This window comes from Flavobacterium sp. ALD4, from assembly GCF_002836475.1.
GTDB lineage: Bacteria > Bacteroidota > Bacteroidia > Flavobacteriales > Flavobacteriaceae > Flavobacterium.
In genome coordinates, this window is the sequence record NZ_PJBJ01000030.1 from 230,685 (window position 1) to 346,027 (window position 115,343).

The following is a 115,343-nucleotide window of genomic DNA, read 5'->3' on the forward strand; positions in this document are numbered from 1 at the left end:
GCTGTTTACCGAAATCCACAAATTACCCAAAGCTGTTTTACTGTTGAAAGACATTAAAACAAGTCTGTTGAATTTCTTATGGTCAGGAAGAGGAGGCCACAACCACAAGTTTGACAAAATAAAACACATTTTAGAATTCTATCCTAGTTTAAAGTATGTCTTGATTGGAGATGATTCTCAACATGATCCTTTTTTATATGAAGCCATAAGCAAGATTTTCCCTATGACTGTGAAAGCGGTTTATATACGGCAAACCGGAAAATATAAAAAAGGCAAGGTAACTAAAGTGCTGGAAAACCTAGAAACTTTGGATATTTCAGTTTGCTATTTCAAAAATAGTGCACAAGCAATCTCACACTCTAAGAAGGTAGGTCTGATTTCTTAAAAATTTTTGCACAATTCAAGGATGCAATAGTCCCGATGGCAATTAAATCCTTTTACAGCCTCGTTATATTTTTTCTTATGGTAAAAGAGCGAACTACGGAAGCTCCTTTTAGTATTTAAAAAAAAATAAACGAGACCAGCCAGGATGGAGAGAACAGCTAGAAAAGCTACTTATAAATTCTAAAATAATCTATTGATTAGGCTTTATCTATCTCATCTTGAACTTTTTCCCAATCCAAAAGCAACTTATCCAACTCTGCTTTCTTTTTATTGTATGCTTTAAAGAAAGAAGCATCTTCGATATTTTTATTGTAATTTGAAGCTAACATTTTATCGTCATGCTGAATGTCTTTTTCTAATTGCTTAATTTGACTTTCAACTTTGCTCAAACGATTCTGCAATGCTTTCCCCTTTTTTTGTTCTTCATAAGACGCTTTATTGCTGTCCTTCGGAGCTGCTGCTTTAAGTGCATCTTTCTTCTCAACCTCACGCATATTCTCCAAATTACGTTGCTCTAGGAAGTAGTTAACGTCTCCTAAGTATTCTTTTATCTTTTGATCTCTAAACTCATAAACGATATTAGACATACCCTGCAGAAAATCCCTGTCGTGAGAAACCAAAAGTAAGGTTCCTTCATATTTTTGTAAGGCTGCTTTCAAAACATTCTTAGATTTAATATCCAAGTGATTTGTAGGCTCATCCATCACCAACACATTTATGGGCTGTAAAAGCAATTTACAAAGCGCCAGACGGTTTCTTTCTCCTCCCGAAAGGACTTTTACCTTTTTCTCTACATCGTCGCCACGAAAGAGGAATGAACCCAGCATATCGCGTACTTTTGAACGATTGGTATCGGTAGCAGCATCTTCCATCGTTTGCAGTAAAGTAATCTCACCATCCAGATACTCTGCTTGGTTTTGCGCAAAATAACCTACTTGTACATTATGGCCTAACTTTATATCTCCTTCATATTCAAATTCATTAACAATAGCCTTAATGAAAGTTGATTTACCTTGTCCGTTTTGACCGACAAAAGCAATCTTACTTCCTCGTTCCACCAACAATGAAATGTCTTTTAAAATGGTTTTATCTCCGTAGCTTTTAGTTACATGGTCTGCTTCGATAACAACTTTTCCTGGAACTTTAGAAAGCGGGAACGAAATATTCATCACAGAATTATCATCCTCATCCACCTCAATGCGATCTATTTTATCTAATTTCTTAATCATCGATTGCGCCATGGAAGCCTTGGATGCTTTGGCACGGAATTTCTCGATTAATTTTTCTGTCTCCTCTATTTTTTTTGCTTGATTTTTTTGTGTCGCCAATTGTTTTTCACGTATTTCATGACGTAACTCTAGGTATTGAGAATACGGTTTATTGAAATCATATGCTTTACCAAGTGAAATTTCAATCGTTCTATTGGTAACATTATCTAAAAACATCTTATCGTGAGAAACAATCACCACAACTCCAATATAATTACGTAGAAAACTTTCCAACCAAATGATACTTTCGATATCCAAGTGATTAGTAGGCTCATCCAGCAACAAAACATCATTAGCTTGTAATAACAATTTAGCTAATTCAATTCGCATACGCCATCCTCCTGAAAAAGTCTCAGTTTGATTGTTAAAAACCTCTCTTTTAAAACCCAATCCTAAAAGGATTTTTTCGGTATCTCCAACATAATTATACCCTCCCAATAATTCGAAACGATGAGTATAATCTGATAAATCTTCAATAATTTGGCTATACTCATCACTTTCGTAATCCGTACGGGTCACTAGCAAATGATTTATTTCCTCTAATTTTTTCTCTACAATTTTGATATCTACAAACGCCTCGTAAGCCTCCTCAAGTACCGTCCTTCCTTGCTCAAAATCAATGTCCTGACGCAAAAAACCCATTCTCACTTCTTTTTCCTGCGCGATACTTCCTGAATCAGGAGCAAAGTCTTTAGCTAAAATTTTTAGCATTGTCGATTTACCTGCACCATTTTTTCCAACAAGGCCAACACGGTCTCCGGCACCTAATCGAAAAGTAACCTCCTCAAATAAATAAGAACCTCCAAACGAAACAGATAAATTGTGTATATTAAGCATGTATTATGATTTTATTCCTTTTCGAATCCGTAAATTTGGAACTCCAAAAAAAGGAAAAATTAAATTTTTTGCAAATGTTAAAAAAAGGATCCAAATTATATAGCATTTTAACAGGAACTTGTCCTAAATGTCGGAAAGAGAGTATGTATTTAGATCAAAATCCACTGCATTTGACTAAAATCTTTAAAATGCATGAAAATTGCAGCCATTGTGGGTTAAAATACCAGATTGAACCTGCATTCTTTTACGGTGCTATGTATGTCAGTTATGGACTAAATGTAGGTATTGGGATAGCGGCCTTTGTAATTTCGTATGTACTATTAAACTCCTCTCTAAAAGCAGCTTTTATTTCAATAATAGTTTGCCTTATTATCCTATTTCCATTCGTCTTACGATGGTCGAGAAATATATATATTAATATGTTTGTATCCTATGACCCAGATTTTCAGAAATAACACGGTTACCTCTGACCTTTCGGGATAAATCTTTTTATGTCAATTGCAAAATCCAAAGGAACATCATTCTCTATAGAGTCATACAAACCCTTCGCCATGGAAGGGCCAAGCATCACTCCTCTGGTACCTAACCCGTTTAGTATATGAATCGCTGTGTGCACGGGATGTGTTCCCACTAAGGGTCTTCTGTCTTTCACTGTTGGTCGTACTCCCGCAAAATGCTCCATGATCACAAAGTCACAGCTAATAATTTCTTTTATCCTATCAATCAATTCCTGCCTGCCTTCTTCTGTGACAAGATTTGTTTTATCTTTCCAATTGTAGGTCGCCCCCACTTTGAACAGGTCGTCACCTAATGGTAATATAAAAACACTGGTATTCATAATAACGTCCAGATTGAGGCCAGGAGCTTTAATGATAAACAACTCGCCTTTTGTACCGTCTAATGGTAAATGCTTAAAATAAGGATTGGCATGCATCCCAAAACCCTCTGCAAAAATAATATGTCTTGCTTCAGTATCCTTATACCTGACACCACCAGGTAAAACCTCCAACAATTCATAATCAAAAGATTCTTCCACGAATAAATTATTTCGAACAAGATAGTCCTTATACTTTTCTAACAGCACAGCAGTGTCTACGTGCCCTGTCTGTAATACTTGACCATAACTAAATGGCGAATCAATTCCGGAATATTTTTTCGTTATCAATTGCGTAGACAAAAATGGTGCTAATGCCACTTTGTCTGAAGCTGTAAACCAATTATTTTGTTCCTCGATCGAAAAAAACTTCCTTAAAATAGGTTTCTTAAAGTCAACCTTGATCTTCAGTTTGTCTTCCAAAACACTATAAAATTTGTTCATTAAGACAAGTTGCTCCTGTGCCTGCCAAACCTCACTAAAACGCTTAAGAATTACTGGATTATATAAACCTCCGGCAATCCTTGAAGAATTTTGAGAATTATTATCCATCACTAAAATCGCCTTATCATTCTGTAGTGCAATTTCAGAAAAGCCAATACCTGCAAGTCCAGAACCTATTATTAAATAATCAATCATACTATAAAAGTAACCGTTAAAATAAAACACAAAGAAAGAACATTAAAGGACTACAGACTAAAAACTAGATAAAAAAAAACTCCTACCAATTACGATAAGAGCATCTTTTATTTTAATGAAACAGAATATTAATAATTCCACATATCTGATTCGAAATCACGTATTTTTTCTTTCACTCGTTCCGATTCTAACAACTGATTCTGTGCGTTGTCTTTCATATACTCATCAATAGATCTGTCCCCGTAAACATTTTCTTCTTTGTATATAACACTATTAAAGTATCGGGAATTCAATATCTGGTCAAAAGAAATTGGCATTGCAGAATTTTTGTCATTAAACGCTTTTGCCTCATGTAATATCTCTCTAGCGGATGGGAAGAAAACCCAAAACAATTCAATATAATCCTGCTCATCACTATTCAACGTATAAACATCCGGTGTTACAGGGCATATCCCCAACAACCGATATTTTAATTCACTTTGACGTTTGTCAAAATACCAGTATCCTTTTATCTTATACTGGACCACGTCTTGTGCCGTTATATCAGACCTCAATATATACTCAGGCGATACTTCTATACCTGCATTTACTTGCTCTCTACCAGCATCCGTCATCTGTGTATAACTTAATGAAGACTGAATATCTTCATATGATTTTTTTGTATTAAAATAGCTGTCTGTATAAACTTGCGTAATTTCTTTACTTTTTATAGCCTTACTCAACACATCATACAATGAACGTCTGTTAGAACCAATATTTGCCGTATCAATTGGAAAATACAATCCAAAATTAATTTTTTCACTTAGATCTATGATCTCCCAAACAGTTTTACCCATCAAAATATCTCTGTCGTGAACGTAACCATACGCCAATGGCTTATCATTGTCTGATATTAGTTGTGCGGCAGTTTTAAGACCTATCTCATCTGGCGTTTTTGCGTTAAGCAAATTTGATTGTGCAAAAGAAGCAAAACCTCCACTAATGAAAATAATAACTAGCAAAAAATTTCTAACATTCATCATAATATGATTATAAGATATTGAAGTAAACCATAAGGCAACTTACTTATTATTGTATTTCAAAAATAACCGGAGATGTTCTTGGTAATAAATAACTACCTGCTCCAACGAGTTTTGTTTTAATTTCTGAAATAGTAACTTGATCTCCTCTTCCAGCTTTAGAAAGCACGGCCTTACATTGCGCATTCAATTTATCTCCCTGAACAACAACTGTTCCTTGCCCGGATACTTTTAAATTAAAACCAACAACATTTAAGCCAACTTCAAAATCAAAATCTTCTAGTTTAGCTCCAATCGTCGCAATTTCTAAATTCGATTTAGGACCTTTTACAATTCCTGTTTCTCCTCTAATTGTTCCGGTTGGACCAGGAATACCTTTTATTCTATATACTCTTTTGTCAGTTGCAACTTTTCCGTCAGACATTTTACCTGACACACTAATTACAACTTCATTTCCTCCACCTGGGCTCATATTGTATTTACCGTTCCCAACCTTAGTTAAACCAGGAGCTGAAGCTTGAACATCACTGTCAGAAATACCAGCAAAAGAAATAGACATTGGGTTCACAACCCCTCTGTACACTACATTCATTTTATCTGCAGAAATCGTAGCCGAATTAGGCCTTGGAACAACCACATACTTACCTGCAAACTTTAGGGGAACTGTTTTCCCATCTTCAAGAAAAGAAAACTGTCCAGCAATTTTTTGCTCTCCTACACCACCAGCTGTCATTGATATCACTGCTTGACCATTAACAATTTTTCCTGGACCGGAAAAAGAAGTTGGTTTTGTATTGCCATCATATCTACCAAGAACAACCTTACCAGTAACAGTCTCTCCTTGAAAATAAGCGTTCTTGTCCAATACTACAATTGCTTCATAGTTGCTATAAGACGCAGCAGCTACAGCAGCTTTACCTAACGCAGAACTATAAACATCCGATTCCGCTTTATTAATATCATTTTGCCAAGTTGAAAGCTTTGCTATGGAAGCAATAGCTGGAAAATTTTTAAAATGGTATGATAAAAACTTATCTTCTAATCCTTCTTTATTTTTAACATCTGAAATATCAAATTTAGTTTCAACTTCTTTAATAATTGAAGCATATTTTCTATCTGTCCCCAGAACGGCCTTCATATCTGCCTTGTATGTATTTATTGTAGTTACAATTTCGTTACCTTTTTTTGAGTAACCTTCGCCTAAAAACCAGTCATCAATATTATCACCTTTGTCCATATCTTCATAAGGTAACTTTCCTGTTTCAGGATCTATTTCAAACCCTGTAGCAGCTTGTGTTTTCAAAGAAGCTATATAGTTAAAAAAATTATCTGTTATCGTTTTTACTTTATGAGCTGTTCCTGCAGCTACTAAGAATTCCCCTTTTGCCTCTCCTGCTTTCGCATCTAACGCAGTCAAAAGTTGATCATTAGATAATTTTGAAGTTTCATTTGAAGTTTCAAACTTTTCATTCATCAATCCAAAACCTGAAATAACTTCTTTTGATACATTCATTGCCAACATAGCGATAAAAACCAAATACATAAGGTTTATCATCTTCTGTCTAGGACTTAGCTTTCCTCCTGCCATATTTTCTAATAATTAGTTAGTATTTTTTATTGTATAGTTCGAAACTAATTACCCTTTGTTACTCATTACAGAAAGCATTCCACCATAAACATTGTTTAATGAGGACAAGTTTGTTGTCAATGATTGCATTTGATCTTTTAACTTTAAGTTGTTTTCAAGAACCTCTTCATTGATTTGCGCATTTCTGGAAGCACTTTGCAACTGTATTTTATATAAACTGTTTAGAGATTCCATTTGTGCAGCTGCCATAGTTAACTCTTCACTGTATTTTTTTGTAGAAGCCATAGATTCAGCAGTTGGAGCAATACTTTTTGCTGCTGATTCAAAATTTTTGATACTACTTCCTAAACTTGACATTAACTCTCCATCAATTTTAGCCTCTTTCAACATAGCGTCTAATTTTTGGGATAACATTCCTTGCGAATCTGAAGGAGATTGGACTTTTGCTTTAGCCGGGCCTTTTGTACCATTGGCTAACTCTGGATAAACTAATGACCAATCTAACTCATTATCAACAGGCTCAAATGCAGAAAGCGCAAAAATTAACGCTTCAGTCAATAGTCCAATTGAAAGCATTAACGTTCCTGTTAACGGTCCAAGTTCAAAATGCGTGATTTTGAATAAAGCACCAACGATTACAACCGCAGCACCCATTCCGTATGCGAAATTCATTGCTTTTTTACTTAATAATGCCATAATTTTTTTTGATTTAAGGAGGTTTTTTTTATCTGTTTTTAATTTTATTTCCGTTTCCGGTCGTTTGCAATCCCATGTAATCCTGAACAGTTCTAAATCCGATAAAACTTCTTGCAGAATCAGCATATTCGAAATCTCTTGTACCTACCTGTAGAAAATAAGCGACATCTTTCCATGAACCACCACGAACTACCTTTCGTTTGTTAGAAGCATCTAATACATTTGGATTCATTGAGGAAACATACTCGTATGCGTTAGGATCATAAGAAGAATCTGTCCATTCAGACACATTTCCTGCCATATTATATAGATTGTAACCATTTGGTTCATATGATTTAGCCTCAACAGTATACAATGCTTGATCAGCTGCATAATCTCCTCTGTTTGGTTTGAAATTCGCAAGAAAACAACCCCTGTCATTCTTAGTATAAGGTCCACCCCAAGGATATGTCGCCGACTCTAAGCCTCCTCTTGCAGAATATTCCCATTCCGCTTCTGTAGGTAATCTAAATGAGTTGATTAAATCACGACCTTTTTTCTTTGATTTAATAAAGCTGTTTTTATTTAGTGTTCTCCATGCACAAAAAGCTTTTGCTTGCGTCCATTTCACCCCAACAACAGGATAATCCCCATATGCTTTATGCCAGAAATAATCATTATGCATTGGCTCATTATAAGAGTAAGCAAAATCTTTAATCCAAACAGTCGTATCTGGATACACTTTCACTTCTTCTGTTTTTATAAAATCTTTCCTTTTACCAACTTTAGCTTTTGCCGCAGCCTGAATGTCCATCCAAGAATAATGAAATACCAATTTATTAACATCGATAGTTCTTAATCCATTATAAGAAGCCTCCAGTGGCAAATACATAGAATCCATTACCTCTACGTAATATTCATCCGGATATAACTTAGGATCTTTAATTAACTTTACTTTTTTATTAAGTCTTCTTCCGGCGTACATATCATCCTCTGTACCGATACTGTAATAATTATCGTACATGTACTTGTCGTAGGCCGTCATTTTTTCAGGATCTGAATCGTTAAAAGCAAAATCTCCAATACTTCCTGAATTTTTACCTTTCCCACTTCCTTCACCTGCCTTTACACCCATCTCATCAGCAAGAATAGCTAAACGCACTCTCATTGTCGAATCTTTAACCCACTCCACAAATTGACGGTACTCACTATTTGTTATTTCCGTTTCATCCATGTAGAATGATCTTACAGTTACTGTTTTTGTTGGAGCATCTTGTATTGAAGCTACATCCTCATCAGACTTACCCATAATATAAGCACCCCCAGGCACTAAAGTCATTCCATACGGCTTCTCAGGATGCCATTTGTTTCCTTTAACTCCAACCAACTCACCTTTGTCGCCTGACTTACCACAGCTGACTAACAGGGCTAATATTGCCATAAATGCAATGAACTTCTTCATATAAATGCGGATTATGTATTCATTATTTTTAAAGATTGTAAACCTATTTATTATTTTTGAAAAAAACAATACTTTTAAACTAAACATAATTTTTTATAGAATTAAATTAGTCGTACAATAGTCTTCTTTTTTAAATGCTATTTTTTCGTTGTGCCTTCCACCATCTTTCAGGCAATTCCTGATTACACGCCCCTAAATATTCATCATAGGAACAAGGTAATAACGTATTTCTTTTTAATTTATTACTCCCATCTGAAATAAATGGTATTTCTATCCACCATCTATCCGTTTTGTCACTTTTATAAAAAACCAAAACTTCATCTTCTAAAGGCACAATGTATTTTATATAATTTTCCCTGCTGCCAAAAGGATATTCATTGGAACGATAATGAAACCCTTCTATGAAATACCAGATGATTTGCGCCACTAACGCCGATTCTTGAACTGAATCATTATGATTAAATATTCCAAAAACGGAAACTTTATCGCTAATCCCGGCATACCTTGCCAGTGAACAAATCTCCTTTCCATTAAATCCGTTAGGCGTAAATGTGGTAAAATTACCTGAATCTGATGATTTTACGGAATTCAAATCGAGACTGACTATATCCGCATCCCTGAAGACGGGTTCTGCCAAACTTATCTTATTGGAAATTTCCCCCAATCTATAGGCGTCAAAAAACAATTTCTCAACTAAATCAATCTCTTCTTGCGAATTATAATAGGTCTGATACCCAATATTACAATAATTAAAAAGATTATTCGGCTCATCGATAATTATTTTTGTTAAATAAGACGAAGCAGACACCTCATCATTTTCTTTTCCAAAATCGAACTTACTGTCTATTGAAACTAAATTTACCATTTGCTCCAACTCGTCAAAAGCCCTATAAAGCGCAAATGTCAAGTCTTGGGAACCACCGATCACTATGGGTATAATTTTTTTCTTAATTAAATTCGACACTACTTTTCGCAAAGCAAAATAAGAGTCTTCTATAGAATTTCCCGCCAGAATAGTACCTAAATCAGCAATAGACGCATCCCAGTTACCCGGAAACATGGTATATAACTCTTTACGAATTGCCAATAAATCAACGTCTTCTGTCACTCCACCAGCGCCTCGATTCTCTAAAACTCCAATTACAGCGATATTAATCTTATCTAAATTCGGGAATTGGTCTTTCGTATGAAAAACCATTTTACTCCCCAACTGCTGAGAAGTTAATCCTTGAACCAAATCAAGGATTTCATTATCGATAGGTTCCAAAAAATCAAACTCCATTTTATTTCTTTTTTGCTGCAGGTTTCTTTACCGCTGTTTTCTTGGCTACTGCCTTTTTAGCCGGTGCTTTTTTGGCAGCCACTTTTTTAGCAGGGGTCTTCTTGGCAATCATCTCTTGAACTTCTACCAATGTCAATTTTGTAGCATCAACTTCTTTAGAAAGTTCAATTTTTATTTTTCCTTTGGTTATTACGGAGCGTCCCCAACGTGCTTTTTCGACCAAAATCCCTTCCTCTTCCCAGTTATGCAAAACTTTATCAATGTTCTTCTGCAATTTATCTTCAATCAATGCTTCAATGTCCGATTGCGATAAATTATCGAAATCATATTTCTTATTCACATTGATAAACAATCCATCCCATTTGATGAAAGGACCAAAACGGCCAGTACCTTTCTGCACTCCTTCTCCTTTATAGACAGTAATTGGCGCATCGGCAATTGCTTTCTCGTCAATTAATTCCTGCGCTCTTTTAAAATCTACATCCAAAGGATTTTCTCCTTTTGGCAAAGAAACAAAAGCAGCTCCATGACGAATGTAAGGTCCATAACGACCATTACTGACCTGAACTTCTTCCCCTTTATATTCCCCTAAATCTTTCGGAAGCAGAAAAAGATCTAATGCTTCTTCCAAAGTTATGGTACCAATATTTTGATCTGCCATTAAACTGGCAAATTTTTTCTCTTCATCATCCGCTTCACCAATTTGGGCCACTGGACCAAATTTTCCTAAACGAACTAAAACCTGCTTCTCAGTTTTAGGGTCTTTTCCTAAAATCCTTTCTCCACTTTCTCTCTCAGCATTCGCTTCCACATCTTTCACGATAGGGTGAAATTGATCGTAGAACTCTTTCATCATCACCGCCCAATCCACATTTCCTTCAGCTATTTCATCAAAATCCTGTTCCACTTTTGCAGTGAAATTATAATCCAAAATATTTCCGAAATTCTTCACCAAGAAATCAGTAACGATTGTACCTATATCTGTCGGAACTAATTTTCCTTTATCAGAACCTGTATTTTCTTTAAGTAACTTTTCTTCTAATTTCCCCGACTGCAAGACTAATTGCGTATATTTTCGCTCCTGACCGTCAAGATTTCCTTTCTCAACATAATTTCTGTTGAGAATTGTTGAAATCGTAGGTGCATAAGTTGACGGACGACCAATTCCTAACTCTTCCAGTTTTTTAACCAAAGAAGCTTCTGTATAGCGTGCTGGAGGTCTTGAATATCGCTCCGTTGCCGTAATATAATTGTTGTGAAGTTTCTCACTGACTTTCATCGCAGGTAACATTCCGTCCTGCTCTTCTTCATCGTCATCATGACCTTCCAAGTACACTTTCAAAAAACCTTCAAAAAGCAACACCTCACCAGAAGCCGTGAAAATTTCACTGTGATTGTTAGCTTCAATTTTGACGTTTGTTCGTTCTAGCTTGGCATCACTCATCTGAGAAGCTAAAGTTCTTTTCCATATTAGATCATATAATCGGGCTTGATCTCTATCGATATTCACCGTATGACGCGACATATCCGTTGGGCGAATCGCCTCATGCGCTTCCTGTGCTCCTTTGCTTTTATTAACAAAAGTTCGAGGTCTAGAAAACTCTTTTCCGTACGATTTAATAATTTCTGCCTGAGCAGCTTCCATGGCATCTTTAGAAAGGTTTACACTATCCGTTCTCATATAAGTTATAAGTCCAGCTTCGTACAAACGTTGCGCTAATTGCATGGTAATTCCAACAGGCAAATACAATTTACGTGCCGCTTCTTGTTGTAAAGTTGAAGTAGTAAATGGTCCCGTTGGGGATTTCTTGGTTGGTTTCGTTTCTAAGTCTGAAACCTTATAGTTTGAACCGACATTTTTCTTTAAAAAATCCTCAGCTTCTTTTTTTGTATTGAAATTTTTCGGAAGTTTTGCTTTGAACGATTTTCCAGCTTCATTAGTGAATTCCGCCACAACAGAATAGCTTGCGACTGCGTTAAAACTCTGAATTTCACGTTCGCGTTCCACAATCAGACGTACCGAAACTGACTGCACACGTCCCGCCGATAATCCTCCTTTAATTTTTCTCCATAATACAGGAGATAATTCATAACCCACTAACCTGTCAAGCACTCTCCTTGCTTGTTGCGCATTCACTAAATTATAGTCAATTTCACGTGGATTATCAATTGCTTTTAAAATAGCACTTTTTGTGATTTCATGAAAAACGATTCGTTTAGTTTTTGCCTTATCCAGTTTTAGCTCCTCGGATAAATGCCAAGAAATAGCTTCTCCCTCACGATCCTCATCACTTGCTAACCAAACCATTTCTGCTTTTTTAGCCAAACCTTTCAATTTGGTTACTAAAGCTTTTTTATCGGCCGAAACTTCATATTTAGGTTTAAAACCATTCTCTACATCAACTCCTATTTCTTTAGAAGGCAAGTCGGCAATATGCCCATAACTTGACTCTACTTGAAAATCACTTCCTAAAAATTTCTCGATTGTTTTCGCCTTTGCGGGGGACTCAACTATTACTAAATTCTTTGCCATTGCTCTATTTTTCTAGGACAAAAGTAGAAGTTTTTTTTAAATATTGGGCTTCTGAAAATTTTAAAAATATTTATCATCAAAAAAACAGCACATAAAACCTTAAATAACAGCATGTCTTAAAACTTATAATAATCATTTCTCTCAAAACTGCTAACCACATAATAAGGAACAAGAATTAGTCTTTTCCGGCAACAACAACGTCAATGCCTAATTCTTCTAGTTTCGCTTTCGTTTCGTTGTAAATACCCCCTGTAATTAAAACATAAATTCTATGTAAATTACAAATTTCACCCAACCCTCTCATATTCATTTTTGTTGAATCTGCCAATACAATAACCTTCTCAGCAACATCAATCATTGCTAGATTTAGATGCGCTTCGAGAGCATTCGAGGTACTTAATCCAAATTACAGAAGAGTACAATCTGTTCCTAAAAACAACTTGCCATAAGAAAACTGGTCTAAAATAGCTTCCACAATGGGCACTGACGAAGTTGAACTCTTTCGAATATCTCCGCCTAGTTGAATTGTATCAATACTTGTCTCTTTACGTAGCTATAACGAAACCTTTAAGGAGGGCATAAGCACAGTCAGTTTATGAAATCCTTTAATAATTTGTTACTAATAATGAATGTTAGAACCCAATCCTACTATTACGAAATAATTATTACTTATACATTATAATGCTTCTTTTGCAATTTCCTTTTTCCCCCTACCCGCATCTTCATAAAGTACATCTCTTTCAAAAGCATAAATGGGTTGCTTACTGGCCCGACAGTGAATGCGATGCAAAAGCTTTTCATTCTCTAAAAAGTTCAAGTCCTTTCGAATGATTATGGTGGAAAAACTATGTGTTTCACACAAATCAACCACATTCACATATCCTTTTTGATTTAACTCGTGAAGTATACCCTCTTGTCTTCTATTGATTATAATTATAACACATGGTCTAGTTAATTTTGATTATATTTAAAAATTACAAAAACCAATAATTTCATTTCGCGATAGTTTTTATTTGAAAGAGATTAAAATTTTAAAATAATAAATGTTGAAAGTTATGAACCGATCTGAACAATTAACAAAACTAAAAGAAACATCAGAATGGGACGTAATCATCATAGGTGGAGGAGCTAATGGTCTGGGAACCGCACTTGATTCTGCCAGTCGAGGGTACAAAACTATTTTGGTTGAAGCAGTAGATTTCGCAAAAGGAACATCAAGCAGATCCACTAAATTAGTTCACGGCGGAGTACGCTACCTAGAGCAAGGCAACATATCCCTTGTCATGGAAGCTCTAAAAGAAAGAGGCTTAATGGTGAAAAACGCTAAACATCTTGTCCAAAATCAAACTTTCGTCATACCTAACTACAATTGGTGGGGTGGTTATTTCTACACCATAGGACTCACTATTTACGATATGTTAGCCGGTAAATTAAGCTTAGGTAAATCTAAATATATTTCAAGGAAAAAAACAATTGAACTATTACCTACTATTGAGCAAAACGGATTAGTGAACGGTGTTATATATCAAGACGGTCAATTTGACGATTCACGATTAGCGATCAACCTAGCCCAGACGGCAATAGAAAATGGCGCTTGCGTTTTAAACTACACCAAGGTTGTCAACTTGTTGAAAGATAGCCAAAACCAGATAACTGGCGTTCAGGTCAAAAACCAAGAAACCCAAGAGTTATTTGACCTAAAAGGAAAAGCTATCATAAACGCAACTGGTGTTTTTATCAATTCAATAATGAAATTGAATGATACTGTTTATAAAAAATACATTGTTCCGAGTCAAGGAATCCATCTCGTTTTTGACAAATCGTTTCTGCCTACCGACCACGCATTAATGATTCCAAAAACAAGTGATGGAAGAGTTTTATTTGCCGTACCCTGGCATAATAAAATTGTTGTGGGAACAACAGACACTTTAATCAAAAGTCACAGTTTAGAACCTATCGCATTAGAAAAAGAAATCGATTTTGTCCTGGAAACCGCTCAAAGATTCTTAGCTAAGAAACCCACGCGCGCAGACGTACTGTCAGTTTTTGCCGGATTAAGACCACTTGCTGCGCCTGAAGAAGAAGGGAAAAGCACTAAAGAAGTATCAAGGAGCCATAAAATAATAGTTTCTGAAACCGGACTAATCACTATAACCGGCGGTAAATGGACCACTTACAGAAAAATTGCCGAAGACATTATTGACAAAGCAATCACTGTGCGTCATCTGCCTAAAAAAGAATGTAAAACAAAAGGCGTTTCAATTCACGGAAACATCAAAACAAGCACTGCTGATCGTGAAAACCACCTATACATTTACGGAACTGATATTCCTAAAATACTAGAACTACAAAGACAAGAACCTGAATTAAAACAAAAGCTACATCCAAGTTACGACTATACAATGGCTGAAGTTGTTTGGGCAATCCGTTATGAAATGGCAAGAACAATTGACGATGTGCTTTCAAGAAGAGTACGCCTCTTGTTTTTAGACGCTCGTGCGGCCATTGCTGTTTCAGGAAAAGTTGCGCAATTACTCTCTAAAGAACTTGGTCGCGATGAAGCCTGGAAGGAAAACCAAATAACTCAATTTAAGAAACTGGCAAACGGATTTATTTTGACAGAATTTCAAATAAAATAATTTACAACCCTATTAGCTAGCCTAAAAAAAATCCAAAAACGAAAAACAGATTAATCTTGGTACTTGACTAAAATACAGCGTCGGCTAGAACAACTGTCTTTAACCGCGGCTATCGGAAACAGTAATTACGCCTTAAGTGAAAGCCAAACCTTAACGTTAGGAATTTGGGATGGAGCTCGATATTAAAGCAGCAATGATTATCGTAGTAGAAACTCAGCCTATGTAGAATTGAGCTATCCGCTGATCCGCAATCAAAAGTAAATTTGAATGTATTTATGGGCGTCACCTTACCCATTAACGGAAACAAACACCTATTTCCCAACAAAATTGAAAGTAATTTTGATACCGTAAACACAGGCATAAAAGCAGCTAAAAATATTTAACTACAAACTACCCGCTTCAACAACAGCAATGCGGAACTCTTACAATAAAATCGCCAAACTTAAATTAGATGTAAATTTGTTTTAGGTTTTTGATTTTAATTTGTCATTCAAACCTCCCTTTTGTTTTAAGGGAGGTTTTTTTCATTCCTAAAATAGCAAGCCTCACTTAACCCGGATAGCAGCGAAAAGCCCGCAGAAAAAAAAGTTTAAGTTTCAGCTTATGTGAAAACGACTAAAAGAACCTCTTTATGATACTTGGGAAACCCGGATTTTTTGCGAGGCCTTAAAACGAATAGCCATAAACAGCTCTTGAAAGAACACAATTAGAACGACTTAAAACATTGTTAATTCTTCATCTGACATCTTGTCACATTCGCACAAATAATTGTACCTTTGCGACCTTATTTAAACACACTTTTGAAAGTGACTTATGGAAAAGATTATTGAAGAAAGCAAACAAGGAGAAACCCTTGTTTTAGAAAACAAACCCGAGAACACAAAAAAACTTTTTATAGAAAGCTATGGCTGTGCGATGAACTTTTCTGATAGTGAAATCGTGGCTTCCATACTGTCCGGAAACGGATACAACACGACGCAAGTGCTCGAAGAGGCCGATTTAGTTTTGGTGAATACCTGCTCCATTCGTGACAAGGCGGAACAAACTGTTCGTAAACGTTTGGAGAAATACAATGCGGTGAAACGCATAAACCCAAAAATGAAAGTTGGAGTTTTAGGTTGTATGGCAGAACGTTTGAAAGACAAATTCCTAGAAGAAGAAAAAATCGTGGATCTTGTTGTGGGTCCTGATGCCTACAAAGACCTGCCCAATTTATTGGCAGAAGTTGAAGAAGGACGTGACGCCATCAACGTGATTTTGTCAAAAGACGAAACATACGGCGACATTTCACCGGTTCGCTTGATGAGCAATGGCATCACCGCTTTGGTTTCCATCACGCGGGGTTGTGACAATATGTGTACGTTTTGCGTGGTGCCTTTTACCCGTGGACGCGAACGCAGTCGTGAGCCCCAAAGTATTATGAAAGAAATTCAGGATTTGTGGGACAAAGGGTTCAAAGAAATCACACTTCTTGGACAAAATGTGGACAGTTATCTTTGGTATGGTGGCGGATTGAAAAAAGATTTCGCAAACGCTTCTGAAATGCAAAAAGCAACCGCAGTTGATTTTGACCAATTATTAGAAATGGCGGCTGTTGGCTTTCCAAAAATGAGAATTCGCTTTTCGACATCCAATCCACAGGACATGCACGAAAGTGTATTGCACGTAATCGCAAAGCATCCTAATATCTGCAAACACATTCATTTACCGGTTCAATCAGGCAGCAATAGAATCTTAAAGGAAATGAACCGTTTGCATACCCGTGAAGAATACATGGCTTTGATTGATAAAATAAGAACTATTATTCCAAACGGCTCTATATCACAAGATATGATTGCTGGCTTCCCAACAGAAACAGAGCAAGATCATCAAGATACGTTGAGTTTAATGCAATATGTGAGATATAATTTTGGATACATGTACTCCTACTCTGAAAGACCTGGGACTCTGGCAGGAAGAAAAATGGAAGATGATGTTACTGATAAAATCAAAGCAAGAAGATTACAAGAAATTGTAGACTTGCAACAAAAGCATGCCTGGTCACGCTCTGAGGAATTTATTGGACAAACTGTAGAGGTTTTAGTAGAGAAAGTTTCGAAAAAATCTACTGAAGAATTTTCTGGAAGAAACTCACAAAGCATTACCGTAGTTTTTCCGAAAGAAGCATACGCTATTGGTGACTTTGTAAATGTAAAAATAACATCTTGTACCAGCGGAACTTTGAAAGGGGAAGCAGTGGGATTGAGCGAAATGAATTAGATTTATTAGCAACAGATTGAATTTAAAAAAAAGTCACCACGAATTACAAAAATTAGCACGAATTATTCTGATTTTAATTAAAATAATTTCTCAAAATTGGATATGGAGTGGCATAAACAAGACAAAATATAATGGATACAGTTCAAGCTATAAAACAACGATTTGAGATTATCGGTAATGAACCGAAGCTAAATCGTGCGATAGAAAAAGCCATTCAAGTTGCCCCTACTGACATTTCAGTATTGGTTGTGGGTGAAAGTGGTGTCGGAAAAGAAAGCATTCCAAAAATCATACATTCCCTTTCGCATAGAAAACATGGGAAATATATTGCCGTAAACTGTGGTGCCATACCGGAAGGAACTATCGATAGCGAACTTTTCGGTCATGAGAAAGGTGCTTTTACAGGAGCGACAGGAACACGTGAAGGTTATTTTGAAGTAGCTGATGGCGGAACCATTTTTCTGGACGAAGTAGGCGAATTACCGCTAACGACTCAAGTTAGATTACTTCGTGTCCTTGAAAATGGAGAGTTTATAAAAGTAGGTTCTTCCCAAGTTCAAAAAACAGATGTAAGAATCGTAGCGGCCACCAATGTCAATTTATTTGACGCTATCGAAAAAGGAAAATTCAGAGAAGATTTATATTACCGTCTAAGCACTGTTGACATTCTTCTGCCTCCATTGCGAGACAGAAAAGATGATATTCATTTATTATTCAGAAAATTTGCTGCTGATTTTGCCTCCAAATACAAGATGCCCCCATTGAAACTGGACGAAGGCGCAGTCCAAGTACTACAAAAATTTCGTTGGAGCGGAAACATTCGTCAGCTAAGAAATGTCGCTGAACAAATTTCTGTTTTGGAAACCAATCGCGATATTACTGCCGCTATTTTACAATCTTATTTACCTTCTGAAGGCAGTAACTTACCTTCCGTGATAAAAAATAAAAAAAGTGACGGAGACTTTAGTAACGAAAGAGAAATTTTGTACAAAGTGCTTTTTGATATGAAAAGTGATTTACATGATCTAAAAAAACTTACTTTAGAGTTAATGGAAAATGGCAGTTCCAAAGTCCAGGAAACCAATAAAAACCTAATCACAAAAATATATGGATCTAAAGAAAATGATAGCGAAATAGATTTTGAAGAAGAGCCAAGAACAGCCTTGATCGCCAGTCAAAGCAATGAAGAATCCTATCAGGAGAATGATGATAATTATCTTTTTGCCGAAACTGTCGAGGAGGAGGAAGAAGTCTTAAGACTAGAACAGAAAGAAATTGAAATGATTAAAAAATCATTGGAAAAGAACAAGGGAAAACGCAAAGCAGCGGCAGATGAATTAGGGATTTCAGAAAGAACTTTATATCGAAAAATAAAACAATTCGATTTATAACATCCAAAAATAAACTCCCTGTCTGCAGAAAGACTGGCAAATTCCAAATTAGGAAAAACAAAAACTAATAAATAAATTCTATAATCCAAATTAGTATATTTGACAAGAATGAAAATTATAAATCGGATCGGATTGTAATTTGGATTTTCAATTATAAACATGAAAAAAAAATATTCTTTACTAGCCCTATTTTCTTTATTTATTTTAAGCGGTTGTTCAGTGTACAACTTCACGGGAACCGGGAAGATCGATGCAAAAACATTCCAGGTTAACTTTTTTCAAAATAATGCAGAATTAATCGAACCTGGAATTGACAGGACATTTACACTTGCCTTGCAAGATATCATCATGAATCAAACTAACCTAAATTTAGTGAAAAGTGGTGGGGATTTAATTTATGAAGGGGAAATTGTCGATTATAGAATCAGTCCTATGACAGCGACAGCTGATCAACGAGCTTCTCAAAACCGCTTGAAGATTAGAGTAAACGTTAGGTTCACCAATAGAAAAAAAGAAATAGATAATTTCGAAAAAACTTTTGAATTCTTTTTTGATTATCCAGCCACCCAACAACTTTCCGGCTCCACTTTAAATAGTGCCATTAAAGTGATTTTTGAAAGAATCACACAAGACATATTTAATGAATCTCTTGCGAAATGGTAAATCACCTCTAGCAATTAGATTTAAAAAATTTGAAAACTGAAAATGAACGTAACTGCTTATACAACCTTAATCAATAAACCAGACACTGTTTCTGAGCTGCACACTTTAGCTTTAGAAAAAGTATTGGACGAATTTCCTTTTTTCCAAAGCGCAAGAGCTTTGCGATTAAAAGGCTTATACAATCAGAATAGTTTTAAGTATAATTTCGCTTTAAAAGTTACTGCCGCCCATACAACTGACAGAACAGTACTGTTTGACTTCATAACTTCGGACACCTTTATTGCAATTCAAAAAGAATTGTATGATCAAAAAGCAATAGAGCTTCTGGACATCGATATAATTGACGGCGAACTAATAACACCTCCAAAGAAATTAGAGGCTAAAAAGAATACTTTAGAACAGTCAATTTTAACCTCGATAAAAGAATCCTCGCCCGCTGACCCGAAAGAAAATCTAATTGTGGCAGAAGAGAAATTAGCCATCGGTACGCCGTTAGATTTTTCCGCAAACGAAAAACATTCTTTCCAGGAATGGCTTCAACTATCCAGAACGCAGCCTATCGACAGGGAGAACGAAAAAGATAACATCCCAAAACCACTACTAAGCAACGAGAGGAAAAATAAAAAAGCAGCACTAATAGATAAGTTTATCGAAAGTAGCCCAAAGATCTCTCCAGTTAAACATGGAGTAACCTCTACGGTTCGAATTGATATAAATAAGGACGATCATTCTTCGCTGATGACTGAAACTTTAGCCCGGGTATATTTAGAACAAAAAAAATATCAAAAAGCGATTCAAGCTTATGAGATATTAATATTGAAATATCCAGAAAAAAGTAGTTTCTTTGCAGACCGTATAACGGATATTAAGATTTTACAACAAAATAATAATTAAACAATGAGCACATTTTCAATTTTTTTAGTTTTAATAACAATAGTTTGTTTTCTATTGATTGTAGTAATAATGGTTCAAAACCCTAAAGGCGGTGGGTTATCATCTACCATCGGTGGTTCTCAAATGTTAGGTGGAGTACAAAAAACAACTGACTTTTTAGACAAAAGCACTTGGACATTAGCTACGATCCTGATCGCATTAATATTATTATCAAGTTTAAGTTTCACGGGAACATTAAGCGATACAGATTCTAAAATTATTGACAACACAGAAACTGCAGCTCCAGTTTCACCTGCTGCACCAATACAAAACGTACCAGTTACAGAATAATTCATAACAATAAATTATAAAAAATGCCAGCCTGTCAAAGCTGGCATTTTTTATAAGAAATTATGTCAGTTTAATAAGGCTGGCACAATTTCTGACTTTAGTTACACACTAATATAATTAAAAAATAAAATCATGGCTTTAAACATTAAACCACTTTCTGACCGCGTTCTTATAGAACCTGTTGCTGCTGAAACAAAAACTGCGTCAGGGATTTTTATTCCTGATACCGCTAAAGAAAAACCACAAAAAGGAACTGTCGTTGCTGTTGGGGATGGCACAAAAGAACACACAATGACTGTAAAAATTGGAGACAGCGTTCTTTACGGAAAATATTCAGGTACTGAATTGAAATTAGAAGGTAAAGATTATTTGATAATGAGAGAAGAGGACATTCTTGCAATAATATAATTGCAAAAATAAATCTAAAATAGCACAGACAAGTCGTAACTTGTCTCTTCAAAAAATTTAACAAAATAAAAAGAAATGGCAAAAGATATAAAATTTGATATAGAAGCACGTGACGGCTTAAAACGTGGCGTTGATGCATTAGCAAATGCGGTAAAAGTTACTCTAGGGCCAAAAGGTCGTAATGTAATCATTGGGAAATCATTTGGCGCGCCAACAGTAACAAAAGATGGGGTTACTGTAGCCAAAGAAATTGAATTGAAAGACCCGTTAGAAAACATGGGAGCTCAAATGGTAAAAGAAGTAGCGTCAAAAACCAACGATTTGGCAGGAGATGGAACTACAACTGCAACCGTTTTAGCGCAAGCCATAGTAAAAGAAGGGTTAAAAAACGTTGCTGCAGGAGCAAATCCAATGGATTTGAAACGCGGTATCGACAAAGCAGTACAAGCTATTGTTACTGACTTGGCAAAACAATCAAAAGAAGTAGGTACTGACTCAGACAAAATCAAGCAAATTGCCTCTATTTCTGCTAACAATGACGAAGTAATTGGTGATTTAATTGCTACTGCTTTCGCGAAAGTAGGAAAAGAAGGTGTTATCACTGTTGAAGAAGCAAAAGGAACAGAAACTTATGTAGATGTTGTAGAAGGAATGCAGTTTGACAGAGGATACCTTTCCCCTTATTTTGTGACCAATTCTGAAAGAATGGAAGTAGAATTAGAAGACCCTTATATTTTGTTGTATGACAAAAAAGTTTCTTCTCTAAAAGAATTATTACCGGTTCTTGAGCCTGTTGCTCAATCTGGAAAACCATTGCTAATTATTGCTGAAGATGTAGATGGTGAGGCACTATCAACACTGGTTGTAAATAAATTACGTGGAGCTTTAAAAATTGCTGCTGTAAAAGCACCTGGTTTTGGAGACAGAAGAAAAGCAATGCTTGAAGATATTGCGATCCTGACTGGTGGAACTGTAATCTCTGAAGAAAGAGGATATACCCTTGAGAATACAACTATCGAAATGTTAGGGACTGCTAAAAAAGTAACTATCGACAAAGACAATACTACAATTGTAAGTGGTGCCGGTGAAGCTGACATGATTAAAAATCGTGTAAACCAAATTAAAGGTCAAATGGAAGCTACAACTTCTGATTATGACAAGGAAAAATTACAGGAACGTTTGGCTAAATTAGCTGGTGGTGTTGCTGTTCTTTATGTTGGTGCTGCTTCTGAAGTAGAAATGAAAGAGAAAAAAGACAGAGTTGATGATGCCTTGCACGCAACACGCGCAGCAGTAGAAGAAGGTATTGTTGCTGGTGGTGGTGTTGCATTATTAAGAGCTAAAAATGTATTAAGCGCTATAAAACCGGACAATGCGGATGAAGCGACAGGAATCCAAATTATATCTCGTGCTGTTGAATCTCCATTAAGAACCATAGTTGAAAATGCAGGTCTTGAAGGTTCTGTTGTTGTCGCGAAAGTAGCTGAAGGAAAAGGCGATTTTGGCTACAATGCTAAAACTGACGAATATGTAGATATGCTAAAAGCTGGAATTATCGACCCTACAAAAGTAACACGTGTTGCATTGGAAAATGCTGCGTCAGTTGCCGGAATGATATTAACCACTGAGTGTGCTTTGATTGATATCAAAGAAGAAAACGCAGGTGGAAATGCAATGGGTGGCGGTATGCCAGGAATGATGTAATATCAAACAAAACCTATTATATAAAAAAATCCGTGCAGTTCATAACTGGACGGATTTTTTATTTATACTGATACGCTGAAAACTAAGATTATAAACATTACAGAAGCAACACGTGGTGCATTGGAAAATACTGTATCAGTTGCCAGAATAATCTTAACCACTGAATGTGCTTTGATTCACTTCAAAAAAGAAAATGCAGGTAGAAATCTAATTGGTGGCGGTATGCCGGGAATAATGTAATATCAAAACCTATTTTATATAAAAAAATCCGCGCAGTTTAATAACTGGACGGATTTTTCATTTATACAAAGCCTGAAGAATATTACTGTTTCTTCGCTTGCAATTTTATCTTTTTAATCTTCAGATGTCTTACTTTTTTTAGCAAATTTAAGCAGTACTGGAGAAAGTGTTAAAATAACTAAACCAATAATTATTAATTCAATATGGTCCTTTAAATCTATTTCATAACTCTCCAGTAAGAAACCATACAAATAATGACCTGCAAAAATCAATGTAAACGACCACAAAAAAGAACTAACCACATTGTAATACATGAACTTCTTTTTATCCATAGTTACGATTCCGGCAACAATAGGAGCAAAAGTTCTGAATATAGGTAAGAACCTGGCAAAAATAATAGCTCTTCCCCCATGCTTGTCAAAGAAGTCTTTAGACTGCACAAGATATTTTTTCTTGAACCAAAAAGTATCTTTTTTGTTGTATAGATAATACCCACTTTTAGACCCAAACCAATACCCTACTATATTTCCTAGAATACCAGATACAGCGACCGCAGTAGACAAGATTAAAACATTAATAAAACTGCTATCTATAAAAAGCACATTTTCTATTAATTCTCTATTATAAATTCCCGCTAAAAAAAGCAAGCTATCACCAGGTAAAAAGAAACCTGCAAACAAACCTGTTTCTGCAAAAATTATAAATAACACAATATAGATCCCCATTTTCACTCCATTTACATCAAAATGAATGTAAAAAAGTGGGTCTATTAAATTCTTCCAATCGAAACTATTCATTCTACGGATTTGTTGCTTAAATTATTTGTGCGTGAAAGTAGTTATAAATTAGTGCAACTACAATCTATTGTATAATTTTAAAGTTTAATTAACGATTGACCAATCGTATAAAATGACTGAGCGCTTTAAAAAATTATCCCGTATATTAATTAAATATTTTTAATGTTTAAATTTTGTAATCGATTTAATCTAATTATTTTTTCAAAAGACTATTGTCTGCAGATTATTGCAAAGCGAAGCCCAAAAATTTCTCTTTGGGCAACAAGATTAATAAATCCTATCACTATTTAGATTTCAAATTCCTGTCCCATCAAAGGTACAGAACAATCAAATCCATAATACTCTCTTATTTTTATGCGAAGTTCATCTGCAGGTTGGTTTTCACCATGAACTAGAAAGACTTTTTTAGGTTTGTTTTCTAATTCCGAAAGCCAATTGAGCAACCCTTTTTGATCTGCATGTGCCGATAGTCCTTCTATTTCATAAATCTTTGCTTCAACGGGATAATACTTTCCGTAAATCTTAACTTCTTTGGCTCCTTCTAGCAATTTTCTTCCTCTAGTCCCTTCTGCTTGGTACCCCACTATAATTACGGTCGTTTGAGGCAAACTAATGTATCGTTCTAAATAACTTAGTATCCTTCCTCCAGTCACCATTCCACTTGCGGCAACCACTACTTTAGGGTTTTTATTATAAATTGTATCAATGGTTTCCTTGTAATCAGTAATCATAGTGAACATTTTGTTTATTGCTATACAATCTTCTAAAGACAACTTATGCCACTTTCTATTTTCAAAAAAAATATCAAAAGCACTCACTCCCATAGGCGAATCCATAATGTAGGGAACGTCAGGAATTTTACCTTCTTCTCTTAGTTGCCATAGCAAATACATAATCATTTGTGCACGTTCTACTGCAAAGCTTGGTATAAAGACCGTACCTCCCATCTTGAACGCATTATTAATATACATCTCTAATTCTAACTTGGGATCACTGTCAGAGTGTAGATGATCTCCATAGGTACTCTCCAGAAACACATAATCTGCCTTTTTGGGCTTTGTAGGTGGGTACATTAAAACATCGTTATCTCGACCAATATCACCAGAAAAAACTAATGTTTTATTTTCGAGCGTTAGCTCAATACTGCATGCCCCTATAATATGTCCAGCATTTACAAAAACAGCAGAAATTTCAGCATCTAAAGACAGTAATTGATCCGTATTAATGACTTTAAAATGCGGAAAAACTTTCCTAGCTTGTTCTACATCATAAAGCGGTTCTGCGACTTCGTGTTTAGAATACTTTTCTTTGTTGGCTCTTTCAGCTTCCTCTTCCTGAATTTTACCACTGTCTAAAAGAATCAGTTCGGCAATTTCTTTTGTTGGACCTGAACAGTATATTTTACCTTTAAAGCCTTGATCGACTAATCTTGGCAACCAACCGCAATGATCTAAATGCCCATGCGTCAGAAGTACAAAATCAATAGTGGAAGCCAAGACGGACAATGGCTGCCAATTCAGTTCCCGTAAGGGCTTTATCCCCTGAAATAGTCCGCAATCTATCAAAATTCGCACTCCCTTGCTTTCAACTAATGTTTTTGAACCTGTCACGGTCCCTGCCGCACCTATAAATTTTACTTTCATGACCCCGTTTTTAATATTAAAAAATCACAACACTGCTTCTTTTAAATACATCTAACTAACTCTCTTACTTCTTTTAAAACATTTTTAATTCTGCTGGCACTCAAACCAATTCTAACCAATTGCTCTGAATTATTCACTAATTCTCTCGCTAAAATCACATCCAATATTAATAATTTATCTTTTTCTCCCAGAGACAATGTAGTCAGACAAGTGACAGGATAAAGACAATCAATATCGTTTTTGGTTTTCAAATTATTGTCTTTCGGATAATCCCAGCTTAATAAATTCATACCTGAACATTTCGCAAAATCTATGGCAGCAGATGTAAATCGATTATTGGTTACTATCCAGCATTTTGAAACGATTTCATTTTTTGAAAAAACAATCTGTTTTCTTTCTTTCAAATCATTAAATCTCGAAAAAACATATAAAGGAACTTTTACATCCGACTTATTTTCTCTTGCGGAATGAAATTTACATTCAACCATTGCCAGCTCATTGTCTTTCTTAATCAATACATCAATTTCATGTGATACACATTTACCCGGCAAAATTAAATTGGTAACCGTTTGGTAACCTTCTGCATCAAAAAGTCGTGCGATATATTTTTCGAAAAAAAATCCAGCAGGTCCTAATAATTGAAGAGCCGATCTTAAATTATATCGCGCCGCATGTGAATTGGCTTCTTTTTTTAACAAAGCGAAAGCGCGTTTATAAATTTTTTTTGTAGAAATTCCGTTATAGATTTCTTTACTGATTTTATGTAAGATATCCTCAACCACCAAATCACCTGCTCCAGATTTCGCAAGTGATTTTCTCAGTTTTCTAGGGTCAAAATCTACAATATCTCCAGAGTATTTTATTACCTTCATATCTATAATTATTTGACTATCAATTTGATAAAGCCACTACTAAAGATACTTAAAAAAAACTATTTATTTAGCTTTTGATAATAAAACGCGGGGATAAACAAGATTACAAAAATAGGTTGAATAAGAAATCGGCGCACATAAAAAAGCATCAGGTTGTTATGGGCTCCATAGAAATAAATTATGGCGTAAAAGAAGGAGACTAAAACAAGAAAGAAAAAGACATATAGAATAGAAGCGAACTTAATCATTGTAATGTCTCTAAAAAGCGCGTAAAGTAAACCTAATGACAAAACCAAATTTAAACCATAACGAAACAATAGCCCCATCATTAACAGAAAAGAATCATAAGAAGGCAATGGCAAACTATTAAAATCACTTCTGAAATAATTCAAAAAAGGATCATAGAACAATAGGTCTTCATAAGCGCGTACTACAGCAAGTGCTTGTACAAAAACGAATCCCAAAACAATTCTTAACTTATGTGACAGCAGTATTTTTAGCATATAATGAAAATTTACGTACCCAAATTACCCACAAGATGAAAACTACTCCATAAATAAACAGAGGAAAAAACACGCCGTGTAACAAAGATACTTGCCCCGGGAAATGATAGATTAAGACACTCAACATGGCGATTCGCAATACATTTAATATATAAATCACTATACTCCCCCCAAAAATAAAAAGCATCGTCGGTTTTACCTTCCCTGAAAACGAAACTATAAATGAAATAAATAAAATGATCACACTAATAGCATTACATCCTTCGATTATCCGGGCAACATACTTATGATTGTAAATCAAAGTAATGAAAGTTTCTGCTTTATTTTCTTCGATACCTGCATCCGTAGGAAACAAATTCAGCAACTGTTCCGTATTCCTGGCGACTAATCTGGTAATAGAATCAATCTTATGATCTTCGAAACTACCCAAAAACCCTTGGTATAGTACTGTAAGAATGATAAAAGTTAAGAAAAACTTTGTCAAAAAAAGTAAAAAAGGTTTGTAACGAATAAAATATTTTTTCAAAATGTATTTTTTAACAAATTTATATAATTTTTAAAAGGGACTTTAAATACTTTTGCATAAAAATCTCAAATTATGACATTTCAGGAATTACAACCAAAGGTAACTGCAATTACATTGAATAATAGTCTTTCCAGAGACGAAAAACTTTTATCGGTATGCCAACTTTTAAAAGACAACATAGACTACTATAACTGGGTTGGATTTTACTTTGCAAATCAAGATACCAAAACCTTGCATTTAGGCCCCTATGTAGGAGCTGAGACTGACCACACCGTTATTCCTTTCGGAAAAGGTATTTGCGGACAGGTGGCAGTTTCTAATGCGAACTTCGTTGTCCCTGATGTGGCAGCGCAAGACAATTACATCGCCTGCAGTTTCACCGTAAAGTCTGAAGTGGTTGTCCCGCTTTTTGTAAACGGAGAAAACATTGGGCAAATTGACATCGATAGTCATGTTTTGGATCCTTTTACAGAGGCTGATGAGAAATTTTTAGAATTTGTAAATCAAGAAGTTGCAAAAACGTTCACTGTTTAATACCCTGAATACTATTACGATAAATCTTAGATAAAATTTATATTGCCGTTATGAAAATAAACATTATCTTTGCACCCGTCTTACAATAGCTGTAAGGCATACATAAAAATCATTAAACAAATATTGGAATGTATTTAACTAAAGAGATTAAAGAAGAAATCTTCGCTCAACACGGAGAAAAAACAAACACAGGTAAAACAGAAGGTCAAATTGCTTTATTCACTTTCAGAATTAGCCACCTAACAGAACATTTGAAAAAAAATCGTCACGATTATAACACAGAGCGTTCATTAGTATTGCTAGTAGGAAAAAGAAGATCTTTGTTGGATTATTTGAAAAAGAAAGAAATCAACAGATATCGTGAGATTATCAAAGTATTGGGTATCAGAAAATAATCAATATATTAAAGAGGCGCGAGAGTGCCTCTTTTTGTTTTTAACACAATAATAAAAAAAGTTTGGTTTTTCATTGGGTTTTAGGCATTAACTACGCAAACAACAACTACAACACAACTAGAACCCATGTTTAACTAATAAAATAAATTTATGATTCCACAATTATTTGTAGAAAGTATCGATTTAGGTGATGGCAGAACAATCACAATCGAGACAGGTCATTTAGCAAAACAAGCTGATGGATCTGTAGTAATCAGAATAGGAAAAACTGTTATTTTAGGAACAGTAGTATCTGCAAGAAAAGCAAGTCCAGTGGACTTCTTGCCACTTACGGTAGATTACCGTGAAAAGTTTGCAGCAGCAGGAAGATTCCCTGGGGGTTTCTTCAAAAGAGAAGCAAGACCAAGTGATAGCGAAGTGTTAACAATGCGTTTAGTAGACCGTGTTTTACGCCCACTTTTTCCAAGCGATTACCATGCAGAAGTTCAGGTAATGATTCAATTAATGTCTTTTGACGATGATGTTATGCCAGATGCATTAGCAGGTTTAGCAGCATCAGCAGCGTTAGCTTTATCAGACATTCCATTCAAAACTTTAATCTCTGAAGCCAGAGTTGGAAGAGTAGACGGAAAATTCATCATCAATCCCAGTCGTGCGCAATTAGAATTATCAGATATTGATATGATGATTGGAGCTTCTATGGATTCTATCGCAATGGTAGAAGGTGAGATGAAAGAAATTTCTGAAGCAGAAATGGTAGAAGCAATCAAGTTTGCACACGGACATATCAAAAATCAAATTTCTGCACAAGAAAGATTGGTAGCTGCTTTTGGAAAAAAAGAAGTTCGTACTTACGACGGAGAAAGAGAAGACGAAGCTATTTACGCCAAAGTAAAAGAAGCATCTTACGATAAAAATTATGCTATCGCTAGCAAAGGTTCTTCTAAACAAGAACGTACAGCTGCATTTGACGAATTAAAAGAAGAAGTTCGCGCCTTGTTTACAGAAGAAGAATTGGCCGAAAATGGAGATTTAGTTTCTAAATATTTCAAAAAAACCAATAAAGAAGCTGTTCGTAACGTAACCTTAGATCTAGGAACACGTTTAGACGGAAGAAAAACTACAGAAATTAGAGATATCTGGTGTAAAGTAGATTACTTACCATCTGTACACGGATCTGCATTGTTTACACGTGGAGAAACTCAAGCATTAGCGACAGCAACTTTAGGAACATCTAGAGAAGCAAACCAAATTGACTCTCCATCTCAACAAGGTGAAGAAAGATTCTACTTGCATTATAACTTCCCTCCTTTCTCAACAGGTGAAGCTCGTCCTTTAAGAGGAACTTCTAGAAGAGAAGTAGGTCACGGAAACTTGGCTCAAAGAGCTTTGAAAAATATGATTCCTGCTGATTGTCCTTACACGATTCGTGTCGTATCTGAAGTATTAGAATCTAACGGTTCCTCTTCTATGGCAACAGTTTGTGCTGGAACATTGTCATTAATGGATGCAGGTATCCAAATGATTCGTCCCGTTTCTGGAATTGCAATGGGACTGATTACAGATGGTGACCGCTTCGCTGTATTGTCTGACATTCTTGGTGATGAAGATCACTTAGGAGATATGGATTTTAAAGTAACCGGTACTTCTGAAGGAATTACAGCTTGTCAAATGGACATTAAGATTGACGGATTGAAGTACGAGATTATGGAAGCAGCATTAGCACAAGCTCGTGACGGTCGTTTGCATATCCTTGGAAAACTGATCGAAACTTTGGCATCTCCAAAAGAAGACGTTAAAGCTTACGCTCCGAAAATTATTACAAGAAGAATTCCTAATGCATTTATTGGTGCGTTGATTGGACCTGGTGGAAAAGTGATTCAAGAATTACAAAAAACAACTGGAACAACAATCGTTATCAATGAAGATCCAACTACTGAAGAAGGAGTTATCGAAATCTTAGGAACAGATCCTGCTGGAATTGAAGCAGTATTGGCTAAGATTAAGTCAATCACTTTCAAACCTCAAATGAATGTAGCATATGATGTGAAAGTAATCAAAATGCTTGATTTTGGTGCAGTTGTAGAGTACCTTGAAGCTCCAGGAAACGAAGTATTACTTCACGTATCTGAGCTTGCATGGGAACGTACAGAAAATGTTTCTGACGTTGTGAATATGGGCGATTTGTTCCAAGTGAAATACTTAGGTATGGATCCGAAAACAAGAAAAGAAAAAGTGTCAAGAAAAGCACTTATGCCAAGACCTCCACGCGAGGAAAGAAAAGAGTAATCAGATCTTAGTTTACTAAAGGTTCATTTATAAAAAACCCCGTTTCATTCATTTGAAATGGGGTTTTTGTTTTTTAAATCTGGCCCGTGAAACAACATTCTTAGAAAAAGTCATGAATTCGCTATGAAACGCATAATTAAATCTACCGATACAAAAAACAATAAGCGCGTACTACAAATCTCGACGGAAAACAGCCCATATTTGGGTAAAAGTGGCATATAATAATTTATTTAGTACGTGGTTAAACTATATCGAATCTCCATGCGTGTACCTACTTGTACACTTAAACTTGAAGAAACACAACTATAAGACTAGTTTAAAACAACAAATCAGTCGCCAATCGCTAAACTGCAACATTAGACAAGTATCTACTGGAAATTAGAAAAGTATATGTCATTACTGTTGATAAAAAAGCACAACTAGCCCAAAAGACAAAAGCGATGATCAATCAGAAACAAAAAAATTTACGCACACAAATTTACGTTCTGTTATTTATTTGAAGCCCAATTTGCGCAAATGAGATTGAGTTTTTATACTTGTATAAACTTAAGTAGTTACTTATTTTTGGTTGCTAGTTTACTATTTATAGGTTTTTTTAACTATTGTTATACAATTTTCCTCTTAAAAAAAGCTAAGTTTACATTTTTAATTTAATCAATAAATATGACTAAAACCGTTGGTGTGATTGGAGCTGGGATAGGAGGTCTTGCACTATCAATTCGACTAGCAAATCAAGGGTTTAAAGTAACCATTTTTGAAAAAAACAGTTACCCCGGGGGTAAATTGAGTGAACTCTATATGAATGGATTTCGATTTGATAAAGGTCCATCTTTATTTACTATGCCCGTGCTAATAGATGAATTAACTAATTTGCAAGGGAGCTCGCATAAATTTGAATACCAGAAATTAAAAGTCATAACTAACTATTTTTATTCGGATGGAACGCAACTAAAAGCATCTGCTAATGTAGAAGAATTTGCAGAGGAAGTACATTTAAAATTAAATGAAAATAAAGAAACTGTTTTAAAACATATAAAGCGCAACGCTTTTTATTTTAAAACTACCGAAGATTTATTTTTAAAACAATCGCTACACCAACTGAAAAATTTCATTAATCTTAAGACAGTAAAAGGCATCTTATTTGCCCCATTCTTGGGTTTATTGAGTACTATGCATAAAAAAAACCAAAAAACTTTTTCGAATCCAAAAACGGTACAACTGTTTAATAGATTTGCAACCTATAACGGTTCTAATCCTTACAAAGCACCTGCCTTAATGAATATGATTTCGCATTTAGAATTTAATCTTGGTGCTTACTTACCTAAAAAAGGTATGAATCAAATTACAAAACATTTGGTCAAACTAGCAGAAGAAGCTAATGTGGAAATTAAATATAATGCAACTGTTGAAACCTTACATGTTGAATCTAATAATAGGATTGCCTCCATTAAAAGTAATGGTGTCAGCTACCCCTTTGATATTGTAGCAAGCGATATAGATATTCATGCACTCTACAAATATTTATTACCAAACTCTTACACCCCTAAAAGGCTGATTCAACAAGAAAAATCTAGTAGTGCCTATGTTTTTTATTGGGGAATAAACAAAGAATTTGCTGCATTAGGACTGCATAATATTTTGTTCAGTGATGATTATAAAAAGGAATTTGATTATTTGTTTTCAAAACAATTTCCAACAGAAGACCCAACTATTTACATCAATATTACTTCAAAATATTGCAAAGATGATGCACCAGAAGGTTGCGAAAACTGGTTTGTAATGGTAAATGTACCGCATAATAAAAGCGAAAGTATAAATTATGCAGCAGCTATTAGAAAGAATGTTGTTGACAAAATCAATATGATGTTGAAAACAGATATCGAAAAATATATTATTAGCGAAAGTATTTTAAATCCAATTGACATAGAAAACCAAACATCTTCTATTGGCGGATCGCTATATGGTAACTCTAGTAACAATAAATTTGCCGCATTTTTACGACATGCTAACTTTTCGTCAAGTATTAAAAATCTGTTTCTTGTAGGAGGAAGCGTGCATCCAGGAGGGGGTATTCCCCTATGCCTTTTTAGCGCAAAAATAGCTAGTCAACTTATAGTAGAACAAGAAATAAAATGAAAAAAACATACAAATCATATTCTTTATATTTCTTAATTCTGGTATATATTTCTGGCTCGATTGGGTTTGTACTCAATCCTTCTTTTTTTAGTCCTTTTACACCTTTTACATTATTACTTACTTGTTTCGTTTTTTTAATTCATAGTCCATTAGCAGACAAAAAATTTATATTTGCATTTTTTTCTATTGCGTTTTTGGGCTTTATTATTGAAGTAGTAGGCGTAAAAACTGGATTAATTTTTGGAAAATATTCGTACGGCAACGGATTAGGTTATAAATTCCTTAATGTTCCGCTAGTCATTTCGATCAATTGGGCAATGCTTATTTTTGCTGGAATCATAGTAGTAAGCCGTATCTTTGCAAACAAAATAACTGTTTTACTTGTGGCTGCTTTACTCGTCACGCTTATTGACTTAATTATTGAGCAAGTGGCACCGAAACTTGATTTTTGGCAATTTGAAGGTGGACTACCAGGTTTGCAAAACTATTTGAGTTGGACTGGCGTTGCCTTTTTTACATCATACTTTTTTTACCCTACAATTATAAAAGGTAATCGTACTGTGTCCTTAGTAATATTGATTTTACAAATTATATTCTTCACCTTTTTATATATATTTATTTAATATGGAAATAATTATTAATTCTAGCATAGTTTTAGTCACTTTTATACTAACAGAATTTTCTGCTTGGGCAAATCACAAATACGTAATGCATGGTTTTATGTGGTATTTTCATGCTGATCATCATAAAAAAGACCATAAAAGTTGGTTCGAACGAAATGATTTATTTTTCATCATTTATGCAGTGCCAAGTTGGTTACTCATCATGTTTGGAATGATGAACCAATATGCCTGGTACACATGGGTGGGTTTTGGTATTTTATCTTATGGTATAGCTTATTTCTTTGTACATGACCTGATAATCCACCAACGCTTCAAAGTATTTACTAAAACTAAAAATGTATTTGTTTTAGCGCTGCGTCGTGCGCACAAAATGCATCACAAAAATACTGGCAAAGAAGGTGGCGAAAGTTTTGGAATGTTAATTATTAAGAAAAAATATATTCAAGCTGCCTCAAAACAGTCTAAAACTCTTTACTCCTAACACAATTGCGTATGAATAAAGATCTTACTCTTTAATTTAAAGTTTTGCGCTTTAGATTTTGTTTATCGCATCGATTATTCATTGCCTTCATATAAAATTAAATTATCAAATGGAACATACAAATGCTCCCAATTGCCCGATTTGTAAAAAGACCGAAAGTTCTTATTATATGTCAACAAATGCATTAATGCATGAGCCAAATAATGAGCTTTATGTTTTTGATGTTTGTAATAATTGCGATACAGTATTTCTAACAAATCCGGTATTGCCTGAAAGATTAGAGGAGTACTACACCGAAAACTACTTACCCTACAGAGGTTCTTTAGCGTGGGGAACCTATTCTTCCTTTGTAGATGATAGTCAAAAAAAGTTAGATTTAAAGCGAGTTAATTTTGTAAAAAAATATCTTAAAAAAAACGATCCTACTCTTAGTGTTTTAGATGTAGGATGTGGCAATCCTAGCTTTCTAGAATTTTTGCAACAAAAATCAAAAGTAAATTGCACCGGTATTGATTTTTCAGATTCGGGTTGGAAAGGTAAAAACTATCCTAACTTAGAACTTAAAAAAGTTTCTATTGAAGATTATGATACTAAGACAGAATTTGATCTAATCACGCTATGGCATTATTTAGAGCACGATTACAATCCGCATCAAACTATTGAAACACTCTATAATTGCCTAAAACAGGGCGGGAAAATAATTATTGAAATACCAGACTATAAAAGCATTAGTGCAAAAATTCAAAAATCATATTGGCAAGGATGGCATAGCCCAAGGCACATGTCATTACTAACTAATAAAAGTTTTTCGCTTTTGTTTCAAAAAGATAAATGGGAAATTAAAACACATTTGAGATACGGCACCCTCGATGCCTTTACCCTATGGTGGCTTAGTCGAATGGAAAAAAAAGGGATAGATTGGTCGGCTAATATGTCTAATAATTTTTGGATGCTTGTTCTTTTAAAAGTGGCAACATCACCTATTTTTATATTTGAGAAACTATTTCCGTTGGGCGTACAAATCTTAGTGGTTGAAAAAAAATAATCTGAATTACAATCATAAACCAATTCAAAATATAACACAAACTCATGAGCCAAATAACCACTTGTACTTTTTTTAAATTGGAAAGTGTTTCCAACAAGCTTTGGGCATTTTCGCAAATGCAATTAGGACACGCTCATTTAAAAAAGATTGAAGGATTAGTGTTCTACAAACTATTAGGTTCAGGCGCTGAAAATGGTTTTAGTTCAAAACCAAACTTTGGTACTTATGCATTATTATGTATTTGGGTGTCAGAAATAGATGCAAATAATTTTTTTGAAAAAAATTCATTTTTTAACAACTATAAATCTAGAAGCTCTGAATCATTCACCGTTTTTGCACATGCAGCAGAAGCCCATGGAAAATGGGACGGAAAGCAACCTTTTATATCTTCTGCCTCTTTGGCTTTAGATAGACCAGTTATGGTTTTAACACGAGCCAGTATTCGGCTTTCAAAATTGATTTCTTTTTGGAAAAAAGTTGGTCAAGTGAGTAAAAGTTTAGAGGGTTATGATGGATTAGCACTATCGATCGGCGTTGGCGAATGGCCTTTAATACAGCAAGCTACAATAAGCATATGGAAAACTCAAGCCGAAATGATTGATTATGCCTATAAAAATGAAAAACACAAAGAGGTCGTTCGTCTTACCAGAAAACTCAAATGGTATAAAGAAGAGATGTTTGCAAGATTTACACCCTATAAATTTTTAGGGCAGTGGAATGGTAAAAATGTTGAAAATTTTTTAGATTTCTAATTGTATTTTTTTCATACTATGATTATAGTAATCAATGATTTTTAAACAATCGCTATTTTCGCAAACTCTTTTTATCGTCTAAATACTGTTTCTAGAGCAGCGGATTTGAACTATTTTCTATTTTTTGTAACTTTTTTGATGATCCATACGTATAACTATTTGTACACTTAAAAACGGAGGACACAAAAACATGAGACAACTTAAAATCACCAAGCAGGTAACTAATCGTGAAACTGCTTCATTAGACAAATATTTACAAGAAATTGGAAAAGTTGACCTTATTACCGCTGACGAAGAAGTAGAATTAGCACAAAAGATTAAAGCTGGGGATCAACAAGCCCTTGAAAAATTAACAAAAGCAAATTTACGTTTCGTTGTTTCGGTAGCAAAACAATACCAAAATCAAGGATTAACACTTCCTGATTTAATTAACGAAGGAAATCTCGGTCTAATTAAAGCGGCTCAACGTTTTGATGAAACACGTGGTTTCAAATTCATCTCCTATGCAGTATGGTGGATTCGTCAATCGATATTACAAGCTTTGGCAGAACAATCTCGTATCGTTCGTTTGCCTTTAAATAAAATTGGTTCTATCAATAAAATCAACAAAATGTATGCCTTATTAGAGCAATCTAACGAGCGTCCACCTTCTGCTGAAGAAATTGCAAAAGAACTAGACATGACTGTAAATGACGTAAAAGAGAGTATGAAAAACTCTGGTCGTCACTTATCAATGGATGCTCCTCTTGTAGAAGGAGAAGATTCTAACCTTTACGATGTATTGCGTTCTGGTGAATCTCCAAACCCAGACAGAGAATTAATCCACGAATCTTTACGTACCGAAATCGAACGCTCATTAGAGACATTGACTCCAAGAGAAGCTGATGTAGTTCGTTTGTACTTTGGACTTGGTGATCAGCACCCAATGACTTTAGAAGAAATTGGAGAGACTTTCGACCTGACTCGTGAGCGTGTGCGTCAAATTAAGGAAAAAGCAATCCGCAGATTGAAACACACTTCTAGAAGCAAAATACTAAAAACCTACTTAGGTTAATTCACAATACTCCCCAATTAAAATTTTAAAATAATTTATTCGTTTAAATATTAAATATTTTAATTCAAAATGAACAACAGTTTGATTGACTGTTCGTTTTTTGATTGATGATTGAAACTCCGGCTGATTACCGGAGTTTTATTTTTTAACCTGCATTCATTGCAGCATTTTTCCTCCCTTCTTACTTTCGTGGCTTAACCCTTCGAAAAAACTTCGGGTCGGGCTTTCATTCTCCATCTTTTCCTGTTTAAAGAAAAAAGTAAAAGGATTTCTACTGCAATCTCTTACGTAGTTTCACGATATAAACAACTCCCGATTTCTACCATCAAAAAATCTTTCTAGTTCGTTTTAAATAGCCTAATTTTGCAGAAACAACAACACTCTTAAGACGCACTACAGTGTGTCTCAACACAACAAATACAAAATGAAGAATACACTTATTGCACCATCAGTATTAGCGGCAGATTTTGGAAATCTACAACGGGACATCGAAATGATCAACGCAAGTGAAGCCGACTGGTTTCACATTGACATCATGGACGGCGTTTTTGTACCAAACATCTCTTATGGAATGCCTGTTTTAGAAGCTATCAACAAACATGCAAAAAAAACAATAGACGTACACTTGATGATCGTAGATCCAGACCGTTATATCAAAACTTTTGCTGAATTAGGCGCTAACATTCTTAGCGTACACTACGAGGCTTGTACCCACCTGCACAGAACACTACAAGCGATCAAAGCTGAAGGAATGAAAGCTGGAGTAGCAATCAACCCCCATACTAATATTGACCTATTAGAAGACGTTATCAATGACATAGACCTAGTTTGCGTCATGAGTGTAAATCCAGGTTTTGGAGGACAATCTTTTATCGAAAATACCTATGCAAAAGTTCAAAAATTAAAAGCTTTAATCACCCGAACGGGAGCTACAACACTTATAGAAGTGGATGGTGGAGTTACTAATAAAAATGCGAAGCAACTAGTAGAAGCGGGAGCAAACGTCCTAGTAGCAGGAAGCTATGTCTTTAAGGCGGCAAACCCAACTGACACAATTGCTGATTTGAAAAAATTGACAGCCATTTAAAAAATGACACCCCTTTTACAAAACAAGAGAAGTCCCGTACTAAAAGTTTAGTACGGGACTTTCTTTTATATTTCATAGTTGTATTGCTCGAGCAAATAGCGAATTAGGTCTGTTGTAGTCACAATCCCGACCAAAACTTCATTTTTACAAACAGGCAAAGCATGAAACTCATTTTTAGCTAAAATTTCAGCGGCTTCTTTTATAGTGGTTTCTAAAGAAATCACTACTATATCTTTCGCCATTACCTGACTTACGGTAAACATATTAAACACAATAGATTCCACATTCTCTGACTCATCATCAACCGCATCTGCATAGGAAACTCTCAACAAATCAGTGTAACTAAGTAACCCCACGATCTTGTGCTCATTAACGACCGGAATATGTCTGATTTTGTGCTTTTTGAATAAGGCTTCAGCTTTGCTTAAATCATCTGAAAGGTTTAACTTAATTATATTTTTGGTCATAATTATAGAGACCGGTACATTCTGTTTCATGACTATCAATTATTAAGTTATAAAATTAAGCTGCCCTAAGGATACTAAAGAGCAATTATCAAGTGAGGATCTTGCTGTTCAATACAAGCAGTATTTCGGAAATTGCCAATAACTAAAATTACAACAATTTTCATAATAAAAAAACGAGCTGATAAAATTAGTTTACTTTTCCTGTTCACAATTCATCAAAATGATATTCTAAATAACAATCGAGATTCCTACTCTTATAAAATAAACAACTAATCGTAAATAACACTATCAAACCTACGAATATGCTCAACAAGTACAGCTTACACTTCATCAAGTGCTTACAAACTCACTTCCTATACTTACGAATCAGATTTCTAATAAAATAAAAAAGCGCTCACCAGTACTATTATATTTTCAAAATAAACACACTACTAAATGAGGACAACCACAAGGTAATTCTACAAACGAGCTTTACTTTTACACAAAAATTACATTTAAAAATGAAAACAAGATTGATTTTATTGCTGTTAATTTCCACTGGTTAAAACAGCTATGGCAAATGTGCTTACACAAAAGTTCTGGAGATTAGTTCACAAGACAAACAAGCATATGTGGACAGAGGGTATTGTAAAAGCCAATTAGGAAAAGACAAAATTGCCATTGCTGACTTTAACAAAGCAATTATGATAAGCCCAGATGATGCCGATGCATTTTACTATGAGTTCTTTCCAACATTAAATTAGAGCAAAAAACTAACGACTGCCTGGATTTAAATAAAGCTCAAAAACTAAGAAACCTTGAAGCATTACCATCCATTACATCAAATTGTGATTAAAGCAGCAAAAACTTAAAAACACTTTTCGATACAGGAACGTTTTTCAGCTATTTTTCTTCTAAAATTAATAGTGCTAAAAACGTTTCTATATTGATTTACGAAAACAAATCTTCATCCTTGAAATTTATCATATCTCTAACATTACCATAAAGCTCCGGAAACTCATTCTTAAAAACTTGAGGTGTCTCAAAAAAATGCTCTAAAATCACTGCCAAAAATTCCACCTGATTCGTAAAGGCATAAATCCTAAAATAATTGGATGCAACAAGTTGATCCAATATGTTGGGCTGGACTAAATATTCTTGTACTTTGACATAGGTGCTCGAAAAAATGACACTGCTTTGGTCCCTGCCCTTCAATCCATGAAAATACAAAGCGTGGGCGAATTCATGCAGACCAAGATTACGATTATCACTGTCAAAACGATATCCCTGTTCAAAATCCTTCCACGAGAAAACCAAAGCTTTCACTCCCGGATTAAACTCCCCTTTATGATACTCTTGATTAATCGTGGAAAAATAAGGTTCCGGATAAATGATAATTTTATCAAAAACATCAATCAGGTAGTGTCGCATCCCAAAAGTCAACATTACATAAGTGGCAGCAATCAACACTTTACTCTGATCAGTAACGACAAAGCTTCCTCTACCAAAAAATTTATATTTTGCCATAAAAGCAGACATACGATGTTCAAAAAACCGTTTCCTCTTTGCAGACAACTTTTGGTAAAAAACATATTCCTTTCTTAGAATATCTCGTTGTATGGGACTAAGGTTTCGCTTAAAAGGATACCAATGAATATAAAACGGTTTATTGAACACAAACACATACAGCGGTTCAATAGTGAGCCTAAAAACAAAGAGCGCCAGAACACTTACGAAAAATCCAATTAGAAAAATTTGAAATGCATCCATCTTTACTATGACTTGACTACTATTGAGTTGATTGTCTTTTAAAACTATGGCTTTAAAACAAGGAAGCAACAAAATGGCAATACTTATTTTGTCATTTTATTGCTTCTATTTAATTAGCCGCGCAAGTGTTACAGCCTACAACCTTGAATAAACAATCACGTACTTTTGATGACCTTGCAAAAACCCTATAAAAATAACTATAAATTTTAACAAAAATTAATACTTGACAAGTTTTTTAATTACAACCTACTACTAGAATGACAACGAATGAAACAGAACTAAATATTAAGTCGGTTTGGCAACGGTTTGGCAAGTTTGAGAATAGAATTATAAAAATCATTACATTCCTGTAGTTCAAAAAATGGCAAAAGTAAATTTCAGATGAAGAAGTAAGGCGAATAAAAACGTTTCGATTAAGGTTTATTAATCAATAGAACGTGGAACTGTTATTGAGATAAACACCGATTTTACAAACCTTGAACAACTTAAAGAATTTAAGATAGCGAACCCACAATTAAAAAAGAACCTTTTACTAACACCTGAAACACTAAACAACGCGCGAAACTGGACTTTAATCGGTTGTAAAAATTGGATAATGTAGTGAGGATTTACTAAGATAAATACTGAAAACATTCGATATAAGTGCGGGAATATTTATTTATATATAATTCAACAGAAAACAAATAAAAGTATAACCATTGGAATAACTGCCCCTCAAGTTATTGGTGTAATAGAAAATGATTTACCCAAAGAGATACCCCTCCAAAAACTAAACAATTATGTAAAAGTTATTTGTAAACTGACTGGTATAAGCGAGATTGTAAAAGAAACAAAACTAAATACCATAACCAACCGCAAGGAATTAGGCAAATACCCAAAATATGAACTAATTGCAAGTCATTGTGTTAGACGTTCCTTTGCCTCAAATTACTACAAAAAGATACCAACCGCCGTACTAATTGAAATAACAGGACACAATAAAGAATCATTATTTTTAACCTAGATAAACAAAGATACCCTCAACAAAGCAAAAGAGTTGCTTTTAAAACGATTTGAAGATGTTATGCAGTTTGACTATACAATCGTAAAAAAATGCCTTAAAAGAAACGAGGTGGGCAAACTTGAAGTGTATTCAAACCCTCGTTACTGGATTGAAGATTTACAACCAAATCACAGACATAGCCCAAAGGAACATTTAAGAAAATAACTTTATACAATTTAAACACACCAACAAATAAGATTTGATATAATTAAAAAGTGTGTAATGAATAACTATTCTAATATACTGTTAAACACTACTCCAATTGACCCTCTAATTATATTGTCAAAACACGTAGTATTAACAAATAATAATATCAATATAAAACAACAAAATCGTACAAATCGGACACCTTAAAAAGAGGAATTATTGAAGCAAAAACCACACTTTGTCAGGTAACAGGTTTTAATATATCAATACAAAAAAATAGTAGTGTTTTATTGAGTCATACAGGGTTAAAATGCACACGCAAATTCCTCTGGAGTAATACAACTCTTATGAACCCTTTCTCACCGAAAACGAACTACTGATTGCATTATTTGAACTAACAAAACCACTGCTGGCACAATCCTCTATCCATAAATATATATTTATTATTTTGATTCTTCGAAAAGGGGGTTTTACAGTAAATCTATCCGATGTAGTTCCTCAAATTTAACTCATCCGTATTATACTTTAACTAAAAAGTCATTAATATGGACGACTTAATTTTATTACAGATTTTTAAAAACCAATAGTTATTTAATGACGTACTGATTAAGAAACATTCGCAAAAAGCAAAAGAACGTATTTAACGAAACAACCGATTTACCCAGATTTTGAAACGAAAAAAACGATCGCACACAACATTAAAACCATAAAGAACCCGAAATGAACAGAGCAAAAAAAATGAAACTAGAAAAAAAATTAAAATATCTGTATAAAGTAATTGGCACTTCTATTGGGGGAACTGTTGGATGTTTTATTGGTTATCATTTGGCCCAACTTTCAAGTACTGGAGCTCACGATAATGTCTCAACTCTATCTTTTTTTCTATCCCTATTTGGTATTTCAATAGGGTGTATTTCTGGACTTGCTGTGACAACATCGATAGGCAATGAGAATATTCGTAGATAAAAAGACTAAAGAAAAAACACCAGTATCATCTACTTTGGTGAGCTTTTAATCTAATACTCAAAAAACTGAATTTATATCTAAGCTAAAAAAGATGTAACAATACTATCTCAGATAATTACCTGTTTTAATATTCCACAGACATACGAACTGGCGTTAACATTAACAAACTACAAAAGGAATTTAAAAGATAGTGGAATAATCAATCTTTTAAATAAAAATTGACCCAACACGCGCGCGCGAAAAACCTAAAACCACCCTATTCTATCTGCAATATAATATTTCACACTAATTCAACTCAAAAAGAACGAACGAAGATCAATTTTATTGACGGAAAAACCACACTTTGTCAAGTAACTGGTTTTAACATTTCAATGCATGAAGATAGTAGTGTTTTATTAAGTCAAACAGGTTTAAAATACTAACTCAAATTTAACCTGCATTAATTGAGCTTTTATGAACAGTTGTTCGCTGTAAGCATACTGTTGATTAGTTTATTTGAACTTACGAACCACTGGTGACATGATTTTTTATCTATAAATATATCTTTACTATGTTGATCTAATGACAAGGTGTTTTGTATTGTAAATCTATCCCATATAGTTAGTCGACTTAAACTTATCAGTATTAATTTTTAACTAGAACGTCTTTCATTTTAGGTTACAAATTATATTAAACAATTTTACAGAGCAACAATTATTTAATGACCTATTGATTGAAAAGTATTAGCGAAAATCAAAAGAGCGCATTTAACTAAACAATGAATTAACTCAGATTTTGGAGCACAAATAAAAAAGATTACACAAAATACCCCAACCAAAAAATGTAATCAAAAATTAAATAAATCAAACCTACAAAAAAAAAAAAATGAAAAACATTTTGTTCTTTACCCTGTTCTTTACCACATTTACTTCTTTTTCACAAGAAAAAACAATGAATAGTCTTGGAAAAGCAAAAATAGGAATGTCGATTATAGACTTTAATACAACTTTTAGAACCACCATAAATAACACTAAATATAGTATAAAAGTATTGGCATCCCATTTAAAAATAACTGATAACATAGTAATTAAGAATGTAACTTATGGATTCCAAAAACGAAAATTAACATTTATAAAGTGTGACTACGATAAGTTTTTATTCGATGGTTTAAACCAAATTTATGGGTTAAAAAATATAAGAAAAACAAAATCAAATGAGACCTTTTTTGAATTCGAGACAAGATCTCCTAAAATTACTAGTGTTGGACTTTTAAATAAAGAACTAATTGTATTTGACAATGCTATACGTAAGAACAAAAATTTACGGGAATATGCAAATGCATCTATGAAAGAAGTAGATAGTCATCGAACCTATAAAGATTTATAAATAAGTAAAACCTCCTATCTGTACAAAATCATTAATGAATACTTTTTTAATTGATAGATACCTTTTTTACAGCTCTTATAAAGTAAAATGAATTGGCTATGAATCTTTCTTAATCATCAAGTTTAAACATGAATTTACATTGATAATCATTTCCGACTATCTGACTCAACTATAATAGGAAATCAATACGCGCGCACAGAATTATTTGAATTGTATTGAATATAGTACTACCTGTTATGCACATAACTAATGGATAACGATTTTTTTCGATTATCCGACCAATACGTGCGCGTAGAATCATTAATGATTTTTTTGATTATTTAAACACGACCACGAAGCAATGATTAAAGGACATGAAAACGTTAAAAAACCTAACCAATGAGCAAGGACGAACAATTAAAAGCAGGCTTAGCGATAATGATACTATTTGTATTTAGCTGCCTAATCGGATTACTAACAATAATATTTTTAACACAAAATAAATAGACGGTACGCGTGTACAGAATTAATTGATTGATATTGAATATATCCCTATCTGACGCGCGTGTAAAAGTTAATTTTAGTATAAAGTAGGGTGAAATAGACAAATCACCAAGGAATATTTAATTAATTAATCTTTTTTACTTTCTGATTAATCAAGTTTTTTCAAATCAATTCAAAAGACTCAATATAAATTTAATCAATTAATATTTTAATTAATTCTGTGAATTTAAAAAATACTAAGTTGACAGGTCAAGGATATTAAATAAACGTCGTACAAGCGATTTGGGTAATTGGCTTAATAAAAATGTGTTTTTATTTTATAAATTAATTTAGGGTATTCTATTCTTTCTCCTTTTATATCTTAATCTAATCAAGGTATTTATCTAAACGCATCCCTTGTTTGAAAGTCTGTTTGTAAAGTGTTTTATTTGTCCTCATACCATAGTACACCTCACAGTATAAGTCATTAATCGAATACAGGTTAATGGCTATATTATCTTTGATATGCGTATCTACGTGAACGCTTAAAGACCAAACCGTATTGTATCGTTAAACCTCTGAAAGTATTAAAAATTCATAGAGGTTCATTAATTACGGTCTTTAAATTGTTTTGTAAAGTTACCCTACTTAATCTCCCAAGGAAACAATAAAGTAAAGACACAATTTACGATGTTATAATTAGATTTTTTTCATTCTTAAAACCTACTGGATTAGTTGCTTACTATAATTTGGCTTTTGGGTCTTTAACCAATAAAAAACTACTTAAAATACTTAATAATTAAAAATATATATTAATGATCTAAAAAAATTAGTAAGATTTATTACCTTATTTATATTAATGCTCTATAAATTTGCAGCCTAACAATCAACTAATTAACATGAAAACAATTATTTTATCCCTTTTACTGCTTACATCATTAAATTTACTTGCTCAAGAAAACTATTGGACAGATTACGCCTTTAATGTAGAAGTAGAAGATGAAGAAATTGTCACTAAACTTACCAATGACTATTTCAGTTCGCCAAATTCCAAAGCAGAGGGAGTAACAGTTTTTTTATTTGAAAACCATTTTAAGGATAGCTCAAATAATCCTTCGCATACTATAGTTTTTACAGGAACGTTAGATGCTATGGGTAAGCAATATTCTCAGGGAGATAATTTAAGTTGGGATTTATTCCTCACTAAATTAAACAGATACACCAAAAGTTACTCGTCAGCTGCCGGAAGAAGTCTAATTTCTTTTGGAGTAGCTGGAAGCTACCCAGTTCAAAATGTTTATATTCTCAAAGTAAAAAATGGTCCAAAGTTTGCATCGGCTTGGGAAAACTACAACACAAAGGCTAACCCTGAAGACAGGAAAGTTTCATTTGGACAGTTTAATCTAGGTAGAAGTACAAATGGCGAAACGCACTATGTATTATCTGAAGTTAACTCTTTTAAAGATGCCTTTAGAATGGGGGAATTTAGGGACCGAATTTCGTCAGCTAAAAATACTGCTTGGAATAAATTTCTTGAAGAGTTTGATGGTAATGCCGCAATGGTAAGAACCTTTACAAGAACTGTGATTGGTAAATGGTAAATTAATCTCACCAACTTAAATCAACTAAACCTCCTTCTTGGAGGTTTTTCATATCATAGTAACATATTAGTAATCAGATATTTGGTAATTATGTCAAACCTTAATGTATTTCAATCTTATCAAAACACCTATCTAACCGAGTCCCTTGTTTAAAACTCTGTTTGTGTAGGATTTTATTTGTCGTCGTATCATAATATCATACAGTAGTTCGATATAGTTTTCTAAAGTAGACTTTAACAGTTGGTTAAAAACTCAGGCAAAACAAACTATCTTAGGTATTTATCAATTTTAATATTCCACAGACCAACTAGCTGTTGCTGTCACATTAATAAACCAGAATTTAATAAATAGTTGAACTCAAAATTTTTCAATTAAAATTGACCATTTACGAGCGAGTAGAATCACTACTACTTTTAAATAAACATTTGACTATCAATTACACCTACAATGTAGGTAATTAATTTATCCAAAATCATGTTTTGAGTTTCAAGACATTTATATAAATAGTTGATACCAAATTTTTTTGGCTAATATATTATAATATGACATTATAATTTAAAAAACGGTTTCCATTGCCAATCTTGAATCACCTATTCCAAATAATTGCTCTAGAAAAGAGATGATTTGTGATTTAAAAAAATATTATAGTACAATAAAACCATACATAATGATTATAAATAAATGACTGATAATACATTGGGATTTAATAAAATATTTATTTCTTAATCGTGCCTACGTTATTAACTATGTACAAAAAAACCCGAAGTTTATGTAGTTTTAATTAATTATTAATGTGATGTATAGTTTCGAATTAAGAAATAGTAAATTAAAAAATAAAATAAAACAAGAAAAATGCAATCAACATTCCAAAAAAACGAAAGAATATACTCATTAGACTCTTTACGAGCTATATTGATGCTAATGGGAATAGTCTTTCATACTACATTAACATACCAAGTAGAGTTTCCTGAAGGCTGGGATTTACAGGATCCCATGGGGGGGCATATATTTAATGATTTTGTAACGGATCTAGTTCATGCTTTTAGGATGCAGCATTTCTTTTTAATAGCAGGCTTTTTCGGGGCGATGCTATTTTATGATAGGGGGCCTCGATCAATCATTAAAAACAGATTTTCAAGACTAGTATTGCCTTTTGCAGTATTTATTTTGCTTCTTTATCCTACGGTTAATTTTGCATTTAATTATACCGAACTTGCATTCAGTACCAGTGGCAGCTCATTGGAATCTACTTTAATTAAGTTTTCCTTTCCTGAGAGTTTCATTCCAAGAACTACAAAACACTTGTGGTTTTTATACTATTTAATTTTATTTACATCAGTTTCGATATTTTTAGGGTTAATATTTAAAAGATTACCTTTTTTGTCAAGTAACATTTCAAAGGCCTTTAGTTGGCTTATGCATCAAACCAAATATCGAGTATTAATATTAAGTGGAATAACATTTCTAATATATTTTTTTATCGAACCTGAAGCAATAGAGAACTCGTTTTTTTATTTTATTCCAGACGTAAGTGTTTTTATTTTTTATTTCTTCTTCTATTTAGTTGGATGGATTTTATTTAAATCAAAGCACCTTCTAAATACAATGATGCGTTTAGATTGGGTTTTAGCTATTTTAGGACTTATTTTATTTTCAGTCCACTTTTTTATGGCGGAATCAATTAACGTAGAAATACCTTTGAAACTAATTATTAAATCGATGACAACCTGGTTATTTATTTTCGGTATTACAGGTTTGTTTATTCGCTATGGTAGCAATTTCTCATCAAGAATGAGATATATATCAGATGCGTCGTATTGGGTCTATTTGCTTCATTTGCCTCTAACAATCTTAATACCAGGGCTTATCGCAGATTGGCCATTGCATGCAATAGTAAAATTCTTGATCGTAGTACTTTCCACATCTATTATTTGTTTTGTTAGCTATCATTATCTAGTTAGAGGGACTTTCATAGGTCAATTTTTAAATGGAAAAAAATATAGTAGGATATCAACTGTTTTAAGAAAAGAAGAGGAATTATCTAACTTAAAACCGGTTTTAAATAACTAACAACAAATTATGAAACCAATCACTAAAAATAGAATTGAATCCATCGACATATTAAGGGGCGTTATAATGGTAATTATGGCATTAGACCATGTTAGAGATTATTTTCATTTTAGTTCGTTCTTAGCCGCCGACCCATCAGCTATAGAAACTACGACGCCATTGTTGTTTTTCACCCGGTTCATTACTCATTATTGCGCTCCTATTTTCGTGTTTTTAGCGGGTACTTCCGCTTTTCTCTTTGGCAGTAATAAGGAGAAACCAGTGCTTTTCAAATTTCTTTTTACTCGAGGTCTTTGGCTCATTTTTCTTGAAATATTTGTTAACACTTTTATTTGGACCTTCAATATTAATTACAGTTTTCTTATATTCCAGGTGATTTGGGCAATAGGTTTTAGCATGATATGCTTGTCGTTTTTAATCTTCCTTCCGAAAAAAGTCATTTTTATTTTAGGAATTGTTTTAATTGCTGGTCACAATGCCCTAGATGGTATTCTGATGCAGGGTCAAGGTGTTCAGTCGATAATTTGGTACTTCTTACATCAGAAGAATGCACTTGTCTATGATTCATCAACTATCTTTATAGGTTATCCTGTTATCCCCTGGATTGGACTGATGGCATTAGGTTATTTATTTGGAACCTTCTATCAAAAAGATTTTGATACCATTATTCGTCATAAATGGCTTTTAAGATTAGGTTTAGGATCTATAACTTTGTTCTTTATGTTAAGAGGCATCAATATTTATGGTGATTTAGTACCATGGACTATGCAAGACACTACTTCAAAAACAGTATTTTCCTTTTTTAGTGTCACTAAATACCCCCCTTCTCTGTTATATCTTTGTATTACGCTTGGTCCAGCCATGTTATTTTTATATGCTTTAGAAACTACAAAAAATAAATTGACTAATTTCTTTTTAGTCTTTGGAAGAGTACCACTATTCTATTACTTTCTCCATGTTTTAGTAATTCACTCTTTTGCTATTATTGGCATCTTAATTTTTGGTGGCAAATGGCAGGATATGATTTTTACCGCTGACGGGCCTAGTCAAAATCTTTTAGCTTATGGGTATTCATTAGCTGTCGTTTACCTTGTTTGGATTGGAGTTGTTTTATTCCTCTATCCTTTTTGTAAGAAATATATGAAATATAAAGCAAACAACAAGGATAAATGGTGGTTGAGTTATTTATAAAAGTTACGAGTTATATTCTTAAAACAAAAGTTATGCTTTTGAGATTTGGCTAAATTTTCATTTATTTAAAACAAGTTCCTAGTCCAACAAATAGTAATAATAAGTAAATATGAAGTTCATAAGAATATTTTTGATATTCCAAGTAGTCCTTTTATGCTATACAATTAATCTGAATGCTCAAACGCTAGACAAAATTACATCAGAAAAATCAACAATCGCTCCTAGATTACCGTATTTAACCTATCAAAAAGAGAATTTATTTCCAGGTAATGGGAGTTTGTTACGGGCAGAAGACGGAGTTGCTTTGGAAGATGGACGTGTAATCGTAGTTGACCAAGCTAAAGGGCTTCGGTTAATAGAGAAAGATGGTTCTAATCGCCCTTTTGGCAATTTCTCTGATGCAGGCTTTAGTCTTGATTCACCTGAAAACACTACAGCGCCAAATGGAATAAATTTAGAACCCGATGGGAAACATCTTTTAATGTGTGATGTGGCAAGTGGGAAAATTTATCGAACAAATATAACCTCTGAAAAGGTAGAATTAATTTACGATCATCCGTACGGAGTAAATTCTATTTATCGTGACAAAACAGGAGCAATATGGTTTACACAATCTATGAAAAATACAACTTTGGAAGAACTGTGGGACCCAATAAAAAACTTGTTACCAAATGGAGCTGTTTATAGAATGGCAGACTTAAATAGTATTCCAATTAAAATTGCAGAGGGTCTTGTTTGCGCTAATGGAATTATAATGGATAAGGCCGAAAAACAACTTTTTGTTGCAGAAACGGGAAGACACAAAGTGCATGCGTTTGACGTTGATTCCAGTAGCGGAAAAACGAAATACTCAGGAGTTGTTGCTAGCGTTCAATACCCTGACAACATTCTTATTGACAATGAAGGAAGGTTAATTGTCGCCTTAGTTTTAAATTATCAGGTCGTAGCAGTCGATTTAGAAAATCATTCTCAACACAACATTTTTGATGGTTCTACGAAAGAAAATCTAGAAGTTTCATCAGATTACAAGAGTCTACTTCCGGGATTTCTTACAGGGATGTTTTTTTCTGTAGATGGTAAAACGTTATACATCTCAAACTTAGGCAATGACCTTTTGAAATATGACTTTAAATAACAACCAATTTCAATTGTTCATCGAGATGATTAGAAACAAATAATTAGGAAGTATTTTTCAAAATATCTGTGCATTTTTTGTCAAACCTAATTTATTAATAGTTATTGTAAAGACCTAAAAAAAGTAAACACAACATTGCTTTACAGCAGCAATAATAAATGATATTAAAAATAAAAAAGACATGAATATTTTAAAACCAATAAAACTTGTAGTAGCTACGATTCCAATCCTCATTTTTAGTACTATGGCATTTAGTCAAAAATTAGAACCAAAAGAAAGAATAACAGAACCAGACCATACAATTACTTCTGATATAATGGGAAAAGAGTATCAATTGTACATTTCTTTTCCTAAAAATTATTCGACAAAAGACAGTATTTCTTATCCAGTATTATATGTTTTGGATGGTGAATTTTTCTATCCCATAATCAGAGGAACAAGGGCACTATTGGATGTGGAAAAGGAGACAATAGGCGTTATAATTGTGGGTATTAGCGCTTCAAATTTTTATATTGGTAGACATTATGATTATACGACATCTTTCGATATTGCTGAAAATGAAAAAATGGAAAAAGAATATGGTGAACCCAAAGGAACCTATAAATCTGGAGGAGCAGATAAATTTCTTGAATGCCTTAAAACCGAAATAATCCCATTCGTAGATAAGAATTACAAAACTAATTCTGATAGAGGTATTGCAGGGAGCTCCTTGGGAGGCTTGTTTACCGCTTATTGTTTGGTGAATTCAGATGGGTATTTTACTCGTTTTGGCCTTGGTAGCCCGTCGCTTATTTGGTGAAATGAGGGATTTTTAAACCAAGCCGTTACTCAATTCACTAAAAACAAGACTTGGGATTTACCACAAACTAAAGTTTATATTTCTGTCGGAGACAATGAATCAAATGTGAATCAAATGCCACCGATGATAAAGTTCAGCAAGTATCTAGAGCACAGTAATTACTCTAATATTAAATTGAAATGGCAAATTTTTCACGAAGAAACACATTTATCTGTGTGGCCCGCTCACATAAGTAAGACTATATCTTTTTTGTATGGTAAAAAATAGTGAATGATTAACTAAAATTTAAAACCCCTCGGAATTCAAAAAAAATTCCAAGAACTATCAAATTAATAAATACCAACAACAAATAACCCACTAAAAGAGCATCCTAAACAGAAGCTCTTTTTTAATATTTTAATGTTATCAAGGTATTTATCTAACCGAGTCCCTTGTTTGAAACTCTGTTTGTAGAAGATTTTATTTGTCTTCATATCATAATACACCTCACAGTAAAAGTCATTGATTACATACAGGTTAATCGCTATATTATCTTTGATATGCGTATCTATGTGAACACCCAAAGACCAAACTGTATTGTATTGCGCAGCATCTGTAAGTCTTAAAAATTCATACAGTTTCAGTTCATTAATACTTCAAATATAATAAACTTATTTTATTCTAAAAATCACTAATAGTGGGTATTGTTACGTTAATTTTTTTGAATTAATATTGCAAGAAAATTAGTTAATAAGGAGAAAATGAAGTCAGAAAGTATTAATAGTCAAAATTCCATAAACCCTACTTCCAAAAATAATGAAGAGCGCTATAGAATTATCGAAAAAGGAAGTTTTATAATTTTAGCAGTATTTATAATTTCGTTTTTATATTCACTTGGGATTTTACCTAGATATTGTCATACTAAAGGTTTTAAATCTATTACTTCATCACTAATCGTTAGTTCAGTTTTTACGTGTATAGTAGGTTTCTTAATCGGCAAATATCTTACTCATCAATCAAAGACCTAACTACAAAGGGAACTTAACAAATAATTGAACTCAAACTTTTTCAATTAAAATTGACTCAGTACGCGCGTAGAATTATTAATAATTTTAAATAAATAGTTGCCTATCGGTTACACGTACAACGTTCGTAATTAATAAAACCTGTACAGTACGCGCGTAAGGTAATAATAAAAGTTTGGTGCTATTTGTTAAGGGGGAGTCGACAAACAGTACGCCAGAAGAATTATTAATGATTTTTTTTGATTATTTGACTATCTGTTACGAGTGTATAGAATCAATTAATTGATTTATATTGATTATATCCCTATCTGACGCGAGTGTAAAAATTAATTTTAGTCTAAAGTAGACCACAGTAGACAAATCAGATAGCAATATTTAATTAATTAATCTTTTTTAATTATCTAACTATCTGTTAAACCACTGAAAACATTAATATTAATTACTTTTTTAATGTTTGATTAATCAGTTTTTTTCAAATCTATTCTAAAATAGAACGAATTAGAATAGAATCAATAAATTTATTTATTCAGCTAACTGATTTATACTGAAAAAAGAGAGGTTTTCAATAATACTGACTAAATGCTGACTAAGTTAATTTAACAAAAAACGCAACCTCTTATAAACAAAGAGATTGCATTTCAAAAAGTGGCCGCGACAGGGTTCGAACCTGCAACCCTCAGAGTCGAAATCTGATATTCTATCCAGTTGAACTACGCAGCCTAAAGATTGCTGATTTTGGATTAACGATTATTGATTTTAGATTTAAAACCTTTGAACCTATTTATCCAAATTCAGCAATCAATATATTTTATTTTAAACCAATAGCTTTTTAACTATTGAAGAAATCGTTTTTCCTTCGGCTGTTCCGCCCAGTTGCGCTGCCGCTAAGCCCATCACTTTACCCATGGAGGCTATACCACTTGCTCCAGTTTCAGCAATGATTTTTGCAATCACAGCTTCTACTTCTGCTTCGCTTAATTGAGCAGGCAGGAATTTTTCAATAACTGCGATTTGCGCCAATTCCGGTTCTGCTAAATCCATACGGTTTTGCTCCGTAAAAATTTTAGCACTGTCTTTACGAGTTTTTACCAATTTTTGAAGCAATTTAATTTCGTCTGCCGCGGAGATTTCCTCTTTTGAACCTGAAGCTGTCTGAGCTAAAAGAATTTCAGCTTTAATCGCTCTTAACGACTCTAAAGCTACTGTATCTTTAGCTCTCATAGCCGCTTTAATCTCGTCCATGATCTGTATTGATAAACTCATTTTTGTTTCTATTTGATTAAGCAATGCTGCTTAGTTTAATTATTAGTGCTTTGTGAAAAGGATTCTTTTTTGCTCCTGATGGTAGTAAAAAGCCTTTTATGAGAAATTGTATTTTTTCTTGAACTTAAAAAGCGACCGAAGGAAGCTCTTTTAAGGACTTTAAAAAAGCATTTTCGAGAAAAGGCTTGAAACGACAGCTGCATTTAGGCCCAAAAAATAAAATCCTCGCATTACTTGCGCGAAGATAAAACAAATAACCCGAAAATTAAATTCAATTTTCGGGTTATATCATTTTGGTCTGTATTACTTAATCTACATTGTCATGCAAAAAAGAGTTGTTAGAACGCAACTGTAAATCATTGTTACTATCTGTCCCAACGGAGATTCTCGAATTTGTATTATTTGACTGTGCATTTGATATGTCTATTCCTAATCTTTTATAGGCAGGCTCTCTTTCGTACTCATCAATTTTAGAAACATTATTATGAAACTTGTAATTGAATTCTTTTAGTTTCTTTCTTCTCTCATCAGCTCTAAGCTTCAAAGTTTCTTCAATTGTCATTTCCATGGGAGAGATTTCCTCGAATCTTGAAGGAGCATCTGTTGCTGTATCAACTTGTTTCATCGTGATGTTTAGCTCGGCAGGAACAACCTCTTGAGCTACTTTTGCAACTGGTTTAGAACTTCTGAAATCATCGTCCACCTCCATATACTCTTCAAGAGAATATTTGATAATACCTTTGTCGACCACTTCAGTCACGGGAACAAATTCAACGGGTTGGTTCACCTTGATATCACGTGCCTCGTTAGTCAATTCAGCAAATACTTTATTCTCTTCCACTTTTTGTGTAGGTTCTGGTTTGCGTATCGGCAAATCAAAAGAAAAAGAAGTTTGTTCTTGTCTCTCTGTCGCTTTAGGCTGTTGTACTTCTTTTACTTCTGCAGCTTTTGGAGAAGTAAAGGTGAAATCAACATCCTTAACAGGAGAAACGATTTCGAAAGAAACGTCTAAGTTCTTAATAAACTCCGACATCGCCATCAACTCTTCGTTTCCTGCAACAGGAACTACAGCTTCTGCAGTCACATTGTCTTCCACTAAATCAAAAACGACTCTTTCTTCAGAATCAGCAACCGCTTTCTCTGCATTCAAATCGAATGCCTGCACTGTGTTTTGCGATAGATTGTGAACACTTCTTTGCTCATCTTCTAACGTATGAATTATTTTTTTTGGCTCTGTATTTACAATTCCATTTTGTTGTTCAATATCAAATCCCGTTGCAATAATAGTTACTGCAATGGCATCACCCAATGTTTCGTCTTCACCAACACCCATAATAATATTGGCATTGTGACCCGCTTCATTTTGAATATGGTCATTAATTTCCCCTATTTCATCTAAAGTGATTTCATTAGAACCTGAAACGATGAGCAACAATACGTTTTTAGCACCAGTGATTTTATTATCATTTAGTAAAGGAGAATCTAAAGCAGACACTATTGCTTCTTTAGCTCTGTTTTCACCTTCAGCGACAGCTGATCCCATTATCGCAGTTCCGCTATTAGACAAAACTGTCTTAGCATCTCTTAAATCGATATTTTGAGTATAGTGATGTGTTATTACTTCTGCAATTCCTCTGGACGCAGTAGCCAAAACTTCATCTGCTTTTGAAAACCCAGCTTTGAAACCAAGATTTCCGTAAACTTCTCTTAATTTATTGTTATTGATAACAATTAAAGAATCTACCTGTTTGCGTAGTTTTTCGATTCCTATTTTAGCTTGCTCTTGACGAACTTTACCCTCAAATAAGAAAGGAAGTGTTACAATACCCACAGTAAGAATTTCTCTTTCTTTTGCCAGCTGTGCTATTACTGGCGCAGCACCTGTACCGGTACCCCCACCCATTCCTGCAGTGATGAAAACCATCTTAGTATTGCGATCCAACATCTTTTCGATTTCGGCAATACTTTCTATAGCAGATTGTTGTCCTACATCTGGATTTGCTCCAGCTCCTAGTCCCTCTGTTAAGTTCACACCAAGCTGAATTTTATTAGGAACTGAACTGCTTTGTAATGCCTGAGAATCAGTATTACAAACAATAAAATCCACTCCTTTAATTCCTTGTTTAAACATGTGGTTTATAGCGTTACTTCCGCCTCCGCCTACACCAATTACTTTGATTACATTTGATTGGTTTTTTGGTAAATCAAATGAAATACTTCCAAATTCTGAGTTGCTCATCATTTTATTTGGTTTTTGATATTAATTATTAATTGTTGTATTTTATATTTTCTTTTTCGACTGAAGCCCTATTCTGCGTTATCTAAAAAATCTTTAATCTTGTCAACATAACGATCAAAAAATGTTTTTTTTATCTTGTCTCCAGTAGATTCTTCCTTATTCGCTTTACTCCTTGTATCCACTTCTTGCTCCTCTTCCTCTCTTCGATCATAACTCTCCACAACAGGAGCGCGATATACAGCTGCTTTTGGCTGAGCTATTTCATCAATTCTAACCGCACTTTGTTTTTGATTCTCGATACCGTTCATTACTAAACCTACCGCTGTAGCATATAATGGGCTAGAGAATTCTTCATCAGAATCACCAGCTAAATGCTCGTTTGGATATCCAATTCTAGTATCCATTCCTGTGATATACTCCACTAACTGTTTAATATGTTTTAACTGTGCACCACCACCTGTAAGCACAATTCCTGCAATTAATTTCTTGCGAGGATCTTCATGTCCGTACGCTTTGATTTCCGTAAAAACCTGCTCTACGATTTCAACCACCCTTGCATGAATTATTTTTGACAAGTTTTTCAAAGAAATTTCTTTTGGCTCTCTTCCTCTCAATCCTGGAATAGAAACAATTTCGTTATCTCTGTTTTCACCAGGCCAAGCTGAACCAAATTTCACTTTTAATAATTCCGCTTGTTTTTCGATGATTGAACAGCCTTCTTTTATATCATCAGAAATAACGTTACCTCCAAAAGGAATTACTGCCGTGTGACGTATGATTCCGTCTTTAAAAATAGCTAAATCTGTTGTTCCTCCACCGATATCTATCAAGGCAACTCCAGCTTCTTTTTCCTCTTGACTCAATACCGCGTCAGAGGATGCTAATGGTTCCAATGTCAATCCTGACAATTCAATTCCTGAACTTTGGATACATCGTCCTACGTTACGTATGGATGATGCTTGCCCCACAACAACGTGAAAACTTGATTCTAGTCTTCCGCCATACATTCCTATAGGCTCTTTAATTTCAGATTGACCGTCAATTTTAAATTCTTGAGGTAAAACATGAATAATTTCTTCCCCTGGTAACATGGCCAGTTTGTTCACTTGATCGATCAATAGTTGAATGTCATCTCCTCCTATTACTTCTTGAGGATTACTTCTACTGATGTAGTCCGTATGCTGGATACTGCGTATGTGTTGACCTGCAATTCCTACTACAACATCCTTTATTTTATAACCTGAATTATTCTCGGCTTCTTGAATTGCTTGTTGAATCGATTGTATGGTTTGAGTAATGTTATTAACCACTCCCCTGGCAACACCTAAACTTTTAGATTTACCAACTCCCAAAATCTCCAACTTGCCATATTCATTTTTCTTGCCTATCATGGCCACAATTTTTGTTGTCCCAATATCTAGACCCACTGCAACATTCTCTTTTTCCATTATCTATTTATTTAGTGCAAACTACTTGTTTTGTAAATCTGAGGTCTATTTTTTTATATTTATATAACGAACTGTCTAAAACTGCTTTTTGAAAGAATGCCTTATAATCTTTGAATTTTTGCTCCATATCTGCGATATTTCCAAAATCAATTTGATAATCATAATTCCTATTGAGCATTCTTAACCTTCCATTGGGCATAATCTCAACAGCAATTATGTTTTTTTTCAAAAAATCATCGTCATAAATTACACGAAATAACCGGGCATATTCTTCGCTATTTTTTCTATTAATCTTCCCCGAAACAAGCGGAACTCTCGGTGTAAAATTATTTGACAATGGCATTATACCTCCCTCGTAATCAACATAAAAAGAGCCATCCCCGTCCAAAACCCGCGCCACCGGTGTCTTTTGTTTTACCACTGCTTTTAGAACACCGTCAATACTCACAAATACATCTGATTTCTCAATCATCTCATTTGAATTCAGTCTCCTCTCTAGCTTACTCAAATCTAGCTTATCTTTTCCAATGGTTGATGCATTCTCTTTATTTTCTATTAACAATTTATTAACCGTTTCTCTTTTCACAAAAAGAGCATTATCTCCAATAAAAACAACGACAGATTTAGTAATTTTTCTGTTTTCATTCCGATTTGAAGTAAATGAATAAAGGAAAATTACAACCCCCATCATGAGAACTAATCTCGTATTTGTCCAGTTAAATATTTTCATTTAGCGCTTTTTTTATCGACCCTACTAATTCTCCAATATCTCCTGCTCCTATCGTCACGATTATATGAGCATCACTTTCCAAAACAGCTCCTATCACATTCTCTTTTGATACTAACTTCTTATTTTTATTATCTACTTTACCCAATAACCATTCTGATGTTATTCCTTCCATCGGTAATTCTCGCGCAGGATAAATATCCATCAATAAAAGCTCATCAAATTGAGATAGACTCTTGGCAAAATCATCAGCAAAATCTTTTGTTCTACTGAACAAATGGGGTTGAAACAACGCGAGAACTTTTTTAGAAGGATATAATTCCCTTACCGCCTGGTATACTGCATTAATTTCAGTTGGATGATGTGCATAATCATCTATATACACTAAATCTTCCGTTTTAATCTGATAAGAAAATCGTCTTCTTATCCCTTTGAATGAAGCTAAGGCTATTGCAATGGCATCGGTTGGGGTGCCGAAATTTATTGCCATTGCGATAGCCATTAAAGCATTCATCAAATTATGTTTTCCGGGTAACCCAAAACGGAGATCTTTCAAAATTCCATTTGGCGTTTTTACATCAAAAATATAACTCCCGTTATCGATTCTAACATTTACCGCACTGTAAACAGCATCCTCATTTACCGCCACGGTAACTCCTTCTAACGGAAGCTCCTTAGTTATAAATAGTCTGCTTTTATCTTCTACTTTATTTGCAAATTCCACAAATGACTCTTCAATCGCATCACTGGTCCCATAAATATCTAAATGGTCTGCATCCATTGATGTAACGCAAGCAATATTTGGGTGTAAATGCAAAAAAGAACGGTCAAATTCATCGGCCTCAACTACGGTAACTGTTTTCCCGTCACCTATTAAATTCGAATTGTAATTTTCTACTATACCGCCTATAAAGGCAGTTACGTCTGCCCCACTTTCATACAAAATATGACCTAAAATACTGGATGTTGTTGTTTTTCCGTGCGTTCCTGCAACCGCAAAACAGAACGTATCTCTAGTTATTATTCCTAAGACTTCAGCTCTTTTCTTAATATTATATTCACGCTCTTTAAAATAGTTCCATTCTGAATGTGTAATAGGAACAGCAGGCGTAATAATAACCAAAGTATTTTCGACAAAATAATCTTTGGGAACCAAATCAATACTATCTTCAAAGTGAATTGCAATACCACTATCTATCAACTCCTTTGTCAAAGCAGTAGGAGTTTTATCATAACCAGCAACTTCTTTACCGATATTTTTGAAATACCGAGCCAAAGCACTCATACCGATACCACCGATACCGATGAAATAGACGTTATGTATTTGGTTTAAGTTCATATCGATTAATTCTGTATTTATTTGTTTCTAATTAATTTCACAATTTCGTCAACAATTTGTTTTGTCGCCAAAGGCATTGCTAAGTGTTTGATATTTTCACTTAATTGATTTTGCTTTCCTTTATCTTTTAATAAGGCTTCAAAAACCAAGCTAAACTCTGTTTCAAGTTCGGATTCTTTCAACAAAAGCGCCCCTTTTTTATCAACAATAGCTTTTGCGTTTTTAGTTTGATGATCTTCAGCTACATTGGGCGAAGGGATAAAAATAACCGGTTTCCCTACAATAGATAATTCCGACACTGATGACGCTCCAGCTCTTGAGATAATAATATCCGCAGCGGCATACACAAAATCCATTCTTTCGATAAAAGCGACAACCTGAACACTATTAGAATTGTACTTTTTATAATCGTCATAATATAATTTCCCGCATTGCCATATTACCTGAACATTTTGGTTTTGAATGTTTTCCAATTCTTTCTCAATCAACTGATTTACTCTTCTTGCTCCAAGACTTCCGCCAAGAACCAATAGTGTTTTTTTAGTGGCATCTAAATTAAAATACTCAATTGCAGCTACTCTTTTACTTTCAATATCAATTAAATCCTGACGCACCGGATTCCCTGTTAAAATCATTTTTTCTTTTGGAAAAAACCGCTCCAAATTTTCATACGCCACGCAGATTACATCTGCTTTTTTACTCAATAATTTGTTGGTAATCCCAGGATAGGAATTCTGTTCTTGAATTACGGTAGGAATACCCATCATGCTGGCCATTTTCAATAACGGTCCACTGGCAAAACCACCGGTGCCGATAACCACATCTGCATTAAACTCTTTTATTATTTTTTTTGCTTTCCATAAACTATTCGCCAACTTAAGTGGAAACATCAAATTTTGTAAACTTATTTTCCTTTGTAAACCAGCAATCCACAAACCCCTAATTTGAAAACCGGCTTGCGGTATTTTTTGCATTTCCATTTTATCCTTGGCACCCACAAAAAGAAATTCAGCATCAGGAAAGCGAATTTTTAATTCATAAGCGATAGCAATAGCCGGATAGATATGTCCACCTGTACCTCCACCACTTAATATGAATTTATATTGCCCCATCTTGTTGAATTTTGTTAGTTTTAAAATTAAGTTATCCCTTAAAAATATTATTTATTCAAAACTGCGTTCATCGGATTTGCCGCTTTATCTACAATTGAATAATCTTCTTCGACTTCCTTTTCTGCATCTAATTCAGCGTCAATTAGTTTTTGAAGTGCTTCCTCACGTTTAGCAGCGGTCTTAAGCTCTTCTTCAATTTCTTCATCTTTTTTAGTCACACTGATAATAATCCCCAGAGCAAAACAAGTCATCCAAATCGAACTCCCCCCACTACTAATCAGGGGCAATGTTTGACCTGTGACTGGCAATAACTCTACTGCTACGGCCATATTAACCATCGCTTGAAATATCATCGGAAAACCGAGCCCAACGACGACTAACTTTCCAAAGAGCGTATTGGCCTTGTGCGAAGCAATTACGAATCGAAACAACAGTAACAAATATAAAATAAGAACGCCAAAGCCACCTATAAGACCGTATTCTTCAACGATAATAGCATAAATGAAATCAGACGAGGATTGCGGCAAAAAATTCTTCTGAACACTTTTCCCGGGACCCAGTCCATAAATTTTACCAGATGCAATAGCAATTTTAGCTTTCTCAATTTGGTAATCATCTTCATCCGGCTTATCCGTGCTGAAATTTTCGATTCTCTTTTCCCAAGTTGTTACTCTACTGAAAAATCGAGAATCAGGAAAAGCTTTAGCAACAAGAACAAAAAAAGCAAGAAATAGAATTCCGGAACCTACAATCGCTCCAATATATTTTAATGGGTACTTTCCAATAAACACTAACATGAGTATCATTGCAAAAATTAATGCAGTAGTGGAAAAATTGGCCGGTAAAATTAGAATCAGAGTAATAAACACAGGCAACCAAAGCTCCCAAAGAGAGGATTTAAAAGTCATTGCCACTTCTCTGGTTTTGGACAAGTATCGGGCCACAAATATGAATAACACTACAGAAGCCAATGTCGACGTTTGGAATGACATACCTATGAATGGAACCTGAATCCACCTACTGGCATTTGCGCCAGCAATGACAGTTCCTTTGACCAGTGTATACAATAACAAGATCCAAACAACTGGCAATGCTACCTTAGATATTGCTCTAAAATAATGATATGGAACTCTATGTACACCATAGATAATGAGAAACCCGATACAGATATGGACCAAATGTTTCACCAAATAGCTCAAAGTATTTCCCGTTCCATGTCCTAAATAAGCCAAATTACTACTGGCACTAAAAACAGGCATAAATGAAAACAAGGCTAATAAAGCCACGAATGACCATATTACTTTATCTCCTTTTAAATTGCTTATTAGTTGTTTCATCTGTATTATTTAATTTTAAAAAAAGCTCTTGGCTCCCGCTTATAGGTTGTGAACCGCTTGTTTAAATTGATTTCCTCTATCCTCATAGTTTTCAAACAAATCAAAGCTAGCGCATGCAGGTGATAATAAAACGGCGTCCCCTTTCTCCGTTAATCGTTGTGCCATTCTAACGGCATCATTCATATTCGAAACTTCTACCATAATATCAACCACATTACCGAAAGCATCAATTATTTTTTTATTGTCAACTCCAAGACAAACGATAGCTTTCACTTTTTCACGTACTAATGACATCAATTCATTGTAGTCATTCCCTTTATCTACACCTCCAATAATCCATACCGTTGGCATATTCATACTGTCAAGTGCAAAAAAAGTAGCGTTTACGTTAGTGGCTTTTGAATCATTGATATATTGTACATTTTGAATTTTCAACACATTCTCAAGACGGTGCTCCACTCCTTGAAAATTAGATAAACTTTCACGAATTGTTGCTTTACGTATTTGCATCAATTTTGCCACAGAGGTTGCTGCCATTGCATTTTTCATATTATGTTTTCCTTCTAATGCAATAGATTCTGTTTCCATTAAAAATTCATCTTGATTGATAATTACTTCCATTTTGTTATTTTGTATAAATGCTCCTTCGTTGAACGTTTTTGTCAATGAAAAAGGGATTAATTTAGCTTTCGTTTTATTGTTTTTTAGCCATTCTGTAATGGCTTCGTCATCTGCGTCATATATGAGGTAATCATCCTCGGTTTGATTCATTGTGATCCTAAACTTTGAATTGATATAATTTTGATAATTATATTCATAACGATCCAAATGATCAGGACTTATATTAGTAATAATGGCAATATGCGGTTTGTAATCGACGATTCCGTCCAACTGAAAACTACTCAATTCAAGTATGTAAGAATCGTATTTGTCTTCAACAACTTGCCAGGCAAAACTCTTTCCAATGTTCCCGCCCAATCCTATATTCAATCCCGCCGATTTAAGCAAGTGATAGATCAACATGGTTGTGGTCGTCTTTCCGTTGCTTCCTGTCACACCTATTGTAAGTGCTTTTGTGAAAGGAGCAGCAAATTCTATTTCCGAAATCACAGGAATTCCTTTTTCAACCAGTTTTTTAACAATAGGAGATTTATCTGGAATCCCAGGACTTTTCATGACTACATCTGCATTTACAATTAAACCCTCTGTATGTCTTTCCTCTTCCCAATCAATACCGTTATCTATAAGAACATCCTTGTAATTGTTTTTTATTTTTCCAAAATCAGACACAAAAACATCATATCCTTTTTTCTTCCCCAAAATGGCAGTACCTACTCCACTTTCTCCTCCTCCTAAAACTACTAGTCTCATATTATCTTAATTTTAGAGTAATAATTGAGAGTATCGCTAACAAAATAGCTACAATCCAAAATCGAGTTACAATTTTACTCTCATGATACCCCTTCTTTTGATAATGATGATGCAATGGTGCCATCAGGAAAACTCTTTTACCATCGCCGAAGCGTTTTTTCGTATATTTAAAATAACTAACCTGTATCACGACCGATAGATTTTCGACTAAAAAAACACCGCACAATAACGGAATCAATAATTCTTTACGAACTGCAATAGCCAACACCGCAATAATTCCTCCGATGGTCAGACTTCCAGTATCACCCATAAAAACGGATGCGGGATAGGAGTTATACCAAAGAAACCCAATTAATGATCCAACAAACGCAGCTATAAAAACCGTCATCTCCCCTGAATTAGGGATATACATGATGTTTAAATAATTGGAGAAAATAATATTCCCAGAAACGAAAGTAAAAATACCCAACGCTAAAACAGATATCGCCGAGGTTCCTGCTGCGAGACCATCAATTCCGTCTGTTAAATTAGCTCCGTTTGAAACCGCTGTGATAATAAAAATAACAACCGGGATAAAAATCACCCAAGCCCATTTTTCATATCCTTCACCTGTCCAAGCCAATAATTCAGCATAATCGAATTCATTATTTTTAAAAAAAGGAATCGTAGTGGCTGTAGATTTTTCTTCAACCGGAGTCTCCGTTATTACGTTTTCTGTAGTGACTCTGAAAACATCTCCTTTACCGGTATCTGTTCGCACTGTTACTGCGGGACTAAAATAAAGAACGGCTCCAACAATCAGACCTAATCCCACTTGTCCGAATACTTTAAAAATTCCTTTTAATCCTTGCTTATCTTTTTTAAATATTTTAATATAGTCATCAACAAAACCGATGGTTCCCATCCACAAAGTAGTTACGATCAACAACAGCACGTAAATATTTTGCAGTTTTGCAAACAACATTACAGGAACTAGCGTAGCGAATATGATAATTAAACCTCCCATGGTTGGCGTTCCCGCTTTTTCATTTTGTCCTGCTAATCCAAGTTCACGAACCGTCTCCCCCACTTGCTGATTTTGCAAAAAACGAATGATTCTTTTTCCATAAATCGTAGACAACAATAAAGAAAGTATAAAGGCTAATGCCGATCTAAATGTTATATATTGAAAAACTCCAGTTCCGGAAATATTCAATGTCTTATCTAAGTATTCAAATAAATAATACAGCATATTTTTACTATTTATGAAGTTGTTCTAATATCTCTTTTACTATTTTCATGTCATCAAAATCATGACGCACACCATTGATTTCTTGGTAGGTTTCATGCCCTTTTCCCGCAATCAAAATAATATCGTTTGGCTGAGCAAATTGACACGCTGTTTTTATAGCTTGCTTTCTATCAGATATCGCAAGCACTTTTTTATAATTCTCTGCCGTAACCCCTTCTTCCATTTCTTTGATAATCGTATCAGGATCCTCATTTCTTGGATTATCAGACGTAAGAATTACTTTATCACTCAATTCAGAGGCTATACTAGCCATAATCGGGCGTTTCGTTTTATCTCTATTGCCCCCGCAACCCACGACAGTAATCAACTGTTCGTTTTTAGTCCGAATGTCATTGGTTGTTTTTAAAACATTTTCCAATGCGTCGGGAGTATGAGCATAATCAACAATAGCAGTGATATTTGTAGTAGAAACAATGTATTGGAATCTTCCCGATACACTTTCCAGCTCAGATAACAAACGCAGTGTTTCTAAACTATCCATTCCTAATTCAACTGCAGTACCATATATTGCCAAAACATTATAAGCATTGAACGTTCCGATTAGTTTTACCCAAACTTCATTCCCTTCAATCTTTAACAATAATCCCGACAATTCATTCTCGAGAATTTGTGCTTTGTAATCAGCATAAGATTTTAAAGCATAGCTGCGTTTATTAGCCACTGTATTTTGTAACATTACAGCACCATTTTTGTCATCAACATTAGTCAGTACAAAAGCATTTTTTGGAAGGTTATCAAAAAAAGATTTCTTAACATCCCTATACTCTGCAAAAGTGGGATGATAATCCAAATGATCGTGAGACAAATTGGTAAAAACTCCACCTACGAAATGCAATGCTTCTGTTCTTTTTTGATGAATCCCATGAGAACTTACTTCCATGAAACAATATTCAACACCAGCATCTCTCATCTCCGCTAAGTAATGATTAATCGTGATTGAATCAGGCGTCGTATGTGTGGCTTTGTATTCGATATCGTCAACTAAAATTTTTACCGTAGAAATCAATCCTACTTTAAAGCCCGCTTTTTTAAATAATTGATATAATAAAGAAGCTATGGTAGTTTTACCGTTTGTTCCAGTGATACCAACTAACTTTAATTTTTTCGATGGATTACCGAAATAATTAGCCCCCATAAAAGCCAATGCCTCATTAGTATCTACAACCTGTATGTATGTAACTCCATCTTCAAATTGTTCAGGAAAAGTATCACAAACAACTACTGCTGCTCCCAATTCAATTACTTTTTGAATGTAATCATGTCCGTCTGACACGGAGCCACGAATAGCGACAAAAATGTCATTTGCTTCAATTTTTCTTGAATCAAACTCGATTTTCTGCACGGCAACTTCCTCTGAGCCAGAGATCGCTTTTATTGCGACTTTATGTAATATGTCTTTTAGTATAATCACAATAATTCTAATATTATAGTTGTGTTTTTTATTATATCCTGACCTGCTTGAAGCGATTGTGTCTTCACCTTTCCCATGCCGACTGCTTTTACTTTTACACCTAAATTCTCTAATAAAGCAATCGCATCCATTCCTGCCATCCCTTTAACGTTAGGAATTGACCGCTGTGACTTCTGTAGTTTAGCAAAGTAGTTGTTATAATTTTTTTCCTGTTTAGGTACTTTTCTATCTATATTTTTAATTTCGTTTGTCGAAGGAACATCTGTAAAAATCTTTTGTGCAATTCTTTTAAAAACCGGCCCTGCAACATCTGCACCATAATAATTGTTATTCACCGTGCTTGGTTTATGTACCACGACTATACAAGAAAACTTAGGATTATCTGCTGGAAAGTATCCTACAAAAGACGAAGCATAGTATTGGCCTGACCCACCATCTTTGCCATAATTAACTTGCGCTGTCCCTGTTTTACCTGCCATCGAGAAGTCTTTTGAGTACAGTTTTGACCCTGTCCCTCTTTTAACCACATTTTTTAAAACTGCTTTCAATTTCAGCAATGTTTCGGTTGAACATATCTTTGGGTTAATGACCTGTTTTTCCATTTTAACAATGGTTTTGTTCCACTCTTTTATCTCTGACACAAATTGCGGTTTTACCAATACCCCATTATTAGCAACAGCATTATAAAATGCCAAAGTCTGCATTGGCGTTACTGAAACTCCATACCCAAAGGCCATCCAAGGAAGCGAAATATTAGACCAATTTTTGTCGCTTGGTTGCGGAATAAAAGGCCTTCCTTCCCCTTCAAAATCCATATTAAGCTTCTTATTTAATCCATAAGAGTTTACATGGTTGACAAATTTTGAAGGATTATTTTTATAATTTTCGTAAACCGCCTGAACCATAACGGTATTTGAGGACAACTCAAATCCTCTAGCCAAAGATATTTTTCCATATCCTCCCTTATGAGAATCCCTTACTGCCTTCCCTGAATATCTTATCTCCCCACCATAAGTATCGTAAACCGTACTTGTATCAGCCACTTTATCTTCTAGTATAGCCATTAAATCAACTAATTTAAAAGTCGATCCCGGTTCGTGGGATTCAGCAACAGCATAATTTGTTGTTTCATAATAAGTACCGTCATTGGCTCTACCTAAATTAGCAATTGCACGTACTTTCCCTGTTTCAGTTTCCATTACCACTACGCAACCATGATCTGCTTCATACTCTTGCAATTGTTTTAATAGAGCATGATGTGCAATATCTTGTATGTAGACATCTATGGTTGATATTACATCATAGCCGTCTTGCGGGTCAACTTCATTAACATCACGAATAGGCTTCCACTGCCCCTTTGCTATTTTTTGCTTAAGAATCTTACCATCTTTCCCATTTAAATATTTCCTGTATGCCCACTCAATCCCTTTTCCGTCATAAGTGCCCGCAGGTGTTTTTCTTTCATAACCAATAGTACGTTCGGCTATTTTACCTATTGGATGCTCCCTAACTGTTTTTTGTTCAACAATAATACCGCCCTTGTAGGCACCTAATTTAAACAAGGGAAATCCTTTAATTTTTATGTAATCGGTGTAGCTTAAATTCCGGGCAATTAAATAATATCGATTGTTAGTTGCTCTCGCTCTTCTCAATTCATTCTGATAAAAACTACTTGATTTGTCCAAAACAACCGCCAGCGAATCAGATAATGCTTGTACATTCTTCTCAAATATTTCCATTTTTGGCGCTAAAGCATCAAAACGTATTTCGTAATTAGGAATTGAAGTAGCCAATAAGCTCCCGTCAGAAGAATATATATTCCCTTTATTTGAAGGGATAACGAAATTTTTAACTGTTCTTTCCTTAGCTAATTTTCTATAATAATCTCCTTCAACCCACTGAATGTTAGTCAACTTAACAGCAATAGCGATCGCTACCAAAAAGATAGCAAATGCAACAAGATAGATTCTGTACGATATGTGTTTATCCTCTACTGCCATATTTTTTTAAGAAAAGTTTTCTCTTCTTCTTTTTTTACTTTTATTTTAATTGGAGGAACAGTTGCTGGGAAAATTTGTTTTTCCACCATTTTTTCAGAAACAGTCGATTCCATTTTCAATTTCATCAATTGAGAACGTCTGTCAACAAATTCTGAACGCAATTCTTTCACTTCAGTCGTTAATTTTGCAATTGTAAAAACCTTCTGCTCAAAACGTTGTGTATTAGCAATCATGAGGATAGCTAAAAGAATAAGAAAAACGATAAAACGCCAATTTTTCATCGCATCATCATCGATAAGAAACCTCGCTTTTAATATGTTATAAACACCGTTTTTCATTCTAGATTATTTCTTTTCAGCTATTCTTAGTTTAGCACTTCGAGCTCTATTATTTACCTTAATCTCTTCTTTATCCGGTACTATTAGCTTTCCAATAGTCTTAAACGGCACGGAAAAATTTCCAAAAAAATCACGTTCAGGCTCCCCTTCAAACATCCCGTTTTTCATAAATCGTTTCACCAATCTGTCTTCTAATGAATGATATGAAATAACACTTAATCGTCCTCCCGGTTTTAATACCTCTAATGACTGCTCCAAAAATTCCTTCAAAACATCCATTTCTTGATTTACTTCAATTCGAATAGCTTGATAGATTTGAGCTAGTATTTTGTTCCTAACTCTGTCTGGTAAATGTTTTGCCAAAACCTCCTTTAATTCATCGGTAGTCTTAATAGTTTGTACCTCTCTAGCGTCAGCAATAGTTCTTGCCAAAACGGGAGCGTTTTTCAACTCTCCATAGTCCAAGAATACTCGCTTTAAGTTTGCCTCGTCGTATTCATTAACCACTTTATAAGCATTGAGGTCATTTTTTTGACTCATCCTCATATCTAATTCGGCGTCAAACCGAGTAGAAAAACCTCTTTCGGCCACATCAAATTGATGAGAAGAAACTCCTAAATCAGCCAAAATCCCGTCAACACTTTTCAATCCGTAAAAACGCAAGAAACGTTTGATAAATCTAAAATTTTCATTAATAAGAGTAAACCGCTCATCTGGCAAAGCATTTGCCAAAGCGTCCTCATCCTGATCAAAAGCAAACAGTTTCCCATCTGGCCCCAACCTGCTCAATATTTCTTTTGAATGCCCGCCTCCACCGAAGGTTACATCTACATACACGCCATCAGGCTTAATATTTAAACCATCTACTGATGCTTGAAGCAAAACCGGATTATGATATTCCATTGTCGTCGTCATTTATGTTTCCCATTACATCTTCTGCTAAATCTGCAAAATCTACGTCTTCACCACTTATCGATTTTTCATATAAATCTTTATCCCATATCTCCACTATGTTTACAGCGGAAGAAAAGACCACTTCCTTAGAAATACTGCCGAAAGACACCAAATCTCTAGGAATCAACAATCTTCCCAAAGAATCAATATCCACTACTTTTACACCAGCAGTGAATCTGCGGATAAAATCATTATTCTTCTTTACAAACCGATTCAGTTTATTAATTTTGGCCATCATCACATCCCATTCTTCCATAGGATATAACTCCAAACAAGGCTGAAAAACAGAACGCTTCAAAACAAAACCGCTTTGAAGAGAAAGTGTCAATTGCTTTTTCAAGGGCGCTGGCAACAGTACCCTTCCTTTAGCATCAACCTTACATTCATATGTTCCAACAATTGTATTCAAAAGAATAGTTTTAAAATTATATAAAGCAAAAATATGAAAAATATCACCACTATTTACCACTATCTACCACTTTGTTAATAAGTTTAACCACATATAAGCAGAACCCCTTAGTTTTCAGACTATCAGACTGTCAGACCATTAGCCACTTTACAAGTTAGACACAAGAATATTCAAACTATCAAAATTCTTATCCATTTACCTTCAGAAATTTAACTTCAATACCCATTCTTCTCTAATAGGAAACACCTTTAAAAAGAGTAATTTGACATAATATTTATGTCCTGAAAAATAAATACGATCAAAATTCACCAATATGATCAAAAATCGTTTTCAAAAATTCTTTTTAATTTATTAAATCCTATATTTGTGAAAATTGAAAATCCGTATTCAAAAACATGGAAAAAAACTATAAGAAGGAAGGTAAATACAGCTATTATGAAGCTGGAGAAGGAACGCCACTAGTAATCTTACATGGGCTAATGGGAGGGTTAAGTAATTTTGATGCTGTAGCCAGTTATTTTTCTGACAAAGGATACAAAGTTGTTATCCCGGATTTGCCTATCTATTCACAAAATATTTTAAAAACAAACGTAAAAAGTTTTGCTAAATACGTTAAGGATTTTATAACTTTTAAAGGGTTTGACAGAGTAATTCTTTTAGGGAATTCGCTGGGAGGCCATATCGCCCTATACCATACAAAAATGTACCCTGAAAAAGTTGCAGGACTTGTAATAACAGGAAGTTCCGGCTTATATGAAAGTGCTATGGGTGATAGCTATCCAAAAAGAGGTGATTACGAATACATCAAGAAAAAAGCCGAAGACGTTTTCTACGACCCTGCAGTAGCTACACCAGAATTGATTGACGAAGTCTATGCATCTATAAATGACAGAAGAAAACTAATCAAAACATTGACAATTGCCAAAAGTGCTATTCGTCATAATATGGCAAAAGATCTTCCAAAGATGCATGTACGAACTTGCATTATCTGGGGCAAAAACGATAAAGTTACACCTCCGGATGTAGCTGAAGAATTTAATAAATTACTACCCAACTCCACTTTATATTGGATTGACAAATGTGGTCATGCGGCAATGATGGAACAACCGGAAGAGTTCAATCACTTGCTTGAAGAATGGCTAACTAAATCCAACTTATAAGTACCTCTCTCTTTAAAAAGAGATTTTACACAAAAAAATATGAAAATCAACACCGCCGAATTCGTAATTAGCAACTCCGATGTTAGCAAATGTCCTAAAGACCGTTTGCCAGAATATGCTTTTATAGGTAGGTCTAATGTTGGAAAGTCCTCATTGATCAATATGTTGACCAACCAAAAAAAATTAGCGAAAACATCAGGAAGACCAGGTAAAACACAGCTAATAAATCATTTCCTGATAAACAACAATTGGTTCTTAGTTGATTTACCAGGATATGGTTATGCTAAGGTATCCAAAAAAACAAAATCAGTTTTCCAGCAGTTTATAACTGATTATTTCGAAACAAGAGAACAATTAGTTTGCGCCTTTGTTTTAATCGATATTCGCCATGAAGCTCAAACAATAGATATTGAATTCATGTCTTATATGGGAGAGAGTGAAATTCCTTTTTGCATCATTTTCACCAAAGCAGACAAAATCAGTAAGGTAAAAATAGATTCGCATATTGCGGCTTACAAGAAAAACATGTTCACTAACAATTGGGCTGAAATGCCTCCATATTTTGTGACCTCTGCAACAGAATCGTTGGGAAAAGAAGATGTTTTAAAGTACATCGACGAAGTAAACCAAGAAGTCTTTAAGAACAACAGTTAATTTTAATAAAAGACTACAATGATTCCTAAATAATAAAACATCCCAGAACTTAAATTTAAGCTTTGGGATGTTTTTCATTACAGCAGAAATCGATCTTACTTCTTCAACTCTAACTTTTCTGCAAAATATTCGCAAAAATCTTTCATGGTATCCGCCATCTTTTCATCACCGGTGGCACGATGAAAAGTATCTGACATTGCCACCAATGTTTGATGAAAGAAAATTTTCATTTCATCAACCGGCATCTCTTTTGTCCATAAATCAATACGCATACTTTCTTTTGACTTACTGTCCCAAACAGACAACATAATTGCTTTTGCCTCTTCTAAATCTACCCCTCCGTCTTTTGCGGACCATAATAGCTTTTCTGGAACACGGTTTTCATCTAACTCTACAAGGAATTTAATTTCCGATCTGTTTTTATCTGACATTACTTTCTAGGTTTGTATTTTGATTTTTCAAATATTTCTTTAGCACTTGTGCCTACTAATTGTTGCAAAGATACTTCATTGTTTTTCATATACGAACGAACAATTTGCCATCCTATCCAACCCCCAACTTGGCCAGGCGTTTCATTGTCAATTTCCAAATAAAATTTAGAAAAGGGAGCCGGATTTATAAAACGCGGCATTAGTTTTTGATCATCACTATAGAGCATTTCTTTTTCAATAAAATAACGCCACATATAACTTTCATTTTGATCACACCATTCTATCTGCTCTTTTGTATATCCCATCTTATCAGCATCGCTATATTCAGGAAGCAAAACATCTTTAAAGTACAACTCCTTTCCCGAATCTATCATTTTGGATAATAAATTTTTAGCCATAACAGGTGATGCTTTTCGTTTATAAAAGCTCGAAACGACGTCAGCCATGATCTGGTTTTCCTCAAAATTCTGCTTTATATATTTAGGAAACTGATAAAACTTGTGCTCTTTACCCAAATACATTTCAAGGGAAATAATTACCAGACTATCCGCATAAATGACTTTGTTGTTGTAATCCATTTCGGAAATTACAGTAATTACCTTGGGTGTTTCCGTTTTTGGGAAATGATACTTTATATGCTTAAAAAGTACCTCCAGTTTGCTTTTAACCGGTTCAAAATCCGGATATTTTTTCTGCACCTCTGTGTACAATTCTCTCCAAAGAGGATCCTGCATTTTGTCCAACCAAACGGCATCTTCATTTCCCGGTGGAAAGAAAAAGGGAAACTCTTTTTTTATTTTATCCAAATCTTTCGGTTTGGTTTCAAAGAACACTTTATCAAAACGCTCCACCTTTATTTCCATGGGAATTTCATCGATAGCTACTTCTTCTTTATTTTTTTTATCACAGGATAAAAAAAAGCAACATAGCACTAAAGCATATATATATTTATTCATTTTTTTTAATTAAATTTGCCTAGGAAAAATCAGTCAAAACAATATCCCCCCTTATTTGGCTTTGCAAATATACATTCCTGCTTTTGAAAACGTAAACTATTATGATTAAAAAAAATACGATTCAAGTTGAGAAGGTCAATACCCAAATTGTTAATTGGTTAAAAACCTATGCTGAAAACGCAAAAGTAAATGGATTTGTTGTTGGAATTTCCGGCGGAGTAGATTCGGCGGTAACTTCAACTCTGTGTGCTCAAACCGGACTGAAAGTTCTATGTGTTGAAATGCCTATTCACCAACATGAAAGTCATGTGAGTCGCGGACGTGAGCACATTAAGCAGTTGAGAAATAGATACCCTAATGTTTCAACAACCACTGCGGATCTCACTTCAGTTTTTGAAAGCTTTAAAAGTGTGGTTCCCTCTGACTTTGAAGAAAATAAACTAAATATAACTCTTGCTAACACGCGTGCTCGTTTACGAATGACCACTTTATATTATTTTGCTGGAATACATGGATTATTAGTCGCAGGAACAGGGAACAAAGTAGAAGATTTTGGCGTTGGGTTTTACACAAAATATGGAGATGGCGGTGTAGACCTCAGTCCAATTGCTGACTTAATGAAATCAGAAGTATTTATGTTAGCTGCTCATTTAAAAGTCCCCGATTCCATTTTAAACGCGGCTCCATCTGATGGACTCTTTGGAGACGAAAAAACAGATGAAGCACAATTAGGCGCTACTTATGATGAATTAGAGTGGGCGATGATTGAGGATGAAGCAGGAAAAAGCATTACTGATTTTTCTGGAAGAGAAAAAACGGTTTTTGACATATATAAAAGGCTAAACAAAATTAACCAACACAAAATGAAAGAAATACCTGTTTGTTTAGTTAAACGGGATTAATGGTCTTTTATCCGAATAATTAGAAATAATAACTAATTTTTTATATATTTAATAAAGAAACATGACTAAAAACTCTAAAACTAAAAATCATGATTAAAGTTTGTTTAGCAGATAACTACCCGGTAGTACACTTTGGAGTGAAATCTTATTTTAAAGATCATGCCGAAATATCAGTCGTTGCCAATGTTGGTAATTTTTTAATGATTCGTGATATTCTCCAAACTAAAGATATTGATGTTTTAATTTTAGACTTAGAACTGGAAGGTCTTTCCAGTATTTTTGAAGTCAAATCAATTTTAAAAAACTTTCCTAAGACGAAAATCATTATATTCAGTGGCCTTTCAGAGCAGATTTATGCACCAAATGCTATTAAAGCCGGTGTTTCAGGATTTGTTCACAAAACAGAAAAGTTGGAAACCTTAGGTTTATCAATTATTAAAGTGAATCAAGGAAAGATCATCATGAATGAAACCGTGAAGAAAAACCTAGCCTTAATTGCAAAACAAAGCAAAAGCGAACGTTTGTATCGAAAACTTTCCAATCGTGAGGTTGAAGTGTTGCGTTATTTAAGTGGAGGTAAAAAGAATCACGAAATTGCTGAAATTTTGGGTCTTAACGAGAAAACGATAAGCACCTACAAGTTGCGTTTGTTAACGAAACTGAACGTTACTAATCTAGTTGATTTAGTAAACAAAGCAAAAACATTAGAAATAGTATAATTAAAATCGAGACATAACCCGCCCTAATTTTTTAGAAAAAGCAGAAGTTAGACCGAGGTAATCTTTAATCATAGTCATAGGCTCCGTATTATCTGATGTAGATGTTATGGAGCTTTTTATTTCCTCAATAATTTTACCTACTAAATACCAGCGCAGCGTTAAAATAGTCTCTGAGACATTTTGACCTATCGTGTCCTTTTTATATTTTGGAAAAATATTTTGTCCCTCCCAATTGTGTAAAACAACCCTTTCGTCTTCCATTAAAATATCCGTAACCTCCTGTGCAAACTCAGGCTGTAAATGCATCAGGTATTGCTCTAAACTGAAACCTTCATTTTGAAGATAATAATTAATCAGATCATTGAATATATCCCGAAACAAGGGGTTTGCTAATTCTACCTCATCTTCCTGTAAGCTCAAATAGATTCTGTGAAATACTTTATATTCCTTTTTTTCAATCACATGTTCAATTTCGCCTTCTCCATTGGATTTCAAAAGCACATCTTCAAACTCCTCCGTTTTATCACCATACAGCAGCAACATCTCTATGATTTTTCGTTCTAAACGATAAAGAACATCCACTTTTTCTACATCGGCTGGATTTTCGCTTTTCACAATTTCCAACGCCTTATACTGTTGCTTTTGTTTTTTCCCCACTTCAGCAGTGTCTTTCTGAACCAACTGCGCTAAAGTACTAACCAACACCTGCTCTGAAATATCCATTATTCGGGAACATTCCTGAATGTATATTTCGCGTTGGATTCTATCTGGTATTTTAGAAATACTAACTACCATATCCCGAATCAAATCGGCTTTCTTTATTGGGTCATTCTTGGCTTCATTCATCAAAAGCGATGCTTTAAACTGAATAAAATCTTTTGCATTGTTTTCGAGATACGCAACTAAGTCATCATGAGATGTTTTCTTGGCAAAGCTGTCCGGATCTTCTCCGTCAGGAAAAGTACAAACCTTTACATTCATGCCTTCTTCCAGAATCAAATCGATTCCTCGAACGGAAGCACGCAATCCGGCTGCATCACCATCAAAAAGAACCGTAATGTTTTTTGTTAGCCTATTAATTAAACGTATTTGATCAGGAGTCAATGCCGTTCCTGAAGAGGAAACCACATTCTCAATTCCAACTTGATTAAACTGAATGACATCGGTGTACCCTTCAACTAAAAAACAGTTGTTGAGTTTGGCAATAGACTGTTTGGCCTGAAAAATACCGTATAACACCTTACTTTTATGATAAATCTCGCTCTCAGGTGAGTTTAAATACTTAGCTGCCTTTTTATCATTGGTCAATATTCTTCCCCCAAAACCGAGTATCCTTCCAGACATACTTTGTATCGGAAACATAACGCGACTCTTAAAACGGTCAAAGGGTCTATCTTCTCTGGGGATTGTTAAACCTGTACTTTCCAGGAATTCTAATTTGTAACCTTTCCCAAGCGCTTCTTTTGTAAAAGCATCCCAAGTACCTGGAGAATATCCAAGGCTAAACTTTTCAATGGTTTCATTGGTAAATCCCCTTTCTTTAAAATAAGAAAGACCTATTGCTTTTCCTTCTTCCGTTTTTAAAAGTGTTTTATGAAAATAATCTTTTGCAAATTCAGAAACCAAATACATACTCTCTCGAATATCTGTATTTGCTTTTTCTTCGTTTGTTTGCTCTGTTTCCTCTATTTCTATATTGTATTTCCTGGCTAAGTAGCGGATGGCTTCAGGATACGTAAAATGCTCATGTTCCATTAAAAAAGCAACAGAATTGCCCCCTTTCCCAGAACTAAAATCTTTCCAAATTCCTTTAGCTGGTGATACCATAAAGGATGGGGAACGTTCATCAGAGAACGGGCTCAATCCTTTAAAATTACTTCCAGCTCTCTTTAATTGGACGAAATCACCAATAACCTCCTCTACACGAGCAGTTTCAAAAACAGTATCTATAGTCGCCTTTGTAATCATTGTTGTTTTGCAGTAAAAAGGCAAATATACAAAGTTTGTAATTTGAAAATCAGTTTTAAAGAATCTAAATTTTAAGTGAAAAAGAAGACTGACGAACAAAAATCTTATTTCAAAATAAAACAGATTTAAGCACCAAAAATATGTTTGAAATTTACAGATATATCGCTCTCTAACCTAAAAATTTGATAACTCAAATCTTTATAATTTAAAAGTAACTTACATGAATATTTAGTAAGAAAAATAGATGAAAAACAAAGGATAACTGTACATATATCCAACAGAATAGTATTCAAATAATTAAGAAAAACTAGTCTCTTAATCATCATAAATAAAACAACTAATAAAAATATTATCAAATAGTTCAATACTAAACTTCTCCTTTTTATTATTCTAACATTTGAAACGTTACTTATATCAACATTAACAACGTTACCTTTCAATACTACAGAAAGGTTACTTTCAGTTATAATGTATTTACTATCATATTGAGTAATATATGAAAGTTTATCAAAATTCGATTTTATACTATATTCCATTTTATCAAAATATCACATTACGTTTATACTTAAAAAGGAGTAAACTGTAACATATTAAACAGTTCGAAATTACCACTGTATCTCTGACTACGTCTAGTTTTTATTAATAACTTAAAAACTATTCCTAAAAATTAAAAAACACATGTATTAAAGAAATAAAAATGTTTTTCTTAAAATAGATTACAGCAAATTATCCACCTAAAAACATGTTAATCAACTCATTTACCTTATGATATAATAAAATTTTAAACTAATTTGCACTCAAAATTGAAGGTTCAAATCTTAACCCGTAATTAAAAATAATTAAATGCACACTTCACAGGAATTAAATGATTCAAATTCAGTTAGTTTAGGCTTAACAGAAATGGAACTTAAAAGTGAATTTAATACTATTTTAAAGTTTCTAACTGAGATTTGTAAAGTTTCAGGTGCCTTTATTTCAATAAAAAAGAAGCAAGAAGACATTATCTTATTTAAAAAAGGCTTGAAGAATTTCAATACCCCAAATGAAATTGTACATTTTAATGACCTTACCAGTAGCCATGACAATTTAATTCTTTCTGGTGCAAATCAAAATTGCAACTATAAATTAAATGGCTTTGAGGAAGTTTATACATTTTTTGCAGGGTTTCCAATCAACCTGACTAATAAATCAATCGTAGCTAATCTTTGTTTGTTAAACAATAAAAACAAACTACTTAGTAAAACAGAATTAAAAATCATCGAACAATGTGCTTGCCAAATAGAATCTACACTAAATCTTAGATTACAAAACTCTAATCTAAAAACGCAGCTCAGTGAAGTAAAGCTTCAATTTGAATACTTTATCGATAATTCAAACGACATTATTTATGGATACACCTTAGATGGTATAATAACATACGCTTCTACAAATTCTAAATCATCAATAGGCCTGAGCCCGCATGAACTTATTGGTACAAGCATTAACGCCCTTATTCATCCAGAAGACGTAGTAAAGTATTCTGATTTACTAGATACTATTAAATTAAATGAAAAAAATAATAAAAACCTTACTTATAGAGTAAAACATAAAGGAGGACATTACATTTGGTATTCTTCCAAGATTAAATTAACAGAAAAAAATAATCAACTTTTTTACGTAGTAAATTGTAAAGACATTTCAAGCTTTGTTGAAAGTGAACAAGAACTCCAGCTACAAAAAGAATTCTACGAAACTATCCTCAACCATTTATCTTCAGATGTTGCCGTATTTGATCCTAATCACAAGTACCTTTATTTAAACCCTATCGCCATTAAAAATAAAGAACTCAGGGAATATATTATTGGAAAAGATGATTTTGAATATGCTAAACATACTAACAGAACAGCTGATTTTGCAATTGAAAGACACGCTAAATTTATTCAAGCGATTCAAAATAAAAAAACGTTGTCATGGAATGAAGAATTATGTAATGCTATTGGAGAAAAAACTATTCATAATAGAAAATTTACACCTGTATTTAATGACAACGGGACTCTTGCAATGATGATCGGCGTTAGCGTAGACATCACTGAAAACACAAAAATCCAAAATGAAATTTTAAAAAACCGTCAACTTGTAACAAGTATTCTTGAAAACGTTGCTGTTGGTATTTTAGTTCAAGGCCCCCAAACAGAAATTATAGAAAATAATAAAGCTGCTTGCAAAATGCTGGGACTCACCCAAGATCAACTTTTAGGAAAAACCTCTTATGACGACTATTGGGAGATAATTCATGAAGATGGTTACGCCTATAAACCTGAAGAGTTCCCCGTTCCCCAAGCTATAAATAAGTCAAAACCAATCAATAACATAGTAATGGGAGTCCGTCGTCCTATAACCAATGATCTAATTTGGTTATTAGTTGATGCAACTCCAGTTTTTCAAGATACTAATGAACTTCTTTATGTAGTAAGTTCTTTCAACGACATCACAGCACAGAAAAAAACAGAAAGAGCGCTAAAAATCAGCAATGAACGCTTTGAATATGTCAATAAGGCTACTTCTGATGTAATTTGGGATTGGGAAATAGGTTCTGAAAATTTCATAATGTCAGAAAATTATACAAACCTATTTGGTCACAAATTAAATAATGACAACAAATTTTTAAAGGTTCAAGATTTCGAAAACCTTATTCATCCTGATGATTTAGAAAGAGTTCATAAAAACTTAAAAAGAGCACTTGAAAGCACAGCGAGTACTTGGTATGATGAATTCCGTTTTTTAAAATCTGATGGAACTTATGCCTATATAAAAGACAAAGCCTATATTATTCGCGACGAATCAGACAAATGGACACGCATGATTGGTGCGCAAACTGATGTAACAGAAAAAACAAAAATTGAACAACAAAACAAATTATTATTAGAAGAAAACAACAAAAACAAAAACATCCAACTTAATAAAGCTGAAAGCTTATACCGCCTTTTAGCAGACAATACAACGCACTTAGTATGTTTACATGATTTAAACATGACTTTTCAATATGTATCTCCTTCTGTAGAAGCATTAATTGGGTTTACTCCAGAAAGCCTGATTGGAAAAAACCCTATCGATTTTGCGCATCCGCGAGACATTAAAAGAATGATAATTGATTTTGACAATCTCAATTCAAAGCATGAACCGAACCGAAATGAGTACCGTTATCTAAATTCCACAGGAGCATACATCTGGTTAGAAACTGATGCTAAAATCGTTTTTGAAAACGCAGTTCCTATAAAAATTCAAACTAGTACAAGAGATATTTCAAAAAGAAAAGAAGCCGACTTTGCTATTGAAAAAACACTCAAACAACAACGTGAATTAAATGAACTACGTACTAATTTAGTTTCTACCATTTCTCATGAGTTTAGAACTCCAATGACAACCATAAGAACAAGTGCTGAATTAATGGAAATATATATTCAAGATCAACATTCTCAACGTGACCAAAATCTAAGAAAACAAACAACCAGAATCACGAGCGAAATTGACCGAATTATTGACTTAATGAATTCAGTTTTGATAATATCGAAAGATGACTCCGGAAAGACTACATTCAAGCCAATAAAATTCGATTTAAAAGAACTCTGTAAAACTATAACAGACACTAGTTTCAGCCAAAATATCAAAGGCCAAAAAGTAGATCTATATTTTGAAGGAAATCAATTTTTAATTTATGCAGACAAAAACTTAATAGAGTATGCGATATTTAACGTACTAAACAATGCCTTTAAATACTCTGAAAATTGCAAAAATGTACAACTGAATTTAATTTCTAATAAATCTGAAATTCAAGTTGAAATACTAGACTTTGGTATTGGAATACCAAAAAAAGATCAGTCAAAACTATTTAACACTTTTTATAGAGCCAGCAATACTGATGGAATTCAAGGAACAGGTTTAGGTCTTTATATTGTTAAAACATTCATAGAAAAAAACTCAGGCAAGATACAATTAGAAAGCATCCTTGGAAAAGGGACTAAAGTAACCCTACAATTACCAAAAGCATAAATTAAATCCTCTTTATAAAAAAACAACTAATTGTTGATGAAACAACACAAAGAAAAACTACGCCCTGAGTCTTTATCACTGTCAGTCTCGAAGTAACTGAAACAAAAAAAGCAAGCAGCACAACTATAAATACTGATATTATTCCGCACAAAATAAATATGGTAATTTTTAACGATAATTATCATCTTAAAAAGTATGGCTATAAATAATTTTTAGAATAATATCGATATCGCGTTATTTACTAAAACTGAATTCTGAATGATAAAAAAAAGGATGTATGAAAAAGACTAACGCTAAAAAAAATAAGTTTTATATTAAAAGAAGATACCAAAAGTATAAAATCAAATAATTTCATACAATTATTTGATTCCTTGTCTTAATAAAATTAAAAACTTATCATAACAGCTTACATTAAATATGATAATTAATTTGTTTTATCCCCCCGGATAAAATTTCCAGTAAGCTGTATGATAAGAGTTAAACCTACTTCGTAAAATTACTAAGTAAAAAAATAAAATCATTTACTTTTATTGATAGCTAGTAAAAAACTACTATTAATTTAAAAAAGAAGTTCGTGATAATCAGAAAAATATATTTTTGTACTAAATACAAAGGCTCTATATAACTTTAAAAAAAAGTACAATTGCCATCATTAAAACAAATATAGTAAGTGTAAGGCAAAAATATAAAAGACAAGTTATTCTCTTAATTTTATTTGAATTTAAAGAAGTTTCTAAATTATTCCCAACTTCTTTTGAAGGTCTGCTTTTTATCAAAATATTAGTTTTAATTTATTAAGACTAAAGCTTCTATATTACTAAATATAAGGGGTTTTGACATTACTAGTAATACATGATTTAAAAATAAATACTATTAATTAAAAAATATTTTATATTTGAGTGGATTTAACATAATCTCTTAAGGTCATGCCTACATACTTCTTAAAACTAGTCGAAAAATAAGACAAAGAATTAAAACCGGTCTCGTCTACTAAAAACTGCATATTCCTTTCTCCCAAGAAAATTAATTTAAGCGCATAATCCAATTTAAATTCTCTTATATACTGACTTATATTTTTTTTAGTGCGTTTTCTTATTTTTTTATCTAACGTGGATCTACTTACATGAAGTTGAAATGCTAGTTCTTCAATATCTATAGTTTTCTTAATGTTTTTGGATAAAATAGCATTAACTGATAATAGAAAATCTCTTTCAGATAATTTTATTACAACTTTTGAAAAAGGATTAGGCTTATTTTCTTCTTCTATTTGACGCTTTAAATGTAAGATATTATTAATTTTAAGTATTAGCTCTCGAGTTTTGAACGGTTTCATAATATAATCATTAACGCCATTCTCAAGTTGCTTGAACTTAGTTTGTTCATCAATATTAGCAGTGATAATTATGAAAGGAATAGTATTGAATTTACTGCTTTTTCTGATTTTTAAAAATAGTTCATCCCCACCCATAACAGGCATCATTAAATCACTTATTATAATGTCAGGCGAATTTCCATTCAGATACAGCAGCGCGTCATAACCGTTTTTAAGCCATTTCACATCAAAATTACTTACCGTTAGCAAATCCATAATAGAATCTCCTAAAGCGAGGTTATCTTCAATTAAAACTATATTTTTTTTTGCCTCGACCATATGACAAAAATAAACATAAAAATATTAAATTAACTGTTAATTTTTTTTACTTAATGATACTTATTTATGTTGAAATTACGAATTACAATAAATTTACTTTGGTTATTGAACTTGATAAATACAAATAATTTTAAGAAATCCAATTCCCGAAGAAAAAGCGTTTGCCTCATATAAAAAATTAGAGGAAAAAATAACTTTAAATACAGTATTGTCTCCAAAGCTAAAAGTCATCTTTAATCAGTTAAATAAAATTTGATAGTTTAAAAATCATTTACATGCAAGAATTGGAAATAATTAAAATAAAACACATGCATTAATGGGTGCCTTTTAAAAAAAGTTAAAGCACTTCAATTAACCTAATTGCAATCCTTATAGAAAACGAACCCTCATACCTCATTGAACAAAAAATAAAATATTAAAACCAAATTCACCTTACATCTTCCAAATGAATAAAAATAAAATACTGATTATTGATGATGAATTAAATATTAGAGAAACAATAAATGAATTACTCTGTCTAAAAAATTATGAGACTAAAACAGCTAATAATGGACAAGAAGCGCTTAATATTTTAGATACTTGGTTTCCTGACTTAATTATATGCGACATCATGATGCCAGTAATGGACGGGCAGGTTTTTCAAAACATAATAAAAAACAATAAATATCTAAGTACTATTCCTTTCATCTTTTTAACAGCGAAAATAGAAGATAACTTGATGCGTAGTTGTTTTAACGAGGGAGCTGATGACTTTTTAACCAAACCATTTAAGTCATCCGAGTTATTAAAAGTAGTAGAGTCGAAAATAACAAGATTTGCAAAAATTAAAAATGCCAATAATTTCTATGCCGGTAACCTCAATATTCTATCTCACGAAATCAATACTCCTCTCCATGGAATCTTAGGTTCAATTAATTTGTTGATGGACGACACTCTTAATTTATCACAAGAGGATGTTATTATTTTTCAGGAAGGAATTAAAACATCTGGCGAACGCTTGAATAGAACGATGCAAAATATAATTCATGTTGAGAACATCAAAAACAATAAATTCACAGTATCAAAAGATGATTGTGCAGAAATTAAGAATGTTTTAAAGAATGTCTTAAATAAAATTTCATTGCATTATGAAAAACAAAAAAATAGAGTTGTATCTAGACTCACAACTGCAGAATTAGAAATTAGTAAAGCTGATCTGAATTTTATTTTGTTTGAGCTACTAGACAATGCATTAAAATTCTCCCCAAAAAAGAAAAAAGTAGTTATTGAAGGAAGCGTATTTAGCGATGATTACTATGAAATTAATATATTTGATTACGGAGTTGGATTTAAAGAAGAAGAGCTAAAATTAATTGACGCTACAGTGCAGTTTAATCGTGATGAAAGAGAGCAACAAGGACTAGGATTAGGACTTTTTATCACTAAATCTATCATAAAAAAATCTAATGGAATCATAAGTATTGCATCGAAAGAAAATGAAGGTTCTAAAATTTCCATTTTACTTCCTATCCACAAGAAATAACCCCTTTCCTGATTCAATATCCGGAAGGGGGTTGTTAAGTAAGTCAAAATAAACCTAATTAAAATCAAATCGAACACCCGAGAAACATTGTTTTGTTTAATCGTATTAGACTTAAACATCGGGTTTAGATTGTACTTCAAATAATTGATTATTATATCTTTTTCTAACGAACGAATTATTTTTTTCTTTCAATTACGTAATTCACCATCAAGATTAAGGCATCTTTAAAATCTGAAGTAGGATAATTTTCTAATAACAAAAGTGCTTCCTGCTGAAATTCAAGCATTTTATTTTCAGCATAAAGCAAACCGTCATTATTTTTCACAAAAGCAATAACTGCCTTAACGCGATTTTTGTCTTTGTTATGATTTTTAATCGAATTAATCAACCATGACTTTTCTTTAGAAGTACAAGTATTTAGAACATAGATTAGCGGCAAAGTCATCTTTTGTTCCTTAATGTCAATACCTGTGGGTTTCCCAATAGCATCTTCAGTATAATCAAACAAATCATCTTTAATTTGGAATGCCATTCCGATCAGCTCTCCAAACTTTCTCATATTCTCTACCTGAATCTCATCGTCAATAACTGATTTTGCGCCAAGAGCGCAACAGGCGGCAATAAGTGTTGCGGTTTTTTTTCGAATAATTTCATAATAAATATCTTCCGTGATATCAAGTCTTCTCGCTTTTTCTATCTGGAGCAATTCGCCTTCGCTCATTTCCCGAACAGCGATTGAAATTATTTTCAACAAATCAAAATCACCGTTGTCAATAGAAAGCAACAAGCCTTTTGAGAGTAAATAGTCTCCAACGAGTACTGCAATTTTATTTTTCCAAAGTGCATTGATGGAGAAAAACCCTCTTCTGCGATTACTGTCATCCACTACATCATCATGAACCAAAGTTGCGGTATGAATTAGTTCAATAACACAAGCTCCACGATAGGTTCTTTCGTTCACAATTCCTGCAGAAACCATTTTAGCCGTCAAAAAAACGAACATGGGGCGCATTTGCTTCCCTTTTCGGTTCACTATGTAATACGTAATTCTGTTCAACAAAGCCACTTGTGAGGTCATCGATTCATAGAACTTTTTTTCAAAAAGTTCCATTTCTTTAAAGATGGGCTGTTTTATTTGAGAAGTAACATTCATTTAGAACACAAAGTTACACCTTTTAACAAACATATATAGCCTTAGTATTAATTTTAATACAATCTATATTAAATAATTGTTAGCTTAAAAAAGAGTCTGAATTACAGTATTTACAAAGCTAACCTAATATTAATTGTGACAAACGTTTTGTTAAACTTACCTTAATCCAATGCAGTAATTGGTGTTTTAAGTTTGCCCAACAAAAACTAATAAACCACGTGTTTTGTAAATCTCTTCTGGAGAAACTTATGAATGGGCGCATGCCGGTTTTTATCGTTCGTATCTGGATGCAGCTCATCAAGTCGATGCATGTATCAAAGAGATTTGGGATTTTCTTAAAAATGACCCTCATTATATAGACAAAACTGCTTTAGTTTTCACTACTGATCACGGTAGTGGTGATAAAGCAAAAACAGAATGGACGAGTCATGGAAATACGTTTGAAGGATCTTCAGCAATATGGTTTGCGGCTAAAGGGCCAAAAATAGAAATGAAAATAGAATCTAAATTGTATCAAAATAAATTTGTGCAAACAATGGCAAAAATAATAGACTATACGTCTGAAGCGGAGCACCCGATTGCCGAAGAAATTACAGGCGTAATCAAATAATACAAAACTAATTTTTTTACAAAAAGGGTTTGACTTTTCATTCAAACCCTTTTCTAATTTCGATTCTTAATTATTTATTTTTATCAAACTATGCTTGTTTATTTGCTAATTGCCCACAAGCGGCATCAATATCTTTTCCACGACTTCGTCTTACTTTGACCACGATCCCACTCGACTCCAACGCTTTTATGTAGGCATTAGTAGCATCTTCAGAGGCCTGCTGAAATTCACCATCATCTATAGGATTATATTCTATCAGGTTCACTTTGCAAGGAACATATTTACAGAATTTCACTAACGCATCTATGGACTCTTTATTATCATTAATGTCTTTCCAAACCACATATTCGTATGAAATTTTGCTTTTTGTTTTTCTATACCAATATTCCAATGATTCTCGTAAATCGGCCAAAGGGAAATTTTTACTGAAAGGCATTATTTGGGAACGAATCTCATCGATAGCAGAATGCAGTGAGACCGCTAACTTTACTTTCACATCGTCATCTGCTAATTTTTTAATCATTTTTGGCACTCCTGAAGTAGAAACCATAATTCTTTTTGGAGACATGCCTAAACCTTCTGACGAAGTAATCATTTCGATTGCTTTCATCATATTGTTATAGTTCATAAGCGGTTCTCCCATTCCCATAAAAACAATATTTGATAAAGGGTGATTGTAATACAAACGACTCTCCTTATCTATAGCCAATACCTGATCGTAAATCTCGCCGGGCTCTAAATTTCTCATTCTTTTTAATCGTGCGGTGGCGCAAAAACTACAATCTAAACTGCAACCCACCTGACTAGAAACGCAGGCTGTTGTTCTTGTATTGGTAGGAATCAAAACAGATTCTACCACTAAACCATCATGCAAACGAACTGCATTTTTTATGGTTCCGTCGTCAGAACGCTGTATCGTATCCACTTTAATGTGGTTGATGACAAAGTTACTTTCTAACATGGCACGTGTTTCCTTAGAAATATTAGTCATATCCTCAAAACTATGGGCGCCTTTGCTCCATAACCATTCATAAACTTGATTCCCACGAAAAGCTTTGTCGCCTTGGGTAACAAAAAATTCACGTAATAATTCTTTAGATACTGCTCGTATGTCTTTTTTCTCAATTTGCATGCTGCAAATTTAATAACAATTTCTTGATTTGTTGTTTTGATAATTTAATAACTTTACCGCAAATTGAAAAAACCCGTACAAATGCACTTCATTTCCCAAGAGTTAGAAGATTACATCGAGCAACACTCTGAAAAAGAACCTCAATTATTAGCCGCATTAAATAAAGAAACCTATCAGAAAATTTTATTGCCTCGCATGTTAAGCGGGCATTTTCAAGGTCGCGTTTTGAGCATGTTAGCTAAATTGATTCGTCCAGTAAACATTCTAGAAATCGGAACGTATACGGGCTATTCTGCTTTGTGTCTGTGCGAAGGAATGCTAGATGGCGGACAATTACATACAATTGACATTAAAGAAGAATTGGTTGACTTCCAAAGGAAGCATTTTGACAAGTCACCATGGGGAAACCAAATCATACAGCACCTAGGAGAAGCAGTGAATATTATACCAACACTGGATTTAAAATTTGATTTAGTATTTATTGATGCCGATAAAGAAAACTACATTAATTATTTTAATATCATTTTACCGAAAATGAATAAAGGAGGAATTATTCTTTCTGATAATGTCTTGTGGAGCGGAAAAGTATTGGAACCGGTACACCCGAACGACGTGAGTACCAAAATACTGATAGAATACAACCAATTACTAAAAAATGACCCTCGGGTCGAAACCGTTCTTTTACCTATCAGAGATGGCTTAACAGTAAGTCGAGTACTCTAGATTCCTAAATTTTAAGAAACCGCTCTTCTTTCTAAGACGACTGTCATAGCCCAGATGAATATAAAAATCCTTGTGGCTGAAAATGATTTTTTTCTAAACAAAAAAGAGCGACCAACGGAAGCTCCTTTATTGTGATTGAAAAGACCATTTTCAGTCATAAGATTGAAATGAACAGCTGGAATTGCTCCTAAAAATTAAAAAGTGGAAAATACTTTTTCTGGACTGTTTGATATATTTTAAACACTAAATACCCGGAAAATATCCCGAATAGATACCCACATAAAATATCTATTGGATAATGCAATCCTAAATAGATTCTACTATAAGCGAAGACTAGTGGCCATAAGAATAACATGTAGCCATATTTGTTATGGCGATGCATAACGCAATACATAAATGTGGCAACTGCCATACTATTTGAAGCGTGACCTGAGAAGAAACTAAAGGAACTACGACTTTGAACCACTCGTATTATGGTATTGATTTCGGGATTACTGCAAGGACGCAATCTTTGAAATCCATTTTTAAACAGATTAGTTGCCTGATCCGTGAATGTAATTAAAACGGCGATCGCCAAAATAAAATACAAAGTTTGTTTTCCTCCCAATTTTTTATAAATAAAAAACAATAAAAAAAGAAAAAAGGGAGTCCAATATAGTTGTTTGGTAATTGTTAACCAAAGACCGTCATACCTTTCTGAACCTAAACCATTCAAGAAAATCAGCAATTCAGTATCTAGAGACAGAATTTGATCCAGCATTATTTATTGCGCTTTACAGGTCCCGTAATATCTTCTATGTCTTCCTTCACTTTATTAGCCTCAGTAATAGAATCACCCATAAGGTCATTCTTAACTTTATCGACCTGGGTATTAAAGTTGCCGGTTAAATCTGACAGGGATTTTGAATCAAGACCATTAGCCTCGACTCCTTTTTGAATTTCACTTTTTATGTCGTTAGTCGCGTGTTTTAATTGCGCCATAGCCTTACCCATAGCACGTGCCATTTCCGGCACCTTATCTGAACCAAAAAGCATTAGAACAATAAACAATATAAAAACCAACTCTCCTCCTCCTATGCCAAACATAATTATCAATTTTAAGTGGTACAAAGATACCAAATTTAGAATCCCTGACTTTTAAATTTTTCATAAAAAAAAAGACTCTAAAAGAGTCTTTTTTTTTTAATGCTTATTCTTTAATCAAATTTACTTTTCACTATCTCTTTTGGCCAAGTGTTGTTAGTAACATCAATATCTGCTGTTTCTAATTTAGGGTCAATCTGAATTTTCTTGATTGCTTTCTCAGTAGCATATACTTTTCTAGCAGTGTCATTATTTTTTCTCCAGATTTGAGCTGGATACTTGAAGTTCTCAACAGTACCATCCTCGTATGTAATTTCAACTAGTATCGGCATCATCATTCCACCCGGCTTATTAAACTCAACCTCATAGAAGAATTTAGGAGAATTGAAACTTCCTTTTTCGTCAACGCCAAGTGTCTTTAAGTAATCGGAGAGTAATTTTACATCCTCAACCTTAAGAGGTTTCTTTTGATTTGCTTTCAACTCTTCATTACTTTCTGCAACTAAGTAAACAAACGGTCCTTTCTCTACACCAAAACGACCTTTTCTTACCTTAACGTCTTTTAGTTCTTTTGTAGGCGTTTCAGAAACATAGTATTGTTTCACATCGTTTATACCGATATCCACAAAATCAGTAGAATAAAACCACCCTCTAAAGAACCAGTCAAGATCAACCGCAGAAGCGTCTTCCATTGTTCTAAAAAAGTCTTCCGGAGTAGGATGTTTGAATTTCCAACGGTTTGCATATACTTTAAAAGCATAGTCAAACAATTCTCTACCCATTATCACTTCTCTAAGGATATTCAATCCTGTCGCAGGTTTTCCATATGCATTATTACCAAACTGCATTATACTCTCTGAATTTGACATGATAGGTTCCAAGAATTTTTGGTCACCACTCATATACGGCACAATGTTTTTCGCAGGACCACGTCTTGAAGGAAAATTAGTCCCTAACTCATCTTCTGCCATGAATTCCATAAAAGAGTTTAATCCTTCATCCATCCACGTCCATTGACGTTCGTCTGAGTTCACAATCATTGGAAAAAAGTTATGACCTACTTCGTGAATCACAACACCCATCATTCCGTTTTTAACTTGTTCACTAGTTACTCCGTTTTCATCAGGACGACCAAAATTCCAACAAATCATCGGGTATTCCATCCCTTGATCTTCCGCAGAAACAGAAACTGCTTTCGGATAAGGATAATCAAAAGTATGTGAAGAGTAACTTTTTAATGTATGCGCTACAGTTATTGTTGACGTTTCTCCCCAAAGCGGATTTGCTTCCTTAGGATAAATTGAAACTGCCATCGTAGTTTTAGTAGCTAATTGAACAGCCATAGCGTCAAGAATGAATTTTCTCGAAGTGGCTATACCGAAATCTCTAACGTTTTTTGCGCTAAATTTCCATGTTTTTTTCTTGTCAGAAAATCCTTTTTCAGCAGCTTCTGCTTCTGCCTGTGTAACAATCACTACAGGTTTGTCAAACGTTTTCTGTGCTAATTCGTATCTTTTTACTTGAGCTGGCGTAAACACTTCACTTCTGTTCATCAACTCTCCGGTCGCTTCCATAACGTGATCAGCAGGAACGGTGATGTTAACATCAAAATCTCCAAATGGCAAAGCGAATTCGCCGCTTCCCCAAAACTGCATATTTTGCCAACCTTCAACATCATTATAAACTGCCATTCTAGGATAGAATTGTGCAATTACATATATTCTGTTTCCTTCGCTTTCAAATGATTCATATCCGGAACGGCCTCCTTCTTTCTGGTAATCATTGATGTTGTAGTACCATTTTACAGAAAAAGATATTGATGTACCTGGTTTCATCGGCGAAGCCAAGTCTATCCTCATCATGGTGTGATTGATGGTGTACGTCATCGGAGCTCCTTTGGAATCTTTTACGTATTCTATATTAAAACCACGCTCTAAGGGTTTCTTTAAAAATTTGTCAGTAAAATTAGAAGCTGGAAAAGTTTGCGTTATTCTTTCGCTTTCCGCCAAGGGAGATTCAGAATCTTGAGCCTGTTGATTTTGATCCAATTGTACCCACAAATAATCTAGATTATCCGGTGAATTGTTATAGTAAGTGATCGTTTCAGAACCACTTAATTTAGAATTTTTGTCATCTAACTCTATGTCGATTTTATAATCTGCCTGTTGTTGATAATAAGCTGGACCGGGCGCACCTGCAGCGTTACGAAACATATTAGGCGTTGCTAATAAGTCGTACATCTGACTAAACTTGTTGGTATCGTATTTACCTGATTGCTTGGGAGTTACTGTTGTCGCTTTTTCTTGAGCAAATAGAATTGCTGGAAGAATAAAAAATAATGTAATTTTTTTCATGTAGGGAATTCGAATTATGTGAGGGCGTGAAAATACTGTTTTTTAACAAACATAGGTTCCTTTATCAGAATTTTAACATTCGTTCAGTGGAGGATGCGGTAAAAAGAAAACTTTGTTTTGTGCCCAAGATAGTGAAGTGAGTAATGTTTTGCTGCTCTGAATCCCAATCAACTAAAACAGCGTTGTGGACCTCTAAGGATTTTAATTTAGAGATGTCTTTTATACTTAAATAGCAAATAAGGACATCCCCTTCCATCTCTTTGCTTAAAAAATTCATGGCCTTAGATTGCCCATTGACTTTTATTATCAAGTTTTCCGATAAATATTTTTTGAGTAAAACTAAATCTTCGGGAGATTCTTTATTTGTACCTAAATAATGTTTCTTGGTGTATTTTTTCTCTAACGCTTTATTCAAGTCATCAGCAAAAATTCTAGAGGTGATTTGCAGCATTTCCTTTTCAGGAGCATACTCTATTTGATATACAGCCACATAAAATTTATGAAATCCAAAAGAGGTTAAAGTCAAGAAGAAGACTCCAAAAAAGAGATAAAATATTGTTTGTTTCATTGTGCAAAAGTAGCGATTCTTTTGCACTCTTCCTTTTTTGCAACAAGAAAATCAATAACTTGGAACAAATCCCCCTCCCTAAAAGAACAGCTTCGTGAGGAAGAATACACTAAAAAAGACACATCCTCTCAAATATACTTAGAAGGTAGTTATCTTTTTGTATTCTTTATTTTTTGTTATTAGAAAATCCATTAATTGGAATTCGGCGCTAGGCTGCATTAATGTTCTCGATTTACTATCGTTTTCACAAAAAACAAGAAAAAGCTTAATCTCGTCGTCTTTTAAATTCAGCGTATTAGAAAAAAAAGAATAATTAATTCTTTTCAAAACAAGCTCGGAGAAACTTGTGTCTTTATAAAAGTCTACTTTTTCAGGATTATTCTTTCTCAATATTTTTAGTACATCTTTATATATTCTAACAAAGTCCGTTCCATATTCTATACTACCGTCTCGAGGCATCGTTGTATTTTTTAGTGCTGACTTTTGATCACCAAAGTACATCAAATCGACATATTTCTGCGATTCACCTAGAATTGGACTCAGCTCTTTTTTGGCCGCAATTAATACTTCCTTTAATTCATTTGTGAAAACTTCTAGTGTTACAACAAATTGAGGCGTAATAAAATCCTCTTCCTTCAGCACTACCTTTTTAGATTTGAATGTCAGACTTGAAAAAACCAAGGTATCATTCACTTTAGCCAAAACTGTAAAAAAACCATATTCATTAACAATTGCACCCGCTTTTGAATTTGCATCAAAAACAATTACGTTTTCTACCGGTGCCAAATCGTTCCTTACCTGACCTTTGAATGTTTTTCTAGTTTCAATTTGACCAAAGGAAAATTGATAAAACAAACACAATAATAAGACTCCTATTTTAGTTTTCATTTGCTATGATTTTATTGTATTTCTTGGCTAATATAATAATCAGAAATTGAGATAATGTTTTGTTTCTGGCGTTCAGAGAACCGACTAAATCGATGTCCTCAACACAATAATATTGAAACCCCCGGATATACGCTTGAGGGATTTTTAATGTTTCACTATAATATTCAGGTAGAAAAAGATAATCTAACTTAACTAACATTTGCTCTTTATATTCAACTGCAACTTCTTTCTTAAGCATCGCTTTTCGTCCTGTAATCCAGTTCAAGGCTGGATCTAAAAGTCCTGAACTTGCAGTATATAATTTGCGTTCCGCGGGGGAATATTTCTTTTGTCCATAAGCAATAACTCCTAAATTCTCAGCACTAATCTGGGCTCTTTCATCAATAACAACTTCCCTTAAGTCAATACTTTCAGAAGTCATACTAATCTGAACAACAAGTGACGACAAATCTTGTTTATTTACTTGTCTACGTAAAGTTACGAGATTTACTGCAGAAAAAACTAAAACATCACCTTCTTTTGCAAAAAGCAAAAACAATCCTTCTTTATCAGAAGCGGTTGCGCTGTCTGTCGTTAGGTTAATAACATTAACCCCTTCTACAGAAACTGAGTCAAAACTTATTTTTCCATGAATTCTTTTAGAACCTATACTTTGCCCAAAAACAACTTGAGAAAGTAAAATTACAAACAAGATAAAAATGCTATTGGTTTTCACAAGCAATGATTTCATTATATTTAATAGCTAAGACGCCCAATAAGAATTCGGTGTTTAATTTATTTTTCGATTCTCAAATCAGGTTGAATCTCTCCTTTTCAACGGTGTAATACTGCAAACCTTTAACATAATCTAAAGATATTTTAAAACGGCTAATATACTGGTCTTTATCAAACATCTCATCGAGCATTGCTAAATAAGTTTCTTTCTTTTCAATTACAAGCTCTTTCTTGAGCGTAGCCGTTCTTGCAGAAATTAAATTGAGCAAAAGATCAAATACCATTAGATTCAATCTGCCTTAACTTGCAGCTGCATATTTTCGCTCAGCTTCAGCATGGGCTCTTTGATCTGCTGGAATAATCCCTAAGGAAACCGCGTTAATAATATTATAACTTCTGATCACAACCTCATCCAACTGATTCATCGTTAGATTCATTCTCACAAAAAAAAGTCAATTTTCAAAATCTTCTTAATTCAAAACAACCCGTCTATTTTTAGACTGCATCGCTGACGGCAACAAAGTATCCCCTACTCTTCGTTTAACCCAAATAACCTTCGATATCAGTTATTACCGCTTTTTCGCTGGTTAAATTAACGACATATATTCCGTCGATATTAAACCCATCTGCATTTACTTTTCCTTTCAATATAGAAGAAGTTGATTCCTGTGCCAAAGCTGCTGTAGCAAGAAAATTTATAAAAAGAAGACTAAACCCAACTATCATACTTATTGATATCTCAAATTAATGCCAAGCTGTAGAAGTATCTTAATCCCTTCTAAATTAACTACTAAGAAGTTGATAAAAAAAAGTTAATAAAAAATGAAAAATACAATAATAAGAAACTCGATTTTATACCTTTAACCCGAATAAAACAACACAAGAAATGAAAAATATTATTATCGCAAGCACGTCCACAGTGCATGGAAGTGACTATTTAGAGTACCTGCTACCCGACTTAAAGATCCACTTTGGAAATTGTAAAACGGTACTATTTATTCCATATGCAAGACCGAGTGGTATTTCACATGAAGAATACACGGCAAAAGCTGCTTTCGCTTTCGCCAAAATAAACATAGCGGTAAAAGGAATACATGAATTTGATGATGCTGTATTAGCCGTTGAAAATGCAGAAGGCATTTTTACCGGAGGAGGGAACACCTTTGTTCTTGTGGCTCAATTGTACAAAAACAACATCATGAATGCTCTTGCAGAAAGCATAAAAAAAGGAACTCCTTATCTGGGAACAAGCGCCGGAAGCGTCATTTGCGGGCTAAGCATGCAAACCACTAATGACATGCCTATTGTTTATCCACCAAGCTTTAAAACATTAGGATTACTTCCTTTCGACCTCAACGCACATTATTTAGACGCAGACCTGCAGTCAAAACACATGGGCGAAACGCGAGACACCAGAATAAAAGAGTTTCATGCTTATAACACCATTCCAGTATTAGGATTACGCGAAGGAAGTTGGCTGAAAGTAGATGGCGACAAAATAATAGTGAAAGGAGAGCTATCCGCCAGACTTTTCAAACAAAACCAGACTACAGAAGAACTTGAAACCGGCACTGACATCAGTTATATCAAATAACAAACCCGAAACAATTAAGTTTCAGATTTGAAGAGCGAAAGACGCACCCTCGCCAATTTTGACAGGAGGGTAATCTTCCCGGAAAAGAAATATGCCTAACTTTATAAAAGTTAGGTTTATTAAAGAGCAAAAGACGGGGATTCTCCTCAATTTTGACGAGACAACAACCTTGCTGTAAAAGAAATAACCCTAACTTTATAAAAGTTAGGGTTATTAAAGAGCGAAAGACGAGGCTCGAACTCGCGACAACCAGCTTGGAAGGCTGGAGCTCTACCAACTGAGCTACTTTCGCATTAGCAGGGTGCAAATATACAAACTAATTCACTTCAAAACAAGTTTTTTTAAAAAAAAATAAAAACACTTTACTTTGTGAAATTAAGAATGATCAAAGTACTATTTTTAAGTCCAATTTAAAGGTCCAAAAAACAGTTCAATACTACCAATAAAAAAGCCGAAACGATTAAGTTTCGGCTTTAAAGAGTGACAAACGAGGATTCTCGTCAATTTTAACGAGACGATAACCTTGCTGTAAAACAAATAACCCTAACTTTATAAAAGTTAGGGTTATTAAAGAGCGAAAGACGAGGCTCGAACTCGCGACAACCAGCTTGGAAGGCTGGAGCTCTACCAACTGAGCTACTTTCGCATTACTGAGGTGCAAATATAAATAATAAGTTGGGTTTGAAACAAGTTTTTCGATGGAAATTTTTCGTAAAAAAGGCGCTTTAATTATAATCGTTTTAAAATTAAATCGTTACATCTATTATTTTTTTACAATGGGATGTTTTACATCAAAAAAAAATATCCTCAGAGACCTATTGGGTCCGAAAATTAGTCCCCAAACCTAGTGAACCTAACATGACTAGTCAATTTGACGCTGACGATTCAGAAACAGCCTCGCATTTAAGTTTTTTTTTACACTAACAAATCAACAGACTTAATTTCGTCGTTTCATAAATTCAATCTTTGAAGAAAACTGCCAATCTCAAATATGGGGAATGGCAATTTTAAGAACCCAAAAAAAGAATGGTTATCTCGAAGCGCTCTTGCGCCATTTTGAAAAACAGTATCGTCCAGAAAACAGAAAATGAATTTGCTTCCACGCTCGGGTTCAACCTACAGGCTTTCATCAAAATTATAGTACATTAAAAGAAAAAACTTTGGAATAAAAAAAATCGGAGCACATATCCTGCGGTATAAAATTAAACAAATTACAGCCTACAGTATTTTAGGCCTATTCCTAAAAAGAGAAAAGCCACTTACTTAGATATTCCAAAATGCCGATAACAAAAAAGACGGCGTTTATAGCTTTAAAAACGGCGTCTTTTTTATTATGTGTTTAAATAAATATTATGAAACAAGCTTAGAAGCTGTCTTATAATTGTCTGAAGGATAATAAATAAACAGACAAGACTTATCTTTAATTGTTTGTATTATCTCGCTGGATAGATTAATAGGAAGTGCAGGACAACCTAAACTTCTTCCTAATCGTTTATTGTTTTGTATGAAAGAATTAGACACGTATTCTGCTCCGTGAATAACAACCGCTCTAACTCTGGCATTATCGTTAATCCCTTTTTCTAAACCATCTAATCGAAGAGATTTTCCATGCTTTCCGCTGTATATTTCACCTGTAGCATAAAATCCAAGGCTACTTTTAAAAGATTGAGCTGAATTTGAAAAACTGGTAGCAAATTCATTTCCTGTATTTCTTCCGTGAGCAACCAAAGAGTTATATAAAATAGTATTAGTGGTAAGATCGATCACCCAAAGTCTTTTAGAGTTAGATGACATACTAAAATCAATCAAGGTCAGTATATTTCTACGCACTAATCCTTTCTCTTTTAATAAATAGAAACCCTTAAGAGCTTCCGAGAAGCTCTCCAGCTTCGGTAACGCAAAATCATTGGAATCCAAATTGTTGTAAATGACTTCCTCATTACTTTCAGAAGTAGTCTTTATTACCTTAGCAACTTCCATTTTCTTTTCAGTCTTAGACTCTGAGAAAAATAAATTGCTTATCGAGAAAGAAATAACCATTAAAAATAGGGCAGGAAATGTTTTATAAATCATTGATTTTTATTGTTTTAAATGATAGATTAGGGTTTGTAAAAGTACTAAAACTGTTCGAGTCAGCCAACCGAATTCCATTTTTAGGGAATCTTTAACCGTTTTGAACCTCTTTATGATTCTTAATAATTTATCACAGAACTTGATAGTTATGCTAATTTTATTACTTTTGCTTTAACCAAATCACAATTCATGCCAAAGTACTATTATTTTGTTTTACTTTTTACCGTTTTACTTAGTTTGGACGCTTCTTGTCAGAAAAAGACTCTTTTTGCAAAATCTACAACAGAAAGCATGATTATTGATGGCGAAGTCAACGAACAAGCATGGATTACAGACCCTAACATTGCCACTGATTTCATCATGTTTGAGCCTGACAACGGGAGACCTATCAATGAAGACAAGAAGACAGAAGTAAAAGTTTTATACGATGACGAAGCAATTTATATTTCGGCAATTTTATACGATAACGAACCCAACAAAATTCAGAAAGAAATAACGAATCGTGATGTATTTGGTGTATCTGACCATTTTTCAGTTTCTATAAACGGATTTAACGACGGCCAGCAAGATTTTAGATTCTTTGTAAGTGCAGCTAACGTTCAAATGGACTGTTTGGCCACGGAGGGCAACGAAGATTTTTCCTGGGACGCCATATGGAAGAGTAAAGCCACTATCACAGATTTTGGATGGGTTGTTGAAATGAAAATTCCTTATGCTGCCTTGCGCTTTTCCAATGCAAAAAAACAAACTTGGGGATTGAACTTTATGCGTGAAATAAAACGTGATGTTCAAAAATATACCTGGAATCGTGTCAACACTAAAATTGGCGCTGTAATTACTCAAGCAGGAACACTCGAAGGAATAGAAAATATTAAACCTCCAGTACGTCTTTTCTTTATCCCTTATGTCTCCGCTTATTACCAGGAAGATGACTTTACAGCCGACAGAACTTTCAAAGGGGGACTTGATATCAAATATGGTATCAATGACTCTTTTACTTTAGATGCCATTTTAGTACCTGATTTTGGACAAACTAAATTTGATAATGCCATATTGAATCTGGAACCTTTCGAACAAAGACTGGATGAAAATAGGCCGTTTTTTACAGAAGGAACTAATTTATTTAACATTGGAAACATATTTTATTCTAGAAGAATTGGAGGAGCACCAAGCACCTACCCAGATGTAGCAGAAAATGAAGAAGTGACTAACTACCCGAGTTCTGTAAAATTAATCAATGCCGTAAAAGTATCTGGAAGAACTGAAAAAGGATTAGGTATTGGATTTCTGAATGCTATTACTGAAAAAACATCTGCAACAATACAAAATGCAGAAACTAAAGAAAGGCGTAAAGAAGTTATTGAACCGCTAACCAACTATAACGTTTTAGTATTAGATCAACGCTTTAGACAAAACTCATCTGTATCTTTTGTCAACACCAACACAACCCGAAATGGGAGCTTTAGAGACGCTAACGTCTCCGCTTTATTATTTGACTTAAGCACTAAAGCAAATTCCTATAACTTATATGGTGATTTTAAATACAGCTCTATAAATACCATCGAAGACTATAATGGTTTTAAAACATCTCTAAATTTCGCCAAAACAAGCGGAAAATATAGGTATTCTCTCTCCGGAAGATATACATCCAGGGACTATGACAATAATGATCTGGGAATAAATTTTTATAATAATTTTAATAATCTGTATTCTAATCTAAGTTACAGAATATTAAATCCCACAAAACAATTCAATACCTTCAGATTTCAAAATGAGTTTAGTTTAGCATATGACAATACTACTGGAAAACTACAAGAAGGGTATTACAAGCCTACAATTAAAGCAACTACAAAACGCAATCATTATTTTGAGCTTGGCTTAGACATCAAGCCTTTTGAAGCATATGATTTTTATGAACCTAGAATCTTTGGTCGGTATCTAGCAGTACCTAAAAGTATAAGTGGTTATTCAGGTGTTGAATTTAATCGAAATAATGCTTTCACTTTTGATTTTACGCTAAGTTTCGCAAAATTCGACCAAGAAAAAAGGTCTAACTTCGGAATCGCAGTTGCGCCAAAGTATAGAGTAAATGACAAGTTTTCCATCTTTCTTGTTATGGATTATACTCATAAAACGAATGATCTTGGCTGGGTTGGTTTTGAAAATTCGGATATCATAATAGGCAGAAGAAATAGAGAAATATTGCAAAATGACCTCATAGGTAAATATTCAATTAACGACAAAATGACGCTTAATTTGACCGCTCGTTATTATTGGTCCTATTCTGATAACCAGGCATTTTTTACCTTACAAGACAATGGTAGTTTATCCGAGAACAACACCTACCTCTTAAATAGAAATAGAAATTTCAACTCTTGGAACCTTGATTTATCTTACTCTTGGTGGTTTGCACCGGGAAGTGAATTATCTATCTTATACCGCAACTACGCTCAAGAAGGCAGTCGCAATGTTGAAAGAAGACTGAGCACAAACCTAAAAAATGTGTTTGATAGTAATATGACTAATATCTTGTCAGTAAGCGTCCGTTATTTCATTGATTACAATGTTATTAAAAATAAGTTTTAAATCTCTGCAATTAAAGTGTAACAATATCTTTTAAAATCAGTCTACTATCTGAAGTATGATTACGTGCTATTCATACAATATACCCTACATCTAAAAAACGGATTTCCATTAGTTCCGCTTCATTTACAGTTAATTTCATGAAATACTTTTTTTTGACATTCTTTGTTTTAGTTATCACCTTTGGCTACAGCCAAAAAAAGGTGTTACAAACTAAGTTTACCTCTGACAACATAACTATCGACGGAAAACTGGATGAAAACGTATGGCAATCCACACCAGAAGCAACCGATTTTATAATGTCCCAGCCTGACAATGGTGAACCAATTCCAGATTCTAAAAAAACAATCGTAAAAGTCATCTACGATAATGATGCTGTATATATTGCGGCATTATTATATGACGATCAACCGGATAAAATTAGAAAAGAAATTTCACAACGGGACAGTTTTGGTATAGCAGACGTTTTTGGTATTTTTATCAATGGCTTTAATGATGGGCAGCAGGATTTTCAATTTTTTGTCAACGCTGCTGACGGTCAAGCAGACTGTATTACTACAGACAGCAACGGGGAAGATTACTCCTGGGATGCAATATGGAAAAGCAAAGCGATAATTACCGATTTTGGCTGGGTCGTAGAAATGAGAATTCCTTACGCTGCGTTGCGCTTTTCTGCCGAAAAAAAACAAACTTGGGGTCTTAATTTTTTCAGGGAAATAAAACGAAACCGTCAAAAATACACTTGGAACTTTATTGACTCAAAAATTGGTACTTTCACGCAACAAACCGGAATCCTTGAAGGCATAGAAAACATAAAACCCCCTACTCGCCTATTTCTTATGCCTTATTCTTCCTTTTATGTCAACGCGAATGGACAACAAAAAACTGTAGGTACCTTAAAAGGTGGATTAGACATAAAATATGGAATTAATGACGCTTTTACCCTTGATGCCATCTTGGTTCCTGATTTTGGACAAACTAAATATGACGATCAAATTCTCAATTTGGGGCCATTCGAACAACAATTTAATGAAAATAGGCCGTTTTTCACAGAAGGCACCGACCTATTCAGCAAAGGAGATTTAGTCTATTCTCGGAGAATTGGAGGTAGGCCAATTAACTACCCAACAGCTGCAGAAAACGAGACGATTATTGACAACCCATCGAGTGTCGATTTAATCAATGCATTGAAAGTATCGGGACGAACAAAAGACGGACTGGGAATAGGTATTCTAAACGCGGTAACGAAAAGAACATTCGCAACAATTGAAAACAAAGCTACGCAAGAAACCCGCAGAGAAGAAGTGGAGCCCTTGGCAAACTACAATGTACTTGTTTTAGACCAGCGCTTTCTCAAAAACTCTGCTGTTTCATTTATAAATACCAATGTCACTAGAAACGGAGGTTTTCGAGACGGAAATGTATCTGCTTTAGTATGGGACTTAAACACCATGAAGAATACTTATAGCCTTTCGGGAAACTTAAAATACAGTTACGTAAATGACATCATGGATAAAAAAGGGGTTTCCACTTCTCTAAATATCGGAGAAACTATCGGTCAATACCGATATAGTCTAGGTGCAGATTTAGTCACAAAGGACTTTGATAATAATGATCTAGGAATCAACTTTCAAACAAACTATTACAGCATATATGGAAATGCAAGTTATAGAATTTTAAATCCGACGAAACTTTTTAATTCTTTTAGGATAAACTATAATATATATACCCAATTTCAAAAAGAAACCGGTAAAATTCAAGGAAACAACATGAATGCAAGTATAAACCTTGATACTAAAAAGAATCACTATGTCGGACTCGGCATCAATATAAGCCCCGTTGAATCCTATGACTTTTATGAAGCAAGAGCGGAAAACAGGTATGTAATTCTACCCGAACGATACAATGCTTGGTTGTACATATCTACTAATTATAACAATAAATTCGCATTTGATTTCAATCCATCCTACTCTATTTTTAATGAAACAGAAAGAAGGACTTATGAATTAATGTTAGGCCCCAGATACCGTTTTAACGACAAGTTTTCGTTAAACTACCGTTTTCAATTCTCGAGAAGGAACAATAATAAAGGCTATGTTGACAGCGTAGATGAAGATTTAAATAAGTCAACTCAACAGGCTATTATTTTTGCTAACAGAAATGTGATCACTTATTCCAATAGTCTTTCTGGAAAATACTCTATTAGCAGTAAAATGAATTTTAATGTGGCTGTTCGTCAATATTGGTCCTATGCGGAGAATAAGAATTTCTTATATCTAAAACAAGACGGAAGACTAGCTGATTATGCAAATTACAACATCAATAAAGACTCTAGTTTTTACTCTTGGAATTTTGACCTTTCCTATTCTTGGTGGTTTGCTCCTGGAAGCCAAGTTTCTATTTTATATAGAAATAATGCCGCAAATTTTGATAAAAACATCAATAAAGACTTTGGGGAAAATGTAGCAAATTTATTGAACAATGAGGCGTTGAATCATACCTTTTCAATAAGTGTGCGCTATTTCATTGATTACAATAGCTTGAAAAACAAAATATAGAGTGCATTAATTTTAAAAAAAACACATTCTATAACAAAATCAACATTATTTCGGTGCGTTCTTTCTTGAATACATAATATTGGTTTCGTTCGCTTCTAAGATTTTATAAATACTTTATCTTTGTTCAAAATTAATTCCAATGAACAAAAAAGTAATTCTTATGATATTAGATGGTTGGGGAAAATCTCCTGACCCTAAAGTATCTGCAATCGACAACGCCAATATTCCATTTATAAATAGTCTTTATAAAAACTACCCAAGTGCTCAACTTCGCACAGACGGTCTAAACGTGGGTTTACCGGAAGGACAAATGGGAAATAGTGAAGTAGGACATATGAACCTCGGTGCAGGACGAATCGTTTATCAGGATTTAGCCAAAATAAATCTAGCTGTCGCCAATAAAACATTAGCCGAAGAGCAAGTCCTTAAAGATGCCTTCCAATATGCAAAAGACAATCATAAAAAAGTACATTTTTTAGGATTGGTTTCAGACGGAGGAGTTCACTCCCATACCTCCCATTTAAGAGGTCTAATTGATGCAACCCAAGATTACGGATTGAAGGAGGTTTTCGTACATGCCTTCACTGATGGGCGTGACGTTGATCCAAAATCAGGAAAAAAATACGTTCAGGATCTAGAAAATTATATCGCAAACACTTCTGTAAAAATAGCTTCAATAATAGGAAGATATTACTCCATGGATCGCGACAAGCGCTGGGAAAGAGTGAAACTAGCCTACGATTTATTGGTCAACGGCCAAGGAATACATTCAAAAAACGCAGTAACGAGTATCGAGGAAAGTTATGCAACCAATGTGACAGATGAATTCATCCATCCGATTGTAATGACTGATGCAGCTGGCAATCCATTGGCTACTATTGAAGATGATGATGTTGTTATTTTCTTTAACTTTAGAACTGACAGGGGAAGAGAATTAACCGAAGTCCTTTCTCAGCAAGATTTTCACGAAGAGAACATGCACAAATTAAATTTGTATTATGTAACTCTGACTAATTATGATGAATCTTATAACAATGTAAAAGTTGTGTACAACAAGGACAACATCACAGAAACATTAGGAGAGGTTTTAGAAAAAGAGAATAAAACTCAAATTAGAATTGCTGAAACAGAGAAATACCCGCACGTAACTTTTTTCTTTTCAGGTGGTAGAGAAATTCCATTTAGAGGAGAAAAAAGAATATTAAAAAATTCTCCAAAAGTAGCTACTTACGATTTACATCCGGAGATGAGTGCTTTTGAATTAACTGATGCTTTAGTTCCAGAACTTGAAAAAGCAGACGTCGATTTTGTATGCCTTAATTTTGCCAATGGTGACATGGTAGGTCATACTGGAATAATGGATGCAGCAATAAAAGCATGTGAAGCAGTTGACAAATGTGTCGAAAGAGTGATTACAGCGGCATTAGCTAATGATTACACCACGATCGTAATTGCAGATCACGGAAACTGTGAGACGATGATTAACGCTGACGGAAGCCCAAATACGGCGCATACTACCAACCCCGTTCCTATTATTTTAGTGGACAAAGAATTGAAACAAATTCACAATGGAGTGTTAGGCGATATCGCACCAACTATTTTAGAATTAATGGGTATCGAAAAACCCGTAGTAATGACTCAACATTCTTTACTTTAAGACATTTATACAACTAGTTGACAATAAAGGCTATTCAAATTGAATAGCCTTTATTATAAAATAAAACAAGTATTACTATTATTTTTGATAGTAATACTATTATATTTGCACTTATTAATCTCAAAAAATAGTGCTGTGAAAAATTTACTCCTTCAATGCTTGATCATAACGCTTTTATTCAATGTAAATACTAAGGCTCAAAATACTACTATACTCTCAAGCCCCGAGACGATTATTCGTCTTGATTTAAGTGGTAACACAATTGATTTAGAAAAAGTAGACTTCTCTAAATTTGTCAATTTAGAATATCTAAGTTTAAAGGATGATCATTTAAAAGAATTACCTAAAGAATTGTTCTTACTGAAAAAATTAAAAACACTAGATTTAAGTGGAAATGATTTTAAGGTGTTACCAAAAGACTTTTCTAAACTTAAAACCCTTGAAAAATTATATTTAAATGATGAGAAAAACTTAGACTTACCTCAATCCTTAGTCGTTTTAGCAAAGTTGCCAAATCTAAAATCGTTATATCTTGATAATGATCGAATCAATTATATGCCTCGTGAAATGTTACAACTTAAAAATTTAGAGTATTTAAGTTTGCGTCAAAACGCATTAAAGGAATTCCCTAAAAATATAAATTCTTTATCTCATTTAAAGCATTTATATTTGAATGAAAATAGTATTCCACTTGACAACGTAGAACTTAAAAACATCAATTTTGGTTTTGAAATCGATTTTTAAACGTAAACAATTCAAATGCATAATTTAATCACAAATATAAAAATTCAAATTTCAGACAAAATCTTTGTAAAAGATCCTGAAACATCAGCTCTTGGAAAAAAGATAATAAAAGAGAGTATCATTTTAATAGATGAAAAAGGGTTTGACAACTTTACTTTTAAAAAATTAGGCGAACGCATTGGCTCCAATGAAAGTTCGATTTATAGGTATTTTGAAAACAAGCACAAACTACTAGTATATTTATGTTCGTGGTATTGGAGTTGGATTGAATACAAAATGGTTTTTAAATTGACTAATATTGATGATCCTATGGAGCGCTTAAAGCGAGCTATTGTTATTGTCACTGAAAAAATAGTTGATGATGAGAGAACAGAACATATCAACGAAAGGATTTTAAATAGAATTGTTATTATAGAATTCACTAAAACCCTGTACACTAAAGAGGTTGACGAAGAAAATAAAGAAGGTTATTTCATAATTTACAAAAGATTAATTAATAGAATGGTCGCTATTGTAAAAGAGATTAACCCCGATTATCCTTTTGCAAAAAGTCTAATTTCAACCGTTGTAAAAGGTTCTTTGCACCAACATTTTTTAAAAGAACACCTATCAACTATTACCGATTGTAACGAACAAGTATCTCCCACAAACTTTTTTATGGATTTAATCAACACCATATTAATAAAAGAATAAATAGCTGGAACGCATTACGTCGTAAAGTTGTAGCTAGTATAACTACACAAAAGAAAAAAATTAACAAGAAGCATATATGAAACCATTAAAGCGATTTTATAATTTACTTGAATTAGATAAGAAAGATGTTTACCAATTATATTTCTACGGAATCCTCTCCGGAGTAATCAGTTTATCGCTACCTCTAGGAATACAAGCCATAACTAATTTTATTCAATCTGGAAGAGCAAGTGCTTCGTGGATTGTTTTAATTGTTTTGGTTGTTTTTGGTGTAGCGTTAGTTGGAGTTCTTTCGTTGATGCAACTGCGTATCATGGAAAACTTACAACAAAAAATATTTATTCGATCCTCCTTTGAATTTGCGGTTCGATTACCCAAAATAAAATTTGAAGAATATTACAATACCTATCCACCAGAACTAGCGAATCGCTTTTTCGATACTTTAATGATCCAAAAAGGGACGGCCAAATTGTTAATCGATTTTTCAGCAGCCATATTACAAATTATTTTTGGGATCATATTATTGTCTTTGTACCATAATTATTTTATCGTTTTTGGAATATTACTATTGTTACTACTATACTTTATTTTTAAATTCTCTTACAACGATGGATTAGAAACAAGTATGAAAGAATCCAAATACAAGTATAAAGTTGCTGGATGGTTGCAGGAAATTGCACGGAATAATTTTAGCTTTCGAAATAATTTACATCACGATTTCGCATTGAATAAAAATGACATGTTAGTTGCAGATTACCTAAATTATAGAGAGAAGCATTTCTCAGTAATTAAAACTCAATTTAGCCAACTAATCATTTTCAAAATAATAATAACAGCAAGTCTATTATCTATTGGAGGCTACTTAGTGTTGTCTCAACAAATGAATATTGGCCAATTTGTTGCTGCAGAAATCATTATTTTATTAGTAATCAACTCAGTCGAAAAAATCGTAATAGGGCTTGAAACGCTTTACGATGTTTTAACATCAGTTGAAAAAATAGGGTTAATAACGGATATGAAACTGGAAGAGGAATTCACATTAGATTATGACAATTGCTATACTTCTATCGCTTTAGAAGTTGAAAATGTATACTTTAACTTTCCAGATTCAAAAAATAAAATTTTAAACAACATCAACTTAAATATTGATCAGGGCGAACGAATATTTATCGACGGAGCAAACGGTTCGGGAAAAACAACCTTGATACGCATATTGTCGGGATTAATTCAGCCTAGCCATGGTGCTATATCTATCAACGATAATAGCTTTAAGAAAATCAATCTCAACCAATTTAGATCTCAAATAGAAAGTATCATACAAGGAGAAACTCCATTTGAAGGGACTGTAATTGAAAACATCACCTTTAAAAATACTACCGCATCGGAGGAAAGTTTAAAATGGGCTATTGAAGGAATGCAGTTAAAGAAATTTATAAAATCGCTACCACAAGGTTTAGACACGCCTCTTTTTCCGGAAGGAAAACAATTATCATCATCTGATACTCAAAAATTATTACTTGCTAGAAGTATTATCAGTAAGCCCAAAATTTTGTTCTATGAAGACCCTACATGCAACATGGACGACAAAGTTGCCAATGAAATCATCGATTTCATTACCGCCGAAGAACACCAATGGACTATTATTGTCTCGTCAAAAAATCAGTACTGGAAAACCAAGTGCAACAGAAATATCACCATGGAAAACGGACAAATTATCTTAGATTTAAAAAAATAACTGTATGTTAAATATATCAGACCACAATAAACATATTGACTCCCACCTTGACCGTTTCAAAACAGTTAAAGGACTCGAAACAAGGCCACACTATAAAATTTTAAATCGACTTATAACGCTTGTTGCAATATTAGCGTTCTTTACTTTATTCCTGCCTTGGACCCAAAATATATCTGGCAAAGGAGCTGTAACTACTTTAAAACCAAGTCAAAGACCACAATCTATCCAAAGTGTCATCTCAGGTCGAATTGAAAAATGGTATGTTCAAGAAGGAGATTTTGTAAAAAAAGGGGATACCATCCTTTTTATCTCTGAAATAAAAGAGGATTATATGGACCCTAACTTAGTAGAAAATACTATGAATCAATTGAATGCTAAAAGTCAAGCTCTAAATTCCTACAGTTCAAAATACGGAGCCTTAGCTAATCAAATTGTATCGATTCAAAGCGAAAAAAATCTGAAGTTAGAGCAAGCTAAAAATAAGCTAAAGCAAGCTAATTTTAAAATTACGAGTGATTCGATTGATTTGGTTGCCGTGAAAACCCAACTTAAAATAGCCAATACTCAGTTCAATCGAGTTGTACAACTGAACAATGAAGGTTTAAAAGCAATGACTGACGTAGAAGATAAACGTTTAAAACAGCAAGAAGTAGAGGCTAAAATAATCACTCAAGAAAACAAATTATTAATTACTCAAAATGAATTACTAAATGCAAAGGTAGAACTTAATCGAATTACGGCGGAATACAATGAAAAAATCGCAAAAGCAGAAAGCGACCAATTTACCGCATTGAGCAACCAATATGACACTGAAGCGCAAGTAAACAAGCTTAAGAATCAATATGCTAATTACAGCATTCGTAATGACTTATATTATATCAGAGCAGCTCAAAATGGATATATTAACCGTGCTTTACAAGCTGGAATTGGTGAAACTATTAAAGAAGGAACACCAATCGCTACTGTAATGCCTTCAGAGTACGATATTGCCGTAGAAACCTATGTCAACCCATTAGATTTGCCTTTGATTTCTAAGGGTGCTAAAATAAGAATATGGTTTGATGGTTGGCCTACTATTGTATTTTCAGGTTGGCCAGATATGTCGTATGGAACATTTGGAGGCAGAATTATTGCAGTTGAAAAATTCATCAGTGATAATGGAAAATTCAGAGTGCTGATTGCCCCTGACCCTAATGAAGATCCTTGGCCGAAACAATTAAGTATTGGATCTGGAGCACAAACAATTGCTTTACTAAACAACGTACCTGTTTGGTTTGAAATATGGCGTACACTTAACGGGTTCCCACCAGATTATTATGAAATGAATCAAAAAGGCGGAAAAACTAAAGAAAAAAAATAATGAGATATTCTATTTTATTTTTGCTGCTTTTCGGTTTGAATCTTCAAGCTCAAAATAGAGTAAGTGAAACGATATTACCTCAAAAACTGGAATTTACATTCAACGAATATTTGGGATATGTCAAAAAATTTCATCCACTGGTTAAAACAGCTAATTTAGAAATCAATAAAGCGCAGGCGAGTTTAATGGCTGCGAGAGGCGCTTTCGATCCTAAAATTGAGGTTGACTTTGATAACAAGCAATTCAAGGACACCGAATATTATTCGATTTTAAATAGCAGTTTTAAAATCCCAACTTGGTATGGCATCGAAATCAAAGCTGGTTTTGATCAAAACGAAGGATATTATCTAAACCCTGAAAACACTGTGCCTAATCCCGGATTAACATCGTTGGGAATATCAGTTCCTTTAGGACAAGGTCTATTTATCAATCAGCGAATGGCTGATCTGCGCAAGGCTAAGATGCAAATGCAATTAGGACAGGCCGAACGAAAACTGCAAGCAATTGCGGTCTTGTATGATGCATCTGTTGCTTATTTTAATTGGAAAAAAAATCATGAAGAGTTTCAAATGTATTCGCAATACAATACTAATGCGGAGACACGATACAAAGCAGTTCAGTCCCTAATTAAAGAAGGTGATAAAAGAGCTATCGATAGTGTAGAAGCAGGAATTAGTTTCAGAAGTCGTCAGCTAAGCTTAGAAAATTCCAAACTGAAATTACTAAAAGCAAAACTAGAATTATCTAATTTTTTATGGTTAGACAATTCGATTCCTATGGAACTCTCTGAAGCTCTCTTTCCAGAACTGCAAATTGAAAAGACAATTCAAGAAACCTTAAAAACAAATGACCTTTTAGCAGATAATTTCTCAATAGAAAATCATCCTAAAATTAGCGCATTGGAATCCAAAATTGATATGCTAGAGGTCGATAGAAAACTAAAAGCGAATGCACTGTTGCCAAAAATTGATCTATCCTATTCCTATTTGTCAGAACCAAAGTACATAGACAGCTACAAATTTGAAAACTACAAAGTAGGAATTAATTTTTCCTATCCTATATTTCTAAGAAAAGAAAGAGGTGGTTTGAAATTAGCGCAGTATAAAATTCAAGAAACTACAAATAGCTTAAATCTAGAGCGTTTGCAACTTTCGAATAAAATAAAAGCGCAGAAAGAAGTAATCACTTCTCTAAACAAACAGCGCCTTATGGCAAGTGGCCTCGTGAACAACTACATAACGATGTTAAAGTCAGAAGAGCGGTTGTTTACTTTTGGAGAAAGCTCCCTTTTTCTCATAAACAGCCGCGAAAGTAGTTTAATAACAGCCCAGTTGAATGCAATTGCCTTACGCAATGAGTTTTTTATATCGAACTCTGAATTATATAAAATTATGGCCAATCCTGATTAATAATTTTAAAATCGTACTTTTGCAAACTGAAAATAACATATATGATTATAGTTAAATCCCGTGAAGAAATAGAATTAATGCGCGAAAGTGCTTTAATAGTATCGAAAACATTAGGAATGATTGCTTCTGAAATTAAAGAAGGAGTTACTACATTACATTTAGATAAATTAGCTGAAGAATTCATTCGTGACCATGGTGCGGTACCAAGCTTCTTAGGCTTATACGGTTTCCCAAACTCATTATGTATGAGTCCCAATGCGCAAGTAGTGCACGGAATTCCAAATAACACCCCTCTTAAAAGTGGAGATGTCATATCAGTAGATTGTGGGGCTTACAAAAACGGATACCATGGAGATCATGCCTATTCATTTGAAATTGGTGAAGTTGATCCTGAAACTAAAAAATTATTGCAAATTACCAAAGAGTCGTTGTACGTAGGTATCCGTGAATTTAAAGCTGGAAATCGTGTAGAAGATGTTGGTAATGCCATTCAAAAATATACTGAAGCGCATGGATACGGAGTCGTACGTGAATTAGTAGGACATGGACTTGGACAAAAAATGCACGAAGACCCAGAAATGCCTAATTATGGAAAACGGGGACGTGGAAAACTTTTTATTGAAGGTATGGTAGTTGCAATTGAGCCTATGATTAACCGAGGAACTAAAAATATTAAACAGCACAAAGACGGCTGGACAATAACTACAGCTGACAGTCAACCAAGTGCTCATTTTGAACACGACGTAGCTCTTATCGACGGTAAACCGGAAATATTATCAACATTTGCTTATGTATATCAAGCCTTAGGAATTGTGAGTACTGAAGAGGATGAGTTTAGAAAAACACCTTTAGTATTGTAATGAAAAAACTATTCAAACTTATACTTAACACCATCCCCCGCCCATTACTTATTCGTTTAAGTTATGTAGCCAGACCTATTTTAGCTTTAGCTTTGAAAGGAGATAAATTTACCGATCCTATAGACGGAAAAAGTTTTAAATCGTTCTTGCCTTATGGCTACGGAACGCAAAGAAACAATGTCCTTTCACCAAGCACACTTTCTTTAGAAAGACACCGCTTGCTTTGGCTATTTCTAAATGAAGAATCTGATTTTTTTACATCCACTGCAAAAAAGAAAGTACTTCACTTTGCCCCTGAACAAGCCTTCTATAAGTTGTTTCGTAACCAGGAAAATCTGGATTACACAACTACGGATTTATTCTCCCCTTTGGCAGATGTAAAAGCAGACATCTGCGATTTGCCATTTGAAGACAATCAATATGACGTCATTTTGTGTAATCATGTTTTAGAGCACATTCCAGCTGACACTAAAGCAATGCAAGAACTATATCGTGTTTTGAAACCTGGCGGAATGGCCATTTTACAAATCCCACAAGATCTATCAAGAGCAACCACTTTTTCTGACGACACTATTACAGACCAGAAAGAGCGCGCTACCATATTTGGACAGTATGACCATGTTCGCATTTATGGCCGTGATTATTTTGATAAATTAAGAAGTATCGGTTTTAAAGTAATCGAAGAAAATTACACTAATAAGATTGCTCCGGAATTGGTAGAGAAGTATTGTTTGGCAAAAGGTGAAATCATCCCCGTTTGTTTTAAATAGGACAAATAATTGGCATAATAATGGTATTGCATAATTCGTTACATTTACACTTCAGTAATTTAACACTTATGCTTAATTCCTTTTTTCGAAACATAATACTGCTACTCATCATGACTTCAGCTACTGCACAAGTAGAAACTGAAATAGCACCCCCATTTAATATAAAGACCGTTTCGTTTATTCAGAACAATCAAAATGTGGTTCCGATATTCACCCTACGCAGTGGATTCCAGTTACAATTTGATGATCTCTATGGAAATGAAGCGGATTACTATTATGAAATCATTCATTGCGACTATAACTGGAAACCATCTGAAATTCCGAAAAATGAATATCTACAGGGTTTTGACAACCAAAGAATTCAGAATTATACCAACTCATTTAACACGTTACAGCTTTACTCTCATTATACATTATCGATTCCCAACCAGTTTACACAGCAGTTGCGTATCAGCGGGAATTATATACTGAAAGTCTTAAATAATAATAAAGAGGTTGTATTTACACGAAAATTCATTTTGTATGAAGATTTGGTAACGGTTCCCATTCAGGTAAAACGAGCTAGAACAGTGAGCAATGTCGAATACAAGCACAACCTGGATTTTTCAATAAAATCGAACACCATCATTTTTCAAAATCCTTTAAAAAATGTAAAAGTGGTAGTGTTACAAAATGGAAAGTTCAATAGCGCAATAATAAATGTCACCCCCCAATACACCATTGGTAATGATTTAATCTACAAATACGATACTGAAACCCAATACTGGGCCGGAAACGAGTTTTTGTATTTTGAAAACAAAGATGTCCGAGCAGCAAATAATAACATCTCACGTGTTGACGCCAGTACAGAAATCTATAATTCGTATTTATACACGAATAACGCACGTGCAAATTTCCCCTATTCTGTTTACGAAGATGTTAACGGTAATTTCGTAGTTCGCAATCTAAATGCTGCAGATAGCGCCATCGAAGCTGATTATGCTTGGGTTTATTTTAGCCTATCCGCTCCTACTTTTAATAACGATCACGAAATCTACATCAACGGCATGTTTAATAACTACAGTCTGACTCCCGAATTCAAGATGGATTACAATCCAAAAAAAGGGATTTATGAAAAAGCCCTTTTGATAAAACAAGGATTTACAAATTTTGAATATGTCGTTTCTGACAACAAGGGCGTTATCGACAATGAGAATGCCATTGATGGAAATTTTTATCAAACGGAAAATGATTATTCCATTCTCGTCTATTACCGCGCAAACACGGATCGTTATGACCGTGTGGTTGGCAAAGGAAATGCTAACTCCTTAAATATCATAAATTAAAAAAAATATAAAAACCACAATACAAAATCAAAATTTTGTAATTTTACTCTCTAATAGGAACTTAATTATTCTTTCACAATGGTATCTCAAATAACAAGAGGCATAAAAATTTCGGTATTGACTAGTTTCGAAGGCACGTACTTCAAGAACTATAAAATTCACTTTGCCTTTAGTTACCAAGTAACAATAGAGAACCACAGCAAGGATTCAGTCCAACTGATTTCTCGTCATTGGGAAATTTACGATTCTTTAAACAACATTGAAATTGTTGACGGTGAAGGGGTTATTGGAAAAAAACCGGTTCTAAAACCAGGCGAGCTTCATACTTACAGTTCTGGATGTTTATTATCCTCTCCATACGGTGCCATGAAAGGTTATTTCAATATGATTAACTTTACGAGTACAAAAAATTTTAAAGTTTCTATACCCACATTTGAATTATGTGCTCCCTTTGCATTGAATTAATCCCTACTCCTCTCAAGATATTTCTTATTCTTATTGTTTATTTATCCTATTTTTAAATTATCCTTTGTACTTTTGTTGTGAAGTAAATTATTCGTAATATTTCGAATAATATATTTGTTCGAATGTCTAATCTTATCTGTAAACCAACAGATTAACAAATTATAATATCATGCTAAAAGGATTTTTTCACGTACCAAAAGCGGTAAACGAACCAGTAAAAGGGTATGCACCAAATTCACCTGAAAAAGCAGCCGTTCAAGCAGCTTACACTAAAATGTGGAATTCTAAAATTGACGTACCGTTATATATCGGAAGCGAAGAAATTAGAACTGGAAACACAAAAAACATGTCGGCACCACACGACCATAAACATATTGTTGGAACCTACCATCTTGCTGAAAAATCTCATATTGAGAAAGCCATTGTAAATGCATTAGAATCAAGAACAGCTTGGGCTAACATGGCGTGGGAACAACGTGCAGCTATTTTTCTTAAAGCAGCTGAATTGATCGCAGGACCATATAGAGCCAGAATTAATGCCGCAACAATGATTGGGCAGTCTAAAAATGTTCATCAGGCAGAAATTGATGCTTCATGTGAGCTTATTGACTTTTTACGTTTCAACGTAGAATTCATGACTCAAATATACGGAGACCAACCAACATCTACTTCAGATATGTGGAACCGTTTAGAGTACAGACCTCTTGAAGGATTTGTATATGCGATCACTCCATTTAACTTTACAGCAATTGCTGCTAATCTTCCTGCAAGTGCAGCAATGATGGGTAACGTTGTCGTTTGGAAACCAAGTGATAGCCAAGTATTCTCGGCACAAATCATTATTGAAGTATTCAAAGAAGCGGGAGTTCCTGATGGAGTTATCAATGTTGTTTTTGGAGATGCACAAATGATTACAGATACAGTTCTTGCAAGTCGTGATTTTGCAGGATTGCATTTCACCGGTTCAACTCACGTATTTAAAGATATCTGGGCTAAAATTGGAACTAATATTCACCACTATAAAACGTACCCAAGAATCGTAGGGGAAACTGGAGGAAAAGATTTTATTATCGCTCACTCAAGTGCTAATCCAAAACAAGTTTCTACGGGAATTGTGCGTGGAGCTTTCGAATTTCAAGGTCAAAAATGTTCAGCAGCTTCTAGAGCTTATGTTCCACAAAGCATGTGGCCAGCAGTGAAAGAACAAATTATCACTGATGTAAAATCAATGAAAATGGGTTCGCCAGAAGATTTCAGTAATTTCGTTACTGCAGTTATACACGAAGGTTCATTTGACAAATTGGCTAGTTTTATTGACCAAGCTAAAAAAGATACTGACGCTGAGATTATTGTTGGTGGAAACTACGACAAATCAGTGGGATACTTTATTGAGCCAACAGTTATCGTAACAACAAACCCTCATTACTCTACAATGGCAACTGAACTGTTCGGACCAGTAATGACGATTTTCGTTTACGAAGATGCTAAATGGGAAGAAACATTAGAATTAGTAGATACTACATCAGAATATGCATTAACAGGAGCTGTTTTCAGTCAAGATCGTTATGCAATTGAAGTAGCAACAGTAAAATTACAAAACGCAGCTGGTAACTTCTATATCAACGATAAACCAACAGGTGCTGTTGTAGGACAACAACCATTTGGTGGAGCAAGAGCTTCAGGAACGAATGACAAAGCGGGCTCTCCATTGAACTTGTTGCGTTGGGCTTCTCCTAGAACAATCAAAGAAACTTTTGTTACTCCAACAGATTACAGATACCCGTTTTTGGGAGAATAAATCAATGCGAACTTCTGAAGGACGAAAGTCTTAAAGAACTTTAGAAATATAAAAAAGCCGAATCTAAATTTTAGATTCGGCTTTTTTAATTAAATTCTATATTTAGTCTTACAGTCCGTTTTTAAAACTTTAACACATTCGACTAATTTACTACACCGTATACTTCAACGGTACATGTACCACTTTCTTCGTCTCAAAAAATTCATCTTCGAAGAAATCGGATAAATCGTATTGTGTCGCTTTTGGGAAGTCTTTCAACTCTTCCGTTAAATCACCCCCTTTTAGATAGAGAATACCATTTCTCACTTCGTGCTTGCTTTTCTTTTTGATTTTATCTTTTATCCAAGACACAAAATCCGGCATATTAGTTACGGCACGACTCACGATAAAATCAAAATCACCTTTAACTAATTCTGCTCTTAATTGCTCTGCCTTAACATTTTCAAGTCCTAATGCATCAACAACAGCCTGAACTACTTTGATTTTCTTCGCAATGATATCTATCAGATGAAAACGTGTTTCCGGGAAAAGAATCGCTAATGGAATTCCTGGAAATCCGCCACCAGTGCCCACGTCAAGAACATAAGTACCCGGTACAAAATCTATAACTTTAGCAATCCCCAAGGAATGCAAAATATGCTTTGTATATAAAGCATCAATATCTTTTCTCGAAATGACATTTATTTTTTCGTTCCAATCGTGGTATAAAAAGTCCAACTTTTCGAATTGCTCCTTTTGGATATCAGTTAAATTAGGGAAATGTTTCAAAATCTCGTCCATCGTTCAATTTTTTTAACAAAAGTACAGTTTTTAACTCTGAAAAAATTAACTCAATTTGGCATAGTTAAAATTTATAATAATTATCTTTACAACTTATTACATTATTCTATGATCAAAACAACTCCTACATTTGCAAAGCAAGATAAATTAAAGTTCTTTAGAACACTTAACTCACGGGTAAACAATTACTTCAAGGAAAATAACATCAAAAAAACGGGGAACTGGAAACTCCATTTGAAAACTATTATTCTGATAACCATTTTTCTTGCGCCTTACTTTTTAATTCTAACTCTTGATATGCCTTTCTGGGCACACCTACTATTAACAATCGTTATGGGTATCGGTATGGCTGGAGTAGGGATGAATGTAATGCATGATGGAAATCATGGTTCGTATTCTAACAAAAACTGGGTTAATAAATTCATGGGCGGTACCATTTACATTCTTGCGGGAAATGTACACAACTGGCAGGTACAACATAATGTATTGCACCACACGTACACCAATATCCCTGGCCATGATGAAGATCTGGATGCTGGACGTATCATTCGATTTACCAAAGATGCAAAATGGCATTCTTTCCATCGTTTTCAACAATATTACTCTGTATTTTTATATGGTTTATTAACTTTCAATTGGGCAATAACTACTGATTTTAA

The 115,343-nt window shown here is 34.0% G+C and carries 96 protein-coding genes, 3 tRNA genes and 1 pseudogene (2 of these 100 cut by a window edge); 50 read left to right on the forward strand and 50 right to left on the reverse strand.

Going from position 1 to position 115,343, the window contains the following annotated elements:
* On the forward strand, positions 1–385 hold the 3' end of the coding sequence (locus CXF59_RS09680; protein WP_101137600.1) for an App1 family protein. The gene continues 584 nt to the left of window position 1, outside the view; the window shows 385 of its 969 coding nt (coding positions 585–969); its start codon lies beyond the left edge, outside the window; it ends in the stop codon at positions 383–385.
* A gap of 196 nt (positions 386–581) precedes the next feature.
* On the opposite strand, the gene CXF59_RS09685 is transcribed toward CXF59_RS09680, so the two are convergent.
* Positions 582–2,489: an ABC-F family ATP-binding cassette domain-containing protein gene (locus CXF59_RS09685; protein ID WP_101137601.1), complete on the reverse strand. Its 1,908-nt coding sequence runs from the start codon at positions 2,487–2,489 to the stop codon at positions 582–584.
* A 74-nt stretch (positions 2,490–2,563) separates the two neighbouring features.
* Between CXF59_RS09685 and CXF59_RS09690 the strand changes: the two genes are divergently transcribed.
* Positions 2,564–2,944 carry a DUF983 domain-containing protein gene (locus CXF59_RS09690; RefSeq protein ID WP_101137602.1) on the forward strand — a complete coding sequence of 127 codons (381 nt, stop codon included), beginning with the start codon at positions 2,564–2,566 and terminating at the stop codon, positions 2,942–2,944.
* Between the two features lie 5 nt (positions 2,945–2,949).
* On the opposite strand, the gene CXF59_RS09695 is transcribed toward CXF59_RS09690, so the two are convergent.
* The 9 genes and pseudogenes from CXF59_RS09695 to CXF59_RS15400 form a co-directional block, all read right to left on the reverse strand.
* On the reverse strand, positions 2,950–4,002 hold the full coding sequence (locus tag CXF59_RS09695) for an FAD-binding oxidoreductase (protein WP_101137603.1): 1,053 nt from the start codon (positions 4,000–4,002) through the stop codon (positions 2,950–2,952).
* A gap of 128 nt (positions 4,003–4,130) precedes the next feature.
* Complete coding sequence (gene gldN, locus CXF59_RS09700) at positions 4,131–5,021, reverse strand: gliding motility protein GldN (protein ID WP_101137604.1); 891 nt, start codon at positions 5,019–5,021, stop codon at positions 4,131–4,133.
* A gap of 49 nt (positions 5,022–5,070) precedes the next feature.
* Entirely contained in the window at positions 5,071–6,609 is a 1,539-nt protein-coding gene (gene gldM, locus CXF59_RS09705; RefSeq protein ID WP_101137605.1) for a gliding motility protein GldM, read from the reverse strand.
* 48 nt (positions 6,610–6,657) lie between these two features.
* Positions 6,658–7,305 carry a gliding motility protein GldL gene (gldL, locus tag CXF59_RS09710; protein ID WP_101138510.1) on the reverse strand — a complete coding sequence of 216 codons (648 nt, stop codon included), beginning with the start codon at positions 7,303–7,305 and terminating at the stop codon, positions 6,658–6,660.
* A 28-nt stretch (positions 7,306–7,333) separates the two neighbouring features.
* The gene (gene gldK / locus CXF59_RS09715; RefSeq protein ID WP_101138511.1) at positions 7,334–8,746 is read right to left on the reverse strand and encodes a gliding motility lipoprotein GldK; all 1,413 of its coding nucleotides are present in this window, start codon (positions 8,744–8,746) and stop codon (positions 7,334–7,336) included.
* Between the two features lie 130 nt (positions 8,747–8,876).
* On the reverse strand, positions 8,877–10,028 hold the full coding sequence (locus CXF59_RS09720; RefSeq protein WP_101137606.1) for a formimidoylglutamase: 1,152 nt from the start codon (positions 10,026–10,028) through the stop codon (positions 8,877–8,879).
* A gap of 1 nt (position 10,029) precedes the next feature.
* Positions 10,030–12,561: a type I DNA topoisomerase gene (topA, locus tag CXF59_RS09725; RefSeq protein ID WP_101137607.1), complete on the reverse strand. Its 2,532-nt coding sequence runs from the start codon at positions 12,559–12,561 to the stop codon at positions 10,030–10,032.
* Between the two features lie 175 nt (positions 12,562–12,736).
* A pseudogene (locus CXF59_RS15395) lies at positions 12,737–12,952 on the reverse strand (transcriptional regulator); the annotation flags it as partial.
* 285 nt (positions 12,953–13,237) lie between these two features.
* A complete protein-coding gene (locus CXF59_RS15400; RefSeq protein WP_369828576.1) occupies positions 13,238–13,498 on the reverse strand; it encodes a DeoR family transcriptional regulator in 261 nt (86 codons plus the stop codon).
* A 118-nt stretch (positions 13,499–13,616) separates the two neighbouring features.
* Between CXF59_RS15400 and CXF59_RS09735 the strand changes: the two genes are divergently transcribed.
* The 8 genes from CXF59_RS09735 (at position 13,617) to groL (ending at position 22,849) form a co-directional block, all read left to right on the forward strand.
* Positions 13,617–15,200: a glycerol-3-phosphate dehydrogenase/oxidase gene (locus CXF59_RS09735; protein WP_101138512.1), complete on the forward strand. Its 1,584-nt coding sequence runs from the start codon at positions 13,617–13,619 to the stop codon at positions 15,198–15,200.
* 813 nt (positions 15,201–16,013) lie between these two features.
* Positions 16,014–17,459: a tRNA (N6-isopentenyl adenosine(37)-C2)-methylthiotransferase MiaB gene (gene miaB / locus CXF59_RS09740; protein WP_101137608.1), complete on the forward strand. Its 1,446-nt coding sequence runs from the start codon at positions 16,014–16,016 to the stop codon at positions 17,457–17,459.
* Positions 17,460–17,590: 131 nt separating this feature from the next.
* The gene (locus CXF59_RS09745) at positions 17,591–18,850 is read left to right on the forward strand and encodes a sigma-54-dependent Fis family transcriptional regulator (protein WP_101137609.1); all 1,260 of its coding nucleotides are present in this window, start codon (positions 17,591–17,593) and stop codon (positions 18,848–18,850) included.
* A 159-nt stretch (positions 18,851–19,009) separates the two neighbouring features.
* A complete protein-coding gene (locus tag CXF59_RS09750; protein WP_101137610.1) occupies positions 19,010–19,513 on the forward strand; it encodes an LptE family protein in 504 nt (167 codons plus the stop codon).
* A 42-nt stretch (positions 19,514–19,555) separates the two neighbouring features.
* Positions 19,556–20,407 carry a tetratricopeptide repeat protein gene (locus tag CXF59_RS09755; RefSeq protein WP_101137611.1) on the forward strand — a complete coding sequence of 284 codons (852 nt, stop codon included), beginning with the start codon at positions 19,556–19,558 and terminating at the stop codon, positions 20,405–20,407.
* Between the two features lie 3 nt (positions 20,408–20,410).
* Positions 20,411–20,737 (forward strand): preprotein translocase subunit SecG, encoded by a 327-nt coding sequence (gene secG, locus CXF59_RS09760; RefSeq protein ID WP_101137612.1) that lies wholly within the window; start codon positions 20,411–20,413, stop codon positions 20,735–20,737.
* A 132-nt stretch (positions 20,738–20,869) separates the two neighbouring features.
* A complete protein-coding gene (gene groES / locus CXF59_RS09765) occupies positions 20,870–21,145 on the forward strand; it encodes a co-chaperone GroES (RefSeq protein WP_016989999.1) in 276 nt (91 codons plus the stop codon).
* A 75-nt stretch (positions 21,146–21,220) separates the two neighbouring features.
* The gene (gene groL, locus CXF59_RS09770) at positions 21,221–22,849 is read left to right on the forward strand and encodes a chaperonin GroEL (protein ID WP_101137613.1); all 1,629 of its coding nucleotides are present in this window, start codon (positions 21,221–21,223) and stop codon (positions 22,847–22,849) included.
* A 353-nt stretch (positions 22,850–23,202) separates the two neighbouring features.
* Here groL and CXF59_RS09775 read toward each other — a convergent pair whose 3' ends face one another.
* From CXF59_RS09775 to xrtF, 5 genes are all read right to left on the reverse strand, one after another.
* Positions 23,203–23,886, reverse strand: coding sequence for a DedA family protein (locus tag CXF59_RS09775; protein WP_101137614.1), 684 nt, complete (start codon positions 23,884–23,886; stop codon positions 23,203–23,205).
* A gap of 287 nt (positions 23,887–24,173) precedes the next feature.
* Positions 24,174–25,529, reverse strand: coding sequence for an MBL fold metallo-hydrolase RNA specificity domain-containing protein (locus CXF59_RS09780; RefSeq protein ID WP_198554673.1), 1,356 nt, complete (start codon positions 25,527–25,529; stop codon positions 24,174–24,176).
* Positions 25,530–25,570: 41 nt separating this feature from the next.
* Positions 25,571–26,401, reverse strand: a complete 831-nt coding sequence (locus tag CXF59_RS09785; RefSeq protein ID WP_101137616.1) for a restriction endonuclease — start codon at positions 26,399–26,401, stop codon at positions 25,571–25,573.
* Positions 26,402–26,460: 59 nt separating this feature from the next.
* Entirely contained in the window at positions 26,461–26,904 is a 444-nt protein-coding gene (locus CXF59_RS09790; RefSeq protein WP_101137617.1) for an exosortase F system-associated protein, read from the reverse strand.
* Positions 26,879–27,430 (reverse strand): exosortase family protein XrtF, encoded by a 552-nt coding sequence (gene xrtF / locus CXF59_RS09795; RefSeq protein WP_101137618.1) that lies wholly within the window; start codon positions 27,428–27,430, stop codon positions 26,879–26,881. Before xrtF ends, CXF59_RS09790 begins: the two co-directional genes overlap by 26 nt.
* A gap of 72 nt (positions 27,431–27,502) precedes the next feature.
* Here xrtF and CXF59_RS09800 point away from each other — a divergent pair, with 72 nt between their 5' ends.
* From CXF59_RS09800 to rpe, 10 genes are all read left to right on the forward strand, one after another.
* A complete protein-coding gene (locus CXF59_RS09800; protein WP_101137619.1) occupies positions 27,503–27,964 on the forward strand; it encodes a GAF domain-containing protein in 462 nt (153 codons plus the stop codon).
* 128 nt (positions 27,965–28,092) lie between these two features.
* The gene (rpsO, locus tag CXF59_RS09805) at positions 28,093–28,359 is read left to right on the forward strand and encodes a 30S ribosomal protein S15 (RefSeq protein ID WP_101137620.1); all 267 of its coding nucleotides are present in this window, start codon (positions 28,093–28,095) and stop codon (positions 28,357–28,359) included.
* Between the two features lie 150 nt (positions 28,360–28,509).
* The gene (locus CXF59_RS09810; RefSeq protein WP_101137621.1) at positions 28,510–30,648 is read left to right on the forward strand and encodes a polyribonucleotide nucleotidyltransferase; all 2,139 of its coding nucleotides are present in this window, start codon (positions 28,510–28,512) and stop codon (positions 30,646–30,648) included.
* A gap of 663 nt (positions 30,649–31,311) precedes the next feature.
* Positions 31,312–32,784, forward strand: a complete 1,473-nt coding sequence (crtD, locus tag CXF59_RS09815) for a 1-hydroxycarotenoid 3,4-desaturase CrtD (RefSeq protein WP_101137622.1) — start codon at positions 31,312–31,314, stop codon at positions 32,782–32,784.
* A complete protein-coding gene (locus tag CXF59_RS09820) occupies positions 32,781–33,407 on the forward strand; it encodes a carotenoid biosynthesis protein (RefSeq protein ID WP_101137623.1) in 627 nt (208 codons plus the stop codon). The genes crtD and CXF59_RS09820 overlap by 4 nt, the downstream gene beginning before the upstream one ends.
* A gap of 1 nt (position 33,408) precedes the next feature.
* Positions 33,409–33,888, forward strand: a complete 480-nt coding sequence (locus CXF59_RS09825; RefSeq protein ID WP_198554674.1) for a sterol desaturase family protein — start codon at positions 33,409–33,411, stop codon at positions 33,886–33,888.
* Between the two features lie 109 nt (positions 33,889–33,997).
* The gene (locus CXF59_RS09830; RefSeq protein WP_101137624.1) at positions 33,998–34,933 is read left to right on the forward strand and encodes a class I SAM-dependent methyltransferase; all 936 of its coding nucleotides are present in this window, start codon (positions 33,998–34,000) and stop codon (positions 34,931–34,933) included.
* A gap of 44 nt (positions 34,934–34,977) precedes the next feature.
* Complete coding sequence (locus CXF59_RS09835) at positions 34,978–35,685, forward strand: DUF3291 domain-containing protein (RefSeq protein WP_101137625.1); 708 nt, start codon at positions 34,978–34,980, stop codon at positions 35,683–35,685.
* 190 nt (positions 35,686–35,875) lie between these two features.
* Positions 35,876–36,739 carry an RNA polymerase sigma factor RpoD/SigA gene (locus CXF59_RS09840; protein ID WP_101137626.1) on the forward strand — a complete coding sequence of 288 codons (864 nt, stop codon included), beginning with the start codon at positions 35,876–35,878 and terminating at the stop codon, positions 36,737–36,739.
* 424 nt (positions 36,740–37,163) lie between these two features.
* On the forward strand, positions 37,164–37,826 hold the full coding sequence (gene rpe / locus CXF59_RS09845; RefSeq protein ID WP_101138514.1) for a ribulose-phosphate 3-epimerase: 663 nt from the start codon (positions 37,164–37,166) through the stop codon (positions 37,824–37,826).
* 65 nt (positions 37,827–37,891) lie between these two features.
* On the opposite strand, the gene CXF59_RS09850 is transcribed toward rpe, so the two are convergent.
* Positions 37,892–38,323, reverse strand: a complete 432-nt coding sequence (locus CXF59_RS09850) for a CBS domain-containing protein (RefSeq protein WP_101137627.1) — start codon at positions 38,321–38,323, stop codon at positions 37,892–37,894.
* A 581-nt stretch (positions 38,324–38,904) separates the two neighbouring features.
* Between CXF59_RS09850 and CXF59_RS14990 the strand changes: the two genes are divergently transcribed.
* Positions 38,905–39,036 carry a hypothetical protein gene (locus CXF59_RS14990; RefSeq protein ID WP_198554675.1) on the forward strand — a complete coding sequence of 44 codons (132 nt, stop codon included), beginning with the start codon at positions 38,905–38,907 and terminating at the stop codon, positions 39,034–39,036.
* Positions 39,037–39,223: 187 nt separating this feature from the next.
* Here the strand turns inward: CXF59_RS14990 and CXF59_RS09855 are convergent, their stop codons facing one another.
* The gene (locus CXF59_RS09855; protein WP_157824563.1) at positions 39,224–40,042 is read right to left on the reverse strand and encodes a zinc-dependent peptidase; all 819 of its coding nucleotides are present in this window, start codon (positions 40,040–40,042) and stop codon (positions 39,224–39,226) included.
* A 1,927-nt stretch (positions 40,043–41,969) separates the two neighbouring features.
* Between CXF59_RS09855 and CXF59_RS09860 the strand changes: the two genes are divergently transcribed.
* From CXF59_RS09860 to CXF59_RS09890, 7 genes are all read left to right on the forward strand, one after another.
* Entirely contained in the window at positions 41,970–42,197 is a 228-nt protein-coding gene (locus tag CXF59_RS09860; protein WP_157824565.1) for a hypothetical protein, read from the forward strand.
* An 864-nt stretch (positions 42,198–43,061) separates the two neighbouring features.
* Positions 43,062–43,562, forward strand: coding sequence for a hypothetical protein (locus tag CXF59_RS09865; RefSeq protein WP_101137630.1), 501 nt, complete (start codon positions 43,062–43,064; stop codon positions 43,560–43,562).
* 1,361 nt (positions 43,563–44,923) lie between these two features.
* On the forward strand, positions 44,924–45,625 hold the full coding sequence (locus CXF59_RS09870; RefSeq protein ID WP_101137631.1) for a hypothetical protein: 702 nt from the start codon (positions 44,924–44,926) through the stop codon (positions 45,623–45,625).
* Positions 45,626–46,477: 852 nt separating this feature from the next.
* A complete protein-coding gene (locus CXF59_RS09875) occupies positions 46,478–47,695 on the forward strand; it encodes an acyltransferase family protein (RefSeq protein ID WP_101137632.1) in 1,218 nt (405 codons plus the stop codon).
* A gap of 9 nt (positions 47,696–47,704) precedes the next feature.
* Positions 47,705–48,886, forward strand: a complete 1,182-nt coding sequence (locus CXF59_RS09880; RefSeq protein WP_101137633.1) for a DUF1624 domain-containing protein — start codon at positions 47,705–47,707, stop codon at positions 48,884–48,886.
* A gap of 109 nt (positions 48,887–48,995) precedes the next feature.
* On the forward strand, positions 48,996–50,021 hold the full coding sequence (locus CXF59_RS09885; RefSeq protein WP_101137634.1) for an SMP-30/gluconolactonase/LRE family protein: 1,026 nt from the start codon (positions 48,996–48,998) through the stop codon (positions 50,019–50,021).
* Positions 50,022–50,202: 181 nt separating this feature from the next.
* Complete coding sequence (locus CXF59_RS09890; RefSeq protein WP_101137635.1) at positions 50,203–50,820, forward strand: alpha/beta hydrolase; 618 nt, start codon at positions 50,203–50,205, stop codon at positions 50,818–50,820.
* A 1,650-nt stretch (positions 50,821–52,470) separates the two neighbouring features.
* On the opposite strand, the gene CXF59_RS09895 is transcribed toward CXF59_RS09890, so the two are convergent.
* The 15 genes from CXF59_RS09895 to CXF59_RS09965 form a co-directional block, all read right to left on the reverse strand.
* A tRNA-Arg gene (locus CXF59_RS09895) sits at positions 52,471–52,544 on the reverse strand.
* Positions 52,545–52,637: 93 nt separating this feature from the next.
* The gene (locus CXF59_RS09900) at positions 52,638–53,087 is read right to left on the reverse strand and encodes a GatB/YqeY domain-containing protein (RefSeq protein WP_101138515.1); all 450 of its coding nucleotides are present in this window, start codon (positions 53,085–53,087) and stop codon (positions 52,638–52,640) included.
* A 307-nt stretch (positions 53,088–53,394) separates the two neighbouring features.
* Entirely contained in the window at positions 53,395–55,329 is a 1,935-nt protein-coding gene (ftsZ, locus tag CXF59_RS09905) for a cell division protein FtsZ (RefSeq protein ID WP_101137636.1), read from the reverse strand.
* A gap of 65 nt (positions 55,330–55,394) precedes the next feature.
* Positions 55,395–56,774, reverse strand: a complete 1,380-nt coding sequence (ftsA, locus tag CXF59_RS09910) for a cell division protein FtsA (protein WP_101137637.1) — start codon at positions 56,772–56,774, stop codon at positions 55,395–55,397.
* Between the two features lie 7 nt (positions 56,775–56,781).
* Entirely contained in the window at positions 56,782–57,504 is a 723-nt protein-coding gene (locus CXF59_RS09915) for a cell division protein FtsQ/DivIB (RefSeq protein WP_101137638.1), read from the reverse strand.
* The gene (gene murC, locus CXF59_RS09920) at positions 57,491–58,840 is read right to left on the reverse strand and encodes a UDP-N-acetylmuramate--L-alanine ligase (RefSeq protein ID WP_101137639.1); all 1,350 of its coding nucleotides are present in this window, start codon (positions 58,838–58,840) and stop codon (positions 57,491–57,493) included. Before murC ends, CXF59_RS09915 begins: the two co-directional genes overlap by 14 nt.
* A 17-nt stretch (positions 58,841–58,857) precedes the next feature.
* Entirely contained in the window at positions 58,858–59,952 is a 1,095-nt protein-coding gene (gene murG / locus CXF59_RS09925) for an undecaprenyldiphospho-muramoylpentapeptide beta-N-acetylglucosaminyltransferase (protein ID WP_101137640.1), read from the reverse strand.
* Positions 59,953–59,999: 47 nt separating this feature from the next.
* Complete coding sequence (locus CXF59_RS09930) at positions 60,000–61,289, reverse strand: FtsW/RodA/SpoVE family cell cycle protein (RefSeq protein ID WP_101137641.1); 1,290 nt, start codon at positions 61,287–61,289, stop codon at positions 60,000–60,002.
* Positions 61,290–61,328: 39 nt separating this feature from the next.
* On the reverse strand, positions 61,329–62,660 hold the full coding sequence (gene murD / locus CXF59_RS09935; RefSeq protein WP_101137642.1) for a UDP-N-acetylmuramoyl-L-alanine--D-glutamate ligase: 1,332 nt from the start codon (positions 62,658–62,660) through the stop codon (positions 61,329–61,331).
* Position 62,661: 1 nt separating this feature from the next.
* Positions 62,662–63,891, reverse strand: coding sequence for a phospho-N-acetylmuramoyl-pentapeptide-transferase (gene mraY, locus CXF59_RS09940; RefSeq protein WP_101137643.1), 1,230 nt, complete (start codon positions 63,889–63,891; stop codon positions 62,662–62,664).
* 7 nt (positions 63,892–63,898) lie between these two features.
* Positions 63,899–65,362 carry a UDP-N-acetylmuramoyl-L-alanyl-D-glutamate--2,6-diaminopimelate ligase gene (locus CXF59_RS09945; RefSeq protein WP_198554676.1) on the reverse strand — a complete coding sequence of 488 codons (1,464 nt, stop codon included), beginning with the start codon at positions 65,360–65,362 and terminating at the stop codon, positions 63,899–63,901.
* Complete coding sequence (locus tag CXF59_RS09950; protein ID WP_101137644.1) at positions 65,359–67,362, reverse strand: penicillin-binding protein; 2,004 nt, start codon at positions 67,360–67,362, stop codon at positions 65,359–65,361. Before CXF59_RS09950 ends, CXF59_RS09945 begins: the two co-directional genes overlap by 4 nt.
* Entirely contained in the window at positions 67,353–67,700 is a 348-nt protein-coding gene (locus CXF59_RS09955; RefSeq protein WP_101137645.1) for an FtsL-like putative cell division protein, read from the reverse strand. The genes CXF59_RS09950 and CXF59_RS09955 overlap by 10 nt, the downstream gene beginning before the upstream one ends.
* Positions 67,701–67,706: 6 nt before the next feature.
* Positions 67,707–68,615, reverse strand: coding sequence for a 16S rRNA (cytosine(1402)-N(4))-methyltransferase RsmH (gene rsmH, locus CXF59_RS09960; RefSeq protein ID WP_198554677.1), 909 nt, complete (start codon positions 68,613–68,615; stop codon positions 67,707–67,709).
* Positions 68,590–69,063, reverse strand: a complete 474-nt coding sequence (locus CXF59_RS09965) for a division/cell wall cluster transcriptional repressor MraZ (RefSeq protein ID WP_101138518.1) — start codon at positions 69,061–69,063, stop codon at positions 68,590–68,592. Before CXF59_RS09965 ends, rsmH begins: the two co-directional genes overlap by 26 nt.
* Before the next feature lie 395 nt (positions 69,064–69,458).
* Between CXF59_RS09965 and CXF59_RS09970 the strand changes: the two genes are divergently transcribed.
* Together CXF59_RS09970 and yihA are read left to right on the forward strand one after the other, a co-directional pair.
* Positions 69,459–70,223, forward strand: a complete 765-nt coding sequence (locus CXF59_RS09970) for an alpha/beta fold hydrolase (RefSeq protein WP_101137646.1) — start codon at positions 69,459–69,461, stop codon at positions 70,221–70,223.
* 39 nt (positions 70,224–70,262) lie between these two features.
* Positions 70,263–70,877 carry a ribosome biogenesis GTP-binding protein YihA/YsxC gene (gene yihA, locus CXF59_RS09975; RefSeq protein WP_101137647.1) on the forward strand — a complete coding sequence of 205 codons (615 nt, stop codon included), beginning with the start codon at positions 70,263–70,265 and terminating at the stop codon, positions 70,875–70,877.
* A 95-nt stretch (positions 70,878–70,972) separates the two neighbouring features.
* Here yihA and gldC read toward each other — a convergent pair whose 3' ends face one another.
* Together gldC and gldB are read right to left on the reverse strand one after the other, a co-directional pair.
* On the reverse strand, positions 70,973–71,308 hold the full coding sequence (gene gldC / locus CXF59_RS09980) for a gliding motility protein GldC (protein ID WP_101137648.1): 336 nt from the start codon (positions 71,306–71,308) through the stop codon (positions 70,973–70,975).
* Positions 71,308–72,264 carry a gliding motility lipoprotein GldB gene (gene gldB / locus CXF59_RS09985; protein WP_101137649.1) on the reverse strand — a complete coding sequence of 319 codons (957 nt, stop codon included), beginning with the start codon at positions 72,262–72,264 and terminating at the stop codon, positions 71,308–71,310. Before gldB ends, gldC begins: the two co-directional genes overlap by 1 nt.
* Positions 72,265–72,365: 101 nt before the next feature.
* Between gldB and nadE the strand changes: the two genes are divergently transcribed.
* Positions 72,366–73,166, forward strand: a complete 801-nt coding sequence (nadE, locus tag CXF59_RS09990; protein ID WP_101137650.1) for an NAD(+) synthase — start codon at positions 72,366–72,368, stop codon at positions 73,164–73,166.
* An 89-nt stretch (positions 73,167–73,255) separates the two neighbouring features.
* Entirely contained in the window at positions 73,256–73,885 is a 630-nt protein-coding gene (locus CXF59_RS09995; protein ID WP_101137651.1) for a response regulator transcription factor, read from the forward strand.
* Here the strand turns inward: CXF59_RS09995 and dnaG are convergent, their stop codons facing one another.
* Entirely contained in the window at positions 73,886–75,853 is a 1,968-nt protein-coding gene (gene dnaG / locus CXF59_RS10000) for a DNA primase (RefSeq protein WP_101137652.1), read from the reverse strand.
* 843 nt (positions 75,854–76,696) lie between these two features.
* Between dnaG and CXF59_RS10010 the strand changes: the two genes are divergently transcribed.
* Positions 76,697–79,882 (forward strand): PAS domain S-box protein, encoded by a 3,186-nt coding sequence (locus tag CXF59_RS10010; protein WP_101137654.1) that lies wholly within the window; start codon positions 76,697–76,699, stop codon positions 79,880–79,882.
* Between the two features lie 889 nt (positions 79,883–80,771).
* Here the strand turns inward: CXF59_RS10010 and CXF59_RS10015 are convergent.
* Positions 80,772–81,533 carry a response regulator gene (locus CXF59_RS10015; protein WP_101137655.1) on the reverse strand — a complete coding sequence of 254 codons (762 nt, stop codon included), beginning with the start codon at positions 81,531–81,533 and terminating at the stop codon, positions 80,772–80,774.
* A 445-nt stretch (positions 81,534–81,978) separates the two neighbouring features.
* On the opposite strand from CXF59_RS10015, the gene CXF59_RS10020 reads away from it, so the two are divergent.
* Complete coding sequence (locus CXF59_RS10020; protein WP_101137656.1) at positions 81,979–83,055, forward strand: response regulator; 1,077 nt, start codon at positions 81,979–81,981, stop codon at positions 83,053–83,055.
* 175 nt (positions 83,056–83,230) lie between these two features.
* Here CXF59_RS10020 and CXF59_RS10025 read toward each other — a convergent pair whose 3' ends face one another.
* Positions 83,231–84,208 (reverse strand): polyprenyl synthetase family protein, encoded by a 978-nt coding sequence (locus CXF59_RS10025; RefSeq protein WP_101137657.1) that lies wholly within the window; start codon positions 84,206–84,208, stop codon positions 83,231–83,233.
* A gap of 698 nt (positions 84,209–84,906) precedes the next feature.
* Positions 84,907–85,950 carry a 23S rRNA (adenine(2503)-C(2))-methyltransferase RlmN gene (gene rlmN, locus CXF59_RS10035; RefSeq protein ID WP_101137658.1) on the reverse strand — a complete coding sequence of 348 codons (1,044 nt, stop codon included), beginning with the start codon at positions 85,948–85,950 and terminating at the stop codon, positions 84,907–84,909.
* Between the two features lie 81 nt (positions 85,951–86,031).
* On the opposite strand from rlmN, the gene CXF59_RS10040 reads away from it, so the two are divergent.
* Positions 86,032–86,673 carry an O-methyltransferase gene (locus CXF59_RS10040; protein ID WP_101138519.1) on the forward strand — a complete coding sequence of 214 codons (642 nt, stop codon included), beginning with the start codon at positions 86,032–86,034 and terminating at the stop codon, positions 86,671–86,673.
* Positions 86,674–86,860: 187 nt separating this feature from the next.
* Here the strand turns inward: CXF59_RS10040 and CXF59_RS10045 are convergent, their stop codons facing one another.
* The 8 genes from CXF59_RS10045 to CXF59_RS10080 all read right to left on the reverse strand — a co-directional run bounded on the left by CXF59_RS10045 (position 86,861) and on the right by CXF59_RS10080 (position 93,006).
* The gene (locus CXF59_RS10045) at positions 86,861–87,433 is read right to left on the reverse strand and encodes a phosphatase PAP2 family protein (RefSeq protein WP_101137659.1); all 573 of its coding nucleotides are present in this window, start codon (positions 87,431–87,433) and stop codon (positions 86,861–86,863) included.
* A complete protein-coding gene (locus CXF59_RS10050; protein ID WP_101137660.1) occupies positions 87,433–87,759 on the reverse strand; it encodes a twin-arginine translocase TatA/TatE family subunit in 327 nt (108 codons plus the stop codon). The genes CXF59_RS10045 and CXF59_RS10050 overlap by 1 nt, the downstream gene beginning before the upstream one ends.
* A 110-nt stretch (positions 87,760–87,869) precedes the next feature.
* Positions 87,870–90,110, reverse strand: coding sequence for a M1 family metallopeptidase (locus CXF59_RS10055; protein ID WP_101137661.1), 2,241 nt, complete (start codon positions 90,108–90,110; stop codon positions 87,870–87,872).
* Between the two features lie 64 nt (positions 90,111–90,174).
* On the reverse strand, positions 90,175–90,678 hold the full coding sequence (locus CXF59_RS10060; protein WP_101137662.1) for a DUF6702 family protein: 504 nt from the start codon (positions 90,676–90,678) through the stop codon (positions 90,175–90,177).
* 138 nt (positions 90,679–90,816) lie between these two features.
* Positions 90,817–91,566 carry a hypothetical protein gene (locus CXF59_RS10065; protein WP_101137663.1) on the reverse strand — a complete coding sequence of 250 codons (750 nt, stop codon included), beginning with the start codon at positions 91,564–91,566 and terminating at the stop codon, positions 90,817–90,819.
* Entirely contained in the window at positions 91,556–92,296 is a 741-nt protein-coding gene (locus CXF59_RS10070; protein WP_101137664.1) for a carboxypeptidase-like regulatory domain-containing protein, read from the reverse strand. The genes CXF59_RS10065 and CXF59_RS10070 overlap by 11 nt, the downstream gene beginning before the upstream one ends.
* Positions 92,297–92,579: 283 nt before the next feature.
* On the reverse strand, positions 92,580–92,723 hold the full coding sequence (locus tag CXF59_RS14995) for a hypothetical protein (protein WP_157824567.1): 144 nt from the start codon (positions 92,721–92,723) through the stop codon (positions 92,580–92,582).
* Positions 92,724–92,820: 97 nt separating this feature from the next.
* The gene (locus CXF59_RS10080) at positions 92,821–93,006 is read right to left on the reverse strand and encodes a hypothetical protein (RefSeq protein ID WP_101137666.1); all 186 of its coding nucleotides are present in this window, start codon (positions 93,004–93,006) and stop codon (positions 92,821–92,823) included.
* A 160-nt stretch (positions 93,007–93,166) separates the two neighbouring features.
* Between CXF59_RS10080 and pepE the strand changes: the two genes are divergently transcribed.
* Positions 93,167–93,874, forward strand: coding sequence for a dipeptidase PepE (pepE, locus tag CXF59_RS10085; protein WP_101137667.1), 708 nt, complete (start codon positions 93,167–93,169; stop codon positions 93,872–93,874).
* A gap of 219 nt (positions 93,875–94,093) precedes the next feature.
* Here pepE and CXF59_RS10090 read toward each other — a convergent pair.
* The 3 genes from CXF59_RS10090 to CXF59_RS10100 form a co-directional block, all read right to left on the reverse strand.
* Positions 94,094–94,166 (reverse strand) — tRNA-Gly (locus tag CXF59_RS10090).
* A 281-nt stretch (positions 94,167–94,447) separates the two neighbouring features.
* A tRNA-Gly gene (locus tag CXF59_RS10095) sits at positions 94,448–94,520 on the reverse strand.
* A 704-nt stretch (positions 94,521–95,224) separates the two neighbouring features.
* Entirely contained in the window at positions 95,225–95,947 is a 723-nt protein-coding gene (locus CXF59_RS10100) for a murein L,D-transpeptidase catalytic domain family protein (RefSeq protein WP_101137668.1), read from the reverse strand.
* A gap of 189 nt (positions 95,948–96,136) precedes the next feature.
* Between CXF59_RS10100 and CXF59_RS10105 the strand changes: the two genes are divergently transcribed.
* The 13 genes from CXF59_RS10105 (at position 96,137) to pruA (ending at position 113,904) form a co-directional block, all read left to right on the forward strand.
* Positions 96,137–98,533, forward strand: a complete 2,397-nt coding sequence (locus CXF59_RS10105) for a DUF5916 domain-containing protein (protein WP_101137669.1) — start codon at positions 96,137–96,139, stop codon at positions 98,531–98,533.
* Between the two features lie 137 nt (positions 98,534–98,670).
* On the forward strand, positions 98,671–101,088 hold the full coding sequence (locus tag CXF59_RS10110; protein WP_101137670.1) for a DUF5916 domain-containing protein: 2,418 nt from the start codon (positions 98,671–98,673) through the stop codon (positions 101,086–101,088).
* 139 nt (positions 101,089–101,227) lie between these two features.
* A complete protein-coding gene (gene gpmI / locus CXF59_RS10115; RefSeq protein WP_101137671.1) occupies positions 101,228–102,745 on the forward strand; it encodes a 2,3-bisphosphoglycerate-independent phosphoglycerate mutase in 1,518 nt (505 codons plus the stop codon).
* A 135-nt stretch (positions 102,746–102,880) separates the two neighbouring features.
* Positions 102,881–103,489, forward strand: a complete 609-nt coding sequence (locus CXF59_RS10120; protein ID WP_101137672.1) for a leucine-rich repeat domain-containing protein — start codon at positions 102,881–102,883, stop codon at positions 103,487–103,489.
* A 15-nt stretch (positions 103,490–103,504) separates the two neighbouring features.
* Positions 103,505–104,182, forward strand: coding sequence for a TetR/AcrR family transcriptional regulator (locus CXF59_RS10125; protein WP_101137673.1), 678 nt, complete (start codon positions 103,505–103,507; stop codon positions 104,180–104,182).
* A 76-nt stretch (positions 104,183–104,258) separates the two neighbouring features.
* Positions 104,259–105,917, forward strand: a complete 1,659-nt coding sequence (locus tag CXF59_RS10130) for a peptidase domain-containing ABC transporter (protein ID WP_101137674.1) — start codon at positions 104,259–104,261, stop codon at positions 105,915–105,917.
* 4 nt (positions 105,918–105,921) lie between these two features.
* Positions 105,922–107,277 carry an HlyD family secretion protein gene (locus tag CXF59_RS10135; RefSeq protein ID WP_101137675.1) on the forward strand — a complete coding sequence of 452 codons (1,356 nt, stop codon included), beginning with the start codon at positions 105,922–105,924 and terminating at the stop codon, positions 107,275–107,277.
* Positions 107,277–108,686, forward strand: a complete 1,410-nt coding sequence (locus CXF59_RS10140; RefSeq protein WP_101137676.1) for a TolC family protein — start codon at positions 107,277–107,279, stop codon at positions 108,684–108,686. Before CXF59_RS10135 ends, CXF59_RS10140 begins: the two co-directional genes overlap by 1 nt.
* Positions 108,687–108,727: 41 nt before the next feature.
* Positions 108,728–109,546 carry a type I methionyl aminopeptidase gene (gene map / locus CXF59_RS10145; RefSeq protein WP_101137677.1) on the forward strand — a complete coding sequence of 273 codons (819 nt, stop codon included), beginning with the start codon at positions 108,728–108,730 and terminating at the stop codon, positions 109,544–109,546.
* Positions 109,546–110,316, forward strand: a complete 771-nt coding sequence (locus CXF59_RS10150) for a class I SAM-dependent methyltransferase (RefSeq protein ID WP_101137678.1) — start codon at positions 109,546–109,548, stop codon at positions 110,314–110,316. The genes map and CXF59_RS10150 overlap by 1 nt, the downstream gene beginning before the upstream one ends.
* A 68-nt stretch (positions 110,317–110,384) precedes the next feature.
* Entirely contained in the window at positions 110,385–111,641 is a 1,257-nt protein-coding gene (locus CXF59_RS10155) for a DUF5103 domain-containing protein (RefSeq protein ID WP_369828553.1), read from the forward strand.
* A 78-nt stretch (positions 111,642–111,719) separates the two neighbouring features.
* A complete protein-coding gene (gene apaG / locus CXF59_RS10160) occupies positions 111,720–112,106 on the forward strand; it encodes a Co2+/Mg2+ efflux protein ApaG (protein WP_101137680.1) in 387 nt (128 codons plus the stop codon).
* 169 nt (positions 112,107–112,275) lie between these two features.
* On the forward strand, positions 112,276–113,904 hold the full coding sequence (pruA, locus tag CXF59_RS10165; protein WP_101137681.1) for an L-glutamate gamma-semialdehyde dehydrogenase: 1,629 nt from the start codon (positions 112,276–112,278) through the stop codon (positions 113,902–113,904).
* Positions 113,905–114,054: 150 nt separating this feature from the next.
* Here the strand turns inward: pruA and rsmG are convergent, their stop codons facing one another.
* Entirely contained in the window at positions 114,055–114,684 is a 630-nt protein-coding gene (rsmG, locus tag CXF59_RS10170) for a 16S rRNA (guanine(527)-N(7))-methyltransferase RsmG (RefSeq protein WP_101137682.1), read from the reverse strand.
* A gap of 108 nt (positions 114,685–114,792) precedes the next feature.
* On the opposite strand from rsmG, the gene CXF59_RS10175 reads away from it, so the two are divergent.
* Positions 114,793–115,343, forward strand: partial view of an acyl-CoA desaturase gene (locus CXF59_RS10175; protein WP_101137683.1) — the 5' portion only. Its footprint extends 541 nt past the window's final position; the window shows 551 of its 1,092 coding nt (coding positions 1–551); the start codon lies at positions 114,793–114,795; its stop codon lies beyond the right edge, outside the window.

What these genes read in the sequence shown, in the direction of transcription:
- CXF59_RS09685 (WP_101137601.1), bottom strand. Translation starts at nt 2,489, where the DNA reads ATGCTTAATATACACAATTTATCTGTTTCGTTTGGAGGTTCTTATTTA.
- CXF59_RS09690 (WP_101137602.1), top strand. Translation starts at nt 2,564, where the DNA reads ATGTTAAAAAAAGGATCCAAATTATATAGCATTTTAACAGGAACTTGT.
- CXF59_RS09695 (WP_101137603.1), bottom strand. Translation starts at nt 4,002, where the DNA reads ATGATTGATTATTTAATAATAGGTTCTGGACTTGCAGGTATTGGCTTT.
- gldN (WP_101137604.1), bottom strand. Translation starts at nt 5,021, where the DNA reads ATGAATGTTAGAAATTTTTTGCTAGTTATTATTTTCATTAGTGGAGGT.
- gldM (WP_101137605.1), bottom strand. Translation starts at nt 6,609, where the DNA reads ATGGCAGGAGGAAAGCTAAGTCCTAGACAGAAGATGATAAACCTTATG.
- gldL (WP_101138510.1), bottom strand. Translation starts at nt 7,305, where the DNA reads ATGGCATTATTAAGTAAAAAAGCAATGAATTTCGCATACGGAATGGGT.
- gldK (WP_101138511.1), bottom strand. Translation starts at nt 8,746, where the DNA reads ATGAAGAAGTTCATTGCATTTATGGCAATATTAGCCCTGTTAGTCAGC.
- CXF59_RS09720 (WP_101137606.1), bottom strand. Translation starts at nt 10,028, where the DNA reads ATGGAGTTTGATTTTTTGGAACCTATCGATAATGAAATCCTTGATTTG.
- topA (WP_101137607.1), bottom strand. Translation starts at nt 12,561, where the DNA reads ATGGCAAAGAATTTAGTAATAGTTGAGTCCCCCGCAAAGGCGAAAACA.
- CXF59_RS09735 (WP_101138512.1), top strand. Translation starts at nt 13,617, where the DNA reads ATGAACCGATCTGAACAATTAACAAAACTAAAAGAAACATCAGAATGG.
- miaB (WP_101137608.1), top strand. Translation starts at nt 16,014, where the DNA reads ATGGAAAAGATTATTGAAGAAAGCAAACAAGGAGAAACCCTTGTTTTA.
- CXF59_RS09745 (WP_101137609.1), top strand. Translation starts at nt 17,591, where the DNA reads ATGGATACAGTTCAAGCTATAAAACAACGATTTGAGATTATCGGTAAT.
- CXF59_RS09750 (WP_101137610.1), top strand. Translation starts at nt 19,010, where the DNA reads ATGAAAAAAAAATATTCTTTACTAGCCCTATTTTCTTTATTTATTTTA.
- CXF59_RS09755 (WP_101137611.1), top strand. Translation starts at nt 19,556, where the DNA reads ATGAACGTAACTGCTTATACAACCTTAATCAATAAACCAGACACTGTT.
- secG (WP_101137612.1), top strand. Translation starts at nt 20,411, where the DNA reads ATGAGCACATTTTCAATTTTTTTAGTTTTAATAACAATAGTTTGTTTT.
- groES (WP_016989999.1), top strand. Translation starts at nt 20,870, where the DNA reads ATGGCTTTAAACATTAAACCACTTTCTGACCGCGTTCTTATAGAACCT.
- groL (WP_101137613.1), top strand. Translation starts at nt 21,221, where the DNA reads ATGGCAAAAGATATAAAATTTGATATAGAAGCACGTGACGGCTTAAAA.
- CXF59_RS09775 (WP_101137614.1), bottom strand. Translation starts at nt 23,886, where the DNA reads ATGAATAGTTTCGATTGGAAGAATTTAATAGACCCACTTTTTTACATT.
- CXF59_RS09780 (WP_198554673.1), bottom strand. Translation starts at nt 25,529, where the DNA reads ATGAAAGTAAAATTTATAGGTGCGGCAGGGACCGTGACAGGTTCAAAA.
- CXF59_RS09785 (WP_101137616.1), bottom strand. Translation starts at nt 26,401, where the DNA reads ATGAAGGTAATAAAATACTCTGGAGATATTGTAGATTTTGACCCTAGA.
- CXF59_RS09790 (WP_101137617.1), bottom strand. Translation starts at nt 26,904, where the DNA reads ATGCTAAAAATACTGCTGTCACATAAGTTAAGAATTGTTTTGGGATTC.
- CXF59_RS09800 (WP_101137619.1), top strand. Translation starts at nt 27,503, where the DNA reads ATGACATTTCAGGAATTACAACCAAAGGTAACTGCAATTACATTGAAT.
- rpsO (WP_101137620.1), top strand. Translation starts at nt 28,093, where the DNA reads ATGTATTTAACTAAAGAGATTAAAGAAGAAATCTTCGCTCAACACGGA.
- CXF59_RS09810 (WP_101137621.1), top strand. Translation starts at nt 28,510, where the DNA reads ATGATTCCACAATTATTTGTAGAAAGTATCGATTTAGGTGATGGCAGA.
- crtD (WP_101137622.1), top strand. Translation starts at nt 31,312, where the DNA reads ATGACTAAAACCGTTGGTGTGATTGGAGCTGGGATAGGAGGTCTTGCA.
- CXF59_RS09820 (WP_101137623.1), top strand. Translation starts at nt 32,781, where the DNA reads ATGAAAAAAACATACAAATCATATTCTTTATATTTCTTAATTCTGGTA.
- CXF59_RS09825 (WP_198554674.1), top strand. Translation starts at nt 33,409, where the DNA reads ATGGAAATAATTATTAATTCTAGCATAGTTTTAGTCACTTTTATACTA.
- CXF59_RS09830 (WP_101137624.1), top strand. Translation starts at nt 33,998, where the DNA reads ATGGAACATACAAATGCTCCCAATTGCCCGATTTGTAAAAAGACCGAA.
- CXF59_RS09835 (WP_101137625.1), top strand. Translation starts at nt 34,978, where the DNA reads ATGAGCCAAATAACCACTTGTACTTTTTTTAAATTGGAAAGTGTTTCC.
- CXF59_RS09840 (WP_101137626.1), top strand. Translation starts at nt 35,876, where the DNA reads ATGAGACAACTTAAAATCACCAAGCAGGTAACTAATCGTGAAACTGCT.
- rpe (WP_101138514.1), top strand. Translation starts at nt 37,164, where the DNA reads ATGAAGAATACACTTATTGCACCATCAGTATTAGCGGCAGATTTTGGA.
- CXF59_RS09850 (WP_101137627.1), bottom strand. Translation starts at nt 38,323, where the DNA reads ATGAAACAGAATGTACCGGTCTCTATAATTATGACCAAAAATATAATT.
- CXF59_RS09855 (WP_157824563.1), bottom strand. Translation starts at nt 40,042, where the DNA reads ATGGATGCATTTCAAATTTTTCTAATTGGATTTTTCGTAAGTGTTCTG.
- CXF59_RS09860 (WP_157824565.1), top strand. Translation starts at nt 41,970, where the DNA reads ATGAAACTAGAAAAAAAATTAAAATATCTGTATAAAGTAATTGGCACT.
- CXF59_RS09865 (WP_101137630.1), top strand. Translation starts at nt 43,062, where the DNA reads ATGAAAAACATTTTGTTCTTTACCCTGTTCTTTACCACATTTACTTCT.
- CXF59_RS09870 (WP_101137631.1), top strand. Translation starts at nt 44,924, where the DNA reads ATGAAAACAATTATTTTATCCCTTTTACTGCTTACATCATTAAATTTA.
- CXF59_RS09875 (WP_101137632.1), top strand. Translation starts at nt 46,478, where the DNA reads ATGCAATCAACATTCCAAAAAAACGAAAGAATATACTCATTAGACTCT.
- CXF59_RS09880 (WP_101137633.1), top strand. Translation starts at nt 47,705, where the DNA reads ATGAAACCAATCACTAAAAATAGAATTGAATCCATCGACATATTAAGG.
- CXF59_RS09885 (WP_101137634.1), top strand. Translation starts at nt 48,996, where the DNA reads ATGAAGTTCATAAGAATATTTTTGATATTCCAAGTAGTCCTTTTATGC.
- CXF59_RS09890 (WP_101137635.1), top strand. Translation starts at nt 50,203, where the DNA reads ATGAATATTTTAAAACCAATAAAACTTGTAGTAGCTACGATTCCAATC.
- CXF59_RS09900 (WP_101138515.1), bottom strand. Translation starts at nt 53,087, where the DNA reads ATGAGTTTATCAATACAGATCATGGACGAGATTAAAGCGGCTATGAGA.
- ftsZ (WP_101137636.1), bottom strand. Translation starts at nt 55,329, where the DNA reads ATGATGAGCAACTCAGAATTTGGAAGTATTTCATTTGATTTACCAAAA.
- ftsA (WP_101137637.1), bottom strand. Translation starts at nt 56,774, where the DNA reads ATGGAAAAAGAGAATGTTGCAGTGGGTCTAGATATTGGGACAACAAAA.
- CXF59_RS09915 (WP_101137638.1), bottom strand. Translation starts at nt 57,504, where the DNA reads ATGAAAATATTTAACTGGACAAATACGAGATTAGTTCTCATGATGGGG.
- murC (WP_101137639.1), bottom strand. Translation starts at nt 58,840, where the DNA reads ATGAACTTAAACCAAATACATAACGTCTATTTCATCGGTATCGGTGGT.
- murG (WP_101137640.1), bottom strand. Translation starts at nt 59,952, where the DNA reads ATGGGGCAATATAAATTCATATTAAGTGGTGGAGGTACAGGTGGACAT.
- CXF59_RS09930 (WP_101137641.1), bottom strand. Translation starts at nt 61,289, where the DNA reads ATGAAACAACTAATAAGCAATTTAAAAGGAGATAAAGTAATATGGTCA.
- murD (WP_101137642.1), bottom strand. Translation starts at nt 62,660, where the DNA reads ATGAGACTAGTAGTTTTAGGAGGAGGAGAAAGTGGAGTAGGTACTGCC.
- mraY (WP_101137643.1), bottom strand. Translation starts at nt 63,891, where the DNA reads ATGCTGTATTATTTATTTGAATACTTAGATAAGACATTGAATATTTCC.
- CXF59_RS09950 (WP_101137644.1), bottom strand. Translation starts at nt 67,362, where the DNA reads ATGGCAGTAGAGGATAAACACATATCGTACAGAATCTATCTTGTTGCA.
- CXF59_RS09955 (WP_101137645.1), bottom strand. Translation starts at nt 67,700, where the DNA reads ATGAAAAACGGTGTTTATAACATATTAAAAGCGAGGTTTCTTATCGAT.
- rsmH (WP_198554677.1), bottom strand. Translation starts at nt 68,615, where the DNA reads ATGACGACGACAATGGAATATCATAATCCGGTTTTGCTTCAAGCATCA.
- CXF59_RS09970 (WP_101137646.1), top strand. Translation starts at nt 69,459, where the DNA reads ATGGAAAAAAACTATAAGAAGGAAGGTAAATACAGCTATTATGAAGCT.
- yihA (WP_101137647.1), top strand. Translation starts at nt 70,263, where the DNA reads ATGAAAATCAACACCGCCGAATTCGTAATTAGCAACTCCGATGTTAGC.
- gldC (WP_101137648.1), bottom strand. Translation starts at nt 71,308, where the DNA reads ATGTCAGATAAAAACAGATCGGAAATTAAATTCCTTGTAGAGTTAGAT.
- gldB (WP_101137649.1), bottom strand. Translation starts at nt 72,264, where the DNA reads ATGAATAAATATATATATGCTTTAGTGCTATGTTGCTTTTTTTTATCC.
- nadE (WP_101137650.1), top strand. Translation starts at nt 72,366, where the DNA reads ATGATTAAAAAAAATACGATTCAAGTTGAGAAGGTCAATACCCAAATT.
- CXF59_RS09995 (WP_101137651.1), top strand. Translation starts at nt 73,256, where the DNA reads ATGATTAAAGTTTGTTTAGCAGATAACTACCCGGTAGTACACTTTGGA.
- dnaG (WP_101137652.1), bottom strand. Translation starts at nt 75,853, where the DNA reads ATGATTACAAAGGCGACTATAGATACTGTTTTTGAAACTGCTCGTGTA.
- CXF59_RS10010 (WP_101137654.1), top strand. Translation starts at nt 76,697, where the DNA reads ATGCACACTTCACAGGAATTAAATGATTCAAATTCAGTTAGTTTAGGC.
- CXF59_RS10015 (WP_101137655.1), bottom strand. Translation starts at nt 81,533, where the DNA reads ATGGTCGAGGCAAAAAAAAATATAGTTTTAATTGAAGATAACCTCGCT.
- CXF59_RS10020 (WP_101137656.1), top strand. Translation starts at nt 81,979, where the DNA reads ATGAATAAAAATAAAATACTGATTATTGATGATGAATTAAATATTAGA.
- CXF59_RS10025 (WP_101137657.1), bottom strand. Translation starts at nt 84,208, where the DNA reads ATGAATGTTACTTCTCAAATAAAACAGCCCATCTTTAAAGAAATGGAA.
- rlmN (WP_101137658.1), bottom strand. Translation starts at nt 85,950, where the DNA reads ATGCAAATTGAGAAAAAAGACATACGAGCAGTATCTAAAGAATTATTA.
- CXF59_RS10040 (WP_101138519.1), top strand. Translation starts at nt 86,032, where the DNA reads ATGCACTTCATTTCCCAAGAGTTAGAAGATTACATCGAGCAACACTCT.
- CXF59_RS10045 (WP_101137659.1), bottom strand. Translation starts at nt 87,433, where the DNA reads ATGCTGGATCAAATTCTGTCTCTAGATACTGAATTGCTGATTTTCTTG.
- CXF59_RS10050 (WP_101137660.1), bottom strand. Translation starts at nt 87,759, where the DNA reads ATGTTTGGCATAGGAGGAGGAGAGTTGGTTTTTATATTGTTTATTGTT.
- CXF59_RS10055 (WP_101137661.1), bottom strand. Translation starts at nt 90,110, where the DNA reads ATGAAAAAAATTACATTATTTTTTATTCTTCCAGCAATTCTATTTGCT.
- CXF59_RS10060 (WP_101137662.1), bottom strand. Translation starts at nt 90,678, where the DNA reads ATGAAACAAACAATATTTTATCTCTTTTTTGGAGTCTTCTTCTTGACT.
- CXF59_RS10065 (WP_101137663.1), bottom strand. Translation starts at nt 91,566, where the DNA reads ATGAAAACTAAAATAGGAGTCTTATTATTGTGTTTGTTTTATCAATTT.
- CXF59_RS10070 (WP_101137664.1), bottom strand. Translation starts at nt 92,296, where the DNA reads ATGAAATCATTGCTTGTGAAAACCAATAGCATTTTTATCTTGTTTGTA.
- CXF59_RS10080 (WP_101137666.1), bottom strand. Translation starts at nt 93,006, where the DNA reads ATGATAGTTGGGTTTAGTCTTCTTTTTATAAATTTTCTTGCTACAGCA.
- pepE (WP_101137667.1), top strand. Translation starts at nt 93,167, where the DNA reads ATGAAAAATATTATTATCGCAAGCACGTCCACAGTGCATGGAAGTGAC.
- CXF59_RS10100 (WP_101137668.1), bottom strand. Translation starts at nt 95,947, where the DNA reads ATGATTTATAAAACATTTCCTGCCCTATTTTTAATGGTTATTTCTTTC.
- CXF59_RS10105 (WP_101137669.1), top strand. Translation starts at nt 96,137, where the DNA reads ATGCCAAAGTACTATTATTTTGTTTTACTTTTTACCGTTTTACTTAGT.
- CXF59_RS10110 (WP_101137670.1), top strand. Translation starts at nt 98,671, where the DNA reads ATGAAATACTTTTTTTTGACATTCTTTGTTTTAGTTATCACCTTTGGC.
- gpmI (WP_101137671.1), top strand. Translation starts at nt 101,228, where the DNA reads ATGAACAAAAAAGTAATTCTTATGATATTAGATGGTTGGGGAAAATCT.
- CXF59_RS10125 (WP_101137673.1), top strand. Translation starts at nt 103,505, where the DNA reads ATGCATAATTTAATCACAAATATAAAAATTCAAATTTCAGACAAAATC.
- CXF59_RS10130 (WP_101137674.1), top strand. Translation starts at nt 104,259, where the DNA reads ATGAAACCATTAAAGCGATTTTATAATTTACTTGAATTAGATAAGAAA.
- CXF59_RS10135 (WP_101137675.1), top strand. Translation starts at nt 105,922, where the DNA reads ATGTTAAATATATCAGACCACAATAAACATATTGACTCCCACCTTGAC.
- CXF59_RS10140 (WP_101137676.1), top strand. Translation starts at nt 107,277, where the DNA reads ATGAGATATTCTATTTTATTTTTGCTGCTTTTCGGTTTGAATCTTCAA.
- map (WP_101137677.1), top strand. Translation starts at nt 108,728, where the DNA reads ATGATTATAGTTAAATCCCGTGAAGAAATAGAATTAATGCGCGAAAGT.
- CXF59_RS10150 (WP_101137678.1), top strand. Translation starts at nt 109,546, where the DNA reads ATGAAAAAACTATTCAAACTTATACTTAACACCATCCCCCGCCCATTA.
- CXF59_RS10155 (WP_369828553.1), top strand. Translation starts at nt 110,385, where the DNA reads ATGCTTAATTCCTTTTTTCGAAACATAATACTGCTACTCATCATGACT.
- apaG (WP_101137680.1), top strand. Translation starts at nt 111,720, where the DNA reads ATGGTATCTCAAATAACAAGAGGCATAAAAATTTCGGTATTGACTAGT.
- pruA (WP_101137681.1), top strand. Translation starts at nt 112,276, where the DNA reads ATGCTAAAAGGATTTTTTCACGTACCAAAAGCGGTAAACGAACCAGTA.
- rsmG (WP_101137682.1), bottom strand. Translation starts at nt 114,684, where the DNA reads ATGGACGAGATTTTGAAACATTTCCCTAATTTAACTGATATCCAAAAG.